This is a genomic window from Streptomyces sp. NBC_01268 (assembly GCF_036240795.1).
Classification (GTDB): Bacteria; Actinomycetota; Actinomycetes; order Streptomycetales; family Streptomycetaceae; genus Streptomyces.
Genome location: NZ_CP108454.1, coordinates 7,380,032 through 7,495,374 on the forward strand (window position 1 = coordinate 7,380,032; position 115,343 = coordinate 7,495,374).

At 74.1% G+C, this 115,343-nt stretch carries 86 protein-coding genes and 1 pseudogene (2 of these 87 running past the window's edge); 35 read left to right on the forward strand and 52 right to left on the reverse strand.

The features are described 5' to 3' along the window. The 10 genes from OG309_RS33275 to OG309_RS33320 all read right to left on the reverse strand — a co-directional run. Nucleotides 1-1,865: the 5' portion of a putative baseplate assembly protein gene (locus tag OG309_RS33275; protein ID WP_329426615.1), read on the reverse strand. The gene continues 169 nt to the left of window position 1, outside the view; 1,865 of the gene's 2,034 nt are visible here — the first part of the coding sequence; the start codon lies at nt 1,863-1,865; its stop codon lies beyond the left edge, outside the window. A 10-nt stretch (nt 1,866-1,875) separates the two neighbouring features. Then, entirely contained in the window at nt 1,876-2,274 is a 399-nt protein-coding gene (locus OG309_RS33280; RefSeq protein WP_132917962.1) for a GPW/gp25 family protein, read from the reverse strand. A 30-nt stretch (nt 2,275-2,304) separates the two neighbouring features. Next, entirely contained in the window at nt 2,305-4,143 is a 1,839-nt protein-coding gene (locus OG309_RS33285) for a VgrG-related protein (RefSeq protein WP_329426618.1), read from the reverse strand. Then, nucleotides 4,140-4,916: a CIS tube protein gene (locus OG309_RS33290; protein WP_329426619.1), complete on the reverse strand. Its 777-nt coding sequence runs from the start codon at nt 4,914-4,916 to the stop codon at nt 4,140-4,142. Before OG309_RS33290 ends, OG309_RS33285 begins: the two co-directional genes overlap by 4 nt. 1 nt (nt 4,917) lies before the next feature. Then, a complete protein-coding gene (locus OG309_RS33295) occupies nt 4,918-5,355 on the reverse strand; it encodes a phage tail protein (RefSeq protein WP_329426620.1) in 438 nt (145 codons plus the stop codon). 59 nt (nt 5,356-5,414) lie between these two features. Next, complete coding sequence (locus OG309_RS33300) at nt 5,415-8,381, reverse strand: hypothetical protein (protein WP_329426621.1); 2,967 nt, start codon at nt 8,379-8,381, stop codon at nt 5,415-5,417. 41 nt (nt 8,382-8,422) lie between these two features. Next, nucleotides 8,423-8,578: a DUF6760 family protein gene (locus OG309_RS33305; protein WP_329426623.1), complete on the reverse strand. Its 156-nt coding sequence runs from the start codon at nt 8,576-8,578 to the stop codon at nt 8,423-8,425. Then, nucleotides 8,575-9,012: a hypothetical protein gene (locus OG309_RS33310; RefSeq protein ID WP_329426625.1), complete on the reverse strand. Its 438-nt coding sequence runs from the start codon at nt 9,010-9,012 to the stop codon at nt 8,575-8,577. The genes OG309_RS33305 and OG309_RS33310 overlap by 4 nt, the downstream gene beginning before the upstream one ends. Beyond that, the gene (locus OG309_RS33315; protein WP_046912465.1) at nt 9,012-9,455 is read right to left on the reverse strand and encodes a phage tail protein; all 444 of its coding nucleotides are present in this window, start codon (nt 9,453-9,455) and stop codon (nt 9,012-9,014) included. Before OG309_RS33315 ends, OG309_RS33310 begins: the two co-directional genes overlap by 1 nt. A gap of 96 nt (nt 9,456-9,551) precedes the next feature. Continuing rightward, the gene (locus OG309_RS33320; RefSeq protein WP_329426628.1) at nt 9,552-11,138 is read right to left on the reverse strand and encodes a phage tail sheath family protein; all 1,587 of its coding nucleotides are present in this window, start codon (nt 11,136-11,138) and stop codon (nt 9,552-9,554) included. A gap of 233 nt (nt 11,139-11,371) precedes the next feature. Here OG309_RS33320 and OG309_RS33325 point away from each other — a divergent pair, with 233 nt between their 5' ends. Beyond that, on the forward strand, nt 11,372-12,979 hold the full coding sequence (locus OG309_RS33325) for a COG1470 family protein (protein ID WP_329426630.1): 1,608 nt from the start codon (nt 11,372-11,374) through the stop codon (nt 12,977-12,979). A 283-nt stretch (nt 12,980-13,262) separates the two neighbouring features. Here the strand turns inward: OG309_RS33325 and OG309_RS33330 are convergent, their stop codons facing one another. From OG309_RS33330 to OG309_RS33360, 7 genes are all read right to left on the reverse strand, one after another. Next, nucleotides 13,263-13,721 carry a fibronectin type III domain-containing protein gene (locus tag OG309_RS33330; protein WP_329426632.1) on the reverse strand — a complete coding sequence of 153 codons (459 nt, stop codon included), beginning with the start codon at nt 13,719-13,721 and terminating at the stop codon, nt 13,263-13,265. Nucleotides 13,722-14,287: 566 nt separating this feature from the next. After that, nucleotides 14,288-16,381: an ATP-binding protein gene (locus tag OG309_RS33335; protein ID WP_329426633.1), complete on the reverse strand. Its 2,094-nt coding sequence runs from the start codon at nt 16,379-16,381 to the stop codon at nt 14,288-14,290. After that, nucleotides 16,378-17,001 (reverse strand): DUF4255 domain-containing protein, encoded by a 624-nt coding sequence (locus OG309_RS33340; protein ID WP_329426635.1) that lies wholly within the window; start codon nt 16,999-17,001, stop codon nt 16,378-16,380. The genes OG309_RS33335 and OG309_RS33340 overlap by 4 nt, the downstream gene beginning before the upstream one ends. Continuing rightward, nucleotides 17,002-17,661, reverse strand: a complete 660-nt coding sequence (locus tag OG309_RS33345; protein WP_329426636.1) for a helix-turn-helix transcriptional regulator — start codon at nt 17,659-17,661, stop codon at nt 17,002-17,004. Nucleotides 17,662-17,785: 124 nt separating this feature from the next. Then, nucleotides 17,786-20,545, reverse strand: a complete 2,760-nt coding sequence (locus tag OG309_RS33350; protein ID WP_329426639.1) for an AfsR/SARP family transcriptional regulator — start codon at nt 20,543-20,545, stop codon at nt 17,786-17,788. A 253-nt stretch (nt 20,546-20,798) separates the two neighbouring features. Continuing rightward, the gene (locus tag OG309_RS33355) at nt 20,799-21,590 is read right to left on the reverse strand and encodes an NPP1 family protein (RefSeq protein ID WP_402543918.1); all 792 of its coding nucleotides are present in this window, start codon (nt 21,588-21,590) and stop codon (nt 20,799-20,801) included. Nucleotides 21,591-21,925: 335 nt separating this feature from the next. Continuing rightward, nucleotides 21,926-22,711: an alpha/beta fold hydrolase gene (locus OG309_RS33360; RefSeq protein ID WP_329426640.1), complete on the reverse strand. Its 786-nt coding sequence runs from the start codon at nt 22,709-22,711 to the stop codon at nt 21,926-21,928. 276 nt (nt 22,712-22,987) lie between these two features. Between OG309_RS33360 and OG309_RS33365 the strand changes: the two genes are divergently transcribed. Continuing rightward, nucleotides 22,988-23,644, forward strand: coding sequence for a hypothetical protein (locus tag OG309_RS33365; RefSeq protein ID WP_329426642.1), 657 nt, complete (start codon nt 22,988-22,990; stop codon nt 23,642-23,644). A gap of 330 nt (nt 23,645-23,974) precedes the next feature. On the opposite strand, the gene OG309_RS33370 is transcribed toward OG309_RS33365, so the two are convergent. From OG309_RS33370 to OG309_RS33410, 9 genes are all read right to left on the reverse strand, one after another. Continuing rightward, nucleotides 23,975-24,988, reverse strand: a complete 1,014-nt coding sequence (locus OG309_RS33370) for a methyltransferase (protein WP_329426644.1) — start codon at nt 24,986-24,988, stop codon at nt 23,975-23,977. Next, complete coding sequence (locus tag OG309_RS33375; protein WP_329426646.1) at nt 24,985-25,443, reverse strand: PhzA/PhzB family protein; 459 nt, start codon at nt 25,441-25,443, stop codon at nt 24,985-24,987. Before OG309_RS33375 ends, OG309_RS33370 begins: the two co-directional genes overlap by 4 nt. Nucleotides 25,444-25,499: 56 nt before the next feature. Further along, nucleotides 25,500-26,261 (reverse strand): phenazine biosynthesis FMN-dependent oxidase PhzG, encoded by a 762-nt coding sequence (gene phzG, locus OG309_RS33380; RefSeq protein WP_329426647.1) that lies wholly within the window; start codon nt 26,259-26,261, stop codon nt 25,500-25,502. Continuing rightward, on the reverse strand, nt 26,254-27,090 hold the full coding sequence (locus OG309_RS33385; RefSeq protein WP_329426649.1) for a PhzF family phenazine biosynthesis protein: 837 nt from the start codon (nt 27,088-27,090) through the stop codon (nt 26,254-26,256). Before OG309_RS33385 ends, phzG begins: the two co-directional genes overlap by 8 nt. A gap of 15 nt (nt 27,091-27,105) precedes the next feature. Beyond that, a complete protein-coding gene (locus tag OG309_RS33390) occupies nt 27,106-29,193 on the reverse strand; it encodes an anthranilate synthase family protein (protein ID WP_329426651.1) in 2,088 nt (695 codons plus the stop codon). Continuing rightward, complete coding sequence (locus tag OG309_RS33395) at nt 29,190-29,813, reverse strand: isochorismatase family protein (protein WP_329426653.1); 624 nt, start codon at nt 29,811-29,813, stop codon at nt 29,190-29,192. Before OG309_RS33395 ends, OG309_RS33390 begins: the two co-directional genes overlap by 4 nt. Next, nucleotides 29,810-30,988, reverse strand: coding sequence for a 3-deoxy-7-phosphoheptulonate synthase (locus OG309_RS33400; RefSeq protein ID WP_329428668.1), 1,179 nt, complete (start codon nt 30,986-30,988; stop codon nt 29,810-29,812). Before OG309_RS33400 ends, OG309_RS33395 begins: the two co-directional genes overlap by 4 nt. Before the next feature lie 14 nt (nt 30,989-31,002). Next, nucleotides 31,003-31,491: a PhzA/PhzB family protein gene (locus OG309_RS33405; protein WP_329426654.1), complete on the reverse strand. Its 489-nt coding sequence runs from the start codon at nt 31,489-31,491 to the stop codon at nt 31,003-31,005. Nucleotides 31,492-31,832: 341 nt separating this feature from the next. Then, a complete protein-coding gene (locus OG309_RS33410; RefSeq protein WP_329426656.1) occupies nt 31,833-32,546 on the reverse strand; it encodes a response regulator transcription factor in 714 nt (237 codons plus the stop codon). Between the two features lie 22 nt (nt 32,547-32,568). On the opposite strand from OG309_RS33410, the gene OG309_RS33415 reads away from it, so the two are divergent. After that, nucleotides 32,569-34,680: a sensor histidine kinase gene (locus OG309_RS33415; protein ID WP_329426658.1), complete on the forward strand. Its 2,112-nt coding sequence runs from the start codon at nt 32,569-32,571 to the stop codon at nt 34,678-34,680. Nucleotides 34,681-34,860: 180 nt separating this feature from the next. Beyond that, nucleotides 34,861-36,273: a DEAD/DEAH box helicase gene (locus tag OG309_RS33420; protein ID WP_329426660.1), complete on the forward strand. Its 1,413-nt coding sequence runs from the start codon at nt 34,861-34,863 to the stop codon at nt 36,271-36,273. A 74-nt stretch (nt 36,274-36,347) separates the two neighbouring features. Here OG309_RS33420 and OG309_RS33425 read toward each other — a convergent pair whose 3' ends face one another. Together OG309_RS33425 and OG309_RS33430 are read right to left on the reverse strand one after the other, a co-directional pair. Continuing rightward, nucleotides 36,348-36,506 (reverse strand): hypothetical protein, encoded by a 159-nt coding sequence (locus OG309_RS33425; protein ID WP_329426662.1) that lies wholly within the window; start codon nt 36,504-36,506, stop codon nt 36,348-36,350. A gap of 104 nt (nt 36,507-36,610) precedes the next feature. Then, nucleotides 36,611-38,164: a hypothetical protein gene (locus tag OG309_RS33430; RefSeq protein ID WP_329426664.1), complete on the reverse strand. Its 1,554-nt coding sequence runs from the start codon at nt 38,162-38,164 to the stop codon at nt 36,611-36,613. Nucleotides 38,165-38,405: 241 nt separating this feature from the next. Here OG309_RS33430 and OG309_RS33435 point away from each other — a divergent pair, with 241 nt between their 5' ends. After that, nucleotides 38,406-39,425, forward strand: coding sequence for an LCP family protein (locus OG309_RS33435; RefSeq protein WP_329426665.1), 1,020 nt, complete (start codon nt 38,406-38,408; stop codon nt 39,423-39,425). 53 nt (nt 39,426-39,478) lie between these two features. Here the strand turns inward: OG309_RS33435 and OG309_RS33440 are convergent, their stop codons facing one another. Genes OG309_RS33440 through OG309_RS33460 form a run of 5 tightly spaced genes read right to left on the reverse strand, consistent with a single transcriptional unit; the run spans nt 39,479 to nt 45,222 of the window. Beyond that, on the reverse strand, nt 39,479-40,498 hold the full coding sequence (locus OG309_RS33440) for an ABC transporter ATP-binding protein (protein WP_329426666.1): 1,020 nt from the start codon (nt 40,496-40,498) through the stop codon (nt 39,479-39,481). Next, nucleotides 40,495-41,532, reverse strand: coding sequence for an ABC transporter ATP-binding protein (locus OG309_RS33445; protein WP_329426669.1), 1,038 nt, complete (start codon nt 41,530-41,532; stop codon nt 40,495-40,497). The genes OG309_RS33440 and OG309_RS33445 overlap by 4 nt, the downstream gene beginning before the upstream one ends. Then, nucleotides 41,532-42,518 (reverse strand): ABC transporter permease, encoded by a 987-nt coding sequence (locus OG309_RS33450; protein ID WP_329426671.1) that lies wholly within the window; start codon nt 42,516-42,518, stop codon nt 41,532-41,534. The genes OG309_RS33445 and OG309_RS33450 overlap by 1 nt, the downstream gene beginning before the upstream one ends. Continuing rightward, nucleotides 42,515-43,447: an ABC transporter permease gene (locus OG309_RS33455; RefSeq protein ID WP_329426673.1), complete on the reverse strand. Its 933-nt coding sequence runs from the start codon at nt 43,445-43,447 to the stop codon at nt 42,515-42,517. The genes OG309_RS33450 and OG309_RS33455 overlap by 4 nt, the downstream gene beginning before the upstream one ends. A gap of 14 nt (nt 43,448-43,461) precedes the next feature. Next, nucleotides 43,462-45,222, reverse strand: coding sequence for an ABC transporter substrate-binding protein (locus OG309_RS33460; RefSeq protein ID WP_329426674.1), 1,761 nt, complete (start codon nt 45,220-45,222; stop codon nt 43,462-43,464). A gap of 153 nt (nt 45,223-45,375) precedes the next feature. On the opposite strand from OG309_RS33460, the gene OG309_RS33465 reads away from it, so the two are divergent. The 4 genes from OG309_RS33465 to OG309_RS33480 all read left to right on the forward strand — a co-directional run bounded on the left by OG309_RS33465 (nt 45,376) and on the right by OG309_RS33480 (nt 49,716). Further along, a complete protein-coding gene (locus OG309_RS33465; protein WP_329426676.1) occupies nt 45,376-46,743 on the forward strand; it encodes an aldehyde dehydrogenase family protein in 1,368 nt (455 codons plus the stop codon). A gap of 40 nt (nt 46,744-46,783) precedes the next feature. After that, complete coding sequence (locus OG309_RS33470) at nt 46,784-48,055, forward strand: alpha/beta fold hydrolase (RefSeq protein WP_329426678.1); 1,272 nt, start codon at nt 46,784-46,786, stop codon at nt 48,053-48,055. Between the two features lie 100 nt (nt 48,056-48,155). Further along, nucleotides 48,156-49,022 (forward strand): NmrA family NAD(P)-binding protein, encoded by an 867-nt coding sequence (locus OG309_RS33475; protein ID WP_329426679.1) that lies wholly within the window; start codon nt 48,156-48,158, stop codon nt 49,020-49,022. 67 nt (nt 49,023-49,089) lie between these two features. After that, nucleotides 49,090-49,716 (forward strand): alpha-ketoglutarate-dependent dioxygenase AlkB, encoded by a 627-nt coding sequence (locus tag OG309_RS33480; protein ID WP_329426681.1) that lies wholly within the window; start codon nt 49,090-49,092, stop codon nt 49,714-49,716. Between the two features lie 19 nt (nt 49,717-49,735). On the opposite strand, the gene OG309_RS33485 is transcribed toward OG309_RS33480, so the two are convergent. Continuing rightward, a complete protein-coding gene (locus tag OG309_RS33485) occupies nt 49,736-50,413 on the reverse strand; it encodes a DUF4232 domain-containing protein (protein ID WP_329426683.1) in 678 nt (225 codons plus the stop codon). A 199-nt stretch (nt 50,414-50,612) separates the two neighbouring features. On the opposite strand from OG309_RS33485, the gene OG309_RS33490 reads away from it, so the two are divergent. The 6 genes from OG309_RS33490 to OG309_RS33515 all read left to right on the forward strand — a co-directional run bounded on the left by OG309_RS33490 (nt 50,613) and on the right by OG309_RS33515 (nt 55,150). Then, complete coding sequence (locus OG309_RS33490; protein ID WP_329426684.1) at nt 50,613-51,002, forward strand: VOC family protein; 390 nt, start codon at nt 50,613-50,615, stop codon at nt 51,000-51,002. A 42-nt stretch (nt 51,003-51,044) separates the two neighbouring features. Then, complete coding sequence (locus tag OG309_RS33495) at nt 51,045-51,221, forward strand: hypothetical protein (protein WP_329426686.1); 177 nt, start codon at nt 51,045-51,047, stop codon at nt 51,219-51,221. 54 nt (nt 51,222-51,275) lie between these two features. Further along, nucleotides 51,276-51,872, forward strand: a complete 597-nt coding sequence (locus tag OG309_RS33500) for an isochorismatase family protein (RefSeq protein WP_329426687.1) — start codon at nt 51,276-51,278, stop codon at nt 51,870-51,872. Nucleotides 51,873-52,356: 484 nt separating this feature from the next. Beyond that, complete coding sequence (locus tag OG309_RS33505; protein WP_329428670.1) at nt 52,357-53,388, forward strand: helix-turn-helix domain-containing protein; 1,032 nt, start codon at nt 52,357-52,359, stop codon at nt 53,386-53,388. Nucleotides 53,389-53,460: 72 nt separating this feature from the next. Continuing rightward, entirely contained in the window at nt 53,461-54,333 is an 873-nt protein-coding gene (locus OG309_RS33510; protein WP_329426689.1) for an NAD-dependent epimerase/dehydratase family protein, read from the forward strand. After that, complete coding sequence (locus OG309_RS33515; RefSeq protein ID WP_329426691.1) at nt 54,326-55,150, forward strand: MBL fold metallo-hydrolase; 825 nt, start codon at nt 54,326-54,328, stop codon at nt 55,148-55,150. The genes OG309_RS33510 and OG309_RS33515 overlap by 8 nt, the downstream gene beginning before the upstream one ends. A gap of 12 nt (nt 55,151-55,162) precedes the next feature. Here OG309_RS33515 and OG309_RS33520 read toward each other — a convergent pair whose 3' ends face one another. The 5 genes and pseudogenes from OG309_RS33520 to OG309_RS33540 form a co-directional block, all read right to left on the reverse strand. Beyond that, complete coding sequence (locus tag OG309_RS33520) at nt 55,163-58,111, reverse strand: AfsR/SARP family transcriptional regulator (protein ID WP_329428672.1); 2,949 nt, start codon at nt 58,109-58,111, stop codon at nt 55,163-55,165. 99 nt (nt 58,112-58,210) lie between these two features. Beyond that, nucleotides 58,211-60,586 (reverse strand): annotated as a pseudogene (locus tag OG309_RS33525) (SAV_2336 N-terminal domain-related protein); the annotation flags it as partial. After that, nucleotides 60,583-61,593: an AAA family ATPase gene (locus OG309_RS33530; RefSeq protein WP_402543984.1), complete on the reverse strand. Its 1,011-nt coding sequence runs from the start codon at nt 61,591-61,593 to the stop codon at nt 60,583-60,585. The gene OG309_RS33530 and the pseudogene OG309_RS33525, both read right to left, overlap by 4 nt. Nucleotides 61,594-61,661: 68 nt before the next feature. After that, a complete protein-coding gene (locus tag OG309_RS33535; RefSeq protein ID WP_329426693.1) occupies nt 61,662-63,854 on the reverse strand; it encodes a VMAP-C domain-containing protein in 2,193 nt (730 codons plus the stop codon). A gap of 4 nt (nt 63,855-63,858) precedes the next feature. Beyond that, a complete protein-coding gene (locus OG309_RS33540; RefSeq protein WP_329426694.1) occupies nt 63,859-64,362 on the reverse strand; it encodes a CU044_2847 family protein in 504 nt (167 codons plus the stop codon). A gap of 141 nt (nt 64,363-64,503) precedes the next feature. On the opposite strand from OG309_RS33540, the gene OG309_RS33545 reads away from it, so the two are divergent. The 4 genes from OG309_RS33545 to OG309_RS33560 all read left to right on the forward strand — a co-directional run bounded on the left by OG309_RS33545 (nt 64,504) and on the right by OG309_RS33560 (nt 69,792). Then, on the forward strand, nt 64,504-65,067 hold the full coding sequence (locus OG309_RS33545; RefSeq protein ID WP_329426696.1) for a PadR family transcriptional regulator: 564 nt from the start codon (nt 64,504-64,506) through the stop codon (nt 65,065-65,067). Nucleotides 65,068-65,119: 52 nt separating this feature from the next. Then, the gene (locus tag OG309_RS33550; RefSeq protein ID WP_329426697.1) at nt 65,120-66,841 is read left to right on the forward strand and encodes an acyl-CoA dehydrogenase family protein; all 1,722 of its coding nucleotides are present in this window, start codon (nt 65,120-65,122) and stop codon (nt 66,839-66,841) included. 90 nt (nt 66,842-66,931) lie between these two features. Continuing rightward, complete coding sequence (locus OG309_RS33555) at nt 66,932-68,566, forward strand: serine/threonine-protein kinase (protein WP_329426698.1); 1,635 nt, start codon at nt 66,932-66,934, stop codon at nt 68,564-68,566. Between the two features lie 56 nt (nt 68,567-68,622). After that, nucleotides 68,623-69,792, forward strand: a complete 1,170-nt coding sequence (locus tag OG309_RS33560) for a phospholipase D-like domain-containing protein (protein ID WP_329426700.1) — start codon at nt 68,623-68,625, stop codon at nt 69,790-69,792. A gap of 54 nt (nt 69,793-69,846) precedes the next feature. Here the strand turns inward: OG309_RS33560 and OG309_RS33565 are convergent, their stop codons facing one another. Both OG309_RS33565 and OG309_RS33570 read right to left on the reverse strand, forming a co-directional pair. Continuing rightward, nucleotides 69,847-70,416 (reverse strand): hypothetical protein, encoded by a 570-nt coding sequence (locus OG309_RS33565; RefSeq protein WP_329426701.1) that lies wholly within the window; start codon nt 70,414-70,416, stop codon nt 69,847-69,849. Beyond that, nucleotides 70,413-77,573: a polymorphic toxin-type HINT domain-containing protein gene (locus OG309_RS33570; RefSeq protein WP_329426704.1), complete on the reverse strand. Its 7,161-nt coding sequence runs from the start codon at nt 77,571-77,573 to the stop codon at nt 70,413-70,415. Before OG309_RS33570 ends, OG309_RS33565 begins: the two co-directional genes overlap by 4 nt. 489 nt (nt 77,574-78,062) lie before the next feature. Between OG309_RS33570 and OG309_RS33575 the strand changes: the two genes are divergently transcribed. Both OG309_RS33575 and OG309_RS33580 read left to right on the forward strand, forming a co-directional pair. Next, the gene (locus OG309_RS33575; protein WP_329426706.1) at nt 78,063-82,997 is read left to right on the forward strand and encodes an FG-GAP-like repeat-containing protein; all 4,935 of its coding nucleotides are present in this window, start codon (nt 78,063-78,065) and stop codon (nt 82,995-82,997) included. 105 nt (nt 82,998-83,102) lie between these two features. Continuing rightward, nucleotides 83,103-83,723: an L-threonylcarbamoyladenylate synthase gene (locus OG309_RS33580; protein ID WP_329426707.1), complete on the forward strand. Its 621-nt coding sequence runs from the start codon at nt 83,103-83,105 to the stop codon at nt 83,721-83,723. A 13-nt stretch (nt 83,724-83,736) separates the two neighbouring features. Here OG309_RS33580 and OG309_RS33585 read toward each other — a convergent pair whose 3' ends face one another. The 3 genes from OG309_RS33585 to OG309_RS33595 all read right to left on the reverse strand — a co-directional run bounded on the left by OG309_RS33585 (nt 83,737) and on the right by OG309_RS33595 (nt 86,674). Beyond that, nucleotides 83,737-84,675: a serine/threonine dehydratase gene (locus OG309_RS33585; protein WP_329426708.1), complete on the reverse strand. Its 939-nt coding sequence runs from the start codon at nt 84,673-84,675 to the stop codon at nt 83,737-83,739. Nucleotides 84,676-84,727: 52 nt separating this feature from the next. After that, on the reverse strand, nt 84,728-85,345 hold the full coding sequence (locus tag OG309_RS33590) for a TetR/AcrR family transcriptional regulator (RefSeq protein ID WP_329426710.1): 618 nt from the start codon (nt 85,343-85,345) through the stop codon (nt 84,728-84,730). Nucleotides 85,346-85,441: 96 nt separating this feature from the next. Next, nucleotides 85,442-86,674 (reverse strand): alanine racemase, encoded by a 1,233-nt coding sequence (locus tag OG309_RS33595; protein ID WP_402543907.1) that lies wholly within the window; start codon nt 86,672-86,674, stop codon nt 85,442-85,444. A gap of 180 nt (nt 86,675-86,854) precedes the next feature. Here OG309_RS33595 and OG309_RS33600 point away from each other — a divergent pair, with 180 nt between their 5' ends. The 11 genes from OG309_RS33600 (at nt 86,855) to OG309_RS33650 (ending at nt 100,122) form a co-directional block, all read left to right on the forward strand. Further along, nucleotides 86,855-88,183 (forward strand): D-arabinono-1,4-lactone oxidase, encoded by a 1,329-nt coding sequence (locus OG309_RS33600; protein ID WP_329426711.1) that lies wholly within the window; start codon nt 86,855-86,857, stop codon nt 88,181-88,183. 12 nt (nt 88,184-88,195) lie between these two features. Then, nucleotides 88,196-89,545: a carboxylesterase/lipase family protein gene (locus OG309_RS33605; protein ID WP_329426712.1), complete on the forward strand. Its 1,350-nt coding sequence runs from the start codon at nt 88,196-88,198 to the stop codon at nt 89,543-89,545. A gap of 59 nt (nt 89,546-89,604) precedes the next feature. Further along, complete coding sequence (cpt, locus tag OG309_RS33610; RefSeq protein ID WP_329426714.1) at nt 89,605-90,138, forward strand: chloramphenicol phosphotransferase CPT; 534 nt, start codon at nt 89,605-89,607, stop codon at nt 90,136-90,138. Nucleotides 90,139-90,176: 38 nt separating this feature from the next. Continuing rightward, on the forward strand, nt 90,177-90,524 hold the full coding sequence (locus tag OG309_RS33615; protein ID WP_329426716.1) for a hypothetical protein: 348 nt from the start codon (nt 90,177-90,179) through the stop codon (nt 90,522-90,524). 164 nt (nt 90,525-90,688) lie between these two features. Beyond that, nucleotides 90,689-91,678, forward strand: a complete 990-nt coding sequence (locus OG309_RS33620) for an alpha/beta hydrolase (RefSeq protein WP_329426717.1) — start codon at nt 90,689-90,691, stop codon at nt 91,676-91,678. Between the two features lie 13 nt (nt 91,679-91,691). Continuing rightward, on the forward strand, nt 91,692-93,218 hold the full coding sequence (locus tag OG309_RS33625) for a peptidoglycan DD-metalloendopeptidase family protein (RefSeq protein ID WP_329426719.1): 1,527 nt from the start codon (nt 91,692-91,694) through the stop codon (nt 93,216-93,218). Nucleotides 93,219-93,229: 11 nt separating this feature from the next. Then, a complete protein-coding gene (locus OG309_RS33630; protein WP_329426721.1) occupies nt 93,230-94,699 on the forward strand; it encodes a hypothetical protein in 1,470 nt (489 codons plus the stop codon). 81 nt (nt 94,700-94,780) lie between these two features. Beyond that, on the forward strand, nt 94,781-96,805 hold the full coding sequence (locus tag OG309_RS33635) for a family 43 glycosylhydrolase (RefSeq protein WP_329426723.1): 2,025 nt from the start codon (nt 94,781-94,783) through the stop codon (nt 96,803-96,805). A 153-nt stretch (nt 96,806-96,958) separates the two neighbouring features. Next, nucleotides 96,959-97,756, forward strand: a complete 798-nt coding sequence (locus OG309_RS33640) for a serine/threonine protein kinase (protein ID WP_329426725.1) — start codon at nt 96,959-96,961, stop codon at nt 97,754-97,756. Between the two features lie 4 nt (nt 97,757-97,760). Beyond that, nucleotides 97,761-99,209 carry a serine/threonine-protein kinase gene (locus OG309_RS33645; RefSeq protein ID WP_402543901.1) on the forward strand — a complete coding sequence of 483 codons (1,449 nt, stop codon included), beginning with the start codon at nt 97,761-97,763 and terminating at the stop codon, nt 99,207-99,209. Between the two features lie 103 nt (nt 99,210-99,312). After that, nucleotides 99,313-100,122, forward strand: coding sequence for a polysaccharide deacetylase family protein (locus OG309_RS33650; protein WP_329426727.1), 810 nt, complete (start codon nt 99,313-99,315; stop codon nt 100,120-100,122). A 6-nt stretch (nt 100,123-100,128) separates the two neighbouring features. Here the strand turns inward: OG309_RS33650 and OG309_RS33655 are convergent, their stop codons facing one another. Next, nucleotides 100,129-100,380 (reverse strand): EF-hand domain-containing protein, encoded by a 252-nt coding sequence (locus tag OG309_RS33655; protein ID WP_329426729.1) that lies wholly within the window; start codon nt 100,378-100,380, stop codon nt 100,129-100,131. Nucleotides 100,381-100,593: 213 nt separating this feature from the next. On the opposite strand from OG309_RS33655, the gene OG309_RS33660 reads away from it, so the two are divergent. Next, on the forward strand, nt 100,594-100,986 hold the full coding sequence (locus OG309_RS33660; protein WP_329426730.1) for a hypothetical protein: 393 nt from the start codon (nt 100,594-100,596) through the stop codon (nt 100,984-100,986). Continuing rightward, the gene (locus OG309_RS33665) at nt 100,983-105,143 is read left to right on the forward strand and encodes a hypothetical protein (RefSeq protein ID WP_329426731.1); all 4,161 of its coding nucleotides are present in this window, start codon (nt 100,983-100,985) and stop codon (nt 105,141-105,143) included. Before OG309_RS33660 ends, OG309_RS33665 begins: the two co-directional genes overlap by 4 nt. Nucleotides 105,144-105,157: 14 nt before the next feature. Here OG309_RS33665 and OG309_RS33670 read toward each other — a convergent pair whose 3' ends face one another. Beyond that, nucleotides 105,158-106,570 (reverse strand): carotenoid oxygenase family protein, encoded by a 1,413-nt coding sequence (locus OG309_RS33670; RefSeq protein ID WP_329426732.1) that lies wholly within the window; start codon nt 106,568-106,570, stop codon nt 105,158-105,160. Next, a complete protein-coding gene (locus OG309_RS33675; protein ID WP_329426734.1) occupies nt 106,567-107,313 on the reverse strand; it encodes a TetR/AcrR family transcriptional regulator in 747 nt (248 codons plus the stop codon). The genes OG309_RS33670 and OG309_RS33675 overlap by 4 nt, the downstream gene beginning before the upstream one ends. 160 nt (nt 107,314-107,473) lie before the next feature. On the opposite strand from OG309_RS33675, the gene recQ reads away from it, so the two are divergent. Continuing rightward, a complete protein-coding gene (gene recQ, locus OG309_RS33680) occupies nt 107,474-109,519 on the forward strand; it encodes a DNA helicase RecQ (RefSeq protein WP_329426736.1) in 2,046 nt (681 codons plus the stop codon). Nucleotides 109,520-109,619: 100 nt separating this feature from the next. Here the strand turns inward: recQ and OG309_RS33685 are convergent, their stop codons facing one another. The 5 genes from OG309_RS33685 to OG309_RS33705 all read right to left on the reverse strand — a co-directional run. Beyond that, nucleotides 109,620-110,102: an SRPBCC family protein gene (locus OG309_RS33685; RefSeq protein WP_329426739.1), complete on the reverse strand. Its 483-nt coding sequence runs from the start codon at nt 110,100-110,102 to the stop codon at nt 109,620-109,622. 97 nt (nt 110,103-110,199) lie between these two features. After that, nucleotides 110,200-111,024 (reverse strand): VOC family protein, encoded by an 825-nt coding sequence (locus OG309_RS33690; protein WP_329426741.1) that lies wholly within the window; start codon nt 111,022-111,024, stop codon nt 110,200-110,202. Nucleotides 111,025-111,130: 106 nt separating this feature from the next. Beyond that, nucleotides 111,131-112,420 (reverse strand): glycosyl hydrolase family 8, encoded by a 1,290-nt coding sequence (locus OG309_RS33695; RefSeq protein ID WP_329426743.1) that lies wholly within the window; start codon nt 112,418-112,420, stop codon nt 111,131-111,133. 158 nt (nt 112,421-112,578) lie between these two features. Then, the gene (locus OG309_RS33700; RefSeq protein WP_329426745.1) at nt 112,579-114,819 is read right to left on the reverse strand and encodes an MMPL family transporter; all 2,241 of its coding nucleotides are present in this window, start codon (nt 114,817-114,819) and stop codon (nt 112,579-112,581) included. 322 nt (nt 114,820-115,141) lie between these two features. Next, nucleotides 115,142-115,343: the end of an ABC transporter permease gene (locus tag OG309_RS33705; RefSeq protein ID WP_329426747.1), read on the reverse strand. The gene runs 599 nt beyond the window's last position; 202 of the gene's 801 nt are visible here — the last part of the coding sequence; its start codon lies beyond the right edge, outside the window; its stop codon occupies nt 115,142-115,144.

The window sequence follows — 115,343 nt, forward strand, 5'->3', positions numbered from 1 at the left end:
AAGATCTCCCCGGCGCGCAGCGGACGCCCGAACGGCCAGCCCTCGCCGTGCACCCCGCCGGTCAGTGGGTCGAGGTACGCGTAGAGCGCGTCCAGCGCGTCGGCCCGCACCTTCTCGGCCTTCACGGCCCGGAACGCGTGCAGCGTGGCCACCACCGTCGCCCCCTGGTAGAACGGCGGTCCGACCGCGAGACGGGTGCCGAGCGGACGCCGCTCGTCGAGGAAGTCCGTCACCCGGCCCAGCAGCTCCTCGCCGGGCACGAGCTGTTCGAAGCGCAGTCGGCCGCCCCGGTCGGGCACCGCCTGCGGCACCACGAGGACCCGCACCGCGTTGTCCCCGGACTCCGCCGCGTCCGCCGCCAGACAGGCGATCCGCGCGGCCTCGGGCGCGGCCCGGCGGGCCAGCTCCTCGTAGTCGCGGGCGGTGACCGCCCGCTCCTGGGCGCGCAGCGCGATCGGCGCGCGCAGCCTGGCCTCCTCGACGGTCTCCCCGTCCACCCCGCCGCGCGCCGCCTCACGGTTCTCGACCCGGGCGATGTACGGGATGGAGCTGCGCAGCACGCTGATCGCGGAGCGCGCGACATTGCCGGCCCGGCCGCCGCCGGTGCCGTACCGCGCCACGCGGATCGCCGCGCCCTTCGGCGGGACGGCACCGAACTGGCGCAGGGTGCCGTCGGGTTGGCGCACGCTCGGGCCGAACGCGATCTCGCCGGTCGTCGCGTCGAGGGTGAAGTGCCGGTCGCGGGGGCGGGAGGAGGCGAAGTCGGGGACGAGGGTCCATTCGCGCCAGCCCGTCGCCGTGTCGCCCTCGACCGCCGGGGCCGGACCGTCGGCGGCCCCGCCCTCGGGGCCTGTGGTGCCGGGCCCGTCCGTGTGCTCGGCGATCTGGAGCAGCATCGCCGGCCGGTGCACGACCGGCGCGTGGGTCAGCCGGAACCGCTGCCCCGCGACGCCCTCCGACGCCCCCAGCGACTCGTCCCGCACCGTCTCCGCGTGCGCCGCCCGCACCGTACCGCCGATGGTGAAGGCGCTCGCGGCACGGACCGTCGGCGACTCGCTGTACGCGGGCTGGCCCTCGGCCGCCTGGACGACCCGGCAGCGCACCCAGCCCGCCTCGTGCCGGCCCAGACGGGACAGGGCGTGCCCCGCCGGTATGTGCAGCACCACCTCGCCGGGCCGGTTGAGACCGCCCGTGGTGTCCTCGTCGACCTCGCAGCCGACCCAGCCGTCGGTCGCCGTCCACGCCTCCCACACCAGCGGGGGCATCCGCGGGTCCACGCCCACGCCGTCCACCCGGCTGTCCAGGCCGAGCACCAGGACACAGCCGGGGACGGCCGCCGACAGGCCGAAGAGCAGCAGGTCGCCGACGGACGGCAGCGGCGCGAACGCCGGCACGTCGGAGCCGCCGAGGACGTCCTGCGTCCGGTCCTCCGGCGTCTCGCCGGACGGCTGGCGCAGGAAGCGCGCCAGCTCGCACGGGACCACCGTCAGATCGTCGGTGGTGGCGAAGACGACCGCCTCCTCCGTCTCCGTACGCCCGGTCGACACCTCCGTGCCGGCCGGCAGCAGCACCGGCTCGGACTGCGGCGCCGACAGCCGGAACGTGACGTCGGCGTGGGCCGCGGCGGGCGGGAAGAGGGTGATGCCGAGGAGGTCGAGGAAGGCCAGGTGGTTCTTCTCCGGGACCCGGTTGAGGCGGTAGACCAGCTGGTCGGCCATGTGCGCGACGGCCTCGACGAGCGTGACGCCGGGGTCCGAGACGTTGTGGTCCGTCCATTCGGGACACGCCTGCTGGATGTAGCGCTTGGCGTCGTCGACGAACTGCTGGAAGCGGCGGTCGTCGAGATGGGGTGCGGGCAGGGCCATGGCGGCTCTTTCAGTCCTCGGAGGGGATGACGTAGAAGGGGAAGACGAGGTTGCGCGGATTGTTGGTGCCGCGCACCCGGTAGCGGACGTCGATGTGCAGCGTGGCCGGATCCCCCGGGGCCGGGGTCACCGTGACCTCCTCCACCTCGATGCGCGGCTCCCAGCGCTCCAGCGAGGTCAGCACCTCGTACCGGATCCGGCCCGTCGTCGCGTCGTTCACCGGCGCGAAGACCAGCTCGTGCACCGCGCAGCCGAACTCGGGCCGCATCGGCCGCTCGCCCGGCGCCGTCGCGAGCACCAGCCGCATCGACTCCTCGATCTCGCGGTCGCGCCGGACGAGCGCGATCGATCCGCTCGGCCCGGTGCGCAGCGGGAACGCCCAGCCCGCACCGACGAAATGCTCACTCATGGAAGGTCCTCTCTCCGCTCACGGGTCCCGTCAGAGCGGGGAGGCGGCGATGGCCGGATTCGGCAGCGGAACGGTGAAGGTGACGATGTTGGGGGCGTTGAGGACGGCCTGCGGCGCCGACGCCTTGAACCGCGTCCCCGCCTTGATGTCGACCCCGAGGGTCGACTTGATGTCCACGCCGGTACCCGCGTTGAGGCTGATCTTCCCCAACGCGGAGAGCGTGAGATCCGCCCCGGACTCCACCGTCACCCCTCGCGCGCCGCTGATCGTCACCGTGCCGTCGCTGTCGACGGTGAGCGTCGTGCGGGCCTCGTTCAGCTCGATGCTCAGCTTCCCCTGCGCGGTGCGCAGCCGGATGCCGTGCGAGGCGCGCGTCCGGCCGCCGCCCTCCTCGCGCAGCTCCACCGTGTGCCCGGTGCGGGAGGTCAGGGCCCGCCACTGCACCCGGCCGCTGGTCGGGTCGACCGGCGGCACCCGGTCGGTGGCCGGCGTGTGCTTGTCGACGCCGTTGTACAGCCCGGCCAGCACGTACGGGTGCTCCAGCGAGCCCCGGTCGAAGGCGCACAGCACCTCGTCGTCGACCTCCGGCAGCATCAGGCCGCCGCCCCCGCGCCCGCCCAGCTGCGCCACCCGGCACCAGTCGCTCTCGTACGTCGCCGACAGCCACGGGAAACGCAGCCGGACCCGGCCCAGCGACAGCGGGTCCTTGGTGTTGGTGACCAGCGCGACCGCCACGCCCGGCATCGGCGGCGCCGGTTCGCCGCCGCCCGCGGCCGTCCCGTACAGCGAACGGAACTGACGCCCCGACACGGTCAGCCAGGACGTGAACTGCCGCCCCGACGCGAAGACGTGCCGCACCCCGGTCGCCGTGTAGCGCCCCTCGAACGGGAACCCGGCGCCCTTCACCGCCACCGGCTGCCCCGGCTTCAGCTCCGGGTTGCCGGTCACGGCCACCTCCACCTCCGCGAACGAGCCCGTGACGTCGTCGGCGAGCGCGCGAGCCGCCTGCCGCACCTCCGACTGGGTGGTGAACGGGCGGTCCGCCAGGGTCAGTTCGGCCGTCCCGAACGGCGCCGAGAGCTGGGCCGGAGTGATGTCCGAGACGATCTCCGTACTGCTCGCCGCCGGCGTCGGCGAGGACAGCGCCTGCTTCGTCCGCGGATCCCAGCCCCGTACGTCGACCCGGCCGACCTGGCCCGCCGCCGTCACCGACACCCGGCTGTGCAGCGTGTTGTGCCCGAAGTCCAGGACGTACGGGCTCTGCGCGGCCGGCGTCGTGTCGGCGGGAGCGGACGCGGCGGGCGGCAGGGCGGCGAAGGTGAGCCGACCCGCCGGGTCGACCGCCAGGCGCACGTCGTTCGCCTGCGCGAGCCGCGACAGGAAGTCCCAGTCGGTGATGTTCGGCTGCGTCGCCAGCTCGTAGACCGTCGGCGTCGCGTCGACCTGCCCGAGCGGCACCCGGTTCAGCGCCGCCACCTTCCGCACGATGTCGGAGGCCGTCATGTTCGGATAGCCCTCGACCCGGCGGTTGCGCAGCAGCCGGTGCCCCGGGTCGTAACCGCGCACGATCAGGTACCGCCCCAGCGTCGGCGCCGCGTCCGTCTCCAGGGCCGTCACCTCGCCGGTCAGCATCGGCGCGCCGAGCCGCCCGTCGGTGAACGGCGACAGCACCGCCATCGCCCCCACCTTCAGGAAGGGGAACTTCTCCGTCAGCGTGCCGTCCTTGTCGCTGAAGGTCAGCTGGAACGCCGAGGGCACGTTGACGCTCGCGTCCACCCAGCCCTCCGTGAGCCGGACCGCGAGCGCGTCGGGGAGTGTCACCCCGTCCAGCTGCACGTGCAGGACGGTGGTGAAGGTCTTCTCGCTCATGCGGCGCCCTCGGTCGGCGATCGGAAGGTCGGTACGGAAGGTCGGACCGCCGCCGGGAGTTCGGCGGCGGACGGCAGCAGCAGCTCCGTGCCGGGGCTCAGCCGCATCGGGTCGTCGATGCCGTTCGCCTCGGCGATCACCCGCCAGCGGGTCGCGTCGCCGTACTCCCGCCAGGCCAGCGAGGCGAGCGAGTCACCGGCGACCGTGCGGTGCACCCGGCGCGCGGACAGCGCGCCGGACGTCGGGTTCTGCTTCTTCGTCTCCGACGCGACCTCGGTCAGCGACAGCGAACACGTCGCCCGGATCGGCACACCGCTCGGGCTGAACAGCGTGTACGTCGCCGACACGTTCGTCACGTACGCGACGAACTGCACCGTCGAGAACGAACCCCACGAGAACCGCACCCACGGCGGGCTCGGTGCCTTCGAGTCCACGCTCTGCGCCGTCACCTCGCAGCAGGACAGCAGCAGCTCCACCTGGTTCTGCACCGCCGTGGAACTCGGCGTCCCGGACGCGTCCAGGAACACCTCCAGCTCCAGTGACGCGGGCCGGCTGCCGGTGAACTTCGGCGGAGCGCCCCGGGTGTAGGCGACCGCGGGCTCCGTGTGCCAGTCCGCCGAACGGCTCAGCCGCAGCTGGTCCGGGTTGAACTGGAACTTCACCTCGCCGATCGCGCCGCCCATCGAGCCGCCCAGATCCGTCGGCGGCTGGTGGATCGACAACGAGGCCCGCGACAGACCGCGCGCCGCCTTACCGCCCGAGGGCGCCGCCATCTCAGGCCCCTCCCGCGTCGGTGAACCCGTGGTGCGCGATCTCCAGGGTCTCCGTCGCCACGGACGGGTTCCCCGGATCCAGACTCGGCCCGGTCCACCGGACCGGCAGCACCTCCACCAGACCCCACTGCGCCACCACCGACTTGTCGGCCCGCAGCGCGGCGATCTGCGCCGTCGGCCGGGTGATGCCCGTGGCCAGCGAGGAGATCCACGCGGCGACCCGCGCGGTGTCCGGGGTCAGCGGGCGCGTGAGACGGATGGTCGAGAACGTGACACGTGTGGGCAGCTGCCACACGAAGCCGTTGTTGCCGCCTTCTTGGCGCTGCTCCACCTCCACCTCGGAGGCGAGACCGTCACAGCCGTTGAACAGACCGAGGTCCTGACCGTCGATCGTCAGTCTGAAGAAGATGGTGGAGGCGGGATCCAGGGGCTGGGGCATAGGAGTTCTCTCGGACTCGGTGGGGAGGGTGGTGGCGGACGGTCGGGGGCGGCGCTCTCTCAGCGCCCGTGATCACGCAACCGGCCCACCCGCTCCCGGTCCGCCCGCAACTCGGCGCGCAGCAGCCGGGACAACGGCGTGACCAGCCGCCGCGCCAACTCGTCCAGCTGCGCGGGCGAAGCGGAGGCCGAGGCCGCCGCCTGCTCCGGAGCCGGCGCCGGCGTCGAGGAGCCGGCACCGGTCGACCGCTGCACGGGGGTACGGGGCGGGAGCGGGGTGGGGATGACGGGTGCGGGCGCGGGCGCGGCGGCCGGAGCCGGCGCGGTGGCCCTCGCCTGCACCGGACGGCTCGGCGCGGGCGCCGCCACGACGGCCGGTGCCTGCTGCACCGCGACCGGCGTGCGCACGGGCTGCGCGGGACGGGGCGCGGACAGGGGTACGACGGGGGGCGCGGGGGTGCGTCGCTGCACGGCGACGGGCCCTGCGGGGGCGGAGGGTGTGACGGGCACGGAGGGCACCGAGGGAGCCGGTTGCGCGGCGGGGGCCGGGGCGTTCGGGGCCGTGTGCCGAGGGGCGAGGGGGCGTGCCGTCGCCAGGGGCAGGGGCGCGGGCCCCGTCGTCCGGGCGAGGGGGAGGGCGATGCGCTGGACGGGGGCGGTGGGGCGGGACTCGGCCGGCGCGGGCGTCGTTGCCGCCGGCTCCCGTGCCGGGGCGGGGGTGCGCTGGACGGCGGGCTGCGTGGCGGGTGCGGCGGGCGGCTGCGGCGCCGGAGCGGCGGACGCGGCCGGAGGCGCCGTGGAGACTCCCGGCGAGGGAGAGGCGGCGGGAAGCGGGCTCGCCTTGGGCGCCGCCGGCCGCACAGGGTGCGTGGACGGAGCCGGAGGCGCCGTCGGCGTGAGGTGTGCGGGAGTGGCGGGCCGCGGATTCGCGGCCGCCGTGACCTGCGCCGGAAGGGCGGACGGAGCCGACGGGGTCGGGGGAGTGACCGGCGCCGGAGCGGTGGACGGGCCCTCCGTAGCCTGGGGCGCCCGCTGCACCGGAGCAGGGGACGGAGCCGAAGGCGCGGTGGGCGTGCTCCGTGCCGCAGTGGCGGACGGACCCTGGAGCGCCTGGGGCGCCCGCTGCACGGCAGGGGCCGACGCGGACGAGGCGGCCGCGGGGGTGGCCGGGGCCGGAGCGGCGGAACGGAGCGGGGTCGCCGTGTGCGAGGCCTGCGAGGGAGGGGTCGACGGAGCCGCCACCGCCGGGGGTGCCGCCTGAGCGGGAGCAGCCGACGGTGCCGGGGCCGCGGGCGGCGTGACCGGTGCGGGAGCCGCGGAAGGAGCCTGCGGTGCCGCGGGCCCGACCCGTCCCGGAGCGGGGGACGCGCCCGGCGCCGCCTGCGCGGGGGTGATCGGCGGACCGATCGGGGACCGGCGCGGCCGCGGCCCCGCCGGAGCCGGGGGCGTGTCCGCGACGGCTCGCTGGACCGGCGCGCCGACCCCCTTGCGGGGCGGGGCCGTCGGCGCCGCCGTGCTCCAGTCCGCGCCCGGAGCGCGGCGGGAGCGGCGCACCGGGGGGCCGGACCGGGCGACGGCGTCGCCGGCCGGGGTCCCGGGCCCGTCGAGGGGAGACGGGCCCGGGACGTCGAGGGGCCGGGCGGGGGCCGCGGCCGGGGTGGGAACGGGCTGTGGGCTCGTGGCGGTGCTCCGGGCGGCGGTGACGGTGTCCGGGGCGGGAGCGGGGGCGGGGGCGGTCGCCCGGTCTTCCTGGGCGGACTTCGTCCGCTGGACCGGGGGCGTCGGCTGCTGCGCGCCGGGCGCGCCGACAGGGGCCAGGCGTCGCTGCGGTGCCGTGCCGGCCGTGGCCCGGGCCGTGGTGAGGAAGGCCTCGCGTACGGGACGGGCCACGGGCGTGGCGCGACCGTCTGCAGCGGGCCGAACCGGGTGCGCCGGTTCGGCCCGCTGAACGGCAGGGGTGCTCGGCACGGGGGAGGGGCCCACGGCCGAATCGCCCCTGGCGGGGAGCGCCGCAGGGTCGGCGCTCGTCTCGGGGGCGCGCTGGACGGGGGCGGCGGCTGCCGCGGTGTCCTGCGCGCGCGTGGGGGCGGGTGCCGTCCGGGTGGCCGGAACGACGGGCCGCGCGGGCTCCGCCGCCCGAGGTGCCCGCGGCGTCGTGGCGGAGCGCTCGGCGGGCGCGCCCGAGGCCTCGTCGCCCTGCGGGGCCGAGGTCTGGTGCGCCGTCCCGGTCGCCCGGCCGACGGACGCCGCGCCGGTAGCCGCCGCGTCCGGCCGGGCCGCCGCCCGCTGGACGGGCGCGGCCGCGGCGGCAGGCGCCGAGCCCGCGGCCGGGGCAGTGGCCTGCCGGACGGGGGAAGCCGGACCGGGCGCGTGCGGCGCACCGGCCGCCCGGTTCACGGGCGTGGCGGCAGGGGTGGTGTCCGCCGCCGACCGGGCGGACACGGCGGCGTCGGTCTCCGCCGCCCGCTGGACAGCGGTGGCCCCGGCCGCCGCGCCCGGCACGCCGGGCGCCCGTCGGCCGGGGGTGCCGGCCGTGCGGGTGTCGGTCGCCCGCCGGCCGGGCGAGGCCGCGGCACCGGTGCGCGCCGCCCGCTGGGCGGTCGCGGCACTCGCCGGAGCCGAGGCGGCACCCGTGGTCCGCCCGGCAGGCCCGGCCGCCGCCACGGCACCGGCCGCCCCGGTCGCGTCGCCCTCTCGGGCGCCCTCCGGCGTTGTCACCGGCAGCCGTACGGCCGGGAGTTCGGTGCCGGTCGGGCGGTCCGGGAGCACGCGGACGGCGTCGAGGAGGAGGCCGCTCGGGGCGGACGGGGTCCTGCCGTGGCCGAGTTCACGCTGGAACGAGGGGTCCGCGTGGGTCGCGAGAGCGGTGGAGAAGGACGGGTCGGCGACCCGCTGCGGCGGGGCGAGGACGCGCTGGACCGGCGGGAGCGCCGCCCACGCGTCGCCCGGGCCCGTCCGCGGCGCGGCCTCCGGCGCCGGCGACGTGTCGCCCGAGCCGCCGCGGCGCGACTTCCACCTGCCGAACATTCCCATCCCCTCCTGCTCCCTCACTGCTCACGTACGCCCGCCTAGACCTGGGCCGACCGCTCCACCAGCGACGCGGCCCGCTCGACGTACCGCCGTCGGTCCCCGTGTTCGAGGTCCAGGACGTCGTCCAGGGACCAGTGGAAGTGGTAGGCGAGGTACGCGGTCTCCTCCTCGATGCGGTCGGCCGCGTACGTCACGATTCCCCCAGGCGGCTCCCGGCCAGCTCGACCTCGAAGGACTCCGAGCAGTGCGGGCAGGCCACGGCGGCCCGGGTGTGGCCCTCCGCGTTGATCTGCCGGTAGAAGTCCTGCAGGAAGGCCAGGTCGGAGGCGAACATGTTCTCCACCGTCCCGTCGTGCACCGACGGCAGCGTGCCCAGCCGGGTGACGACCCGGCCCAGCAGGACGACCGACAGGTACGCGGGGTTCTCCCGGACCCGGACGTCGCGCAGCGGGACGAGCTCGTCCCGGGCGGTCGCCAGCCGCATCGCACCCCGGCGGTGCACGGTGCCGGACTCGTCGACGTACCCGCGCGGCAGCTCGAACTCGAACTCCGTGCGCAGCGGCTCGCGTCGCTCCTCGGCGGCTGCGGAAGGGGACGCGGGCGCGCCCCCGGGGCCTTCGCGTCGCATTACTCGATGACCAGCTCTTCGAACACGATGGTGACGGTCTCGGTGAGCGCGGCGGCGTCGCCGGCCTTGACCCCGCTCGTGTCGACCTTGCTGCACCAGGCGTTGCGCAGGTTGTACCGCTTCACCGGGTTGTTCTGGTAGTCCATCATCATGATCGTGGCGTTCTTGCGCGCCGATCCCATGTCGCCCGCGATGGACTGGTTGATCCACTCGTTGAAGGTGGCGCTCTGCGTCATGCCGCGCACGACCGTGCACTGACCGGCCTTCTTCACGCCGGGCATCTTCTTCACGACGGGCTTGCCGTCGGCCGAGACCTGCTGGTACTCGATGACGTCCTGCTCCATCGACAGGCCGCTGACCTCCTGGAGGTACTCGACCATGACGCCGTCGATCTGGAGGCCGAAATTATGGGTGGTGAGGGCGTCACCGGGCTGCAGGGACATGCGGGGTCACTCCTTGGTTCTGGTTCGTCGAGAAAGGGCGCGGTCGGCGCGCGGGGCGGGGCGGGAGGGGGTTCCTCCCGCCGGGGAGGCGGGCTCCTACTCCTCCAGCTCGCCCCCGCCGCCCTGGAACTGCGCCAGCCGGAAGACCACGAACTCCGCCGGCTTGACCGGCGCGATGCCGATCTCGCAGACCACGCGGCCGAGGTCCACGGACTCCGGCGGGTTGGTCTCCTCGTCGCACTTCACGTAGAACGCGTCCTCGGGGCGCTGCCCGAAGAGCGCGCCGGAGCGCCACTCGTTCACCAGGAACGCCGAGATGTTGCGCCGGATCCGGGCCCACAGGGCCTGGTCGTTCGGCTCGAAGACGACCCACTGGGTGCCGATGAGGATCGACTCTTCGAGGTAGTTGAAGTAGCGGCGCACGTTGAGGTAGCGCCACGCGGGGTCGGAGGCCAGGGTGCGGGCGCCCCACACGCGGATGCCGCGGCCGGGGAAGGCCCGGATGCAGTTGACGCCGACGGGGTTGAGCAGGTCCTGCTCGCCGCGGGTGATCTGGAGCTCCAGGTCGACGGCGCCGCGGACGATCTCGTTGGCCGGCGCCTTGTGCACGCCGCGCTCGGAGTCGTTGCGGGCCCACACGCCGGCCATGTGGCCCGACGGCGGGACGGTGCGGGTCTGGCCGGTGGCCGGGTCGAAGGCCTTGATCCAGGGGTAGTAGAGGGCCGCGTAGCGCGAGTCGTAACCGGCCGTCTCCTGCCGCCACCTGCGGATGTCGCGGGCGTTCATGGCGGGCGGCGGGTCGAGCACCGCCATCCGGTCGCCCATCAGCTCGCAGTGCGCGATGAGGCCGAGCTGGACGGCCTTGACCTGCTCCAGGTCGATGAGGCCCTGCTGGTAGGCGGCCATCAGGTCGGGCACGGCGACCATGGTGATCTCGTCGAGCGCCTCCAGACCGCCGAAGCCGGTGCGGTCCGCCGAGTCGCCGATGAACTGGCCCGACTCCAGGGCCTTGTCCTGGCCGGTGCGGGCCGCGGGCACGGCCAGGGCGGCCGGGGCGGGCGGGGTGAGCGTCACCGACTGCGCCTCGGGGCGGGCCGGCGCGGCGCCGGCCGTCTCCTCGACCACGATCGTCTTGGACCGCTGGCGGACCTGGGTGACGACGAAGTTGCGGGCGCTCTTCTTCGCGCTGACGTCGAAGCTCTCGACGGCCTTGTCGCCGTCCTTCACGACCAGCTTGAAGCGCTCGTCGTCGCCCTCGGCCTCCTGCACCTCGACGGTGAGCGTGCCGTCCGCGCCGGAACCGGCGGCGATCGCGGCGACCCGGAAGGCGCCGAGCGCGACGGCGGTGCCGGGCAGCAGCTCCTTCGGGGCGTCCGTACCGCTCGTACCGGCGGCCGCGGGCAGCGCTCCGGAGGCGTCCCCGCCGCCGACCCGGACGATGTACGCGGCGGTGCCACCGTTGTTGAAGAAGCCGTAGACGGAGTGCGCCAGGTAGTACCCGTCCGCGAAGTCGCCGAAGGAGGCCACGTACTGGGACCAGTTGGTCACCAGCGTCGGCTCGTGCAGCGGTCCGGTCGGCGCGAGCCCGACGAACGCGGCGACGGAGGTGCCGACCCCCTCGATGGGGCGGGAGCCGCTGGCGACTTCCTCGACGTAGACACCGGGGGAGAGGTAGGTGGGCATGGGTACGTGCGCTCCTCGATGGGTACGGAGGACGGGAAAGGGGCGGTGACGCTTCCGACTCTCTCCCGCCCGCGCGCCCCGGCGCGTGGACGAACGGGCGGCGCCGAGGGCAGCGATCGCTGCCTCACCGGACACCCGGAAGGGCAGCCCGTACGGAAGGGCAGCCCGGCCTGCCCCCACCCCGGGACCTTCGGACACGCCCGCGCGGTCCGCCCGCCCGTAGCCTGCGGCCCATGACCATCTGGACCTCTCTGGACCCGGCCGCCGTGGCCGTGGAGCCCGGTTCCCGGGCCACCGCCCGGCTGCGGGTGCGGAACACCGGCGACACCGTCGAGGAGTACCGCCTTTCCCTCGTCGGCAGGCCCGCGGGCTGGGGCCGCGTCGAACCCGATGTACTGCGCCTCTACCCGGGCGCGGAGGGGACCGCGGAGATCTCGTTCGCCCCGCCGCGCACCCCGGACGCGGAGGCCGGCCCCGCCGCCTACGGCGTGCGGGTCGAGCCGCGGGAGAACACCGCCGTACAGGACGTCGTCGAGGGGCAGCTCACCATCGCCCCCTTCACGGAGATCCGGGCCGAACTCCTGCCGCCCGCCCTGACCGGCCGGTTCCGGGGCCGGGCCCGCGCCGCCGTCGACAACCTCGGCAACACGCCGGTCACCGCGTCCCTCGTGGCCCGGGACGAGACCGACGCCCTCGAGTTCGACCTGGCGCCCAACGCCGTGCGGGTCGACCCGGGCCGGGCCGCCTTCGCCGAACTGACGCTGCGCCCGCGGGACATCCGCTGGACCGGCGGCGAGCAGACCCACCGCTTCACGCTCGCGCTGCGCAGGTCGGGCGACGACACCGGCCGGGAGCTGGAGGGCACCTACGTCCAGCGGCCCGTCATCGGGACCTGGCTGATGTCGGTCGGCGGACTGCTCACCGCGGCGGTCATCGCCTTCGCCGTGCTGTGGTTCGGCTTCTCGCCGAAGATCGGCAGCTCGGCCAAGGAACTGCTCGCCTCCGGCGCCCCCGACCCCGTCCAGCAGGGCGACGGGAAGAACCTCCCGTCGCCGCCGCCGCTGCCCCCGGGCTCCGGTGACGACGCCGGCAGCGGCCCCGGCGGCGCGTCACCGCCGCCCGGCGGCGGGGGCGACCCCGACACCGGCGGCGCCCCGCCGCCCTCCGGGAACGGGGGCACCGGTGACGGTGGAGGCGGCGGAGGCGGGAGCGTCGGCGGAGGCGGCGGTGACCAGGGCGGCGGCTCCGCGCAGCGGCCCAACGTGCCACCGCCCGCGAAGACCGGTCCGCCCTGGGGCCCCGGCTACCAGAAGGACGTCGTCGTCGAGTTCGCCCAGGAACGCCTGGTCGCGCTCAAGAACGGCTGCAGCCCCCGCGGCTTCTCCCGCGGTGTGATCGACGCGCCGACCCGCGCCGCGCTCGTCTGCTACCAGCACGCCGTCGACAACAGCGGCAAGAACCCCACGAAGATCCTCGCCGTCGAGCGGGAGGGGATGCTGGGCCCGGCCACCCTCACCTCGCTGTGGATGCAGGGGGTCACGCCCGACATGGTCAAGAAGGGCGGCAGCAGCTGGGAGACCACCCGCCTGATGGCCGCCTTCTACTGGGCGATGAACGGGACGTTCGACGCCCATGACATGGACGTCGCCCGGACCAACGCCGGCCTCGGCATCGACTACTTCCGCAACAGCTCGGTCCCGGGCCCGGCCTCCAAGTACAGCGACAACGTCGCCGCGCACATCCGGGAGTACCAGGCGGCCATGGGCCTGCCCGTGAACGGCACCGCCGACTGGGCCACCATCCGCACCATGCTCGGCGGCGGCGTCGTCTGGCGCGGCTGACACAGACCGAGGAGGCCCGCCCGTCCCCCGCCGGCGGGCCTCCTCTTCCACCCGAGGACGGCAGGGGCCGACTGCTCCGTGACCTGGACGCTCACGTGCGGGAGACCGCTGGTGGCGTCGATCCGGAGGCCCCGGGGTCGATCCGGAGTCCCCGGGGTGGCGGGTCACCAGCGTGAAGGGCGGGTCGGCCCCACGAGGTCGTTCCGCCGGGGTCCCGCCCTCCTGTGTCCTTCCACTTGCCCGTTCGTCCCTTCCTGCGTCCGTTCCTCCGTCCGTGCCTTCCTCAGCGGGCGTTGACGTAGAGCTGAGGGGACCAGCGGGAGCACGAGTTGCCGTTGCACGCCTGGACCATGAAGTTGTAGTCGCTGCCGGGCGCGTCCAGGGTCCACACCCGCCGCTCGCCGGGGCTCTGCCTGCTCACGCGCCAGCTGTCGTTGTCATGCTGCCAGCGGACTCTGTAGTGCGTGAGGTTGGTGGTGTATCCGCCGTAGTAGAGCTTGATGACGTTCCCGCACGATTCGTAGCGCCCGCCGATGTACGGGCTGTCGCTGTATTCGTACCGGTTCGGCGTGCCACCGATGTTGTTCCCGCTCTGCTGGGGCGGGAAGCCGTCCCGGGTGTAACACCCCTTCGCCACGGGGGTCGTCTCCGTCGCGACGGCGGGCGCCGTCAGGACGCCGGTCGCGAGGAGGACGGCGGACGACAGAGTCGCCGCCGTACGACGCCACTTGAGTACGCGCATGGTTCACTCCGTCCTCGGGGTAAGGAACTTCCGCCGGTGTGCCGTCGTACGCGGGGCGTTCCCCCGCGTGTGGCGCTGTGGCCCAGCGGACACCAGCTGCCCTCGGACCCCCCTTTCAGGTTACGGCGGCCGGGGTGATTCAGCCTGCCGGGCCGGGCCCCGCCACGGCCGGGATCGCTCTGTGTGAGGGGGGAGTTCGACGGATCCGAGCGGGTGACCGCGACGCCTGGCGGGGATCGTCCTCGTGGCGACGCGGGGCCGCACGGGGCGGCAGTCGCAGCCCGTGTTCGGTCCCGCCAGGCCCCGGTCCGCCCGGGTTCGCTCGGTGGAGCCGGGACCGGGTCCGGGCCAGGCCCTTCCGGGTGGTCCTCGACGGACCCGGGGCGCGGGGTGAGCCGCACTCGTCGCGGTGTGCGACCGGACCAGTCGGTCTGCGGGCTGGAAGGGGCCCGCCGACGGGAGCGAATCCGACCGGCCCGGCAAGGGGGACCGAAGATCCCCCTGATCACGGACAGCGACCAACTGCCGCTGCCCACGGAGTCCGTCACGCTTGGCGCGCGGACCGTCTACGGGGCCCAGGGCACCCCGGCGTCCGGCAGCAGCCGGCCCGCCTTCTGGTACTCGCGCCGCGCCCCCGTCCGTACGTCGTCCCCGGTCACCGGGCCACCGCGGGCCGCCGCCAGATACCCGGCGGTCACCGCCGCCGACCGGATCGCACCGCCCGCGAGCTCGAAGGCCTTCGCGCAGTCGGCGATCGCGTCCGCCAGGTCCGGCGCCTGCGGCGCGCCCGCCAGGCACGCCTCCCACAGCGAGATCCGCTGCTCCGGGTCCGGGAAGGGGAACTCCACGACCAGGTCGAGCCGGCGGGTGAACGCCTCGTCGATGTTGGCCCGCAGATTGGTGGTCAGCACGGCGATGCCGTCGAAGGCTTCGAGCCGCTGGAGCAGATAGGCGCTCTCCAGGTTCGCGTAGCGGTCGTGCGAGCTGCGTACCTCGGAGCGCTTGCCGAAGACCGCGTCGGCCTCGTCGAAGAGGAGCACGCAGTCGGTGCGGTCGACCTCCGCGAAGATCCGCTCCAGGTTCTTCTCGGTCTCGCCCACGTACTTGTCGACGACCGACGACAGGTCCACCACGTAGAGGTCCAGGCCGAGTTCGCCCGCGATCACCTCCGCGCCCAGCGTCTTGCCGGTGCCCGACTCCCCGGCGAACAGGGCCACGACCCCGCGCCCCCGGCCGCCGCCCGTCCGCAGCCGCCAGGCGCCCAGCACCCGGTCCCGGTGCCGGGCCCGCGCGGTCAGCTCGTGCAGCTCCCGCAGCGGCTCCTCGGGCAGCACCAGATCGGCGAAGCCGACCGCGGGACGGACCCGGCGGGCGTGGCTGTCGAGCAGCGGGGCCGACATCAGGCGTGCCCCGCGCTGCACGTGCGCGGCCGTGAGCTCCGTCCCCTCGAACGCGGCGAGGGCCCGCGCGGAACGGGCCGCCCGGCGGATCTGGCCGCCGCCGAGACGGTACGGGGCGACCGCCTCCGCCAGGTCGAAGGCGGGTTCCCCGGGGCCGAGTTCACGGCGCCACAGCTCGGCGGAGCCCACGTCGTCGCCGGGCGCCTCCAGGGCGAGGATCTCCACACGTGGCGCCCAGCGCGGGTCCGGGGCGTCGGTCCCCGCGAGGACGACGGTCACGTCCGGCGCCGCCAGCGCGCGCACCAGTGGACCGGCCTCCCGGGGCAGCGGCTCGACGACGACGGCCGCACCGCGCAGCCGGGCCTCCCGCAGCAGGACGGGCGCCACGGCGGCGTCGTCCTCACCGGAGCCGGTGCGCAGCCGGAGCACCGGTCGCCCGGCGGCGCACAGGGCCGTGGCGACGGCGTCGGCGGCGACTCCCGGGATCCGCTCGCGCAGGTGGACGGTGACGGGCGCGGCGGCCCGGACCCGGGCGGCGAGTGCGTCCAGCGCCTCGGACGCGGTGGCAGGTTCGTCCGCCGTGGGAGGCAGCAGCTCCACACCGGCGTCCCGCAGGCCCGCGTCCAGCCTGCCGTCGTCGCCGAGCAGATGCGCCACCACCCGCTCCGGCACGCGCAGCGCGCGCCCGGGCAGCGGCCGGTCCTCGTCCTCGACGACCAGCAGACCGCCGGCGCACAGCGGGGCGGCGGGATGGAACCGGTCGCGGGCGGCGGCCTCGTGCGGGCCGGTGCCCGCCAGTCCGAGGGCGATCCCCACGGTCGCCCGCCGTCGCCCGACATCGTCGTTGAGATACCCGAACAGCGGCTCGAACGCCCGGTCCACGTCGGGCGCGAGCGCCGTCAGCAGGATGTGCGCGTCGAGCGCGCCGAGCCCGAAGGCCCGCGCGAGCGTGCTGAGCCGGTCGGTGCCGGCGCCGGGGTGCGGGGGGACGTCCGCGGACACGTCGGCGTACGCGTGCACGTCACGCTCCGCGTCCGCCGCCGGCACGGCGTCCGCGCCCCCGGCCGTCGCGTCCGCGGCCCAGGCCGTCCCGGCGCCGTCGAGGGGCCGGGACGCGGCCCGCAGGGCCGTCTCCGGTGTCACGTACAGGCCGCGCAGCGGGTCACCGGCCGTCGGGTCGTCGGTGGCGCGGCTCTCGACCACGCCCACCACCCGCTCCCGGAGGGCCGCGAGGCGACCGTTCAGGGTGGGTCCGCTCATGGCCGGTACTCCGTCCGTCGGATCATGCGCGGCGCGGAGTCGGACGGCGTGCCGTCGGTGCCGCGCACGGTGACGACCGCGCCCTCGGTGACCGGCGGCGCCACGTCGTACACGGGGACGACCGGGAACGGGGTGGTGATCACCACGTCGAGCGAGGGCTTCAGCTCCCCGCCGAGCGCCGACCAGATGTCCGCGAGGGAACGCGACTCGCCCGGCGGCACGGCGACGGTGAGCGGCAGCGCCGGGGTGCCCGTGGATCCGCGCAGCACCTCGGGGACCACCTCCTCCGGCAGCGCCTCGTGCGGCAGCAGCAGTGCCAGGGCACTGGAGAGCAGCCGGTGTTCGTCCTCGGGCCGGGCGGTCCACGCGGTCACCAGGTAGGAGAGCCGGAACCAGCGGCGCGGCTGGCGGCGGCGCACCACGGCCCCGCGGGCGTCGCGCTCCGCGTACGCGCCGCGCTCGCGGCGGGCCACGTCCTCGCGGATGTCGAAGAGGTACGCGTTGAGGGTCGGCGCGGTGCGGCGGGCGGCCCAGTCACGGGTGGGCGGGTCGAAGGAGACGTCGCCGGTGACGGCGGGGGCCAGGAGGCGGCCGAGTGCCTCGTCGATCTCGTGGATCATCTAGATGTAGCCCTCGCGGAGTGCGTACGCCACGGCATGAGCCCGGTTGGCGAGATGGAGACGCGTCATCAGCGCGTGCAGGATGTTCTTGACGGTGCGTTCCGAGTACGCCAGCTTCTCGCTGATCTGCCGGGTGTCGAGGCCCTCGGCGAGCAGCCGCAGGACGTCCACCTCGCGGGGCGCCATCCCGAAGAGCGGCGCCGTCCCCGTGGTCGCGGTGGTCGTCGCCCGCTGCAGTCGTCCCACCTGGTTGAGGAGGCGGCTGATCAGGTCCGGCGGCAGCTCCCCGTCGCCGCGCGCCGCGCTGTGCACCGCGTTGAGCAGCCGCTGCTCGGTCGCCTGGTGGCGCCACAGGATGGCGCGGACCCCGTACTCGACGACCGTCAGCAGGTCCGGCTCACGCAGTTCCCCGGCGACGAGCACCACCCGCTGGTCCCCGCCGCGCAGGACGCGCCGCAGCTCGGTCGTGGCCGGTTCGTCGATCCGGTCGGCGAGCATCACGGCGACGGAGGGCGTGCCGGTCTGCGACTCGGCGGCCTCGTCGGCCGTGTGCTCGGGCATCACCTCTATGGACGGCTGGTGTTGAAGATGGCTGATCAGTCCGGCCCGGCTGAGCGGATCGGTAGCGTGGACGGTCACTGCCACGCGCTTGGTGAGCATGCTCGAATGCCTGCCCTTCCCCCAAGAATGTGCTGGTAGACGGCCGGTTGCCCGGCCGTTTCATTGGTCTCCACCACAGTCACGGGGGCCACTTCCGTCCCGTTGCCGCCCCGCTAACGCCCGGCTAACGCTCCGTCGTCGCCACGGCCGCCGCGTCGAGCCGGCGCAGCTGCGCCTCCACCCGCTGCACGCTCTCCTTGTAACCGTGCGCGAGCCCCATCTCCCGGGCCCGTACGAGCAGGGTCGCGGCCTCCTCGGTCCGGCCCAGGTCGATCAGGGCGGTGCCCGCCGTGGCCGTGAGCATACTGTGGCGCACGCCGACCAGGCCGTTGACCGTGTCGCCGTCCAGGGCGAGCCCCTCCCGGGCGCAGGCGAGGGCGCCCGCCGGGTCGCCCACCGAGAGCAGCTGGCGGGCCCGGTGCTCCAGGGCCAGCAGCTCGGTCATGACGTCCCCGCTGCCGCGTACGAGGGCAGCGGCCCGCGCGGTGTGGGCGAGGGACTCGTCGCTGACGCCGAAGCGGTCGAGGGCGACGGCCAGGTTGACCAGCGCCGTCGCCTCGCTGGAGGCCTCGCCCGCGCGGGCGGCCAGCGGGGGCGCGAGACGCAGGTGCACCAGGGCCTCGGTGAGACGGTTCTCCTGGGTGAGTATCCAGCCGAGGAGGGCGCGGACCCGGGACTCGGCGTCGGGGTCCTTCTCCCGGGACGCGGAGTCGGCCGCGGCCTCCAGGAGCGGCACCCAGCCGTCGTGGCTGTGCCACAGGATGTACGGCCACTGGAGGACGGCCAGTCGCCAGGCCCGGTCGTGGAGGCCGGCCGCGCGGGCCGAGGCGACGGCCGCCGCGAGGTTGTCGCGCTCGGCCGCGTACCAGAGCAGGGCCGCGTCCCGCCCGGCGAACTGCGGCGCGGTCCTGGGCAGTCGGGCGTTGGACGGTGCCGCGCAGCACGGCTGGTCGTCCGGCTCGGCGGCGCGGGCGGCGGCCATGGCCGTGAGCGTGTAGTGGTCGAGGAGGCGCAGCAGTGCGTCCTCGTCGGCGTCGAGGCCGCGGGCGTAGAGCCGCACCAGATCGTGCAGGGTGTGACGGCCGGGCGCGTACTCGGTGAGCAGGTGGGCGTCGCAGAGGCGGTCGAGGGCCTCGGCGGCGACCGGGGGCGTCCGGTCGAGCAGCGCCGCGGCGGCGTGCCGGTCGAGGTCCGTGCCCGGCACCACGCCCAGCTGCCGGAAGAGGCGCCCGGCCTCCTCGGGCAGGCCTTGCACGGTGAGGCGGAGCGCGGCGGCCACGCCCTGTCCGTCGGCGCCCTCGGAGTCGTCCACCGACAGCAGGGACAACCGGCGCTGCTCGTCGGCGAGTTCGGCGGCGAGGTCGGCGAGCCGCCAGTGCGGTCGGGCGGCGAGCTGGGCGGCGGTCACCCGCAGCGCGAGCGGCAGCCCGTCGCAGAGGGCGGCGAGCCGGCGGGCGGCCGCGGGCTCGGCGTCCACCCGGTCCCCGCCGACCGCGGCGGCGAGCAGGGCCGCCGAGTCGTCGAGCCCCAGGACGCCGAGCGGCACCGGGCGGGCGAGTTCGGTGACGACCAGGCCGCCGAGGCGCAGCCGGGAGGTGACCACGGTCGCGCTCCGCGCACCGGCGGGCAGCAGCGGCCGGGCCCGGTCGGCGCTGCGCACGTTGTCCAGCACGACGAGCAGCGCCCGGTCCTCGGTCAGGGAGCGGTACAGGGCGGCGGCGGCCGTCGGCGACTCCGGCACCTGGCGCGGCGGCACGCCGAGCGCGGGCAGGAACTCGCGGAGCACGTCGGCGCTGTCGACCCCGTCGTCGGGACTGAAGCCCCGCAGGTCGGCGTAGAGGACCCCGTCCGGGTAGTGGGAGGCGCGCCGGTGCGCCCAGTTCAGCGCGAGGGCGGTCTTGCCCACCCCGGCGGGTCCGGTGACCAGCGCGACCCGGGCCCGCTCGACGGCGGTGTCGAGGGCGGCCAGCTCCCGGGCCCGCCCGAGGAAGCCGCGCGGGGCGCGGGGCAGCAGGTCGGGCGCGGGCAGCGCGGGGGAGGGGGCCGGCGGTTCGGCCTCGGCGGAGGGGGCGCCCGCCACCTCGGGCCAGTCGGCGGTGCCGCCCGCCACGGGCGCGTCGCCCGCGCTGGGCGGGGCGGCCGGCGGGGTCCCGCGCAGCACGGCCTCGTACGCCGCCCGCAGCGCCGGGCCCGGGTCCACGCCGAGGTCGTCGGCGAGCTGGGTCCGGGTGCGGTGGTAGCAGTCGAGCGCGTCCGACTGGTGCCCCGCCCGGTACAGCGACAGCATCAGGGCCGCCGCGAGGGACTCGCGCAGCGGATTGGCGACGGACTCGGCGCGCAGCAGCGCCGCCGCCTTCACGTGTTCGCCGAGCCGCCCGTACGCCGCCGCCAGCTGCTCGACGGTCACCAGCCGGGTCTCCTCCAGGGCGCGCGCGGCCACCACGAGCGGTTCGCTGGGCACCGCCCCGGTCAGCGCGGGCCCCCGCCACAGGGCGAGCGCCTCGCGCAGCATGAGGACCGCGTCCCCGGGGTGCTTCTGGTGCCCGGCGAGCTGGACCAGCTCCTCGAAGCGGTGCGCGTCCAGGAGGTGGTCGGGCATCCGCAGCTCGTAGGCCTGCCCGTGGGTGGCCAGCTCGACCCCGTACTCCTCGGCGCCGCCCTGCTCGAAGAGCGCCCGCAGCCGGGAGACGTGGCCCTGGACGACGGTGCGGGCGCGGGCGGGCGGGCGCTCGTCCCAGACGGCGTCGATGAGCCGGTCCACCGGGACGACGGCGTTCGCCCGCAGCAGCAGCGCCGCGAGTACGCTGCGCCGCTTGGCGGGGCCGAGCGGCAGCTCACCTGCCTCGGCCGCGATGGACACCGTTCCGAGCAGGCGGAACTCCACCCGGCCCTCCTTCTCACTGAATCCTGTGGGCCTCCCAGTATCACCGTCCGCCCCGCTCAGGCCTTTGTCGGGATCCTCCAGTTGTCCGGAACCGGACAGGCTGGGCGCGGTTCGGCTCGATCGGCACGCCTCGCCGGGGGAACCGCCGGGGTGTCGGACAGAGCAGGCCGAAACAGCACGAACAGTAACAGGGCGGGATGAGCCGAGATGGACAGGAACAGATCGGGGTGAACCGGATTGGAGCGTGCCGAACTCAGGCGTTCGGGTCGAAGGGGATGCCCGCCGGCTTGGAGCGGCCGAGGTGGTACGCGAAGTCGACGTCCCGGATCTTGAGCGTGGCGGAACCGAAGTCGGCGCCCGTCAGCTTGTCGCGCAGGCCGGCCGGATAGCCGTTCCAGCCGACCAGGCGCGGGTAGAACCAGCCGCCGGTGGCGTTCTCGATCCGGTCGTCGTCCGGGTTGGCGAAGCGGAAGCAGTGGGTCGAGGCCCCGTCCTTGTGGTAGACGATCTTGGGGTGGGTGCCGTCGAAGCGCACCGCCGAGCGGGCGGCCACCTGGTAGCCGCTGTGCTGGGAGACCGACACGTACTGGACCTGGTCGCCGCTGATCCAGACGACCACGTGCTCCCAGTCGTGCGTGTGCCCGATCGCCAGCGGACCCCAGGTCGCCTGGTCCTTCTCGAAGTAGCTCGCGTACATCACGGCGCACCAGCCGTTGTTGCACTTGCTGCGCGAGTAGCTGTTGGCGGCGGCCAGCTGGGCGTAGTCGTGGCACTTGCCGTTGACCGTGCCGCCCAGCTTCAGGCCGGGGTTGAGGGTGCCGTCCGTGCCGATGGCGGCGGTGACGTAGCAGCCGTCGGTGTCGAAGTCGTACGCGGGAGAGAAGGTCTGGTCGAGCCCGTCGGCGTTCTGCGGCAGCTGCGGGAGGACGGCGGCGTGGGCGGTGGCGGGGACGCCGAGGACGAGGGCCAGGGCGCACAGGAGCGCGGCGACGGCGGAGCGCCGCCGCCCGCGCCGGGAGGGGGATGCTGGGGGTATCAGGTACACGACAACTCCTCGCTCGTGGGGGTCCAGACGTTCGCAGGGCACCTCTCGGGCCGTCAACCACCGTGCGGGGAACGGAGGGTGACGAGGGGGCGCGTGGGGGGCGTGCGGGGCGTCAAGGCGGCCGGCCGTGTTCGCCGGATCGTGTGGGAGGCGCCCCGTGATCGTGGATCACGGGCCGGAGGGCGGCAGGATCGAGGCGGCGGGGTCGCCCTGAACGGGAGCCGTGGGGGCTCCCGGACCCCGCCGCCGAAGAGAGCGTCGTGTGCCGACGTCGCCGCTCTCCGTCGCCCCCGGACCCTGGCTCCGCTCCGGGGGCGGCGTCGGGCACGGGAGGCTCAGAGGGCCTCGGCGTACAGCTCCTCGATCAGCCTGGCGACCGTCTCCGGCTCCCGTAGCGTCGGGTAGTGGTCCGTGGCGGCCAGCCGTTCGAGTCGGCAGCGCGGGATCCGCGCGGCCATCTCCTCGTTGCAGCGCACGACCACGGGCCGGTCCAGCTCGCCCAGGGCCAGCACCGTGGGCACGGCGATCTCGCCGAGCCGGTCGAAGGCCGGGGCGCCGGTCTGCTGGTGGCCGACGTTGGCGAACCAGGCGGGCAGTACCGCCCGGAAGTGCGCGGCGACCACCGGGTCGGACTCGGGGGTGCCGCCGCCGGCCGCGCCCCACAGGCCCATGCCCAGCCGCACGATGCCCTCCATGTCGCCGGCCTTCGCCAGCCGCTCCACGTCCTGGTAGAACTCCGCGTCGTCCAGGTCCGGGTAGCCGGTGACCCCGGGGACGAACAGCGCCAGGCCCGCGACCCGGTCGGGCTCGTCCAGGGTGAGGCCGACCGAGGCGGCCCCGCCCATGCTGGAGCCCACCAGGACCGCCCGCCCGAGGTCGAAGTGGTCGAGGACCGCGGACAGGTCGGCGGCGGGGAGGTACGGGACGAGGGGCGCGGGCGAGCGCCCGTAGCCGCGGGCGTCGTAGCGGATCACCCGGTGCCGCGCGGCGAGCGCCGGGAGGACCGGGTCCCAGATCGTGGAGTCGCCGACGCCGGGGTGGACCAGGACCAGCGGAACTCCGTCCCCGCCCGTGTCGTCCGCCCAGAGTTCGCCGCCGTCCGCCTTCACCGTGGTTTCCATGGGGGCCAGTCTGGTCGTATGCCCCCGGCGCGCACCAGCCTGCCTTCGGCCGCGTCGCTGTCAAGTACCGAGTCGGGTCAACCTTCCTGACGATCTGTCAGTAGTGGCGGAATCGCGCCTGGACACCCCTACCGGCCGGTTCTACTCTCAAGTCACTTTGCGCGTTCCCCCCAAGCACCACGCGTACGCACCCTGCGCGAACGGCTCACGCGTCACCGCACTGTGCGACGACCCGCACCTCCTCGCACCCCACCGTCGATCACCGAGGAGATCCCCATGTCCAAGCTGCTCGTCTCCCTCACCGGCCTCGCCGCCGCCGGCGCCCTCACCTTCGGGGCCACCGGCACCCAGGCCGCCTCGACCACCGTGTCGCCCGCCGGCCACTCCGTCGCCGCCAAGCTCACCGGCAAGGCCACCTTCGTCGCCGGGTCGACCACGATGACCTGCACCGTCTCCGCGTCCGTACCGACGAGCGGAGCCAACAACACCGTCCCCGCCGCCCCCGGCAACCACAACGCCGCCGGCCCCGTCTCCTTCCCCGTCAACCCGCCCAGCTTCAGCGGCTGCACCACCAGCATCTTCGGCGTGAACGTCACCATCACGAGCAACGCCACCAACGGCCCCTGGACGCTCTCCCTCCAGAACGGCGCCCCCGCCACCGGCGGCTTCACCATCCCCAAGGGCGGTGTCGTGCTCAAGACCAGCGGTCTCGCCAGCTGCACCATCACCGCCTCGCCGGCCGGCCCGACCGCCGTCAACGGCAGCTGGACCAACGGTGCCCCCTCCAGCCTCGCCATCGCCAACGCGCCCGTCCCCGCGACCGCCACCGGCGGCTTCCTCTGCCCGACCGGCAACCAGTCCGCGACCTTCAGCGCCACCTACCAGCTCACCGACACCACCGACCCGGCCCAGCAGGTCACCGTGACCGGCTGACCGGCTGACCGGCCGACCTGCCGGCCGGCAGGCGGGCCCTGCGCGTACCGTCCCGGATCGCGCGGGTCCACCCGTCCCCGGCAGGCCCACCGGCTCCACGCCTGGCGGCCGAGGGCCACCGGGACGAGCGGGACCCCGAAGGCGAGGAGTGGTTCCGGCGTGCCGGCGTCCGTCGCGGCCCGGCCCACCGGCAGTCCGGCCGGGCGGGGCCGTCGGCGGCCCGGCGGGCGGGCCGTCGGCGGACGCGCGGCACGGACGGGTACTGCCCCGAGCCCACCGGGACGCCGGTCGGACCGCACCACCGGACGGCCCTTCACCGCCCACCGGACCTCACCCGGATGCCACGCCCACCAGCAGCCCCTTGGTGTCCAGCGGCAGCTCCACCACCCGTTCCAGAGCCAGCCCCGAGCGGTCGAGGAGGGTCCGGTAGGCGTCGAGGGTGCGCTGTCGGCCGCCGTTGACCACCAGCAGGTGCAGATCCCACAGCGCGGCCAGCGCACCCGCCCCGTCGTCCGTCGTCACCCGCTCCAGGACCAGCAGCCGCGCCCCCGGCGCGAGCACGGCCCGCACCCGGCGCAGCAGGCGGAGACAGCGGCCGTCGTCCCAGTCGCCGAGCACCCGGGACAGCAGGTAGACGTCCCCGTCCGCGGGCAGCGGGGCCTCGAAGATGTCCCGGCCGAGCAGCTCGACCCGGTCCAGACCCACGCTCGCGGCCAGCTGCGCCCGGGCCAGCGGCAGGACGTGCGGCAGGTCGACGAGTACCCCGCGGGCGGCCGGGGCGGCCGACAGCACGGTGGCCAGCAGCCGCCCGGCACCGCCCCCGAGGTCCACCACCCGCCCCGGCCCCGAGAGGCCGAGGACGCCGGGCACCGCGTCGAAGACGGCGTGCCCGGCCTGCATCACCCGCTGGAATCGGGCCGCCGCCTCCGGATCCCCGGCGAGGTACGCGATCAGCGGCTCGCCGTGGGCCAGTTCGAAGCCGGGCGTCCCGGTGGTCAGCGCCTCCTCGGCGTGGCCCCAGGCGCGGTAGAACTCCTCCCCGTACAGCAGGCACATGTCGCGCAGCGAGCCGGGCCGGTCGCGCAGCAGCTCGCCGACGGGTGTCGTACGGAGGGCGTCCTCGGCGTCCGTCTCCAGCACCCCGAGCAGGACGAGCAGGCGCAGCAGTCGGTGCGCGACGTCGGCGTCGAGGCCGGTGGCGGCGGCCACCGCGGCGCCGTCGCGGTGCCCCTCGGCCACCAGGTCCGGCAGCCGGAGGCGGGCGGCGACGTGGACGGCCTGGGTGCGCCAGGCGCCGGTGACGAGCTCGAACGCGGCCCGCACGGCGCGCGGATCGGTGGTCATGACGGTATCCAGTCCCTCGCGATGCGGGGTGTGCCGATGCCCAGGGAGCGCATGTGCTCGATGGGGTTGGTGTACTCGCGGCTGGCCGCGATGAGGCCGTCCGCGAGCTCGAAGCGGTGGACGAACCGGTTGCGGTAGTGGCCGGCCGGATAGCCGGGGAAGCGGATGGTGCCCTCGCCGCCGCACTCCACCCAGATCAGGCCGGCGTGCTGCGTCTCGTACACCTCGACGTCCGTCCAGACCCAGTCGGGCAGCACCTGGAGCGACAGTTCGCCGTGGCGCCGCAGCCGCTCGCGGCCCCGCACGACGATCGGCCGGCCGACGTCGGTGAAGAACAGGGCGGCCGTGCCGTCCTCGGTGTAGAGCCGGTGACGCCGCAGTCTGCTCTCGCGGTCGGTGCGGAGGAAGGCGTCGACGGTGGTGCGGTTGCGGTCGCGGAGCGTGGACTCACGCATCACGGAATTCCTTTCGGAGCGGAACGAAGCGGGTACGGTCCGGGGCTTCGGCACGGTCAGGGCTGGAGCCGGCAGGTCCGCCAGCCGCCCCCGGGACCGCGCTCGTAGCGCAGCCGCTCGTGCAGCCGGCCGGTGCCGTCCGCCCAGAACTCCAGCCGTTCGGGGACGAGTTCGAGGGCGATGTACGCGGCGGGGCGCGGCTGCGGTCCGGCCTGGTCCAGCCGCGCGGCGCGGGCGCGCAGCGCGGCCACCTCGGCGGGGCCGGCCAGCGGGGCGCTCTGCCGGGACGCCACGGTCATCGCGTGGGTGAAGACCGGCCGGGCCGCCCAGAGGACGTCGGCGGTGGCGTCGGGGAGCCGCCGCACCCGGCCGCCCACGCTGACCTGCCGGCTCGTCTCCCGCCAGTAGAGCAGCCCCGACGCCCAGGGGTTCGCGCGCAGTTCGCGTTCCTTGGCGCTGCCGTGGTGGGTCGTGAAGACCAGCCCGGTGGCGGTGATCCGGCTGACGGCGACGATCCGGGTGGACGGGCGCCCCGCCGTGTCGGCGGTCGCGAGCGCCAGCGCCCGCGGCTCCCGGACGCCGACCTCCTCCGCGCCCTCCAGCCAGCGGCGCAGCAGCCCGATCGGATCGGCGGGCGGCTCCTCGTACTCGGGGAAGGGCAGCGAGACCGTCCCGGTGAGGGTCTCCGACCGGCCCCGCCGCCGGACGGACTCGACGGACTCGACGGACTCGGCGGACTCGACGTGCTCGACGCGCTCGACGCGCTCGGCGGACTCGGCGGACTCGGCGGGCTCGACGGGCTCGACGTGCTCAGACATGGATCCTCCCGTGGGCCACGGTGACGGCCTCGCCGCCGACCTCGACGTACTCGACCCGGTCGCCGGACCCTTCGGCCCGGGCCAGCATCAGGGAGTCGCGGCCCAGTTCGACGCCCTGCCGGATCTTCAGGTGCCGCCCGTACGCCACCCGCCCGTGCCGGGCGAGATGGACGGCGAGCGGGCCGGCGGCCGAGCCCGTCGCCGCGTCCTCGACCACGCCGTACGCGGGCGAGAACATCCGGCTGCGCCAGCGCGTCCCCGCCCCGGCGAAGCAGTTCGCGGCCAGGTCCTCGAAGGCCGCGAGGGCCCGGTGGTCGGGGGTCAGGGCCGAGAGCGCGGCGACGGACTCCAGGCCGACGAAGACGTGCCGGGGGCCGTTCCGGTAGACCTCCACGGGCAGCGTGGAGGTGGACACGCCCAGCGCCGCGAGCAGTTCGGCCGCCCGGTCGAAGGGTTCCCAGGCGGGCAGCGGCTGGCGCATCGTGGCCGCGGCCACCCGGCCCGCCCGCCGTTCGAGCCGGCAGGGCACGATCCCCATCGCGGTCTCCAGGAGCAGCCGGTCGCCCCGCACGTACGGGCCGAGGGCGACGACGGTGCCCAGCAACGGGTGCCCGGCGAAGGGAAGTTCGTTCACCGGGGTGAAGATGCGCACCCGGGCGTCGCCGCCGCGTCGCGGCGGGAGCACGAAGGTCACCTCCGAGAGGTTCATCTCCCGGGCGATCCGCTGCATCCACGAGGCCGGAAGTCCGGCGCAGTCGAAGAACACGGCCACCGGGTTCCCCCGCAGGGGTTCACGGGCGAAGGCGTCCACGACGACGTACGGGCGCATGATGTCCTCTCCTCCTCACAGCCGTGACCGGCGTGGGGCCGGCGGCCGCAGTGCCCGCCGGGCGGCGCGGGCGAAGATGCCCGGTCCGTCGCGGGTGAGCACGGACTCGGGGTGGAACTGAAGGGTGGTGAAGTGCGGTCCGCGCAGCGCGTGCACCTCGCCGGTCTCCGGGTCGCGGCTCAGCTCCACCGCGCCGACCCCGTCGACGACGGTCCGGTCGGCCGGGCCGCGCGCTGCGAAGGAGTTGTAGAAGCCGACCCGCTCGCGCCGGCCGAACAGGTCGATCTCCTTCTGCACGCCCTGGTGGGGAACGTCCCTGCGGACCAGCGGAAGACCGAGCTCCAGGCTGACGACCTGATGGCTCAGGCAGACCGCGAGGAACGGGTGCCGCCCCGCCAGCAGGCCGCGGGCCGTGGTCCGGATCGCCTCGATGCGGGGGTGTCCCGCCTCGCCGGGGTCGCCGGGGCCGGGCCCGAGGACCACCAGGTCGTACGCGTCGGGCGCGAACTCCTCGTCGTGGCGGCGGACCGTCACCACGAGCCCGAGGGCCCGCAGCTGGTGCGCGATCATCTCCGTGAAGGTGTCCTCGGCGTCCACGACCAGGACCGTGTGCCCGGCGAGACCGTCGGGGCCCGGGCGGCCCGCAGGGCCCGCGAGGCCCGTGCCCCCCGAGTGTCCCGCGTGGCCCGCACGGGCGGCGGATCCGTCGGCTCCCGCGAGCCCGGCGGCTCCGTCGACCGCCGCGGGGCCGGCCGGTCTGGCGGGTCCGGCCCGCCCGGAGCCCCCGGTGCCGTCGCCCCGGCCCGCGCCGTCCGGGCCTCCCGCCTCCCCGTCGCCCCGGCCCAGCCAGAAGCCGGACAGGTCCGCGTTCCGCCGGGCCAGTGCGGCCCGCACCTCCGGGTGGGTCCCGAAGGGGCCGGGGCCGTCGCCTTCGAGGGCGGCGAGCAGCCCGGCCGTCTTGGCCCGGGTCTCGGCCGCCTCCGCGTCCGGGTCGGAGTGGCGCACCACCGTCGCCCCGACGCCGATGGCGACCCGTCCGGCGGCGTCGATGTCGGCGGTGCGGATCAGGATCGCGGAGTCCAGCTCCCGGCCGCCGGACGCGTCCCGCCCGATGAGTGCGACGACCCCGCTGTAGTAGCCGCGGCCCCCGCCCTCGTAACGGGCGATCACCCGGCAGGCGTTCTCCAGCGGCGAGCCGGTGACCGTCGGCGCGAACAGCGTCTCGCGCAGGATCTCGCGCACCTCGCGGTCCGTCCGGCCCTCGATGAGGTACTCGGTGTGGGCGAGCCGCGCCATCTCCTTGAGGTACGGACCGACGACCCGGCCGCCGCCCTCGCAGATCCGCGCCATCATCTTCAGCTCCTCGTCCACCACCATCGACAGCTCGTCGCGCTCCTTGCGGTCGGCGAGGAACTCCATGACCCCGGGCAGGCTCGGCCCCTCGGGCGGATGCCGGTAGGTGCCGCTGATCGGGTTCATCACCGCCGTGCCGCCCCGCAGGCTGACGTGCCGCTCGGGCGAGGCCCCGACGAAGGTGCGGGCCCCGGTGTGCACGAGGAAGGTCCAGTACGCGCCCGACTCCTGTTCCAGCAGGCGCCGGAAGAAGGCGAGGGCGCTGTCCGGGCCGGGCTCGGCGAGCTCCGCGAGGAAGGTGCGCCGCAGTACGAAGTCGGCGCCCGCGCCCTCGCCGATCGCCTCCCGCACGACCCGGCCGACGGTCCGCGCGTACGCCTCGTCGTCCAGGTCGAAGCGGGCGCCGGTGAGCACCGTCGCCTCCCGGGGCAGCCGCGCGAGCGCCTCGCCCACCGGGACGGTGCCCTGGCCGGTCACCGTCATGGCGATCAGCGGCGCCCCGTCGTCGACGCAGGCGAAGCCGCGTTCGGTGATCTGCCGGTACGGGACGACGACCAGCGACTCGTGGCACGCGCCGCGCGCCCGGTCCGGCCCTTCGGGCAGCGGGATCCCGGCGAGGGTGGCGGGCAGCGACACCCGGCCGACCAGGACGTCGAGGACGTCCGGCGGGCCCGCGCCGGGACGGTGCAGCAGCGCGTACGCGGGGGGCCGGGGCCCGGGGCCGAGCAGGGGTTCCAGGGCGTCGGTCATGACAGGACCTCCTCGGTGGTGACGACCATGGCGCAGCGCTCGGCGGCGTACCGCAGGGCGGCGTCGTGGTGTTCCCTGGAGAAGTCGGCGACGGCGTCGGCGACGAGGAACACGCGGATGTCGTGGGTGAACGCCTCGACCGCCGTCGCCAGGACGCCCACGTGGGCGTACACCCCGCACAGGACGAGCTGGTCGCGGCCGGCCTCCCGCAGCCGGGCGAGCAGCCCGGAGCGGAAGAAGGCGCTGTAGCGGCGCTTGACGAGGAGCCAGTCGCCGGCGGCGGGCGCGAGCGCGGCCACCACCTCCCGGTCCTCCGGTGCGGCCCGCATCCCCGGCCCCCAGAAGTCCCGCAGCAGCCCGCGCTCCCGCGGGGTCATCGAACCCGGCTGGGCGGTGTACGCGACGGGCATCCCGTGCGCCGCGCACCGCTCGCGCAGCAGCGCGGCGCGGGCGACGAGCTCCCGGCGCGGGATGGTCGGGAAGGGGGCGAGGAAGTAGCGCTGCATGTCGTGGACGAGCAGCACCGCGCGGCGCGGGTCGAGCCGCCACCGGGCCGTGTTGGCGGGCAGTTCGGCCGCTGACGGCAGTCGGTACGGGGCGATGGGCGGGATGCCGGTCACGGTTCTCCCCTCCAGGCGGAGACGACGCCGAGCGCCTGCCACGGGTTGAGCCGCGGGTCGCAGAACGTCGTGTAGTGCTCGGAGACCCGGTCGAGGCCGTGCTGGTCCGAGGCGCACTCGGTGACCTCGTCCGGGGTGGTCTCCAGGTGCAGCCCCGCGGCCACGCCCCCGGCGGACTCGACGGCGCGCTGGAACAGCACGACCTCGCGGCGCACGGTCGGCACCACCCGGGTCTTGGTCCCGTCCCCGGCCTGCACGGTGTTGCCGTGCATCGGGTCGCAGATCCAGCTGACCGGGTGGCCCGCCGCCCGCACCGCCGCGACCAGCGGCGGCAGCCGGTCGGCGACCAGACCGGCCCCCATCCGGGCGATCAGCGTGAGCCGCCCGGGCACCCGGCCCGGGTCCAGCCGCTCGCACAGGGCGAGCAGTTCGGCCGGGGCCAGGTCGGCGTCGACCTTGCACGCCACCGGGTTGCCGACCCGGGCGAGCAGCGCCACATGGGCGCCGTCGACGTGCCGGGTCCGTTTGCCGATCCACGGCCAGTGCGTGGAGCCGAGGTACAGCCGACCCTCGTCGTCGCGGCGCAGCAGCGGCACCTCGTAGTCGAGCAGCAGGGCCTCGTGGCTGGTCCACACCGGCGGTTCGAGGCCGCGCGGCGGGTGGTGCCCGCGCCAGCCCAGGTGCTCCATGACGTCCCCGGCGGCGAGATAGCCGAGCAGCAGGCGCAGCGGGTCCGGCCGGCGGCTCTCCTCGTCGGGCTCGGGCCCGTTGACCAGGTGCCCCCGGTACGAGGGGAGTTCGAGGCCGCCGACCCGCTCGAAGGGGCTGGAGCGCGGCTTGGCGTACTGGCCGGCGATCCGGCCCACCCGGAGCACCGGCTTGCGGGAGCTGGTGCGCAGCGCCCCGGCCAGCAGGTCGAGCACGGCCACCCGGCGGCCCACGTGGCCCGCGGTCCGCTCCTCCGGGTCCTCGGCGCAGTCGCCGGACTGCACGACCAGCGCCCGGCCCTCGGCGACCCGGGCGAGCAGCAGCCCGAGCGCCCGCAGGTCCTCGGGCCGCACCAGGGCCGGCCGGCCCGCCAGGGCCGCCCGCACCCGGCGGGTCTGCGCCGGGTCGGGCCAGTCGGGCTGCTGTTCGGCGCCCCGCCCGCGTATCTCGTGGAGCAGGTCCTCCACGGTGTGCGTCGGGCTCATGTCGGTATCCCCTCTCGGCGGACCGCGGGCACGGGGATGCCCAGGGCGCGCAGTTGGGCGAACGGGTTCATGAATTCGCGGTTCCGGACGATCCGGCCGTCGGCCAGCTCGAAGGAGTGCAGGAAGTGGTTCTCGTAGAACCCCTCCGGATAGCCGGGGAAGCGGATCCGGCCGTGGCCGTCGCACTCCACCCAGAAGTGGTTCGGGTCCTGCGTCTCGAAGACGCGGACGCCGTACCACTCCCAGTCGGGGAAGCAGCGCATCGACCAGACGGCGTGCTCGGCGAGCCGGTCGCGGCCCCGGATGGCGATGGGGGTGCCGGTGTCGGTGGTCCACAGGCCGCCGGTACCGTCCTCGGTGAACAGCTCGTGCCTGCGGAGCCGGTCCTTGCCCCGGGTGGTCATGTACGTCTCGACGGTCTGCCGGTTGCGGCGGCGCAGTGCGTTCGCGTCGGCGAAGCCGGGCTGCTGTGCGGTGCCGGACATCTCGGGTCCTCCTGGTGCGGGTGCGGCGTCGATGCGCCCACGCTCCGCCGCCCGGCGACCCGGGTGCCCGGGGCGGGAGACCGGCCCACCCCTCACGTGCGAACGGGTCGCCGGTCCTGGTCGGAACCGGGACGCGACGGGGCCGTCCGCCTCATGCGCCCGGTGTCCCGGGAAGGGAAGGGTGGTGTCCTACGGGCGGGCCGTCCGGGCCGCGCCCGATCGAGTCGTACGGATTCACACCGATTCACACCGATTCACACCGATTCGTACGGTCACGCCGACGCGTCTTCCTCGCGGTCCGTGCTGCCGTACCGAGCCGTGCACAGGAGTGGGCCATGGGTTCAGTCGTGGCGGGGTGGAGGCGTCCCGTCGGTGCCGAGTCCCGCGTTGCGGGCCCGGACGATCGCCTGCGCCCGGTCGTTGACCTGCAGCTTGCTGAAGATGTTCGTGACGTGGTTGCGGACGGTCTTGTCGGAGATGGTCAGCCGCCGGGCGATCTGCCGGTAGTCGAGCCCGCCCGCGAGCAGGTCGAGGACCTCCAGCTCGCGCGGGGTCAGGTCGGGGAAGACCTCCCGCCCCGGCGCGGCCGCCAGCGCCCCGAAGAAGGACTGGAGCCGCTCGGCGATCCGCGGCCCGAAGACCGCCCCGCCGCCCGCGACCGTACGGATCGCCCCGATGATCTCCTCGCGCCCGGCCCCCTTCACGAGGTAGCCGCTGGCCCCTGCCCGTACCGCCGCGAGCAGGTTGTCGTCGTCCTCGGACATGCTGAGCACCAGCACCCGGGTCTCCGGCCGGTCGCCGAGCAGCCGCCGGGTCACCTCGATGCCCGAGGCGTCCGGCAGTCCGAGGTCGAGCACCACCACCTGCGGCGCGGTCCGCGCGCAGAGCGCGACGGCCTCGGCGGCCGAGGAGGCCTCGCCCACCACCCGGAAGCCGTCCTCGGGGAGCAGCGCCCCGCGCAGCCCGTCCAGGAACATCGGGTGGTCGTCCACCAGCACCACCGTGACCGCGGACGTCTCGGAGCCCTGAGCGCCCTGGGGGCCTTCTGCCGTCATGCCGATTACTATAGGTATGCATATGAACGCATGGAGTGAGAACGCGCCGTCGGGTTCCCACCGGGCGGAGGGCGAGCGCCGGCTGGCCGCCGCCGCGCTGTGCGCCGCCGTCACCCTCGCCCTCGCCGGGCTGTGGGTCTGCTACCTCCTGGTCAACCTGGGAGCCCCCGGCACCTCGGAGAGCGCCCAGAGCCTGCGCGTCCTCATGTACGGGCTGCCCGCCATCGCCGCCGGCGTCCTCGTCCACGCGCACTGGCCGGGCCGACCGGTCGGCTGGGTGCTCATCGCGTACGGCATGACGGTGATCCTGCCCGCCGCCCTGGCCGCCCCGATGTGGCTCGGGCACCCCTCCGAGCCGCTGCGCGCCGCCGTCCTCGTCTTCGAAGCGCTCGCCAACTGGCTCAAGGTCACCCTCTGGTACTCGCTGCCCCTCTGGTTCCCCGACGGCCGGCTGGCCCGCCGCTGGTGGTGGTACGTCGCGGGCGTCGCCCTCTGGGTGGCGCCGCAGGCCTTCGCCTACGCGGCCCAGCCCCAGCGGTTCGGCCTGCCCAACCCCCTGGCCACCGGCTGGTGGGGGAGCGCCTCGGCCGTCCTCGACAGCCACCTCGGCGCCGCCCAGAACGTCACCCACTTCGTCCTCATCGCCGTCAGCGGCACCGTCATGTTCCGCCGGGTCCGGCGCCTCCGCTCCGCCCACACCCGCCGCGCGCTGCTCGCGCTCCTCGCCTCGTACGTCGTGTGGGGCGTCGCCCAGAGCATCACCTACCACTTCGGCGACGCCCTGCGCTGGCCCATGTACTGGCTGATGACCGCGGCCTCCGTCGCCATGTCCGCAGCCGTCGGCTACGTGGTCGTCCGCACCGGCTCCTGGCGGCTCAGCCGCCCGGAGCGGCGCATCCTCGCCGGACTGCTCGTGGTCGCCCTGCTCACCGCCGCCGACGTCGCCGTCGTCGCCGCCCTCGCCAGCGGCATGACCCCCAGCCGGTACGCCGACGCCCTGGCCCTGGTCGCCCTCGCCTTCCTCATGGGCGCGTGCCTGCGCCGCACCGTCGCCTGGGCGGTCGGCGTCGTCGACCGGCTCTACTTCGGGGACCGGGCCCACCCCTACCAGGTGCTGCACACCCTCGCCGCCCGCATCAGCCACGCGGGCAGCTCCCAGGACATCCCCGCAACCCTGTGCGCCACCGTCGTGGAGACGCTGCGCCTGCCCGCCGCCGCGCTCGCCGTGCACACCCGCGCCGGGGCCCGGGTGCTGGCCCGCGTGGGGTCGCTCGGCGACCACCCGCACCACTTCGACATGCTCCACCAGGGCACCGTCGTCGGCCGGCTCTCCGTCGGCCTGCGCGAGGGCGAGACCCAGCTGGACGCCCAGGACGGCCTCATCCTCTCCTCCCTCGCCAGCCAGGCCGCGCCCGCCGTCGCCTCCCTGCGGCTCCAGGAGGACCTGCGCAGCAGCCGCGAACAGATCGTCACCGCGCGCGAGGAGGAACGGCGCCGACTCCGACGCGACATCCACGACGGGCTCGGCCCGGCCCTCGCCGGACTGCGCCTGCGGGTCGAGAACGCCACCGCCCGGCTGCCCGCCGAGGACACCCTGCGCGAGGCGCTGCGGGCCGTCTCCGACGACCTCGGCATGGCCATCAAGGAGGTCCGCCGGATCACCGACCGGCTCGGCCCCGCGCCCCTCGGCGAACTGGGCCTCGACGGCGCCCTGCGCCAGCTCGCCACCTCCTTCGACGGCGCCCGGCTGACCGTGGCCGCCGCCTTCGACCCCGACCCGCTGCCGCCGCTCCCCGCCGCCGTGGAGGTGGCCGCCTACCGGATCGCGGCCGAGGCCCTCAACAACGTGGTGCGGCACGCCCGCGCCACCCGGGCCGAGATCCGGCTGCGGGCCGACGCCGAGGCGCTCACCGTCACCGTCGAGGACGACGGCACCGGCTTCGGCCGGGGCGCCGTCCACCGTGGAGTCGGCCTGCGCTCCATGGCCGAACGGGCCGCGGAGATCGGCGGCCGGTGCACGGTCGAGTCCTTCGTCCACGCCGGACGCGGCACCCGCGTCTCCGCCGTACTGCCCCGCTCGACCGTCGGCTCGGCGGAGCAGTCCCTCCCCGCCGCGTCCATGGAGCGCGGCTAGACCGCCGGTAGGGGGCGCTCCCGCAGCGGGGGGCGGGGGCGCGCTCGACGTGCGGTCCACGGGGGTGTCCGGCGCACGGCCCACGGGGCTGAACCGCGCACCGGTCCGGGCGCGGATTCGGCCACCCCCTCCCCGCCGTGCTTTCCTTGACGGACACCGACCGAAGAAGGCATCGCATCCATGAACAGCTCGGACCGCACGGGAGATCCCACCGGCCTCGCCGACCTCACCGGCACCCCGCCGCTCCCGGCCGCGGAGAGCTTCGACGCCATGGAGCTGCCCGAGGCGGTCCTGACGACGCTCGCCGCCCAGGGCGTCACCAGCCCCTTCCCGATCCAGTCCGCCGCCCTGCCCAGCGCCCTCGCCGGCCGGGACGTCCTGGGCCGCGGGCGCACCGGCTCCGGCAAGACGCTCGCCTTCGGCCTCGCGCTCCTCGCGCGCACCGCGGGCCGCCGCGCCGCCGCCAAGAAGCCGCTCGCCCTGGTGCTCGTGCCCACCCGCGAACTGGCCCAGCAGGTGGCCGAGGCGCTGGCGCCCTACGCGACCGCCCTCGACCTGCGGCTCGCGACCGTCGTCGGCGGCCTGCAGGCCGGCCGCCAGGCCAAGGAGCTGCGGTCCGGGGCCGAGGTCCTGATCGCGACCCCCGGGCGACTCAAGGACCTGATCGAGCGCCGGGACTGCCGGCTCGACGAGGTGGCCGTCACGGTCCTGGACGAGGCCGACCAGATGGCCGACCTGGGATTCCTTCCGCAGGTGACCGAACTGCTCGACCAGGTGCCGTCCGGCGGCCAGCGGATGCTCTTCTCGGCCACCCTGGACCAGGACGTCGAGACCCTGGTCCACCGCTACCTCCAGGACCCGGTGGTGCACGCCGCCGACGCGGTCGCCGCCCCCGTCCCCACGGCCGAGCACCACGTGCTCCGGGTCGACGGCGGCGACAAGTTCGCCGTCGCCGGCGAGATCGCCACCCGTGACGGGCGCGTGCTCATGTTCCTGCACACCAAGGCCTCCGTCGACCGCTTCACCCGGCAGCTCGTCGCCGCCGGGGTGCGGGCCGCCGCCCTGCACGGCGACAAGTCCCAGCCCCAGCGCACGGACACCCTGGAGAAGTTCAGGACCGGGGCGGTCACCGTCCTGGTGGCGACCAACGTCGCCGCCCGCGGCCTGCACGTCGACGACCTCGACCTGGTCGTCAACGTCGACCCGCCCACCGACCCGAAGGACTACCTCCACCGCGCCGGCCGCACGGCCCGCGCCGGAGCCTCCGGCAGCGTCGTCACCCTGGCCCTGCCCGACCAGCGCCGCGACCTCGCCCGGCTCCTCACCGAGGCCGGCGTCCGCTCCCGCACCACCGACGTCCGCCCCGGCGCCGCCGAGCTGCGCCGGATCACCGGTGCCAAGGCCGCGGCCGACACCCCCGGCGGAGGGGCTGCCGCCCCCGCCGAGCGCGACCGGCGCGGCGCCGCCTTCCGCGGCATGGGCACCGTCCCCGGACGGCCCGGCCGCACCAAGAACGAGTCCCGCAAGACCGCCGACGCCCGGCGCGCGGCCGAGGCCCGCAAGGCCGCCCGGGTGCGCCGCGGCGGCGCGTAGCGCACGACGGGGCGCCCGCCGCCTGGAGGGGCGGCGGGCGCCTGAGGTCACGGTCCGCGGTCTGAGGTCGGGCCCTAGGGCACGCACCCGGGGCAGTCCCGGTTGGTGCACGAGGGCTTGTGGCCGGGTCGAGCGGAGCCGGTGCCCTGCGCGCCGTAGCCCTTCGAACCGAAGAGCACGGCGCTCACGAGCGCCACGAGGGCAAGCACCGATCCGATGATCTTGCGCTTCATTTCTGTTCCATTCCTGGACTCCGCCGGTGCGGATTCCTGTTCCATGCTCACCTCGGAGGCGTCCCGGGCACATGAGGCCCACGACTCACTCCGGGCCCCTTCCGTCACAGCGAGACCGTCCGTCGCCCCAGCACCGGCAGCTCGGCCGGGCTCTTCGCCCGCACCGCCGGAGGGACCGGGCGCCGCACGGCCACCGCGTACTCCTCCCGCCACAGCTCGAACATCGACAGGGCCCAGATCGTCTCCGCCAGCCGCTCCGAAGGGCGGGTGAGCTGGGCGGCGAGGAGCCGCTCGACCGCCCGCCAGCTCAGCAGCCCCGACGCCCGCAGCCGGGCGGGCGACAACACCTCCCTCACCAGGTCCGTCAGCGCCCCGCCCGGGACCAGCAGGTCCGCGACCCGCCGCCGGGCGTCGCCCGGGACCCTGAGGCCCGCGCCGCCCAGATGGGCCGTGCGGCGCAGCCCGCGCACCGGCAGCAGCTCCTCCCGCTCGAACGCGGTCAGGACCGCCCGCCGGGAGCGGAGCGCCCCCGCCTCGCCGAGCCGTGCGGCCAGCGCCTGCGCCGCGTCGCCCCGCTCGGCGAGGTACGCCCGGTAGTCGACGCTGTAGAGCCGGGACCGGCCGGCGGCGCCGACCGGAGCGAACCCCTCGGCGTAGCGGGCGAGCCAGTCCTCGGAGGGGTCGGCGAGGGCCGCCGCCACCCGGCGCCGTCCCGCCTCGGTGTCCACGGCGAGATCGGTGGCGAGCCCGGCCGCCTCCGGGCCCTTCGGGCCGGGACCGGCGTACGCGGTGAGCGCCCCCGGGTCGGCCTCGGGCTGGCCGAGCCGCCAGAGCAGCGCGGGCAGCAGCGCCGGCAGGTCCCGCGCCCGGCGCCGGTCCAGCGGGTGGGACAGCGGGTCCGACCGGCGGTCCGGCTCCGCGCACGGCCCTCCGCCCGGCTCGGGCGACGGTGTTCCCGGGCCGCCCGGGACACCCGGGACCTCGCCCAGGAGCTCCCGGTCCGGGGTCCCCGGCCCCGGGACCCTCCGCGCTCCCGCCGGCTCGCGCCGCCGCAGCAGCCGGGGCGCGCGTCCCCGTTCGCACACGGCGGTCGTGCCCGGCGGGAGCACCCGTACGCCCTCGAACAGCGTGGCCCCGCCCAGCGCCGCGCCCGTGGTGAGGTACGCGTCGAGGCCGGGCGTCCACAGCGTGGGCGGGTCCGGGAGCAGCGCGAGCAGCGCCGGGATCTCGGTGGCGAAGGACAGCACCTCGCGGGTGCTGTTCCAGTGGTAGTAGAGCGGGACCGCGCCCGCCTCGTCCGCAGCGAGCACCAGGACCGGTGCCCCGCGCGCGTCGACGACGGCCGCCGCGTACGCGCCCCGCAGCTGCTCGGCGAAGCCGGCCCCGTCCGCCTCGAAGGCGGCGCGCAGCAGCGCCGCGTGGTTCCGCTCGGCGACCGGGCGGCCCCCGGACTCGATGCGGCTCAGCAGCGGGAGCCGTACGTCGACGGCCCCGGCGAGCACCGCCGCCACGCCGTCGCGACCGTCCGCCCGCCCGCCGGCGAGCGCCCAGCCCCGGCCGCGCAGCACCCGGGAGCCGGGCTCCTCGCAGGGGCCCGGGGCGCCGCGCAGGACGTACGGCGCGGTGTCGGTGCCGAACTGGCCCAGGATTCGCGACATGGTGATCACGACTTTCCGTTGTGCGGGTGGTTCCTGTCGTTCCGCGTCGGGGCCGGGGCCCCGACGACACCCCTACGGTGGGCCGCCCGCCGTCCCGTCCACACGGGACGCGGGCCCGGTACGGCTCCCATCCGGTTCCCGGGACTCCTCGCGCGTTCTGCCGATCTTCGGCATCCTGGTGGCCTGAAGTCCGCCTCGGGCGGGGCGAGTCGGGGTGTCCAGCGGAGGGGAGCCGTACCGGATGAGCGCGTCAGCACAGGACGAGGGCGGAATACGCAAGCGGCGGCGGCCCAGGGCGAGGACGGTCCTGCTGACCGCCCTCGCGCTGCTGGTGGGGGCGGTCCTGCTCACCGCGGGCACCGGATACTGGGCCTACGAGCACTACACGGGCCGGGTGCAGCGGATCCCGCAGACCTTCCCCACCGACGCCCCGGTCCCCGCCGCCTCCAAGGGTGGCCAGAACTTCCTGTTGATGGGGCTCGACTCCCGCTCGGACGTCCCCACGACCGGCAGCGACGCCAAGGGCACGCTGTGGAAGTACGGGGACCAGCGCAGCGACGCCATGATGCTGGTGCACATCCCGGCCGACCACTCCGCCGCGTACGTCGTCTCGCTGCCCCGGGACTCCTGGGTCGACGTCCCGGGCCGGGGACGGGCCAAGCTGAACGCGGCCTTCTCCTGGGGCGGCCCGCCGCTCCTCATCGACACCGTGCAGCGCCTGACCGACGTGCGCGTCGACCACTTCGCGGTGATCGACTGGAACGGCTTCCGCAAGCTCACCGACGCCGTGGGCGGCGTCGACATCCTGATGGCCGACGGGGAGCGCCGGCACATGGACGGCGCGCAGGCGCTGGAGTACGTGGGCGAGCGCAAGAGCCTGCCCAACGGCGACTTCGACCGCACCCACCGGCAGCAGAACTACCTGCGCACCGTCCTGGAGAAGGTGATGACCTCCGCGTCGCTCAAGGACCCGCTGCGGCTCAAGCGGACCCTGGACATCTTCACCGAGACGGTCAGCGTCGACGAGCGCTTCGGCGACGCCGAGATGCGCGAGCTGGTCTGGAACATGCGCGAGGTCCGCGCGGGCGACATGACCTTCATGAACGCCCCGGCGAAGGGGACCGGCATGGTCAAGGGCCAGTCGGTCGTCCACCTCGACCCGGCCCGGGGCGCCGCGCTGTGGAAGGCGTACCGGGACGACACCGTCGGGACCTACGTGGAGACCCATCCCGTCGACCGTCTCCGGCCCGCCACCAACTGAGCCGTCCGGCCGGCCCGGAAGGCCCGGCCGGACGGCTCCGTCCCACGGCCCGCTCAGACGGTCTCCGGGAAGTGGCAGGCCACCTCCCTCGGCTCCCCCACGGCGATGCTCCGCAAGGGGGGAGCCTCCGCCTTGCAGACGGCCTGCGCCTTCGGGCAGCGGGGATGGAAGGTGCAGCCCGGCGGCGGCGCGGCCGGGCTCGGCGGGTCGCCGAGCAGGGTGATCCGCTCCCGGCTCCGCTCGGCCGCCGGATCCGGCAGCGGCACGGCCGAGAGCAACGCCCGCGTGTAGGGGTGGGCGGGCGCCCCGTACACCCGGTCCTTGTCGCCGATCTCGACGATCCGCCCGAGGTACATCACGGCGACCCGGTCGCAGACCCGCTTCACCACCGACAGGTCGTGGGCGATGAAGAGGTAGGCGAGGCCCAGTTCGGCCTGGAGGCGTTCCATCAGGTTGACGATCTGCGCCTGCACGGAGACGTCGAGCGCCGACACCGGCTCGTCGGCCACGACCAGCCGGGGGCCGGTCGCCAGCGCGCGGGCGATGCCGATGCGCTGGGCCTGTCCGCCGGAGAACTCGTGCGGGAAGCGGTCGGCGTGCTCGGGGATCAGCCCCACGAGCTCCATCAGCTCCCGCGCCCGGGCGCGGGCGTCGGCCGCCGAACTACCCTGCACCAGCAGCGGGTCGGCGATGATCCGGGCCACCGACTGACGCGGGTTGAGCGAGGAGTGCGGGTCCTGGAAGACCATCTGGATCTCGCGCCGCAGTGGCTTGAGCGCCCGCTGCGAGAGGTGCGTGACGTCCTGGCCCGCGTAGGTGACGGAGCCCGAGGTCGGTTCCAGGAGCCGCACGATCATGCGGCCGGTGGTCGACTTGCCGCAGCCGGACTCGCCGACCAGGCCCAGGGTCTCGCCCTCGGCCAGGTCGAAGCCGACGCCGTCGACGGCCCGCACGGGCGCCGAACGGCGGCGGCCCGGGAAGGCCATGGTCAGATCGCGCACCCGCAGCAGCGGCGGCGCGGCGGCGTCGGGCGCGGACGCCGGGTGCGGCAGGGCCGCGTGGGCGGTGGTCATGAGTCGACCCCTTCGTACGGGGAGGGCGCGGGCGCCGACCGCGCCGGGAACGCCGGGAAGTGGCAGGCGGTGACGTGTCCTTCGGGTCCGTGGAGCCGGGGGCGCTCGCTCGCGCAGCGCTCCCGCTCCGCGTCCGTGCCGGCGGCGGCCCGCGCGCAGCGCGCGGCGAAGGCGCAGCCGGGCGCCGGTTCGAGGAGCGACGGCGGGCTGCCGGGGATCGCCCGCAGCGGTACGTCGTCGGGGTCGTCGAGCCGGGGCAGCGAGTCGAGCAGCCCGCGTGTGTACGGGTGCGCGGGCTCGGCGAACAGGGTGTCCACCGGGGCCTGTTCGGCGGCCCGCCCGCCGTACATCACCAGCACCTCGTGGGCGACCCGGGCCACCACGCCCAGATCGTGGGTGATCATGACGACGGAGAGCCGCCGTTCCTCCTGGAGCCGGGCCAGCAGGTCGAGGATCTGCGCCTGCACGGTGACGTCGAGGGCGGTGGTCGGCTCGTCGGCGATGAGCAGGTCCGGTTCGCAGACCAGGGCCATCGCGATCATCACCCGCTGGCGCATGCCGCCGGAGAACTGGTGCGGGTACTCGCCCACCCGGCGCTTCGGTTCGGGGATGCCGACCTCGGCGAGCGCCTCGACGGCCCGGGCGCGGGCGGTGGCCCGCCGGGAGCCGAAGTGCACCCGGTGGTGCTCGGCGATCTGCTCGCCGACGGTGTAGTACGGGTGCAGGCTGGACAGCGGGTCCTGGAAGATCATCGCCATCCGGCGGCCGCGCAGCGTGTTGAGCTCGCGGTCCGGCAGGCCGACGAGCTCGCGCCCGTCGAGCACGACGGAGCCGGACACCTCGGCGCCGGTGTGCAGGCCCATGACGGCGAGCGAGGTCACGGACTTGCCGGAGCCGGACTCGCCGACGATGCCGAGGGTGCGCCCGTGCGGCACGTCGAAGGAGAGGGAGTCGACGGCCCGGACGGGGCCGCGCGGGGTGGGGAAGGTGACCGCGAGGTCGCGGACCCGCAGCAGGGGTTCGGGTGCGGTCATCAGTACCTCACTCGCGGGTCGACGACGGCGTAGAGCAGGTCGACGCACAGGTTGGCGACGACGATGAAGGTGGCGGCGAGCAGGGTCACCCCGAGGATGACGGGCTGGTCGCCGGTGGTGAGGGCGCCGTAGAAGAGGCGGCCGATGCCGGGGAGACCGAAGAGGGACTCCGTGATGACGGCGCCCGCGAGGAGTCCGCCGAGGTCCATGCCGAAGATGGTGAGGATCGGGGTCATGCCGGCCCTCAGGCCGTGCTTGACGACGACCGTGCGGCGCGGCAGGCCCTTGGCGCGGGCGGTGCGGATGTACGGCTCCGCCATGGACTCGATCATCGAACCGCGGCTCTGCCGGGCGTACATGGCCGCGTAGAGCACGGCCAGCGCCAGCCAGGGCAGCAGCAGGTTGGAGGCCCAGGACAGCGGGTCGCTGGTGAAGGGGACGTACTGCGGGTAGGGCAGCAGTCCGGTGAGCCGGATCATCCCGTAGATGAGCAGCACCGAGGTGAAGTACACCGGCAGGGAGGCGGCGGCGACCGCGCCGATCATGAGGGCCCGGTCGGTGAGGGTGTCCTTGCGGAGGGCGGACACGACCCCGGCGGAGAGGCCGAGGGCCAGCCACAGCACCGCGGCGCCGACGGCGAGCGAGCCGGAGACCGGCAGCCGGTCGACGAGGAGGTCCCAGACGGCCTCGCTGTTCTCGTAGGAGTAGCCGAGGCAGGGGAACTCGCAGTGCAGCGCGTACTGGCCGCTGCCCATGGTGCGGCCGGTGAAGATGCCGGTGACGAAGTCGGCGAACTGGCGCCACAGCGGGAGGTCCAGGCCCATGTGGGCGCGGATCGCGTCCAGGCGTTCGTCGCTGCACGCCTTGCCGCAGGCCGCGGCGGCCGGGTCGGAGGGCAGCACGTAGAAGATGACGAAGGTGACGGCGGCGATCGCGAGGAGGACGCCGATCACCCCGAGCAGCCGGCGGCCGAGGTAGAGGATCACGAACGGCCCCCTCGTGGGTCGAGGATGTCGCGCAGGGCGTCGCCGAGGAGGGTGAACGCGAGCACGGTGAGGAAGAGGCAGACGCTGGGGACGAGGAAGTACATCGGGTCGGTGTCGTAGTAGGCGACGCTCTCCGCGATCATCTGCCCCCAGGACGGGGTCGGCGGGCGGACCCCGACGCCGAGGTAGCTGAGGGCGGCCTCGGTGGCGATCATGCCGGGGATCATCAGCGTGGTGTACGCGATGACGGGGCCGGCGACGCCCGGGAGGATGTCGCGGGCGAGGATCCGCAGCGGGCCGGAGCCGCCGACGCGGGCCGCGTCGACGTACTCGCGGTGCTTGAGCGAGAGGGTCTGGCCCCGGACGACCCGGGCCACGCCGGGCCAGCCGAAGAGGCCGATGACCAGGATCATCAGGAAGGTGCGGTTGACGTCCCGGGCCACCGACATCATCGCGATCATGAAGATGAGGGAGGGGAAGGACATCGTGAGGTCCATCAGCCGGGACAGCACCGTGTCGGTGCGGCCCCCGAAGTAGCCGGCGGCGATGCCGGCGGCGGTGCCCGCCACCACGACGATCGCGGTGGCGGAGAAGGCGATGAGCAGCGACACCTGGGCGCCGTGCACGACGCGGGCGAACAGGTCGCGCCCGTTGATGGGTTCGACGCCGAGCCAGTGCTCGGCGGAGACCCCGCCGAAGGGCCCGATCGGCATGCCGCCGAGGTACGGGTCGACGGCGGACTTGTCGAACTCCTCCGGACCCCAGCCGCCGAGCGAGCCGATCAGCGGCGCGGCGACGGTCATCAGGGCGAAGAGGGCGATGACGGCGAGGGAGACCTGCAGCGAGACGCGGCGGCGCAGTTCCGCGCGGACCGTCCGCCAGGCCCCGCTGCCCCCGGTCACCGGAGGGGAGGTGGTGGTGAGCGTCATGGGAGGGGCGTCCTTCAGTTCGCGCTCTTCGACGGGTCCTTGAGACCGACGGTCGCGTAGTCGAGCTGGCCGCTCCAGGAGCTGTGTCCGAAGGCGCCGGCGACGTTGGTGCCGATGAGCAGCGTGCGGCGCTTCGAGGCGCCGGGGGCGACCGGGGCCTTGGCGAGGATCTGCCCGTCGAGCTCCTGCCACGCCTTGTTGGCCTGGGCGCCGTCGGACATGGCGGCGATCTCGTCCATCCGCTTCATGCTGGCGTCGTCCTTGAAGATCGAGTAGTTGCCGGTGTTGCCCTTCTCCTTGATGAAGCGCCCGTCGAAGAGGAAGGGGAGGAAGGTGGAGCCGGACGGGTAGTCGGGACACCAGCCGGCGTAGACGAGGTCCGTGCGGTTCTTGGTGTCGCCGATGGTGTCGTAGAAGGCCGAGGGGTCGACGGTCTCGATGGTCACCTTGATGCCGGCCCGGCCCAGGGACTCCTGGACGGCCTCGCCGATGCGCTTGTCGTTCATGGAGACGGTGAGGCGGGTGGAGAAGCCGTTGGGCTTCCCGGCCTCCTTGAGCAGCTGCTTGGCCTTCTCGGCGTCGCCGGAGAGCGGGATCTTCAGGGTGTCGGGCTGCTTGCCGCCGGTGAAGAGGGCGCCGGGCATGGCGGCGGAGGAGGCGTCGACGACGGCCGGGCCGCCGGCGGCGGTGACGATCGCCTCCCGGTCGAGCGCGTACTGCACGGCCTGGCGGACCTTCAGGTTGTCGAAGGGGGCGCGGCCGGTGTGCATCTGGACCATCTCGGTGCAGCTGCTGGACTCGGCGAGCAGCCGGGCCTTCACGTCGGCCTTGGTGAGCACCTTGGAGATGGACTCGGGGCGGAGCTGGGCCCAGGAGACGGCGGAGGCGTCGGCTCCGGAGGAGGCGACGAGCCGGTCGTCGATCTGGTTGCCCTTGAGGCCCATCGTGACGACGATCCGGTCCGGGTACGCCTTGCGGACGGCGTCGGACTTCGGGTCCCAGTGGCTGTTGCGGACCAGGACGAGCTGCTTGTCGCGGGCGTAGCTCTCGACCTTGTACGGGCCGGAGGAGAACGGGCGGTTGTCGTACTGGGGGCCCTTGTCCTGGGCCTGCGGCACGGGCGCGAAGGTCGGGAGGGTGGCCGCGAAGGGGAACTCGGCGAAGGGCTTGTGGAGTTCGAAGACGATCGTGCGGGCGTCCGGGGTCTTCACCGAGTCCAGGTGCTTGCCCTCGGCCGGGCCCCGGTAGTCCTTGCCGCCGACGAGGTAGCGGGCGGCGTAGTCGGGGCCGCCGGGCAGGTCGGCGGAGAAGGACCGCTCGACGTTGTGCTTGATGTCCTGGGAGGTGATCGGGGTGCCGTCCTCGTACTTCAGGCCGGCCTTGAGGCGGAAGGTCCAGGTCTTGGCCCCGTTGGAGGAGTTGCCCAGGTCCTCGGCGAGGTCGGGGACCAGCTCGCTGCCCTTGGCGCCGGGCTCCGCCTTGTAGGTGACGAGGGTGCGGTAGAGCAGCCGGGTGCCGAAGTCCATGTCGGGCATGACCCAGTTGCGGGCCGGGTCGAGGTGTGTGAAGTCCTGGTTGGACAGCACGGTCAGGGTGCCGCCCTTGACCGGCGTACCGCCCACGATCTGGCCGTTGGTGCCGGTCGCGGGGTTGGCGCCGCGGTGTCCGCCGCTCCCTGCGGTACCGCCTCCGCCTGCGCCGGAGCAGCCGGTCGCACCGAGGGTGAGGGCCGCGAGCAGCGCGGCGGCGAGGGCGTTTCGGGTGTGCTTGTCCATCAGGGGTCACTCCGGGTGGAGAAGGTCGGACAGCCGGGGGCGGCTGGAATGTGACCCGTAACATAGTAATGTGAAATTGTACTGCGCAAGCCCCTGAACGTCCTGAACACCAGCGGGCCCGAAACGCCCGCTCCCCCCGGAAGGTCTCGCCGCATGACCGTCATCTCCCGCAACCCGGCCGACCCGGCCGACGTCCTCCTCCACCTCCCGGCCCCCGGCGCCTTCGCCGCCGCCGACGCCGTCGAACGGGCCCGCACCGCCCAGGTCGCCTGGCAGCACGCCGGAGCCGCCGCCCGCTCCGCCGCCCTGGGCGCGATCGCCGACGCCGTCGAGGCCGCCGCCGCCGAACTCGCCGAACTCGCCGTGCGCGAGGTCGGCAAGCCGCTCGCCGAGGCCCGCGCCGAGGTCGCCCGCACCGTCGCCATCTGGCGCTACTACGCCCAGGCCCCCTACGCGCCCACCGGAGCCGTCCACGACACGGCCGCGGGCCCCGGCCTGCTGCTCACCCGCCGCCGCCCGCACGGCGTCGCCGGGCTCATCACCCCCTGGAACTTCCCCTTCGCCATCCCCACCTGGAAGGCGGCCCCCGCCCTCGCGGCCGGCAACGCGGTCGTCCTCAAGCCCGCCCCCCAGGCCACCGCCTGCGCCCGGCGCCTCGCCGAGATCATCGAAAAGGCCCTGCCCGCCGGTGTGTTCACCGTCGTCCCGGGCGGCGCCGTCGAGGGCGGCGCGCTCGTCTCCGCCGCCGACGTCGTCTCCTTCACCGGCTCGTCCGGCGTGGGCCGCGCCGTCGTGCGCAGCGCCACCGCCCGCGGCATCCCCGTCCAGGCCGAGATGGGCGGACTGAACGCGGCGATCGTCCTCCCCGACGCCGACTTCGGGCTCGCCGCCGCCCACATCGCGGCCGCCATCGCCGGCTACGCGGGCCAGAAGTGCACCGCCACCAGCCGGGTCATCGCCGTCGGCAGCGCCCTCGGGCCGCTGCGCGAGGCGCTCACCGAGGCGCTGCGGGCCGTCCCCGTCGGCGACCCGGCCGCCGAAGGCACCGTGTGCGGCCCGCTCATCGACGAGTCCGCCCGCACCGCCGTCACCGCCGCCTGGCGTGACCTGCCCGTCCTCGCCGGCGGCAGCGTGCCCGAGGCCCCCGGCTGGTACGCGGCCCCGACCCTCGTCGAGAAGGTCGCCCCCGGCCACCGGCTGCTCCGCGAGGAGGTCTTCGGCCCGGTCGCCGCGCTGCTCACCGCGAGCGACCTCGACCACGCCGTACGCCTCAGCAACGCGGCCCGCTACGGCCTCGTCACCTCGGTCCACACCGCCGACCTCGGCGCGGCCCTGCAGGGCCTGGACCAGCTCGACACCGGCATGGTCCGGATCAACGCCCCCTCCACGGGCGTCGACTTCCACCTGCCCTTCGGCGGCTCCAAGGCCTCCAGCTTCGGCCCCCGCGAACAGGGCGAGGCCGCCCTCGGCTTCTACACGTCCTCCCGCACCTACACCCTGGCGCCCGCACGGGCCCTGTGAACCGGTCGCCCGCCACGCCCCCGCCACCGGAAAGGAATCCATGCACCCCGCGTACGCGACCACCGACCACGTCTTCGAGGTCCCGCTCGACCACGACGCCCCCGACGGCCCGACCCTCCAGGTCTTCGCCCGCGAGGTCGTCGACCCGGCACGGGCCGCCGAGCCGCTGCCCTGGCTGCTCTACCTCCAGGGCGGACCGGGCGGGAAGTCGCCCCGCCCCACGTTCGGTTCGCCCGGCTGGCTGGACCAGGCGCTGAAGACCCACCGGGTCCTCCTGCTCGACCAGCGCGGCACCGGCCGCTCCACTCCCGTCACCGCCCGCACCGCCGCCCGGTTCGCCTCCCCGGAGCTGCTCGCCGGCCACCTCGGTCACTTCCGCGCCGACGCCATCGTCCGCGACGCCGAACTGATCCGCCGCCACCTCTGCGGCGACGCGCCCTGGGACACGCTCGGCCAGAGCTACGGCGGCTTCGTCACCCTCACCTACCTCTCCCTCGCACCCGAGGGACTGCGCTCCTGCCACGTCACCGGCGGCCTGCCCGGTCTCACCGCCACCGCCGACGACGTCTACGCCCACACCTCCCCGCGCGTACGCGACCGCGTCCTGGAGCTGTACGCCCGCTACCCCGAGGACGCCGACCGGCTCCGCGAGATCGCCGACCTCCTCACCGCCACCGACGTGCGGCTGCCCGGCGGCGACCGGCTCACCGTCCCGCGGCTGCGCAGCCTCGGGCTCGCCCTCGGCATGGGTGACGGCTTCGAACGGCTCCACTGGCTGCTCGACGAGGCCCTCGACGACGCCGGCGACGGCGGCCTCACCGACACCTTCCTCCACCAGGTCGAGGCCCTCACCGGCTTCACCGACAACCCGCTCTTCGCCGTCCTGCACGAGTCGATCTACGCCCAGGGCGCCGGACCGACCGCCTGGGCGGCCGACCGGGCGCTCGCCGCCCTGCCCGAGTTCGCCGACGACGCGAAGCCGCTGCTCCTCACCGGCGAGTCCATCCACCCCTGGATGTTCGAGGAGATACGCGGCCTGCGCCCGTTCGCCGAGGCCGCCGAGCTGCTCGCCCGGCGCGCCGACTGGCCGCCGCTCTACGACCTCGCCCGGCTCGCCGCCAACGAGATCCCGCTGGCCGCCGTGGTCTACCACGACGACATGTACGTGGACGCCGGCATCTCGCTCGCCACCGTCCGCGCGATCGGCTCGGCCCGTGCCTGGGTCACCAACGAATGGGAGCACGACGGCGTCAGCGCCTCCGGCGGCCGGGTCCTGGCCCGGCTGATGGACATGACGGCCGGGCGCGCGTAAGGCGTGCGCCGCCGCCGCGGCCGGGGTCGAATGGGGAGGGCCGGGAACCCGACCGGCACCGGCATCGGCACGGCCGGACCGGCACGGCGAAAGGCACGACATGACGGAACCCATCGCGGTCACGGGAGCGACCGGACGGATCGGCCGGCGCCTGACCCGGCGCCTCGCCGAGGCGGGCGCGCCGGTCCGGGCGCTCGGACGCGACCCGGAGAAGCTGGCCGCGCTGCCGGTCGCCGACACTCGGACGGCGTCGTACGACGACGCCGCCGCGATGCGCGCGGCCCTCGACGGCGCGGCCACCCTCTTCCTGGTCTCCGCCCATGAGGGGCCCGGCCGGGTCAGGACCCACGCCACCGCCGTGGACGCGGCCGTCGCCGCCGGGGTGCGCCGGGTGGTCTACCTCTCGTACCTCGGCGCCGCGCCGCACGCCACCTTCACGTACGCCCGCGACCACTGGTACACCGAGCAGCACATCCGCTCCACCGGCGTCCGCCACACCTTCCTGCGCGACAGCGCCTACCAGGCCGACCTGGCCGCGATGACCGGGGCCGACGGCATCCTGCGGGGCCCCGCCGACGACGGCCGGGTCGCCGCCGTCACGCACGACGACATCGCCGACGCGGCGACCGCGGTCCTCCTCGGCGGCGACGCCCACGACGGCGCGACCTACGACATGACCGGCCCCGAGGCGCTCTCCTTCGCCGAGATCGCCGCGGCCCTGGCCCGGGCCGCGGGCCGCCCGGTCCACTACCTCCCGGAGACCCGCGACGAGGCCCTCGCCTCCCGGGCCGGATACGGCGCGCCGGACTGGGAGGTGGAGGGCTGGGTCACCTCGTACGAGGCGGTGGCCACCGGCGAGATGGACACGGTCTCGGACGCCGTCCGGACCCTGACCGGACACCCGCCCCAGTCCTTCGCCGACTTCCTGGCGGCGAACCCGCGCGTCTACCGGCACCTGACCGGCTGAGAGCGCGGCGCCGGGTCCACGCGATCGAATTCGCTCACGCATTCGATTACTGGTCTACTCTTGACCCATGACCGGCCTCCAGGGATCCCTCTTCGACCAGGGCGACGTCGTCGGACTCGGCCCGCTCGACGGCCTCCGGCGGACCGTGCTCGGCGACGGGGCCTGGATCGACCACCTGCCCGGCTGGCTCCACGGCGCCGACGCGCTCTTCGAGGAGCTCGCCGGGCGCGTGCCGTGGCAGGCCGAGGAGCGGGCCATGTACGACACCGTCGTCGCCGTGCCGCGGCTCCTCGCCTCTTACCGGGAGGGCGCCCCGCTCCCGCACCCCGTCCTCGTCGAGGCCCGCGACACCCTCGGCGCCCACTACGCGCCCGAGCTCGGCGAACCCTTCGTCACCGCCGGCCTCTGCCTCTACCGCGACGGACGGGACAGCGTCGCCTGGCACGGCGACCGCACCGGCCGCTCCGCCACCCAGGACACGATGGTCGCGATCCTCTCCCTGGGAGACCCCCGCGACCTCGCGCTGCGCCCGCGCGGCGGCGGCCCCACGGCGCTCCGGCTGCCCCTCGGCCACGGCGACCTGGTGGTGATGGGCGGCTCCTGCCAGCGCACCTGGGAACACGCCGTCCCCAAGACCAGCCGCGCCGTCGGCCCCCGCATCAGCGTCCAGTTCCGCACGAGGGGCGTGCGCTGACGGCCGCGGCGCCGGGCGCCTACAGGCTGAGCGCGTCCTCGGAGTTGTCCATCCAGGCCGTCACCGAGTTCTTGTCGGGGGAGACGTACAGGCCGGGCGTCGAGGCCTTGAGGGGCTTCTGCGTCAGGTCCGACTCGGTGTCCATGGTCATCGCGATCGAGCCGACCGTCGAGCCCTTGCCGTCGTGCGGACCGCCCATGAGCCCCGCGTAGGCGGACGTGCCGGGCTCCAGACGGAGGGAGTCCTCCAGGGACGGGGCCGTGCCCCGCTGGACGGCGGTCCCGTCCAGGGCGCCGAAGGTCACGATCGGGTGGCCGAGGACCCGGCAGGGCTTGGCGGTCTTGTTGGTGACCTTCAGCAGGTAGCTGCCGGTCGTCGGCTCGGCCAGGCTCGCCGAGAACGTCACGTCGAACGTGCTGCACGGGAAGACGTCGTAGTCCGGGTCGGTCGTCGGCTTCGGCTTCGCCGTCTTCGTCGGCGCGGCGGTCTTGGTGGGGGCCGCCGTCTTCGGCGGCGTGGCGGTGGCCGTCGGGGCCCCGCCGTCCGAGGGCGCCCCGGTCGTCGTGGGGGTCGCGGGCGCCGTCGACGCCGACGGGCCCGCACCCGCGGCGTCGTCGCCGGAAGGCCCGCAGGCCGTCAGGACGAGCGCGGCGGACGCGGCGGCGGCGACGAGGGTGGCTCTGCGGATCGTGCTCATGGTGGTCTGCCCCCGAGGTGAGAAAGCGCGTCGTGCGCTCGACTGCACCGAGCATCCCGCGCAACCTTCACGATTCGGTGACGACGGCTTCTCGACTCCACCACAGCGCGCCCACCGGCCGTGTCCCCGGCTCGCGGGCCGCCCGCTTGATAGACAGATGACGCATCGACACCATCCCGCACACGACCGGAGAGCACCCATGCGGATCCACCTGACCAGCGTCTTCGTCGACGACCAGGACAAGGCCCTGCGCTTCTACACCGACGTGCTGGGCTTCGTGAAGAAGACCGAGGTCCCCGTCGGCGAGGACCGCTGGCTGACCGTCGTCTCGCCCGAGGCCCCCGACGGCACCGAACTGCTCCTGGAGCCGGACCGCCACCGGGCCGTCGGGCCGTACAAGCGGGCCCTCGTGGAGGACGGCATCCCGGCCGCCGCGTTCGCCGTGGACGACGTGCCGGCCGAGTACGAGCGGCTGCGGGCGCTCGGCGTGCGGTTCACCCAGGAGCCGGTGGAGATGGGGCCGGTGACGATCGCCGTGTTCGACGACACCTGCGGCAATCTCCTGCAGATCGTTCACAGTGAGTCGTGACCGAAACGGTACAAAGATCGTTTACCGGTCGTGAATCTCACCGTGCGTTCCCTGACCGCCCTCGCGCTCGCGGGCGTCGCCCTCGGCGCCGTCGCCGGCGCCGCGCAGGCCGACACCCCGCGCCACGCGCCGGGCACCGCCACCACGCTCACCCACGACGTGGACGTGCCCGACATCGACCTGGACGACATCGAGCTGCTGAACCTGCTCGGCGGCTGAACCGCACACCCCCCACCACACCAGCTGAGCACCCACAAGAACTGAGGAGGTCCGATGGCGGGCCGAGCGCTGATCGTCGTCGATGTGCAGAAGGACTTCTGCGAAGGAGGGAAGGTCCCCGTCCCGGGCGGTGCCGAACAGGCCCGCGCGATCCGGGACTTCGTCAAGCAGCAGGCCGGTGACGGCTACGTGCGGGTGGTCGCCACCCGCGACCACCACATCGACCCCGGCGACCACTTCTCCGACGACCCAGACTTCGAGAACTCCTTCCCCGAGCACTGCCTGGCCGGCAGCGACGGCGCCGAATTCCACCCGGACTTCGAGCCCGTCGTGACCTCCGGCGCGGTCGACGAGGTCTTCTTCAAGGGCGCCCACTCGGCCTCGAAGAGCGGCTTCGAGGGCTTGACCGCCGGCGGCGAAGCCCTCGGCGACTGGCTGCGCGCCCAGGGTGTCGACACCGTGGACGTGGTCGGCCTCACCACCGACCACTGTGTGAAGGCGACCGCCCTCGGCGGGGTGCGCGACGGCTTCGGCGTGCGCGTCCTGCTCGACCACACGACGGGCGTCGCCCACGACAGCACCGCCCGGGCCCTGGACGAGATGCGGCTCGCGGGCGTGGAGCTGACCGGCACGCCGGTCGTACAGGCCTGACGGCGCCCCGAGGCCGGGCCCCGGCCCGGCTGTCCCCCTCGGGCGCCCTCCCCGCAGCCCTTCCCGCAACCCTTCTCGACCCTCCCGGTCGTCCGGCCTGGCCCGCTGTCCCGGTCGTCCCGCCCGGCCCGCTGCCGGCCGTCGTCCCCGGCCTTCCTCCCTGCCTGCCTGTCTTCCTCCCTCCGGTCGTCCTGCCCGGTGGTTCTCCCCGGCGGTCCCTCCCGGTCCTCGCTCTTCGGCCCTCCGGCCTTACGCCGGACGGCCGAACCGCTGATCGTTTCTGCGGAGAACCGGCCCCTCCGTCGGAGTGAGCGGGATCCCGCCCGGGATGCACCGGCGCCCGCGCGGCCCGCGCCGGCGCCGACACCCGGCCGGATCCACTTCGTCGCACGCTAGGGAGCGGCCCGCCCGTGACCTAGCGTGGAGCCGAAAGCGCAGGACAAGGACCGCAGAACAAGGACCGTAGAACAAGGGGGTGTTCGAGATGTGGGCGACGATGAGCTCCGCGGCCGTACCGGCCGGCGACCGGTTCGAGTGGTTCTCCGATCTCGTCACGCGGGAACTGGCACCGCTGGCGATCAGGCGCGAACGGGGCGGCACCTTCCAAGGTGACGCCTCGGTGCTGGACCTGGGCCGCGTACAGGTGACGGCCTACTCGTACACCCCCCTGCGCTCCCGCCGGACGCCCGCGCACATCCGGCAGAGCGACCCCGAGCAGTACCACCTCGCCCTCCTCACCCGCGGCACCACCTGGTTCTCCCAACACCGCAGCGAAACCACCCAGTCCGTCGGCGAGATGGTGCTGTGGGACAGCTCCCGCCCCTTCGAGTCGGGCACCGCAGAGGGCACCGAGCCGATCGGCGCGGTCGTGCTCCAAGTGCCCAAACAGGCCCTGCCGTTCCGACCCGAACGGGTCGACCGGATGCTCGCCCGCTCCTTCACCGGCGACAGCGGCATGGGCGCCGTCCTGGCCGGCTTCCTGCGGACGCTCACCGCCCACGGAACCGACTGCGCGCCGCACGAACGCAGCCGCCTCGAACAGGTCACCATCGACCTCTTCTCCGCCTGTCTGGCCACCCGCCTCGACCTCTGCGAGCAACTCCCCGGCGAGGCCCGTGCCGCGGCGCTGCTCGCGCGCATCGACGCCTTCATCGACCACAACCTCGGCGACACGGAACTGACCCCCGGCACCGTCGCGGCCCACCACCACATCTCCGTGCGCCGGCTCCACCAGCTCTTCGCCGGCCAGGAGGAGACCGTCGCCGCCACCATCCGGCGCCGGCGGCTCGAACGGTGCAGGGCCGACCTGGCCCGGCCCGAACTCCTCGGCCACCCCGTCCACGCGATCGCCGCCCGCTGGGGCTACCCCAACGCCCCCGTGTTCAGCCGGGCCTTCCGCGCGGCCTACGGGACAAGCCCCACGGACTTCCGCGACCAGGCCGTTCAGCGCTGGCGTGCGCGCAGTGTCAAGGGAGCGTGCGCGCGAGAGCAAGGCCCCGACAGCCCCCGGTCCTAACCTCGTTACGCACGGTCGCGGCGCGCATCCCCAGCGGCGGTCGGAGACCGTACGCGAGCGAAGGGAAACACCGTGAGGGTCCTCGTCCTGGGCGCCACCGGCTACATCGGTTCCGCCGTCGTCGAGCGGCTGGCACACGCCGGACACGACGTGATCCGGCTGGTCAAGGACGCGGGCCGGGTCGCGCCGGACGTCGCGGCCCGGGTCGGCGACCTGGCCGACCCCGCGTCGCTGGCCGCGGCGGTCACGGACGAGATCGACGCCGTCCTGCACATCGCGGCTCCCACCGGCGACGAGGCCGTGGACACCGCCGCCGTGCACGGCCTGCTGCGACGACTGCGCGGCACCGGACGGGCGTTCGTCTACACCAGCGGCGTCTGGGTGCTCGGCGCCACCGGCGACAGACCCGCCGACGAGGAGACGCCCACCGACCCCATCGGCATCGTCGGCTACCGCCCGCGCATCGAGCGGCAGGTACTCGACGCTGCCGACGACGACGTGCGGACCGTGGTGATCCGGCCCGGCATCGTCTACGGCAACGGCGGCGGCATACCCGGACTGATGACGGACTGGGCCCGGGAGCACGGCATCGGCCGCTACGTCGGCCCGGTCGACACCCGATGGCCCATGGTGCACGTCGACGACCTCGCCGCGCTCTACGTCCTGGCCCTCACCCGGGCCGAGGAGGGCACCCTGCTCCACGGCGTCGCCCACGAGTCCGTCCCGGTGGCCGCGCTCGCCGCCGCGGCCGACCTCTCCGCCGGCGGACCCGGGCGCGCCGAGCCCTGGCCCCAGGAGCCGGCCGCCCAGCTCCTGGGCGCGCCCTTCGCCGAGGCCCTGGCCCTGAACCAGGTCGTCTCCGGCCGCCGCGCCGTCGACGAGCTGGGCTGGCAGCCGAACCGGCCGTACCCCCTCACCGACCTGACCGGAGCCACCCGTGCCTGACACCGACGCCGCCACCCTGCCCATCTGCCGCGCCTGCGGCACCCAGTACGGCGCCCCGCGCCAGGACTGCCCCGTCTGCCTCGACGAGCGGCAGTACGTCGGAGCCCAGGGCCAGCAGTGGACCTCGCGCGCCGCCCTGCGCGCCGACGGCCACCGGGGCCGCTTCGAGGAGGAGGGCCCCGGCGTCCTGGGCATCGGCGCCACGCCCGCCATCGCCATCGGCCAGCGCGCCCTGCTCCTGCGCACCGACTCCGGCAACGTCCTCTGGGACTGCGTCCCCCACCTGGACGACGAGATCATCGAGCGGATCCGCGCCCTCGGCGGCATCTCGAAGATCGCCGTCAGCCACCCCCACTTCTACTCCGCCATGGTCGACTGGGCCCACGCCTTCGACGCCCCGGTCTACCTCCACGAGGCCGACCGCGAGTGGGTCGGCCGCCCGGACCCCGCCCTCCACTTCTGGAGCGGCCGCACCCACCGGCTGGCCGACGACCTCGTCCTGATCAACCCGGGCATCCACTTCCCCGGCAGTGCCGTCCTCCACTGGTCCGCCGGCGAGGGCGCCCTGTTCACCGGCGACGTCGTCCACGTCTGCCCGGACCTGCGCTGGGTCACCGTCATGCACAGCTTCGCCAACCACATCCCCGAACGCCCCCACGCCGTCCGCGCCGCGGCCGACCTCCTCGCCGGGTACCGCTTCGACCGCATCTACGGCGCCTGGTGGCAGCGCGTCGTCCCCACCGGCGGCAACGAGGTCCTGGAGCGCTCGGTCGAGCGCTACCTGCGCTTCGAGGAGGGAAGCCCGCAGGGGGCGTGACGGCGGGGAGCGTCAGGACGAGGCCGCCGCGGCGTCGAGGAGCCCCCGCAGCTCCTCGGCCTCGGCGGCACCCCGCGCCTCGAAGACGGCCAACGCCTCCTGCCAGCAGACACGGGCCCGGTCGTTGTGGTCCAGTGCCTGCAGGGCCCGGCCGAGGAGGGTCAGGACGGTGCCCCGTCGCCAGTCGCCGCCGGACCTGGCGAGCTGCCCCAGAGCCTCCTCGGCGTACGCGGCGGACTCCCCGGGGCGCCCCGCCGCGAGCTCGGTCTCGGCGAGCCGGAACGACGTCATGCCCTCCCACACCAGTTGGCGATGGATGCGGAAGACGCCTCTCGCCTCGTGGAAGACGTCCCTCGCCTCGTCGTACCGCCCCGCCGCGGTGAGCGCGAGGCCGCGTGCGTAGCGGGCGCCGGCGCCGCGCACCGACCGGCCCGCGTCATCGAGGACGGCGATGGCCTGCTCGGTCATGGACAGCGCAGCGGAGACGTCTCGCGCTGCCAGCCGCACCCGGGAGAGATCGGACAGGGCCCCGGCCTCGCCCGGCCGGTCGCCGTCGTTCCGGAACGCTTCGACGGCCCGGGAGAGGTGCGCCTCGGCCTCTTCGAGCCGGTTCCGGTTCTGGGCTACCCGCCCGCGGAGCTGCGCGGTGCGACTCGGGACGGCGAGGTCAGGGGGCGTCCCCGGTCGGACCCTGTCCGCCCACTCCGCGGCCCGGTCGAACCGTCCCAGGGTCGCCTCGGCCTCGGCCAGGACGAGGGCGGACCTGCCCGCCGTCCGGGCGTCGCCCAGGGCGTCCGCGGCCTCGTTCAGGGCCGTTGCCACGGCCGCGTACCGAGCGGAGTGGGAGCCGGATTCACTGAGGTCCCGCACCAGCCACAGGAGATCCACGGCCCGGGGCAGGCTGCCGGGAGAGGTGGACTGCAGCGCGCAGTCCAGCAGGCAGCCGGCCTCGGCGTACAGCCATTCCAGGGCGCCGTGCGAGTCGGTGAAGGACAGGCCTTCCTGCTCCACCCGTGCCACGTGGTCGACGAGACGGTCGCCGGGTCGCTCCAGGGCGTACACCCGGGAGGCCGTGGCCAGGTAGAAGTCGAGGAGGCGGGAGAGGGCCAGTCCCGGTTCGGTGGGGGGCTGTTCGTCGCGCTCGGCGCACGCGCGTGCGTAGAGCCGTACGAGGTCGTGGTAGCGGTAGCGGCCCGGCGCGGCGGACTCGAGGAAGGAGGTGTCGACGAGGGCCTCCAGCAACTCCTCGGCGTCGGCAACCGGCAGGTCCAGGACAGTGGCGGCGGCGGCCAGCGAGATGTCGGGCCCGTCGGCGAGGCCGAGCAGCCGGAAGGCCCGGGCCTGGGCGGGCTCCAACTGTCCGTAGCCGAGCTCGAAGGTGGCCTTCACGGCCAGGTCGCCGGCCCGGAGCTCGTCGAGCCTGCGCCGCTCGTCGGCCAGCTTGGCGGCGAGCACGGAGACCGTCCAGGTGCGGCGGGCGGCCAGCCGGGAGGCGGCGATGCGGATGGCCAGCGGCAGGAAGCCGCAGGCGACGACGGTGTCGAGGGCGGCCTCGCGCTCGGACTGGACGCGCTCGGTGCCGACGATCCGGGTGAAGAGCTGGAGCGCCTCCTCGGGGGACATCACCTCCAGGTCCACCAGGCGGGCCCCTTCCAGGTCCACCATGCGTGCTCGCCCGGTCACGAGTGTGGCGCAGCCGGGCGTGCCGGGCAGCAGCGGCCGGACCTGGGCGGCGTCCAGCGCGTTGTCGAGGACCACGAGGATCCGCCGGCCGTCGAGCGCGGCACGGAAGCGGGCCGAGAGCTCGGTCGAGGAGGCGGTGAGCTCGGACTCGGGGGTCCCGAGTGCTCTGAGGAACGAGCCGAGCACGGCACGCGGGTCGAGGCGGCGGGCTCCGAAGTCCTGGAGGTCCGCGTACAGCTGCCCGTCGGGGAAGTGCGGGCGGACGGAGTGGGCCACGTGCACGGCGAGGGTGGTCTTTCCGACGCCGCCGATGCCGGCCAGGGCGCAGACCGCGTCGCCCGTCCCGTCGGTCAGGTGCTCGCTCAACTCCTGTACCAGCCGGGCGCGGCCGGTGAAGTCCCGAACCGTCGCCGGGAGCATGGCCGGCCGAACGGGCCGGGCCGGCCCCTCGGCGTCGGGGTCGGGGTCGGGGTCGGGCGGATCACCGAGGAGGCCGGGGTCGGCCTGGAGGATGCGCTGCTGGAGCCTGGAGAGTTCGGGGTTGGGGTCGACGCCGAGTTCGTCGGCGAGGAGGCGGCGGGTGTCGGCGTACACGGCGAGGGCCTCGGCCTGGCGGCCGGAGCGGTAGAGCGCGAGCATGAGGAGTTCGCGCAGGCGCTCGCGCAGCGGGTGCGCGGCGGTGAGCGCGGTCAGCTCGGAGACGGCCTCGGCGTGGGCGCCGACCTCCAGGTCCAGGTCGAGCCGGGTCTCCAGGAGTTGGAGCCGCCAGTCCTCCAGCTGGGTGCGCCGGCTCTCGGCGTACGGCCCGGGCACGGTGTCCAGGGTCTCGCCCTCCCAGAGGTCGAGGGCCTGCGTGAGCAGGTCGCGTGCCAGCAGCCGGTCGCCCGCGCTCCTGGCGCGGTCGGAGGCCCCTTCGAGGTCCCTTGCCACGCCGAGGTCGAGAGCGTCGGGTGCGACGCGCAGGGCGTAGCCGCCGGAGTCGCTGACGAGGACGCCGGGGTCGAGGATCTTGCGTAGCCGCACGGCGTACGTACGGACCGCCGCCAGCGCCTGGGAGGGGGGATCCTCGCCCCAGATGGCGTCGATCAGCTCGCCGACGGTGGCGGTCCGCCCGTCCCGCAACAACAGGGCGACGAGCAAAGCCCGTTGCTGCGGGGAGCCGACGGGCAGCGGGTCGCCTCCCCGCCACGCCTGCACGGGGCCCAGCACACGGAAGCGGACGCCCTCCGTGGGAGGCCAGGAGGGGGTGGTCCGCGAGGGCCGGTTCGTGAGGCGCACGCGACGGCCGGTGCGCGCCAGTTCGGGCGGCTGTCTCTGCAGGATGTACTCGTGCAGTTCCCGGAGTTCTGGATTGGGGTCGATGCCGAGCTCCTCGCGGAGCATGCGTCGGGTGTCGGCGTACACCGCGACCGCGTGGGCATCCTGACCCGACCGGTACAGCGCCACCATCAACTGGGCCCGCCACCGCTCCCGCAACGGGTGCTCGTCGGCCAACTCCTGGAGCTCCGACACGATATCGGCGTGCGAGCCGAGCTCCAGGTCGAGCTCGATCCTGCTCTCGACGAGCTCCAGCCGCCACTCGACGAGACGCGCCCGCTGGTTCTCCGCGTAGGGCCCCGGCACCCCGTCCAGCGGGGTGCCCTCCAGCCTGGCCAGCGCTTCCGCGATCAGGTTCCGCGCCGCGGCGTGATCACCGGACTCGGTGGCCGACCGGGCCGCGTCGACCAGCCGCTCGGCCTCGGTCAGGTCCAGGGGGACGGCCCCGGTCCCTTCGGCGTGGAAGCTGTATCCGGTCGGGTGCTTCTCGATGCCGAACCCGTGCGCGGTCAGCATCCGCCGCAGCCGGGAGAGGTGGTCCAGGACCGTGTGCGGCGCGGACGCCGGCGCCTCCTCGCCCCACACCGCGTCCACCAGGGTCGAGGTCGCCACGATGCGGTGCTCATGCAGCAACAGAGTGGCCAGGACGGCCTGTTGCCGCGGCGAACCCACGGCGACCCGGTCGTCCCCCTGCCACGCGAGCGAGGGGCCGAACACCGTGAACCTCAGTGGGGCGGGCCCAGGTCCCGGCCCTGTCTCCGTCTCCGGTCCCGTCTCCGGCTCCGGCGCCGTCGTGCCCTCGGCCGTGCTCGTCCCGCTGCCACCCTCCAGGCCCCGCGGTCCCCCGTACAGGCGGTCCAGAACGGGACTGACGAGCACCGCGAACGCGGTGGTGCCCGGGGAGAGTCGTGCGTCGCCGTCCGGGTCGGCGAGGAGTGCGGCGAAGTCCGGCATGCGGCCCAGGTAGGGTTCGAGCGCCCGGCCCACCGCCTCGACGACCTCGATGGACTGCTCGGTGCCGAGACCGCTCGCCAGCAGGTCCCTCACGCCGGGCTGGAAGTCGTAGCGGATCTCGCCCGCGGCCCCGCCGACGGCAGCCGGCAGCCGGCCGGCCGGGGCGTGCTCCGGCAGGGGCGTCAGAAGGTCCCCGAGCAGCACCTCCGCGACCACGGCCGGGCCGGCGGCGGGCAGGGTCGCGAGGCGTATCAGCTGGATGACGGGCAGGCTCAGCGGGTGGATCGCGGAGAGCCGCAGCGCCAGCCGGTACGCGTCCGGGGAGAAGGAGGCACGGAACCGGTCGAGCCGCTCCTCCGCGGAAAGCGGCGGCGCCACGACCGTCCGCGGGCTCGGGTCATCGTCCCCCGCACCCACCATGACGGTGTCGAGGAGCTGAGAGGCACCCGGCCGGGTGAGCAGCCGCGCCCAGGAGCCCAGCGACGCGGGCGAGAGCGGCACCACCGGCACCGGGAGACGGTCCCCGGCGGGGGCGACCGGTCCTCCGCCGAGCGGGTCGATGACCGTGAGCCCGCCGTTGGGGGCGAACCGCTTTCCGGCGGAGAGGAGTTGGGGCTGTGCGTCGAAGGCCGTACCGCGCCAGAGCCTGCGCGGCAGCGACGGTACGACGATCAGCGGGCCGGACCGCTCCCACGCGCCGAGGAGCCGGCGTGCCGCCGGGCCGTGCCATGCCTCGTCGACCCCGTCCGTCAGGAGGACGACGACGGGCGACTCGGCGCGCGGTGTGCTGCCGGCCCCGCGTCCGTCGCGCGGGTCGACTCCGTGGACATGGACCGCGCGGAACACCCCGCCACGTTCCAGAAGGCGTCTGACCTCCCGTACGAGCGGCTGCCACACGCGCATCGAGGCGGACTCGTCCACGAGCAGGACCGCGGTGTGCCGCAGCTCCTGTTCGGGGCGCTCGACGACGTCGAACACGCCGGACTCGGCGGTGAGCCGGACGGTGGCCTCGATGTCCGCGACCGTCCGGTGGCGATGGTCGCGGTGGGCGCGCAGCGGGCGCAGTGCCCGGGCGAGTCCGTGCAGGCCCGGCAGGGCGCGCGGCCCGGGGGCGCGGACGGCGCGGGCCGGCGGACCGGCGACGGCGCCGGGGGAGTGGTGCGCGGTGAAGAGGCTGTGGCGTCGGTCGGGTCCCTCGGGGAGGTCCGAGGGAGCGTCGGGAGTCCGGCCGGGGATCGCGGCCGGTGCGTCGCCCGTCGGGTCCGGGGACGCACCGGCGGGCGGGTCGGACACCGGATCGTCCGGCTCGTCCGTCCCGGTCGGTGGGTCTTCGGGGCCCGCCGGGGCGCCGCCGGCCGCCGGGGCGCCGTCGGGCGCCGCGTCGCCTTCCATCGCCCGCGCCAGCCACAGGACGTCGAGGAGCTCGGCGGAGCCGAGTTCGTACCCGATGCCGTCCAGGAGCCGACGCAGACGTTCGATCACGCGGGGAACGCCTCGTCCAGCCGGTGCAGGACCGCCGACAGCAGTTCCTCGCGCCCGAGATCGGCGCCGGTGACCCGGAGGTGGACCGCGGCGAGCAGCTGGTCCGTCGCCAGGCTCTGCGTGGCGGCCCGGCGCAGGAAGTCGCGGATCAGGTCGTCGGCCTGGGCGAGTGCCTCGTCGCCCAGGTTCTGCCGCACGATGTCGCGCAGCTTCGCCTCGCCGGGGTCGCCCAGATCGAGCCGGACACAGCGGCGGAGGAAGGCGGGCGGGAACTCCCGCTCTCCGTTGCTGGTCATCACGACGACGGGGAAGTGGGCGCACGAGACGACACCGCGCTGGACGCGGACGCGTTCCCGGCTGCCGGTGGCGAGGACGTCGGCCGTCTGCTGGTGTTCGGGCAGCCGGGCGAGCTCGGGGATCTCGAACTCGCCCTCCTCCAGGACCACCAGAAGGTCGTTGGGCAGGTCGATGTCGGACTTGTCGATCTCGTCGATGAGCAGGACCCGGGGGCCGCCGGTGGCGGCGAGCGCCGTGCCGAGCGGGCCGAGGCGCAGGTAGTTCCCGATGTCCGGGCCCGCTCCGGTGCGGCGGCGCAGGCGACGGGCCGCGCCGCGAGCGGGTTCGCGCTCCCGCTGGAGCGAGGCTTCGCGCAGCCGCCCGACGGCGTCGTAGCGGTAGAGCGCGTCCGCCAGCGTGGAGCGGCTGTTCACCGACCAGCGCAGCACCTCGCCGAGTCCGAGGTCCTCGGCGACGGCGCGCGCCAGTGAGCTCTTGCCGGTGCCGGGGCGGCCCGTGACGAGGAGCGGACGACGCAGATGGAGGGCGGCGTTGACCACGGAGATCTCGTCCGCGCTCATGAGGTGGCGCCGTGCCTGCGGGAGCCGCGCGGAGGCGGGGAAGCGGCGCCAGGGCGGCGGCTCGGGCAGCTCGGCCGGGCCACGGAACACCCACCAGTCCTCGGTGGCTGTGCTGGGGGCGCCGGGTTCGGGTGCGGGCGGTTGCGGCACGGGCGCGGTCTCCTCGTCGGGGCGGTACTCGATCTCGGCGGGACGGCTCTGGGGGCGGGCGGGCCGCCTCACGGCTGGGTGAGGGCCCAGGGGTCGGGAGCGAGGGGCGGGGGCCGGTGGTCGGGGCCGTCGTGCAGCAGCGACAGGCGCCGGCCGTGGTGGGTGGGGCAGTCGGGGTCGGCCACCGCCTTGGCCCGTTCCAGCCGGACGACCTCCGGGATCTCGGTGTGGTCGACGTCCTCCACCAGGGCCAGCAGATCGGTCGCGATCCGCTCGCCGTGGTCCTCGCGGTGCCACAGCACCGTGTGCACCCCGGCCTCGATGCACTGGCGCAGCACTCGCCCCTGCAGCTGCTGGTCGCAGCTCACGACGACGATCCCGGCCTCCGGGCTCACTTCGAGCCGGGCGCGCGCGACGGCCGGATCGGCGCTGCGCGCGTCGAGGAGCAGCCGGGGCGAGGTCGGCAGCGCACTGCTGCGCCGCTTCCACGACGCGTACGTCTCGCGTGTCCGCTCCGAGCTGCGCAGCACCACGCGGCGGGTGATGCCGGGGTAGAAGCCGCTGTCCTCGGCGTCGCTCGGGAACTCCCACGCGTCCACGTCGAGCCGCATCCACGCGGGCGACACGAAGAACTCGAGGAGGGCGGTCTCCGGGTCCTCCCGCACCTCCGTGCGCAGGACCCGCCTGATGGCCTCCACCACCTGGTGGCTCGGGACCCCCGTGTCCTCGGTCAGCACGACCTCGTGACGGCCGTCCTCGCTCCACACCCAGATCTGGTACGCGAAGAGGTGGCCCGGCGGTACGGGGAGGAGCTCCACCTGCACCCGGGGTGGGGCCGTGCGCCTCCGGGCGCGGGCGCCGGCCGCCGCGGCGTGCGCGGAGGCGGCCTGCAGGGTCGTGACGGCGTCGGCCCGGAACTGGTCGACCGCCGCCGGTGCCACGCCCAGGCGGGGTGCCGCGCTGCGCACCCAGGCGTCCAGGTCGTCGGCGAGCTCTCCGCCGGCCGCCCGCTCGTGCACGCCGATGTGGACGACGCCTTGGAGCAGCGGGGGCATGGGCTGGCCCGCGGGCGCGTCGTAGCCCTCCAGGATGGCCGTCGCGTCCGCGAGGTCGACCGGGACCGGTGTGTCGTCCGCGTACGGGAGCACCTTGCGCAGCAGCACGTCCGCGTCGATCGCGGCGCAGGCGGCGAGCAGCGCGTTGAGGTTGCGGCGGCGGCCGAGCGAGAGGCGCTCGCGGGGGCTGACGATCCTGGCGATGCCCAGCATCCGCTGCCAGTCGGCGGCCCCGGCAGCCCCGCCGGGCCGCGCTTCGGCGAGGTCGTCGTAGACGATGTCGAGGAGTTCGGGCACGCCCCGGCGCACGCCCATGGCGAGTCCCGCGAGCCGTTCGACGTCCACGGCGGCTCCGGCCGACCGTCGGTGGAGCCGTGCGGAGAGCCGCTCCTCGCACTGAACGACCTGGCGGCGGGAGGAGAGCAACTGCTCCAGCATGCCGACGAGTTGCTGACGGCCACGACCCGCGGCCGGGACCGCGACGGGCGGCAGGTCGGGCAGCTCGGCCTCGATGGACGACAGACCGATGGCGTACATGGCGGCGGGCGGTCCGTGCCGGTGCGCCACCGGATCGGAGCCGTCCGGCGCGGGGCGGCCGGGCGGTTCGTGGGAGGCCACGACGAGGCCGACGACCGCCTGCCGGTCCCGGTCCCAGAGGGGCCCGCCGCTGAACCCCTCCGCGACCCTCCCGCCGAGGACGTCCAGGGCGATCCACGGGTGGGCGGAGGCCCGGGGCACCGCTCGCACGGTGGGCAGGGCGTGGCCGCTGGCCCAGAGCGCCACGACCTCGTTGCCCTCCCGGTGCGGGAGGAAGGGAGCGGGTTCGGCGCCCGGTGGGGCCTCGGCGTCGAGTTCGAGGACCACCAGGTCGCCGTAGTACGGGAGCGAGCCGGCGGCCGGCGGCTCCGGTCGCCCGGGCGCCGGACGGGAGCGTGGCGGCCGCCATGTCTCCGGCACCACCCGGCCGGTCAGGGCCCGCTGCCGGTCGACGTGCGGCAGCAGCAGGGTGAGCGTCTCGGCGCGTGACGGCGGCCCGGGGTCGAAACGGTCGCGCCCCAGCGCGCTGTTCACCACGTGCGCGCAGGTCAGGACCTGTCGAGGGCCGATCAGGACGGCCGCGCCGACCGGCCCGGCCGGGCCGAGGACCGACACGAACGCCTGGTGCAGCAGGGCGTCGGCCGGGTCGGGATTCACGTACGGTGGCATGCCATCAGGAGCCGTTCGCCTGGCCGGGTGTGGGTGCGGGTGCGGGTGCGGGTGTGGCGTCGGCCGTGCCGGCGGCGTCGGGGGAGGCGGACCCGCCCGCCAGGTTCCAGGTGGCGGAGACGGTGAAGCTGGCCTCTCCGCTGCCGGAGAAGACCCCCAGGCTCAGGTCGCTGCCGAGCGTGACACCGAACTCGACGGTGACCTCGTCCGGGCGCTGCGCGAACTGCGAGAAGCTGCGGTGGATGCCGCCCAGGACGCCGCCCAGCGGACGCAGGGCCTGAGTCAGGGCCTCGCCGCTCCGTGTCAGGGCCTGCGCGGCACGCCCGTCGGCGCTGACCGGCCGGGCCGAACCGAACTCGTCCGGCAGGGCCAGCTCGCCGTCGGCTCCGGCACCGGGCCCGCCGGGGGCGGGCGTGGATCCGGGTGTCCCGTCGGCCCCGGCGCCTGCCGGTGCGAGGTGCAGGCGCACGACGGAGCCGTCGTCGAAAGTGAGTCTCACGTCCCCCATGTGCCGAAGTCTGGCACGTCACCGGCGGCCCCGCCCCGTTCTTCACAGAGTCCGCCACCGCTCGCACGGAGCCCCGTGAGCCGTGTCTCACCCGCCCGCCGGATCTTGCTATGCAACCAGTTGCATAGCATGATCGCGCTCATGGCGCTCGAACACGCGATCCTCGTCTCCCTGCTGGAGAAGCCGGGCTCCGGCTACGAGCTGGCCCGGCGCTTCGAGCGGTCCATCGGATACTTCTGGACCGCCACCCACCAGCAGATCTACCGCGTGCTCAAGCGCATGGAGAACGACGGCTGGGTCGCGGCCCGGGACGTGCCGCAGCAGGGGCGGCCGGACAAGCGGGAGTACTCGGTCGCCGACCTCGGCCGGGCCGCGCTCTCCTCGTGGCTGCACGAGCCGATCGAGCCCGAGAGCGTCCGGCACGACCTCGCCGTCAAGATCCGCGGCGCCGCCTTCGACGACCCGGCCGCCCTCGTCACCGAGGTACGGCGGCACCGGGCGGCCCACGAGGAACGGCTCGCCCGGTACCTCGTGGGCGAGGAGCGGGACTTCACCGGCGCCGACGCGCGCGCCGCCGCGATGACCGACGCCGAGCGGGAGCTCCAGCACGCCGTGCTGCGCGGCGGCATCGCGTACGAGCGGATGATGCTCGCGTGGCTCGACGACGTCCTCGCCACGCTCGCGCGCTTCGGCCCCGAGCGCTGACCCGCCCCTGCACCCCTCACTCCGACCCCACCAGCCGAAAGGCGTCCCCACCATGGCCGACCCGCTGCTGTTCAACCCGCGCACCTACGACCCCGCGCACTTCGACCCGGAGACCCGCCGCCTGCTGCGCGCCACCGTCGACTGGTTCGAGGAGCGCGGCAAGCGCCGTCTGATCGAGGACTACCGGACCCGGGCCTGGCTCGGCGACTTCCTCGCCTTCGCCGCCAAGGAGAACCTGTTCGCGACCTTCCTCACCCCGTCCGCCGCCGCGGACGGTGACGCGGACAAGCGCTGGGACACCGCCCGGATCGCCGCCCTCAACGAGATCCTCGGCTTCTACGGCCTGGACTACTGGTACGCCTGGCAGGTCACCATCCTCGGCCTCGGCCCGGTCTGGCAGAGCGACAACGCCGCCGCCCGCGCCCGCGCCGCCGAACTGCTCGCACAGGGCGAGGTGTTCGCCTTCGGCCTCTCCGAGAAGGCGCACGGCGCGGACATCTACTCCACCGACATGCTCCTGGAGCCCGACGGCCAGGGCGGCTTCCGGGCCACCGGCTCCAAGTACTACATCGGCAACGGCAACGCCGCCGGACTCGTCTCCGTCTTCGGCCGCCGCACCGACGTCGAGGGCCCGGACGGCTACGTCTTCTTCGCCGCCGACAGCCGCCACCCGGCGTACCACCTGGTCAAGAACGTCGTCGACTCCTCCAAGTTCGTCAGCGAGTTCCGCCTGGAGGACTACCCGGTCACCGCCGAGGACGTCCTGCACACCGGCCGCGCCGCCTTCGACGCCGCCCTCAACACCGTCAACGTCGGCAAGTTCAACCTGTGCACCGCCTCGATCGGCATCTGCGAGCACGCGATGTACGAGGCCGTCACCCACGCCCAGAACCGCATCCTCTACGGCCGCCCCGTCACCGCCTTCCCGCACGTGCGGCGCGAGCTGACCGACGCGTACGTCCGCCTCGTCGGCATGAAGCAGTTCAGCGACCGCGCCGTCGACTACTTCCGCTCCGCCGGCCCCGACGACCGCCGCTACCTCCTCTTCAACCCGATGACGAAGATGAAGGTGACCACCGAGGGCGAGAAGGTCATCGACCTCCTGTGGGACGTCATCGCCGCGAAGGGCTTCGAGAAGGACAACTACTTCGCCCAGGCGGCCGTCGAGATCCGCGGCCTGCCCAAGCTGGAGGGCACGGTCCACGTCAACCTGGCCCTGATCCTCAAGTTCATGCGCAACCACCTGCTCGACCCGGTCGGATACGAGCCCGTCCCGACCCGCCTCGACGCCGCGGACGACACCTTCCTCTTCCGCCAGGGCCCGGCCCGCGGCCTGGGCTCGGTGCGCTTCCACGACTGGCGCGCCGCCTACGACGCGTACGCGCACCTCCCCAACGTCGCCCGCTTCCGCGAACAGGCCGACGCCCTCTGCGCGTTCGTCACCACGGCCGCCCCGGACGAGGCGCAGAGCCGCGACCTGGACCTGCTCCTCGCCGTCGGCCAGCTCTTCGCGCTCGTCGTCCACGGCCAGCTGGTCCTGGAGCAGGCCGCCCTGACCACCCTCGACGAGGACGTCCTCGACGAGCTGTTCGCCGTCCTCGTACGGGACTTCTCCGCCCACGCCGTCGAGCTGCACGGCAAGGAGTCGGCGACCGAGCAGCAGCAGCGCTGGGCCCTGGACGCCGTCCGCCGCCCGGTCGTCGACGAGGCCCGCACGGGCCGCGTGTGGCAGCGTGTGGAGGCGCTGTCGGGGACGTACGAGATGGCCCCGTAGGCACGCCCGCGCACGCCCGCGCCCACCCGGACACCGGGTGGGCGCGGGGGCGAACCGGGAGGTCGCCGAGAACCCCTACCATGATCGCCCATGAGTACGAGTGAGGACGGCAGAGCTCTGATCGACGGCCGGTTCCGGCTGCTGTCCCGGCTGGGCAGCGGCGGCATGGGCACCGTATGGCGCGCACGCGACACCGCCCTGGACCGTGTGGTCGCCCTCAAGGAGGTCCGCCCGCCCGACCCCGCCGCCGAGGAGGCGCAGCCCGGACTCGCCGCGCAGATGCGCGAACGGGCCGTCCGCGAGGCCCAGGCCCTCGCCCGGCTCTCCCATCCGCACGTCGTCACGATCCACCACATCGTCGAGCCCCGGGACGGCTCGCACCCCTGGATCGTCATGGAGCTCGTCGAAGGCCGCTCCGTGCACGAACGCCTCGACGAGGGCCCGATGCCCGTCCCCGAGGTGCTCGCCCTCGGACGCCAGGTCCTCTCCGCCCTGCGCGCCGCCCACGCCGCGGGCATCCAGCACCGCGACGTGAAGCCCGCCAACGTCCTGCTCCGCCGCGACGGCAGCGCCGTCCTCACGGACTTCGGCATCGCCGCGCTCGACGAGGCGACCACCCGGCTCACCGCCTCCGGCGACCTGATCGGCTCGGCCGACTTCATCGCCCCGGAGCGGGTGCGGGGCGAGGAGGGCAACCCGGCCTCCGACCTGTGGTCGCTCGGCATGCTCCTGTACGTCGCCGCCGAGGGCCACCACCCGCTGCGCCGCGCCACCAGCCTCGCCACCGTCGTCGCCGTGCTCAACGACCCGATCCCGCACCCCGTCAGGTCCGGCGCGCTGGCACCCGTACTCGCGCGGCTCCTCGTACGGGACCCGGCGCTGCGGCCCGGGGGAGCGGAGCTGGAGCGGCTCCTCGCCGACGCCGAGGCGGGTGCGCCGGCCGTGCCCGGACCGGCGGCAGGGGCCTTCGGTCCGCCGCCCGGGGCCTTCGGCCCGGCGGACGCCCACCCGGCGTACGCCCACCCGGCCTACGGCCCGCCGACGCCGGCCGCCGCGCCCCGCGCACCCCTCGCGTCGCGCCGCCGCGCCGTGCTCGTCGCCGTGTCGATCGTCCTGGCGGTCGCGGCAGTGGGCGTGGTGGTCGACAAGGGCGGCCTCCTCGACCTCGGCGGAAGCGGGAACGGCGGCGGGAAGGGCGGCGCGACACCCTGGTGGACCCCGGCCCCCGACACCGCCGGCACCGCGACCGGGACCGCCGAGACCCAGGGCGGCACCCTCCTCACCCCGGCCAACGTCCGGGCCGTCATCGAGGCCTTCCGCAAGGCCGGCGGCTCCACCACGATGAAGGAGCTGACGATCCACGAGGAGTACGCCCTGGCCTCCATCCCCACCCGGCCCGGGGCGAAGACCTACGACCGCTACGAGTTCCGCGACGGAGTCGCCCGGAAGACCGGCCCCGGGGGCACCCTCTACGGCGGAGCGGCCGCCGACGACCCGTTCGACGTCTCCGCCATGGCCTGGGACGACCTTCCCGCCCTGATGAAGCGCGGCGAACGCGAACTGAAGGTGGAGCGGCCGACCTTGCGCTACGTCGTGATCGACCGCTGGACCTTCAACGACGATCGCCCGACCCTGCGCTACTACCTCATCAACGAGTACAACGCGGTCGGCTACTTCGTCGTCGACAGCAGCGGCAAGGTCGTGGCGAGCCACCCGACCTCCTGACCCCCCCCGGCCCCGACAGCGAGGGTCGCGCGGTGCTTTCCCCCCACCCCAGAGGAGTGATTCCGATCTTCACAGCAGTACACCGGCGCATAGGCGCGGCCCTCCTGCTCGCCTCCGCGCTGCTCCTGCCCGGCACCGGCACCGCGGTCGCGGTGGACCCGGTGCCGATCGCCACCGGAGCGGTCTTCAACAACCCGAAGGGGACGGCGGCGGAGCAGAACGCCGTCAAGGACCACATCATCGGAGCGGTCCGCGCCACCGAACCCGGCCGCCTCATCCGCGCCGCCCTGTACGCGCTGACCGACCAGGGCTACACGGACGCCCTCGCCGACGCGCACGCGCGGGGCGTGAACGTCCGGGTCGTGCTGGACGCGAAGTACAGCGACTCGGCCGCCGCGAAGTCCCTGATCGGCGCGCTGGGCACGGACAAGTCGGCGCAGTCCTGGGTCGACGTCTGCACGGCGGGCGGCGCCTGCATCGCCGCGGGCGGCGTGAACCCGATCAACCACAACAAGTTCTTCACCTTCTCGCGGGTCGGCGCCGTGGCGGGCGTCGGGGAGGACGTGGTGATCCAGGCCTCCGCCAACCAGACCGCGGTGAACACGGCGAAGTACTGGAACAACGCGTACACCGTCGTCGGCAACACCGACCTGTACACGGCGTACGTGAACTACTTCAACGACCTCGCCGCGGGCGTCAAGAACGCGAACTACTACACCACCGCCAAGGTCGGCACCGAGAAGTACTACTTCTTCCCGCAGCAGACGGGTGACGTGATCGTCGACGTCCTGAACAACGTCTCCTGCACCGGCAACACCACGGTCGGCACCGCCACCCACCGCTCCATCGTCCGCGTCGCCGCCTTCGCCCTCCACCGCGACGCCGTCGCCGACGCGCTCGTCTCCCTGGCGGCCCAGGGCTGCTCGGTCCAGATCGTGTACGCCGAGAGCAACGAGGTCGCCACGCTGAAGGGCCGCGCCGGCATCACCCTGAAGCAGCTGAACACCGCCGACGGCTACCTGCTCCACTCCAAGTACCTTTTGGTCGAGGGCAACTACGCGGGCCACCCCGACACCAAGTGGACCTTCACCGGCTCCCACAACCTGGACGAGTCGTCGCTGCGCGAGAACGACGAGGCACTGCTCCGCCTGGAGGGCGACGCGCCGCACGACGCGTACGCGGGGAACTTCGCGTCGCTGCTGACGTACGCGGTGCCGGCGGTCTGACACGCCACAGCCCCTGCCGGGTTCCCGGCAGGGGCTGTGGTCTGGTCCGTATCGCTAGGGCCGTGCTTCCGGATGGCTGTCGAGCCAGCGGCGTGCCGCCGGACTCAACGGGGGCTCATCCGGCTCGTCCATCGCTCCGTCGGCCACCCAGGCGGCGAACCGCCGGAGGACCTGTGAACGATGCGGCGCGGTCAGCACCGAGGTGCTGATCGCGTGCTCCCAGGTCGTCGCGAAGCACAGCACGTTCCCGTCGAGCGAGAGCATGCGGAACTCGGGACGGCACGGAGCGCTGCCGAGCAGCCCGGCGGCACCCGCGCCCATGATGTCCCACTCGCTCTGCAACTCGACGCAGTGCCAGCGGGAAGGAGCGTTCTCATCGGGGCGGAGCGGGAGCAGGAACCTGCGGTCGGTCTCGGAGAACAGTCCTCCCTCGACCGAGAGCCGGTACCAGTCCGCGTTCGCCTTCTCGTGCAGCTGGGGGTCGTCGACGTCCAGGATGGCCTCGACGCGGCCGTCTTCTGGTGGGCAGCCCGGGGCCTGGCCGGTGATGAGGGGTGGGACGAGCCCTTCGGGCTCATCCCACCCTTCCACCAGCCGCAGACCGGCTGCGGCTAGAGATCTCATGAGTGCGCGTTGTACCAACTCTGTGGGGGTCTGTTCCATCTGCCGGGCAATCGCCCGGCGTATCCGTACTCGAAGATGTTGTTGTAGTCGTGTCCGAGTACGTATCCGACGACACCGTCCTGACGGACCAGGATACGCGTCAGGGTGTTCTCGCCGTTCGAGCCGGTGTAGATGGTCGCGCCGTACCACTCGTGATTGGTGTTGTACTTCCAGACGTTGCCGGACTTGTAGCGGGCGTCGAACCAGTCGAGCGCGCCGCCGCTGATCCGCTGGGGGATCGATCCGTTCTCCACACCGTTGACGGTCTGGTGGACTTCCTTCGGGATCTTGCCCCAGTTGGAGGCGTTCTCCTTCTGGCGTGTCTCCGTGTGCTCAGCGGAGTACGGGTCACGCTCCGTCGGGCACGAGTCGTTGTGGACCAGAGCCGGGGTGGTGCCCGCCAACACGTAGTACGTGTGGAGGTCGGCGACGGTGAGGTTGTGGACCCGCTTGTGCTGGGTCCAGCGCTTGACCTCGGTGACCTGGACCCAGGTGCCGGACGAGGTGCGGAGCCACTCACCGGCCGTGAGGTCCGTGGCCTTCAGCCACTTGTGCAGCGACGGGACCCAGAAGGGGTGACCGTCGGTCGCGGTGATCTTCTCCTTGGCGTCGCCCTTGGCGCCGTCGGTGTCGATCGTGATCTCGACGAGGTTCTTCTGGCCCTCACCGATGATCCGGGCGACGACCGGACGGCTCTTCGTGGCCCCCGTCTTCTCGTCGGTGGTCACGACCTCGTCGCCGAGCTCGATCTTCTCGATGGCCTTGGCCGACCCGTCGGCCATGAGGACCTCGGTGCCCGGAACGAAGCTGTTGCAGCCGCTCGAACCGCCGCTGTCGGTCTCCTTGCCGCCCGACTTCTTCGGCTCGTCGGCCTTCTTCGACTCCGAGGACTTCGACGACTTGCCGTCACCGTCGGCCTTCTTGGCCTTCTGCGCCGACGACTTGCCCTGCTTGGCCGCCGTCGCCGCGGCCTCGTCGGCCTTCTTGGCGGCTGCGGCCGCTGCCTCCTGGGCGGCTCTTCGGGCCGCCGCGGCCTCTTCCTCCAGCTTTCTCGCGCGTTCGGCGGCCTCCTCGATCTGGCGTTTCCACTCGGCCAGGTCCTCGGCGTACTTGGCCATGGCCTGCTGGTAGCGCTCGACCTTGCGCATGATGTCGCGGGCCAGGGCCAGCTTCGAAGCCCAGCTGTTGAAGGCCTCCCAGGCGCGGTCGAGGGCCTTCAGGATGCGCTTGGCACGGCCCGCGAAGGGCAGCGCCGCGTCGAGGGCGAGGCCTGCGCAGGCCCAGCCGTCGCCACCGAGGCAGGCCTTGATGTCGTTGTAGCCGGAGACGTCCTTGAGGATGCCGATGGCGACCTCGAGGGCGACGTCCAGCGCGCTCTTGCCCTGGACCATCTTGGCCCAGGCCTCTTCCGCCGCTGTGAAGTCCATGACGGGCATCACGGGCGGCGCGATCGAGAGACCGCTCGGGTCCGCGTACGTCACCGGCGAGTTGTTCGCGTAGGCGTACGGGTTCATCTGCTTGGGCTCGTTGTAGTCGACCACGGGGTCGACCGAAAGGAAGCGGCCCGTTCCCGGGTCGTACTCCCGAGCGCCCAGATGGACCAGGCCCGTGGACTCGTCGACCTCTCCGCCGACGAAGCCCTTCTTGCCCGGCCACACCGACGGCGCAGTGCCGCGCACCTCGCCGAACGGGGTGTACTTGCGCCGCGTGATGGCCGACGTCGACGTGTCCACGGCAGTGGTGGCCGTGCCGTTCTGGTCGCCCATCAGGTACGACGTGGTGATCACGCCGTCCTTCGCCGTCTTGACCATGCTGGGGCCGGCGGGGTGGGCGTAGTAGCGCGTGCCCTCCAGCTTGCCCGCCGCGGTCAGCTTGACCTCGGTGCCGGGCAGGTACAGCGTGGTGCCGGACTTCTCGCGCTTGATCAGGCGGCCGCCGCCGGCGTCGTAGACGAACTCTGTCGAATCGGAGCCCTTGGTGACCTTCGCGAGCCGGCCGGCGAGGTCCCACTCCAGGTTCTGCGTGTCGCCCTGGATGGTCCGGCTGCGGGTGTTGCCCGCTTCGTCGTAGGTGTAGGACTCGGTGCGCGAGCCGCCCGGGCCGGTCGTGTCGACCCGCTGGAGCTGGTTGGCGCGGGCCTGCCCGGGAGTGCCGTAGACGAAGCTGCGGGTGACGTCCTTCGCGGTGTCACCGGTCGGCGAGTGCTGGACCTCCTTCGTGCGGTTGCCCGCGGCGTCGAAGCTGTACGAGGACCAGTACGGGTTGGCGCCGCCCACCGACGGCGTGGAACCCGGGCCGGACGAGCCGGGCTTGGCGGCACAGTCGTCCGTGGCGGTCCACGCCTCGTTCATCCGGCGCAGGTAGTCGTACGTGAAGCACTGGACGTCGGGGGTGCCGGTCGAACCCTCCGTGTCCGTCATCTTCAGGATGTTGCCGACGTCGTCCCGCTCGTACGTCGTGTCGTTGATCCGGCTCGGCGACACCTCGCGGTCGTTGACGGTCCGCAGCACCTCGCGGGTCTGCTCGTCGTAGAAGTTCGTCGTGTAGACCTGGGAGCCGGCCGGCCCCGCCTCCGTGCGCAGCACGTCGCCCATGGGCGAGTAGTCGACCTTGCCGACGAACGCCTTCCCTCCGATGCCCATGACGGTGGGCAGCTCGAAGTGGTTGTACGTCTGCGTGGTGATCTCGCTGGGCAGACCGCCCGCCGCCGGCTGCATCGTCCACGCGGACAGACCGGTGTTCGGCCGGTAGCCGGAGGAGAAGCTGTAGGTGCCGGCGAGTGCGCCCTCCGAGGCAGGGATGGTGATCTTCGACCCGGTCGGACGGTACTCCGTGTCGTAGCCGGTGATCTGCGTCGTGTAGGCGTTACCGCCCTCGTAGCGCGTGGAGGAGACCGGCAGGCCGATGGCGCCGGGCAGGGTGTCGTACGTGGTCGCCGTCAGCTTCGGACCCGTCACCGAGCCCTCGTGCGTGGCGACGACCCGGCCCAGCACGTCGTACTCGGGCGCGATGGTCTTGCCCCGGGCGTCGGTCATGGACTCGAGCCGGTCGCCCTGGCCGTACGCCAGCGTCGACGAGCCGTTGTCGGGGTCGGTCTGCTTGACCTTCCGCCCGCGGAGGTCGTACTCCCAGGACCAACGGTCCCCGGCCTGGTTCACGACCGACGCCAGCATGCCGCGCTGGCTGTAGGAGTACCGCGTGGTGTCGTACGCGCCGGTCGGCGAGTCCGCCTTGAAGAAGCGCAGCTCCGTCTTGCGGCCGAGGCCGTCCACGAAGGCCCGGGTCGGGGTCTCGCCCTTCGGCGGGTCGACGGTGATGTTGTCGCCGCCGTAGCTGGTCGTGGTCCGCGAGGTCTCCACGCCGAACTTGCGGGAGATCTGCGCGGTCGCACGGCCGGAGCCGTCGTACTGGGTCATCGTCGAGGACGGGACCTCGTTGTCCTTCGGGTCCCACTGGACGCCGGAGGCAGTGCCCTCGGTGTAGTAGGCGCCGTTGCTCTTCCAGACCTGGCCGAGGCTGTTGTAGAAGGTGTCCGAGATGACCCGGCCACCGCCCAGCGCCTCCATCTGGGTCTGGCGGATGCGCAGGCTCGCGTCGTAGATGTCGTAGCTGGTGCGGTAGGTGCCGTCGTCCAGCAGGGCCTTGTTGGTGATGACCACCGGGCCGTCGGTGCGGACGTCGTACGAGAACTCGCCGTCCGGCGACTTGCTCAGCGGGTCGCGGTCCGGGGACCAGACCTTGAGGAGCCGGCCGAGCGGGTCGTAGCGCATGACCTGCTTTCGGCCGTTCGCGTCCGTCTCGGCGAGGACCGAGCCGCGTCCGAGGTCCGTCTCCGTGGTCTTCGTGTGGCCCAGGGTGTTGGTCGTGACGACCTTGGTCACGATCTGCCCGGAGGCCGGGGTGTACGCGGTCCGGGTGACCTTGCCGAAGACGTCCGTGGTCGCCGTCGGGCGGCCGTAGGCGTCGTACTCGGCGCTGCCGTCCGTCGTGTACTGCGGCGCGCCGCCCGAGTAGCCCGAGAGCGACTCGGTGGACTGCACGTTGCCCGCCGCGTCGTAGTGCATCCGCACGTCCGACGTCACGTCCGCCGGACGCGCCACGTCCGTCGCGTCACACGCCTTCGCGACCGACTCCACCCGCTTCTGCCGCGCGATGATCCAGCGCGCCGGGTCCTCGTCGTACTCGTAGCGGGTGCAGCTGTCGTCCGACGGGTCCGCGATGTCGCCGCGGTTCGAGACCGACTGGGCGAAGCCGCGGTCGTCGTACTCGGTGTGCATCGCCGTGCGGCGCCAGCCGCGGCCGTCGGAGAGGAGGATGCGGGAGGCCACGTCCGAGGTCTGCTGGACGTAGGACTGCTGCGGCTCGATGTCCTCCTCGGGGACCGCGCCCTTGCGGAGGCGGGTCGCCGTGGGGCCGTGGAGCCACGGGGTGTACGTGGTCGCCGCCTCCAGCGGGCCGCCCTCGCCGTCGTACGCCAGGACCTCGCGGGTCTGGCCGGCGAAGAGGCGGTGGTCCGGGAGCTCGTTGCCCTCGGAGTCCTTGACCTTGACCGTGCGGGTGCCGCCGGAGGGCGTCGCGCGGTCGCCGTCGAGGCCGCGGAAGAACAGCGTCTCGGTCTGCGAGCGCCGGTCGGGCGCCATGCCGATGAGGGTGCGGACCCGCTCGTAGCCACGCCACTGGGACCAGGTGCGGGTCTTGGGCCGCATCATCTCGGTCTCGTCGTCGTAGGCCCACGCGGGGTCGCCGAGGAACTGGTACTCGGTGCGCCGCGTCGGCGAGTTGCCGTTGCGGTCCTCCTCCTGGACCCAGTCGACGACGTGCTTGTGGAACCAGTCGGTGACGTACAGCTTGCGCTCGCGCGCCGGGTCGTTCGGGTCCGGGATCTCCGTGATCACCGGGTAGCACCGCATCTTGTTCGTCTCGGGGGACGAGGGCAGGGCGGTGGAGGTGCACTGGGTGTCGGCGTAGTGCGCCAGGATCGTGGATCCGGTCTCCGTGTCGATCGCCTCGACGCGGTAGCGCTTGTACGGCGGCTTGCCGTCGCCCGTGCCGTCGACCCGGTTGTCGAGCTGCTTGCCGCGGAACTTCACGGGCGGCAGCGGGAGGTCGGAGCCGTTGCGGCCGGTGTGCCGGATCTCGGACAGCCACAGCGGGTAGTCCGTGCCGTCACCGGTCATCGGGAAGTCCTGGGTGAGCTTCCAGGTGTCGACCGGCTTGCGCTCGGTGCCGTTCCAGACGGTGGTGGTGACCTCGGCCAGGCGCTTGCGGGTGAAGAAGGTCGGGGTGAACCGGCCCTTACACTCCTCGCCGGAGGCGCACAGCTGGTCGCCGGGGGTGTCCGGCCACTGCTTGGCGACGTTCCAGTCGACGTCCGGCTTCAGCTTGCCCGGGGCGCAGTCGAAGTCCGCGCTGACCAGGCAGCGTTCGAGGACCTCGAAGTCCACCTGGGCCGGGGGCTCGGCGAACAGGTTGTCGCTGCGCAGACCGTACGCGATGTGGTCGAGCCAGCCGGACCGGTCGTACGGGCGGGCGGTGGAGCCGCCGGCGATCTGGTAGTTGGAGCCGTAGTAGTTGGTCTCCTTCTCGTACCAGTACGTCATGGCGTTGCCGCGCGGGTCCACGACGTAGTCGAGGTTCCAGCGGTACGCCTGGTCGCACGCGGCGTTCGCGAAGGTGGCGTTGTAGCAGGGCTCACCGGGGTGGTTGCCGTAGACCGGGACGGTCCAGGCGGAGTTGGTCAGCGGCTTGCCCGCGGTCCAGCCGGGGACCCGGTTGAGACCGAAGTAGAACTGGATGCCCTGGGGGTTGGTGAACCGCCAGTGGTCACCCTCCTTGTCCCCGTTCTGGGCACCCTGGAGCAGCTCGACCCGGGAGCCGTCGTCCTTGGCCGGACGCCACTTCTTGGTGGTGTCGTCCAGGACGAGCTGGGTGGAGCCGCCGTTGAGCGACAGGGTGACCATGGGCGCGCCGTGGCACAGGTCGCCGGTGTCGTCCTTCGGGTTGTTGTACCCGGAGTTCGGCCGCTTGTCCTGGCTGCACGGGACGTAGGACCGCTCGATGAAGTTCGAGGCCAGGTCCCAGCCGTCGCCGACCCAGGAGGTCTGCTGGGCGGAGGCGGAGGTCCGGCCGTCGATGGTCGAGCTGGAGTAGCCGAGCGTCAGCGAGGGGCTGGGGCCACCGAGCGAGGCGGGGATGTCCAGCGGGTACGACCAGGAGAAGTCGCCCGCGGAGCCGCCGGCCTGCCAGGAGCCGCTCGGGTTGAGCGAGGTCGCCTTGTACGTGCCGTTGGCGCCGTCGGCGCCCGCGGTCGCGGCCAGCGTCACGGCCTGCGTGCCGGCGGCGGCCATCGAGCGGCGGGCGCCCGAGGGAGCGGCGACCGGCTGGGCCGGGGCGTCGAAGGTGGCGACCAGCTTCCCGGTCTTCGGGTCGTTGACCGTGGTGACCGGGGTGCCCCGGCGGCACTCCGGCTTGTTCGGCGTGGTCAGCGCACAGGCCGGGAGCGCGGTGAAGCGCAGCCGGGAGCCCCAGCCGCCGCCGTACGCGTTCTTGAAGGCGTTGTAGTCGAGCGCGACCGAGACGGGGGCCGAGGAGCTGCCCGTGTCCGTGCGCTGCACCGAGAGGAGCAGGCTGCCGGCGCGCCCGGCGCGGCGGGCCGCGGCCTGGTCGAGCAGGCCGACCTTGACCTTGACCGGCGCGGTGTTCACGCCGGTGGTCGGCGGCTTGACGGCCCGCGCGGTGCGGCCCGCGGCCGGAGTGCGGGGCGGCAGCGCGGCCGGAGTGCGGGGCGGCAGCGCGGCGACGGTGACGGGCAGGGCGCCCGCGCGGATCGCCTTGCCGGGCTTACCGGGCTTGGTGACGGCCAGGGAGCTGCGGGCGGCCGGATTCCGCTCACCGGCGGCCGCGGACTCCGGGGCGGGCAGCGTGATCTCGGCCGAGCCGGCCTTCGGCCAGGCGATGGCGGGCGCGCTCTTCCAGCTCTTCCGCTGGGACTCGGCGGGGCCGGGGGCCGGCTTGCCGGTGATCGGCGCCCCGCCGACCTTCGTCAGTCGCTGCGTCTCCAGGAGCCGCAGGTCGGAGGGGGCCGCGCTGGCGTCCATGGCCGTGAGGCCGGTGGTCATCAGACTGACGGCCAGCAGGGGTATCGGCCACCGCCAGGCACGCCTGATAGGCGCACGCCAGGCGTGCGCCTTGGATCTTCTCAAGATTCGAACACTCCATGAGATCAAGATGAGAGTAGCGTGAAACTGGCATGATCACGCTTCAGGTGACGGCGCTGAACCTAACAGCGGAACCCCGAGGCGTCGAGACGGCCCCTGGCACACCGATTGAGGGTGCGTCAGGGACATACCGACTGGTCGCCGGGATAAGGAGAACGAGCGGGGCGGAATTTGAGACTCCGTCAACCTGCTCGCAACAAACCGGCGGTCCGCCCGGACGTCGACGCGGGATCGGCTCACACCCGGGCCCGCCCTGCTGCTACAAATAATCGAACGCCAACGGCCGATCGTCGAGGTGGCCGAAAGTGGCCTTCGGCGAGCGGTCGGAACAACCGATCTCGGACACCCGCTCCGGCGCGGTGACCGACCCGACCCCCGAGGACCCACTCCGTGAGACCCATCCCGACGCGCGCCCGCGTCGACGATCCGCCCCGCCGCGGCAGAACGGCCCGCACCGCGGCCGTCACGCTCGCCGCCCTGCTGCTCGGCACGCTGCCCGTCGCCGGGGCCACCACGGCCACCGCGGCTCCCGCCCCCGGCAAGAGCGACCCGGCCAAGGGCGCCACCACGCCCAAGCGCACCGCGAACCCCGCCGACACCGCCCTGCACGCCAAGGCGACCGCCGAGGCCAAGCGCACCGGCAAGCCGGTAGAACTCGCCTCCAAGCGCACCGAGACCGACGACGTCTGGGCCAACCCGGACGGCACGTTCACCCAGAACCACGCCCTGACGCCGGTCCGCGTCCTGCGCGACGGCAAGCTGGTGACCGCGGACACCGGGCTCGGCCGGCAGCGCGACGGCCGGATCGCCCCCCGCGCCACCCGCGTCGGGCTCACCTTCTCCGGCGGCGGCAAGTCCCCGCTCGTCACCATGCGCAAGGACGGCAGGGACATCTCCCTGACCTGGCCCAAGCCGCTGCCCGCCCCGCGCATCGAGGGCGACAGCGCCGTCTACCCCGAGGTCCTGCGCGGCGTCGACCTGCGGGTCACCGCCGACGTCACCGGTTTCTCGCACCAGCTGGTCGTCAAGAACCGCGCCGCCGCCGACAACCCGGCCCTCGCCTCCCTCGGCTTCGGCCTGAAGGGCAAGGGCCTGACCCTCCGCAAGGAGGCCAACGGCGAGCTGCGGGCCCTCGACCCCACCGGCAAGGCCCTGTTCACCTCGGCCAAGCCGCAGATGTGGGACTCCGGCGCCGACCGGCCGGCCCCCGAGGCCACCACCGCGCCCCAGGCCCGTACCGCCGCCCGTACCGCCAAGGCCCCGGTCGCCGACCGGGTCGCCGCCGTCGACGGCATCTCCATCGGCACCCGCCAGGCGGACCTCGGCGTCGCGCTCAAGGGCGACACCCTCACGCTCACGCCCGACCGGAAGCTGCTGACCGCTCCCGGCACCACCTACCCGGTGGTCATCGACCCCCAGTGGCGTGACGACTGGAAGTCCGCCTGGGCCCTCGCGTACAAGCACAACTCCTTCCCGAACTCGGCGAACACCAACTACTGGAACGGTGGGACGCTCAGCAAGGAAGCCCGCGTCGGCTGCGCCAAGGACTCCGCGAACAACTACGCGGTGGTCTGCGCGAAGACCTTCTTCCAGGTCGGCATGGGCGCCCTGTGGGACAAGCAGATCCTGTCCTCCACCTTCCGCATCCAGCAGAAGTACGCCGGCTCGTGGAGCTGCAAGTCCGGTGACATCCAGATCTGGGACACCGACGGCATCGGCGGCGGCACCACCTGGAACAACCAGCCCGCCTGGAAGCGCATGGTGGACTCCTCGGGCCAGTCCTTCGGCGGGCGCAACTGCCCCGGCGACGGCGACCTGATCGAGCTCAACGTCACCTCCGCGGTCGCCGACGCGGCCCGCTGGCACTGGCCGGCCTGGACCATGGGCCTCAAGTCCGCCAACGACACCGTCGACGTGTCCTGGCGCAAGATGAACCCGGACAGCGCCCGCATCTCCACGCAGTACAACACCGTGCCCGACTCCGTCGGCGAGCGCGGTTCCGACCCCTCGGTGTCCTGCGGCGGCGGCATGATCGGCACCACCGACGAGGTCGTGCTCCGCGCCCGCGTCTCGGACGGCGACGACAACAGCATCCGCGCCGAGTTCAACTACTGGAACGACAACGACTACTGGGGCACCATCAAGCGTCCCCAGGTCTGGGTCACCAGCGGCAACGTCGCGCAGGTGCGCATCCCCACCGCCGAGCTGCCCACCGGCACCTACCGCTGGGACGTCCGCGCACTCGACGAGTACGCGGCCGGCCCCTGGGCGGGCCAGTGCGTGTTCAGCATCGACGCCACCCGTCCCGGCCACCCGCCGAAGGTGAGCTCCGGCCAGTTCCCCGAGAACGAGCCGGACAACACCTCCCAGGCGCGGACGAAGGGCACCTTCACCTTCAACGCCAACGGCGAGACCGACGTCGTGAAGTACCAGTGGTGGACCGAGTCCGACCCCAAGGTGCGCGAGGTCTCCACGGGCCAGCCGGGCGGTGAGGCCTCGGTCGAGTACACCCCGTCCACGACCGGCCCGCAGACCCTGTTCGTGCGCAGCCTGGACGCGGCCGGCAACCGCTCCGACCTCAAGGCGTACCTCTTCTACGCCAAGCGCCTGCCCACCCGCGACAAGCCGGGTGACCTCAACGGCGACGGCACTGTCGACATCTGGAGCGTCGACCCGGGCTCCGGCCACCTGTGGATGCACCCCGGCAAGGGCGACGGCACCTTCGACCTGTCGAAGAAGCTGGGCAACCGCGGTCCGTTCGGCGACGCCGTGTCCCTCTCGCACCGGGGCAGCTGGAACACCGACTACTACGAGGACCTGGTCGCCCTGCGCCCGGCCCCCGGCGGCGCCCGCAAGGACCTGATCGTCTACCCGGGCAACGGTGACGGCGACCTCCAGCCGATCGACGCCAACCGCATCCCGCTGGCCACCGCGATGCCCGAGAACGACCACTGGGCCCAGGCCGACCAGGCCCTGGTCATCGGCAGCGTCGACGACGACTCCAAGGACGGCCGGATCGACGCGGCGGACCAGCCCGACCTGCTCGTCAAGGCCGGCGCGGAGCTGTACCTCTACCTCGGCTCGACGGGTGCCTACCTCGACGTGACGGAGGCCGGCTTCCGCCCGCCGATCCTGCTCGGCAACGCCGACTGGCAGAACATGACCCTCATCGCCCCCGGTGACCTGAACGGCGACGCGCTGCCGGAGATCTGGGCCCGCGACAAGACGACCGGCAAGATCCACCAGTACACCAGCCGCGTCAGCACCGACACCTCCTCGCCGACCGTCGCCGACCTGGCCGTGTACGGCGAGGCCGCGGCCCGCACCAGCGCGATCGCGAGCGGCTTCACCTCGCCGCAGCACCTGGAGGGCAACGGCGACTTCGAGGGCGACGGCCACGCCGACCTGTGGTCGCGCGACGCCACCGGCGAGATCACCGAGTTCCCGGGCCGCGCCCCCAGCGGCGGCTCCTCCTTCGGCGCCGGCCGCAGGCTCGTGCTCGGCGGCACCCCCTGGTCCGAGTGCCAGAGCTTCACCTCGGCGGCGACCGGCACGCACTCCCTGTGCGGCCCGATCCTGGCCAAGTACCTGGCCAAGGGCGGTCCGGGCGGCTACGGCTACCCGACCACCGACGTCCTGGTCCCGGCCGACGGCCTGGGACGGTACGCGGGCTTCCGTGCGAACGGCGTCAACGGTGAGAACGCCTCGATCTTCTGGCACCCGAACACCGGCGCCTGGATGATCCAGAACGGCATCCGCGAGTACTGGAAGTCGCTGGGCGCCGAAGCGGGCTTCCTCGGCTACCCGACGTCCGACGAGTCCACCACGTTCGAGAGCGACGCCTGGGTCACCACGTTCAGCGGCTCCGGCGGTGCCGGCGCCATCTACTGGACGTACGACTTCGGCGGCCGTTCCATCCACGGCACCATCTACAAGAAGTACCTGGAGCTGGGCGGCCCGTCCGGATTCGGCTACCCGACCACCGACGAGACCAACGTCGACGACGGCATCGGCCGGTACAACAACTTCCGGCGCCGCGGCGAGACCGCCGACTCCCGCTCCATCTACTGGACCACCACCACGGGCCAGGCCTGGGGCGTGTGGGGCAGCATCCGCAACAAGTGGCTCGAACTGGGCGGCGGCAAGAGCTGGCTCGGCTACCCGCAGTCGGAGGAGTACGACGTGGCGGGCGGTCCGCGGACCGACTTCCAGAAGGGCTACATCCGCCACAACCGCTGGACCGGCGCCACCGCCGAGCACCAGACGTCCGACCGCACCGACACCCTCCGCAAGGAGTTCTCGGGCGACTTCAACGGCGACGGCCGCGCCGACCTGGCCACGGTCTACGACTACGGCAGCGACGCGATGGCCCTGTACACGCACGCCGCCAAGGCGGACGGCGGCTTCGCCGCCCCCGTGGTCGCCTACAACAGCGGCGCCTGGAACTGGCGGGTCTCGCAGTCCCAGTGGGTCTCCGGTGACTTCAACGGCGACGGCCGCGACGACCTGGCCGCCCTCTACGGCTACGGTGACGGCGCCAACGGCATGTTCACGTTCCTGGGCCAGGCCGACGGCACCTTCACCCAGGTCCCGCGCAGCGCGTACACGGGCCCCGGCAACTGGGACGCCACCAAGGGCAAGCTGGTCGCCGGCGACTACAACGGCGACGGCCGCGACGACGTGGTCATGCTCTACGACCACGGCAACTGCGACACCGGCGCGTACACCTTCCTGTCGAAGGCGGACGGCTCGTTCAACAACATCTTCGGCAGCTGGCGCTCCGGCGCCGGCAACTGGTGCCAGGGCCAGACCAAGTTCGTCGGGGGCGACTTCAACGGCGACGGCCGTGACGACCTCGTCGGCTTCTACGGCTACAACGACGGCTCGGTCACCGTGTGGACCCTCCCGAGCAAGGCCGACGGCGGCTTCGCCACGACGATCCCGTCCCTGCACATGAACCCCGGCATATGGGAGTGGTGGCGCTCCAAGCTCACCGCCGGCGACTACAACGGCGACGGCCGCGCCGACCTGGCCGCGATGTACGACTACGGCTACGGCAACGCCTCGCTGTTCACCATGACCAGCAAGGCGGACGGCACGATCAACGAGGCCTTCCGCAGCTGGCAGGCGCCCTCGGGCACCTGGCACGTCCAGGAGGCGTCGTTCCCGGTCTCGGGCGACACCGACCACGACGGCCGCGAGGACATCGCGATCATGTACAACGACGCTCTCGGCGGCACCGCGGCGAACACCTTCAAGGCGCGCGCCGACGGAGGCTTCGAGAACCCGTGGAAGAGCTGGCAGGCCTCGGCGGGCACCTGGTAGTCCAGGCCTGACCCCCTCCGAGCGGAACATCGCCCTCCGGGACCCGAGCGGTCCCGGAGGGCGACGTGTTCCACCCGGAGTCACGGATTCCCGTAGGGTCGGACGATGGCGAAGTACTTCGACGTTCATCCGCAGACCCCGCAGGCCCGCACCATCGGCACCGTGGTCGACAGCCTCCGGGCCGGCGCCCTCATCGCGTACCCCACCGACTCCTGCTTCGCGCTGGGCTGCCGGCTCGGCAACCACGACGCGGTGGAGCGCATCAAGTCGATCCGGCACCTCGACGACCGGCACCACTTCACCCTGGTGTGCGAGAACTTCGCGCAGCTGGGCCAGTTCGTGCAGGTCGACAACGACGTGTTCCGGGCGATCAAGGCGGCCACCCCGGGCAGCTACACCTTCATCCTCCCGGCCACCCGGGAGGTCCCGCGCCGCCTGATGCACCCCAAGAAGAAGACCGTCGGCGTCCGCATCCCCGACCACAACGTGACCCGCGCCCTGCTCGCCGAGCTCGGCGAGCCCCTGGTGTCCAGCACCCTGCTCCTGCCCGACGAGGACGAGCCGCTGACCCAGGGCTGGGAGATCAAGGAGCGGCTCGACCACGTCCTCGACGCCGTGGTGGACTCCGGCGACTGCGGCACCGAGCCCACGACGGTCGTCGACTTCTCCAGCGGAGAGGCCGAGATCGTACGGCGCGGAGCGGGCGACCCGGCACGCTTCGAGTGACGCCCGGGGGCGCCTACCGCCGCGGGGCCACCAGGTCGGACGGGTCGGTGTTCGAGCCGCAGAGGACGACGCAGACCCGCTCGCCGGGCTCCGGGCGGTAGGCCGCGCCCAGGGCGGCGTGGGCCGTGGCGGCGGCGTGCTCGACCACGAGGCGGCGGTCGTCCCACAGGGCTCGGCGGGCCCGCACGATGTCGGCGTCGCTCACCAGGACCGCGCGGACGTGGTCCTGGCGGGCCGCGTCCAGGGCCGCCGCGGAGGCCCGGCGGGCACCCAGCGAGTCCGCGGCGACCGAGTCGACGGTGACGTCGACCGGGCGGCCGGCCTCCAGCGCCGCGTGCAGCGCCCGGCAGTTCTCCGGCTCGACCGCGACCACCCGGACGCCGTGCGCCCGGGCGGCGGTCGCGATCCCGGCGAAGAGCCCGCCGCCGCCGACCGAGACCACCACCGTGTCGAGGCCGGGCAGACCCCGCTGGATCTCCTCCAGGAGGGTGCCCGCGCCCGCGGCGATCAGCGGGTGGTCGTACGCGTGCGAGGCCAGCGCGCCGGTCTCCGCCGCGAACGCGTCGCACGCGGCGAGGGCCTCGGCGTACTCGCTGCCGACGAGCCGGACGTCGGCGCCGTAGCCGCGCAGCCGCCCGACCTTCACACCGGGGGCCGTGGTGGGCAGGAACACCGTCGCGGGCACGTCCTGCCCGCGTGCGGCCCACGCGCAGGCGAGCCCCGCGTTCCCGCCGGAGGCGATCGTGACCCCGGCCGCCGGCAGGGTCCCGGCCTCGCGGTGGGCGAGCAGGAAGTTCAGCGCGCCGCGCGCCTTGAAGGAACCGGTGTGCTGCATGAGTTCGAGCGCGAACGACACCCCGTCGGCGTCCCCGGGGGCGATCGTGACGGGACGGACGTGTCCGGCGATCCGGTCGGCGGCGGTCTTGACGTCGGCGTGGCTCAGCGTGTGCACGTGCGGCTCCAGAGTCGGGGTGGTACGGCCGACTCCGACCCTGCCACACGGGTCAGACGGCGGCCGCCGGTTCCGCGACCGGCCGGAGCAGCGTGACCAGGTGGTCCGCGTACATGTCGAGCGCCGCCGAGGCCGCCTCGTCGTCACGGTCGATCAGCCAGTTGAGGGTCAGCCCGTCCAGCGCGCTCAGCCCGTACCGGGTGAGGACGGGCAGCGGCAGGGTCCACTCGGCGCCCGAGCGGCGCGCGATGGTCTCCAGCTGGCGCAGGCTGACCTCGGTGTAGTGCCGGTACTGGCCGCGGGCCACGTCGGCGAGGCCCGGCTTGCGCAGCGCGTACTGGGTCAGCTCGTACGTCAGGAGGTGCTCGTCCGGGTTCCGCCGGACCCGCTCCCAGTAGGCGCGCAGGGTGCCCCGGACCACCTCGTCGACCGGCAGGCCCTCCGGGACCGGCGCGGCCGGCGGGTCGAGGGCCCGCAGCATGATCCGCTCGATGACGCTGTGGAGCAGCTGCTCCTTGGCGCGGAAGCAGTAGTGGAACGCGCCGAGCGGCAGCCCCGCCTCGGCGACGACGGCACGCGTGGTCGCCTTCGCCACGCCGTCGCGGATCATGACCCGGATCGCCGCGTCGATCAGCTGCTCGCGACGCTCGTCGGCCGATCGGCGGCTCATGGGAACTCCCGGAGGTGAGAGGGGTGTCGGAGCACGCTACCCCGAGGGCGGCGGTGGCGTCCGGGCGGGCGGGAGAGCGCCCGGACGCCCCATGCGTCACAGGAAGGCGTGGCCCTCGCCCCGGTAGGTGGGCACGACGTCCACGATCCGGCCCTCCTCGACGAGGTGGAGCCGGTCCACCCGCTCGCACAGCTCCCCGGCCTTCGCGTGGCGGAACCAGACCCGGTCCCCGAGCCGCAGGCCGTCCGCGGCGTCCCCGACGAGCGGGGTCTGGACCTCGCCGGCACCCTCCTGGGCCAGCATCCGCAGCCCCGCCGGCCACACCGGCACCGGCAGGCGGTCGGTGCCGGCCGGGCCCGAGGCGGTCCAGCCGCCACCGAGCACCGTCACGTGCCGGGGCGCGGGCCGCCGGACCACGTCGAGGGCGAAGTAGGCGGCGGGCAGCGGCCGGAAGGCGCGGTAGTGGTCGAAGAGCGCGGGGGAGTAGATGCCGGACCCGGCCCCCAGCTCGGTGATCGCCGGCTCCGCCGAGGTCGCCTCCAGGCTGCCGGTCCCGCCGCCGTTGACGAACTCCAGCGGGGCGACGTCCCGCACGGACCGCACCGCCGCCGCCCGCCGTCGGCGCAGCTCCCGCGCCGACGTCCGCTGGACGAACCGCAGCGCCGAGCGGGTGAGCGGCGAGCCCGGCTGGGCGTCGCCGACCCCGGCGATCTGACCCTCGTACGACATGACGCCGACGAGCCGCAGCCGCGGGCGCGCCACGACGGCCCGGGCCAGCGCCGCGGCGGCGTCGGGGCTGTGCAGCGGCGAACGGCGCATGCCCAGGTGGACCCGGCCGCCGAGGAGCCGCAGCGAGGCGTCCAGGTCGAGGCAGACCCGTACGGCCGGGCCGTCCGCGCCGAGCACCGAGTCCAGCAGGTCGAGGTGCTCCAGCGAGTCGATCATGATCGTGACCCGGGCGGCGGCCCGCTCGTCGGCCGCGAGGGCGCGCAGCGGGGCCGGGTCGGCGCACGGGTAGCCGACCAGGATGTCGCCCACGGCCTCGTCGGCGGTGCGCGCCAGCCACAGCGCCTCGGGCAGCGTGAACGCGAGGACGCCGGAGAAGCCCGGCATCCGCAGGACCTGCTCGATCAGCGGGCGGCAGCGCAGCGACTTGCTGGCCAGGCGGATGGGCTTGCCCCCGGCGCGGCGGGCCATCCCGGTGGCGTTGGCGTGCAGCGCCCCCAGGTCGACCACGGCGAAGGGCGGGCTGAGCTCGGCCGTCGCGCGGCGCAGCTCCTCGAAGGACATCGGCGCGGCGGCGGCACGGATGGCGGTGGTGGCCGGCAAGGCTGCTCCCCCTGTCTGAGGACGGGCGTCTTCGGTCCTGCTGGGGCGTCACCATCTCTCGGTCACCCGTCCAAGTCAATGCTTCAGGACGCTTGACTTGGACAACTGACCGAGTTCAGTCTTCCGTCGACCGCGCCCGGTACGGCGCGGACCGCCGATCCCTGCGAGAGGACCCCGGGCATGACGAACGTGGCGGGCACGTGGAGCAACTGGTCGGGCAGCGAACACGCCACCCCGGTACGGGTGGTGCGCCCCGCCGACGCCGGCGAGGTGGCGGCAGCGGTGGCCGCCGCGGCACGCGGCGGGAGCCGGGTGAAGGCCGTCGGGGCGGGCCACTCCTTCAGCCCCGTCGCCGTCGCCCCCGACGTCCAGCTGCGGCTGGACGGGCTGGCCGCGCTGGAGTCGGTGGACCGCACGACGGGCCTGGTCACGGTAGGTGCGGGCATGCCGCTGTGGCGGCTCAACCCGCTCCTCGCCGAGCACGGACTCGCGATGGAGATCCTCGGCGACATCGACCGGCAGACCGTCTCCGGCGCCATCTCCACCGGCACCCACGGCAGCGGCACCCGCTTCGGGGGCATCGCGACCCAGGTGCGGGCGCTGGAGCTGGTCCTCGCGGACGGCACCCTCGTCACCTGCTCGGCCGAGGAGCGGCCCGAACTCTTCGCCGCCGCCCGCGTCGGCATCGGCGCCCTCGGCATCCTCACCCGGGTGACCCTCCAGTGCGTCCCGCTGTTCGCGCTGCACGCCCGGGACGAGACGCGGCCGGTCGAGGAGACCCTGGCCCGCGTCCACGAACTGGCCGACGCCAACGACCACTTCGAGTTCTTCTGGTTCCCGCACAGCGGGACCACGCTGACCCGCAGCTTCCGCCGGCTGCCGGGCGACACCCCGCTGACCCCGATCGGGGACTTCTCCCGGCGCCTCGACGAGACCGTCAGCGGCACCGGCTTCGACCTGCTCAACCGGCTCGGCACCCGCTTCCCGGCGCTCGTCCCGCCCCTCACGCGGTTCGCCGCCCGGGCCATGTCCGCACGCGAGTGGACCGACCTGTCGTACAAGATCTTCGCCTCGGTCCGCGACGTACGGTTCCACGAGGGCGAGTTCGCCATCCCCCGGGAGGCGGCCGTCGACGCGCTGCGGGAGATCAAGCGCTGGGTCGACCGCAGCGGCGAGCGCGTGTCGTTCCCGCTGGAGGTCCGCTTCGCCGCGCCCGACGACATCTGGCTCTCCACCGCGCACGGGCGCGAGAGCTGCTACATCGCCTTCCACCAGTACCACCGCATGCCCCACGAGCGGTACTTCGGGGCCTGCGAGGACATCCTCGGCTCCTTCGGCGGCCGCCCCCACTGGGGCAAGATGCACCAGCTGGACGCCGCCACGCTGCGCACCCGCTACGAGCGCTTCGACGACTTCACCGCCGTACGGGACGAGGTCGACCCGACCGGGGTCTTCGCCAACGCCTACCTGGACCGGGTCCTGGGTCCCGCACCGGAGTCCGCCAGGTAGCACACTGGGCGGGTGACGAGGGAAGACACGAACGGGAACACGACGGTTCTGGCGATCCGCCAGGGGAGCCTGCGGGGCACGACGGACGGCGGGGTGACCGCCTTCCGCGGCATCCCCTACGCCGCCCCACCGGTGGGGCGGCTGCGCTTCCGCGCGCCCGCCGCGCACCCCGGCTGGCCGGGGGTCCGCGACGCGACGGAGGCCGGGCCCTCCGTGCCCCAGGGGCCCGGACGGCTCGCGCCGGTCATGGGCGCGCGGACGCCGGACTGGGACGAGGACGGCTGCCTCAACCTCAACGTGTGGACACCGGCCGGAGCCGTCGGATCGGACCGGCCGCGGCCGGTCCTGCTCTGGTTCCACGGCGGCGGTTTCGCCAGCGGATCCGGCGGCTGGGACTGGTACGACGGCGCCCGCCTGGCCGCCGCCGGGGACATCGTCGTGGTCACCGCCAACTACCGGATCGGGCCGCTGGGCTACCTCCACCTGCCGGAGGTCGGCGCGGACAACCTCGGCGCCCGCGACCAGGCCGCCGCCCTGCGCTGGGTACGGGACACCGTCGGGGCCTTCGGGGGCGACCCGGACCGGATCACCGTCGGCGGCCAGTCCGCCGGCGCGTACTCCGCCCTCGCCCTCGCGCTCGACCCGGCGACCGGTCCGCTCGTCCACCGGGTGATCCTGCAGAGCGGCCCCTGGAGCCTGGTCCCGCAGGCACCCGAGGACGCCGCCCACGCGGCGGACCGGTTCCTCGCCCTGCTCGGCATCGAGCGCGACGAACACCTCGCCAAGTCGCTGCGGGACGTGCCGGCCGCCGACCTCCTCGACACGTACGCACGGGTCGCCGTCGAGCTCGCCCGTCCGGGCGACTCCGCCCCGCCGATGTACCCGGTCCTCGGCGGCTTCGGACACCCGGAGGCCTGGCCGACGGGCGTCGCGCGCGGTGCCCTCGCCGGCAAGGGCGTCCTCGTCGGCAGCACCACGCACGAGGCCACCGCCTTCCTCGGGCCCGACGCCCCGGCCGACCTGGTCGCGGCCGTCACCCGGGCGGCGTTCGGCGAGGGCGTCGACGCCCTCGCGCGGGAGTGCGCCGCCCACGGCACACCGGCCCACGTCTACCGCTTCGCCCGTGCCTCGACCGCCGTGCCCGGACTCGGCGCGCCGCACTGCGCCGACCTGCCGTTCGCCTTCGACCGCCTCGACGCCTACGCCGCGGCGCCGATGCTCGGGCCGGTCGACGCCCAGGACCGGGCGCTGGCCCGCGCGTTCAGCGGAGCCCTGGCCGCCTTCACCGCCACCGGCGACCCCGGCTGGCCCGCCCACCGGCCCGGCGTCGAGCCGTACGTGCACCGATTCGGCGGGAGCTGAGCCCCGGCGCGCCGAAATCCGTTTCCCGCCATCGGGCCGCCGGGCCTAGCGTGGCGCGGATGACGACTCAGATGATCATTCTCAACGGCGGCTCCAGCGCAGGGAAGTCAGGCATCGTGCGCTGCCTCCAGGCAGTCCTCCCCGACCCCTGGCTGGCGTTCGGCGTCGACTCGTTCGTCGACGCCCTGCCCGCCCGGATGCAGGCGTCCGACGAGGGGCTGGACATCGGCCCGGACGGCGGGGTGAACGTCGGGGCCGAGTTCCGGCGGCTGGAGACGGCCTGGACCGAGGGCATCGCCGTCATGGCCCGGGCCGGGGCCAGGATCGTCGTCGACGAGGTCTTCCTCGGCGGGGCCGAGTCCCAGCGCCGCTGGCGCGAACACCTCGAAGGACTGGAGGTGCTGTGGGTCGGCGTCCGCTGCGACGCCACGGTCGCCGCGGGCCGTGAGACCGCCCGCGGGGACCGGGCGCCCGGCATGGCCGCCCTTCAGGCCGGGCAGGTGCACGAGGGCGTCACGTACGACCTGGAAGTGGACACCACGCGCACCGAGTCGATCGAGTGCGCGCGGCGGATCGCGGCACACGTGCGCTGACGGGCCGACGAAGGCCGGACACGAGGACGGGTGGGGGAATGACGGGGGAAGCCACGGACCGGGCCGCGCGGGAGGCCTTCGAACAGGCGGTACGCGAACGGGCCGAGGGACGGGTGGACGCCGCCCGGGAGGCGTTCCTCCGCGACCTGGACCCCGGGTTCCTCCTGCCGGGGGAACGGATCACCCTCGGCTCCCACTCGTTCGACCCGGCCGACATCGACTCCGCCGAACGGGCCACGGGGCGGCGCCCCGCACACTCCAGCGGCCACCTCGACGTGTCCACCCACGACGGCGCCCACCACGTCGTCTTCCTCGACCTGCGCGACCCCTACGACCGGCGCGGCCACGAGGCCCTGCGACGGCTCCTGGGCCCCGGCAGCCTCTGAACCGCCAGGACCCCCGGGGCCGTCACGGACCGGGGCCGGACCGTCCCTAGCCCAACCGGCCCCGCCTTGTCAGTCCGTAAGGTTCCGGATTCATCGCCCGGGAAAGCGCCGCTACCGTCCAATCGCCCAGCGCTCGGTACCGTCGCGTCTACCTGGAGGTCACGTTGACCGCGCACCACCCCACCCGCAGGAGCATCCTCAAGTCCGCCGGCGGGCTCTCCGCCGCCCTGGCCCTCGGCGCCGGCGGCGTGCTCGGCTCGGCGTCCTCGGCCGCGGCGGCCGGTGACGGCTTCGGTCTGCGCATCGTGGACCGCAACGAGGGCGACCCGCGCATGTGGTACTACCGCTTCCAGACCGACGCGATCGGCTGGAACCCCGGCGTCAACGTCCTGCTCCCGGACGACTACCACTGGAGCGGCCGGACCTACCCGGTCCTCTACCTCTTCCACGGCGGCGGCACGAGCCAGGACTTCATCACCTTCGACCGCGAGGGCGTCCGCGACTGGACGGCCGGACGCGGGATCATCGTGGTCATGCCCGACGGCGGCCAGGCCGGCTGGTACTCCAACCCGGTCAGCTCCAACGTAGGCCCCCGCAACTGGGAGCACTTCCACATCAACCAGCTCCTCCCGTGGGTCGAGGCCAACTTCCGTACCTACGCCGAGTACGACGGCCGCGCCGTCGCCGGATTCTCCATGGGAGGCTTCGGCGCGCTGAAGTACGCCGCCAAGTACTACGGGCACTTCGCCTCGGTCAGCGCCCACTCCGGCCCCGCCAGCCTCCGCCGGGACAACGGGCTCGTCGTCCACTGGGCCAACGTCTCCTCCGCGTACCAGGACCTCAGGGGCGGCACCATCTACGGCGCGCCGCTGTGGGACGAGGCCCGGGTGAGCGCCGACAACCCGGTGCAGCGCATCGAGAGCTACCGCAACAAGCGGGTCTTCCTCGTCGCCGGCACCAGCCCCGACCCGGTCAACTGGTTCGACACCGTCAACGAGACCCAGGTCCTCGCGGGCCAGCGGGAGTTCCGCGCCGCCCTCGACAACGCGCGCATCCCGCACGAGTCGTACGAGCTGCCCGGCGGCCACTTCATCCGCCGCGACATGATGCAGCGCGACATCGACGGCATCATCGCGCGCCTGCGCAAGGCCTGACGGGGGGCCTCACGTGATGCTCGGTCTTCCCCGGCGCGCCCTGCGCGTCCTCCTCGCCGCGACCGCGGCCCTCGCACCCGGCCTCCTCGTGACCCCGTCGGCCGCGGCCCAGCCGGCCGCCCGGCCCGCCGACCACACCGCGGCCTGTCCCGCCGAGGGACAGGTCACCCAGGGCTATCACCCCGGCCACAACGGCGTGGACATCGCCCACGACCTCGGCACACCCATCTACGCCATCGGCGACGGAGAGGTGACGCACTCCGGATACGCCGACGGCTACGGCCAGTGGATCCGCATCCTCCACCCCGACGGGCGCATCTCCGAATACGGGCACATGTACCAGCGGTTCGTGTCCGCCGGCGAGCACGTCACGGCCGGCCAGCGGATCGCCCTGATGGGCAACGAGGGCAGCGACTCGCAGGGCGTCCACCTGCACCTGCGGATCTGGGGCGACACCTCCACCTCGTACGGCATCGACCCCGAGATCTACCTCGCCGAACACGGTGTGACCCTGCCCTGCGTCCCCGGCGGCGTCCCGCACCCCAGGCCCCTGATGTACCCGGCGGAGTCCGGCCGGGTGGTCTCGGCCCGCTCCGCCGACGGACGGCTCGAAGTGTTCGCGGCCGGCGCCGACGGCGTGCACCACGCCTGGCAGCTGGAGGCGAACGCCGAGTGGTCGGCCTGGGAGCCCCTGGGCGGCCCGGGCGGCGCCGAGCTGGCGATCGCCCCGAACGCGGACGGACGCCTGGAGATGTTCGCGATCAACGGGAACACCTTCCAGCACCGCTACCAGCTGGCGCCCTCCGGCGGCTGGTCCGGCTGGGAGACCTTCGGCGGCGGCGGACGCGACATCGCCGCAGGGGTCAACGCCGACGGCCGCATCGAGGTCTTCGCCTCCGGCCCGGTCGGGATCTTCCACAAGTACCAGACCGCGCCCAGCAGCGGCTGGTCGGAATGGGAGCCCACCGGCGGTGGCCCCGCCGACGCCCGGGTGGACATGGAGAAGGCCCCGGACGGGCGCCTGGAGGTCTTCGCCCTCAACGGGAACACCTTCCAGCACCTCTTCCAGACGGCCGTCAACGGCGCCTGGTCGGCCTGGGAGGACTTCGGCGGCGGCGGCCGGGACCTGACCGTCGACCACAACCAGGACGGGCGGATCGAGGTCTTCGCCTCCGGTCCGGTCGGCGTCTTCCACAAGTACCAGACCAGCCCCACCACCTGGTCCGGCTGGGAGCCCACCGGCGGCCCCGCCGACTCCCAGCTGACCAGCGAGCGCACCGCCGACGGCCGGGTCGAGGTCTTCGCCATCAACGGCAGCGTCGCCCAGCACCTCTGGCAGACCGGGGTCAACGCCCCCTACGGCCAGTGGGAGAACTTCGGTGGCGGCGGTACGGAGGTCACCGCCGCGACCAACGCCGACGGCCGCATCGAGGTGTTCGGCACCAGCCAGGCCGGCGTCTACCACAAGTGGCAGACCGGGCACACGACGTGGTCCGACTGGGCGTGGGTCAACAACGGCCCCGGTCCCGCGGTCAATTGAGGAGCCAGCAGGTGAGAACCGGACAGCGCTCCCGAAGGGCGCCCCATCGCACCGTCGTGTCGGCGTTCGCCTCGCTGCTCCTCGCGGCGGGCATCCTGACCGGCGTCGCCTCTCCGGCACAGGCCGCTTCCAGCGACCTGTGCGCCCAGGTCGGCTACAACGCCGGATTCCGGGGCGACGGCCTGGTCACCGCCGTGGCCGTCGCCCTCGCGGAGTCCAGCTGCGACCCGTCGGCGACCAACGTCACCAACAACACGCCCCCGTCCCGCGACCGCGGCCTGTGGCAGATCAACGACTACTGGCACCCCGAGGTCGACGACGCCTGCGCCTACGACGCGCAGTGCAACGCGAACGCGGCCTTCACCATCTCCAACGGCGGCACCAACTGGCAGCCCTGGTCCACGTACAACGCCGGTGTCCACCGGCGGCACCTGGACGAGGCACGCGCCGCGGTGGACCGCCTCGGTCACCCCGGCCCCGGGCCCGCCCCGGTGGTGTACCCGGCGGAGTCCGGCCGGGTGGTCTCGGCCCGCTCGGCGGACGGGCGCCTCGAAGCGTTCGCGGCCGGCCCCGACGGCGTCCACCACGCCTGGCAGGTGGGCGTCAACGGCGCCTGGTCCGACTGGGAGGCCCTGGGCGGCCCGGGCGGCGCCGAGTTGGCGATCGCCCCGAACGCGGACGGACGCCTGGAGATGTTCGCGATCAACGGGAACACCTTCCAGCACCGCTACCAGCTGGCGCCCTCCGGCGGCTGGTCCGGCTGGGAGACCTTCGGCGGCGGCGGGCGCGACATCGCGGCCGGTGTGAACGCCAACGGGCGGATCGAGGTCTTCGCCTCCGGCCCGGTCGGGATCTTCCACAAGTACCAGACCGCGCCCAACGGCGGCTGGTCCGACTGGGAGCCCACCGGCGGCGGCCCGGCCGGCGGACGCATCGAGGTGGAGAAGTCCCCCGACGGACGCCTGGAGGTCTTCGCCCTCAACGGCGACGTCTTCCAGCACCAGTACCAGACCGCGGTCAACGGTGGCTGGTCGGCCTGGGAGAACTTCGGCGGCGGCGGGCGCGACCTGACCGTCGACCACAACCAGGACGGGCGGATCGAGGTCTTCGCCTCCGGTCCGGTCGGCGTCTTCCACAAGTACATGACCAGCCCGACGAGCTGGTCCGACTGGGAGCCGACGGGCGGCCCCGCCGACTCCCAGCTGACCAGCGAACGCTCGCCGGACGGCCGGGTCGAGGTCTTCGCCATCAACGGCAGCGTCGCCCAGCACCTCTGGCAGACCGGGGTCAACGCCCCCTACGGCCAGTGGGAGAACTACGGCGGCGGCGGTACGGAGGTCACCGCCGCGACCAACGCCGACGGCCGCATCGAGGTGTTCGGCACCAGCCACGCCGGGGTCTACCACAAGTGGCAGACCGGTTTCGCGACGTGGTCCGACTGGGCCTGGCTCAACAACGGCCCCGGCCCCGCCGTCGACTGACCCCCGCGACCGGCCGGGACCGCCCTGCGCGGCCCGGCCGGCCGCGGGACCCCCAGGGTCCCGCCGATCAGGAGAAGAGCCATGCACCCCATCAGCAGACGCGGGCTGCTGCGGGCGACCGCCGTCGGCGCCCTCGCCCTCCCGGGCCTCGCCCCGGCCGTGGCCGCCGCGGGCACGATCCCGCCCCACCGGTGGATCGGCGCCGGCCCCTTCACCCCCGTCTACGACCCCTCCACCCCCGGGCGCCGCCGCTACCTCAACGACCACACCCTCATCGAGGCCGACGGCCGCTGGCACGTGTTCGGCATCGTCGGCGACAGCGCGGCACCCGGCCACTCCCCGGACAGCGCGGCGGAGACCGCCTTCGCCCACGCCTCCGCCCCCGGCCCGTACGGGCCCTGGACCGGCCACGCCGACGCCCTGACCCTCGACCCCGGCTACCACGGCGAGGAGCACCTCTGGGCGCCGCACGTCATCGAGGCGGACGGCACCTACTGGATGTTCTACGCGGCCGGCGGCAAGGACGGGGCCGCGATCAACCTCGCCACCTCCCCCGACCTGTCCACCTGGACCCGCCTGCCGTCCGGCCCCCTGTTCCGGGGGCGCGCCGCCCGCGACCCGATGGTGACCCGGATCGGCGGCCGTTGGGTCATGTACTACACGGAGGTGTCCGCCACCGACGGCCGGCACCTCGTGTGCCACCGCCGCTCCGACGACCTCGTCCACTGGAGCGAGCCCGCCGTCGCGTACGCCGACGAGACCACCGAGTCCACCGGGGTCTCCGTCACCGAGTCGCCCTTCGTGCTCGAACAGGACGGCTGGTACTACCTGTTCATCGGCCCCCGGGTCGGCTACGACGGCACCGACGTCCTCGCCTCCCCGGACCCCTTCCGCTTCACCCTCGACGGCTACGCCGGCCATGTGCCCGGTCACGCGGTCGAGGTCGTCACCGACGGGACCGACCGCTACGCGAGCGCGGCCGGCTGGTTCGCCGACGGCCTCTCCCTGGCGCCCCTCCAGTGGCGGACCACCCCGCCCTCGTGGCAGAGCCCGGACAACCCGGCCGTCTCCCTCGACGTCGACGGGCGGCTGAACGTGTTCGCCCTCGACGGGGGCGACCGCTCGATGCTGCGGCGCGTCCAGCTCGATCCGGCCGCCGGCACCTGGTCCGACTGGGAGCAGTTCGGCGGCCCCGCCGGGGCGGTCCCCACCCTCGGGCGCGACGCCGACGGCAGGCTGGAGGTCTTCTCGCTCGCGCCCGGCGGCGTCAACCTGCACCACCGCGTGCAGCGGACCGACGGCACCTGGTCGGACTGGGAGGAGTTCGGCGGCCCGGCCGCGGCGGCCCCCGCCGTCGCCCGCAACGCCGACGGCCGACTGGAGGTCTTCGCGCTGAGCCCCGACGGCGCCGTCGTCGCCCGCCGCAGGCAGGCGACGCCCGGCTCGGCCGGCTGGGACCCGTGGGACGCCGGCTTCGGCGGCCCCGCGGGCGCCCCGCCGGTCGTCGCCGCCAACGCGGACGGGCGCCTGGAGGTGTTCCTCCTCGCCCCCGGCGGCACCGCGCTCACCCACCGGTGGCAGCTGGCGGCCGACGGCGGCTGGTCCGCCTGGAGCGCCTTCGGCACCGCCGCCGGCAACGCGCCGCGGGTGGCCCGGGACGGCAGCGGCCGGCTGACCGTCGCCGCCGTCGCCCCGTCCGGCGTGGGCTCCTTCCACCGGCGCCAGTCCGTCCCCAGCGGCGGCTGGGACGCCTGGCAGCCGCTGTTCGGCTGGTCCACCGCGGCCCCGCTGCTCGTCCCCGGCGCCGACGGCAGGCTGGAGGCGTTCGCGCTCGCTCCGGGCGGCGCCCGCCTCGACCACCGCTGGCAGACCGCCTCCGGTGGCCCGTGGGCCGCCGCCGAGGAGTTCGGCGAGCCGGGGGCCGTCCTCGTCGCGACCCCGTCCGCCGCAGCCGACGCCACCGGCCGCGTCCACCTCTTCGCGGTCACCACCGACGGAAGGATCCGCACCCGCGTCCAGGCCCGGCCCAGCGGAGGCTGGCTGCCGTGGACCGCGTTCGGCGACCGCGCGGTCGCAACGCTCCGGTCGAGCGCACCCGCTCCCTGACACTCCGTCACGAACCGGACGAGCCGGGAGAACCCGCACGTGTGGACCGTGTGGAGGCGCGCCGAAGTGGCCGATGCCACTCGGTGCATCACCGGTTGCAACCGGTAACGTTCGGTGTGTCGGACAGTGGTCGGCACGCGGGACGGGGGAGCGGTGAGCGGGATTGTCATCCACCTGCCGCAAGGCAGTGGCGGGGGCGTGGACGGGGAGGCCCGCGGCGACGCGGTGACCCTGAGACTCGGGCCCGGGCAGCGGGCCCGGTTCGGCCGGGGCTCGTCCAGTCTGCCCGTCGAGCTCCGCCTCGCCGACGCGGCGATCTCCCGGCTGGCCGGCGAGATCAGGGCGACCGACGACCACTGGCAGCTCAGCAACCACAGCACCACCCACAGCTATCTCGTGGAGAACCCGGAGGGCGCGGGCGAGTACCTGCGCGTCCCGCCGCGCCGCGCGGGCGCGCCGATCCCGTTCGAGTTCTCCCGGGTGGTGCTGCCCACCCGCCGCGACACCACGGTCTTCTTCCAGGTGTTCGCGCCGGACCACGTCTACATGGACCCGCGCGGCATGGGCGGCCTCGGCGAGAGCCGCACCCTCACCGCGTACTCCCTGGACGAGACCGCCACGTACTTCCTGGTGCTCGTCGCCCTCTGTGAACCGTGGCTGCGCGACCGCTCGCCCGTGGCGGTGCCCACCACCCCGCAGGTCGTCGAGCGGCTGCGCGGCCACGCCGCCTGCGCGAGGCTGACGGCCCGCGCGGTGAGCTCGCACATCGACTACCTCGCCGACGAGAAGCTGAGGATCGGCGTCCCCGGGGCGGCCGACACCGGCCGCACGGACCGCAGGAACGGCAAGCGCGAGGCCGTGGTCGGCCTCGCCCTGAAGTTCGGCATCGTGCGCGAGGAGCACCTCGTGCTGTTACCGCCGGGCACCGAACCCGCCGAGCGGGGACGGTAGGGGCGTGGTGCGGGTGGACGAGCGGACCGTCTGGTGGGGGAGCGGGCGGCCGGAACCGCTGCCCGAGGGCTGCCGGGTGGGCGACTGGGTCGTCACCGAGCCGATCGGATCCGGAGGCTGGGCGACCGTGTACGCGGCCCGGCCGGCCGACCCCGGGGGCGGGGCGCCCGAGGAGGTCGCGCTCAAGATCATGCCGACGGCCGGGCTCGCACCGCGCCAGGCCCGCGACGTCGCCGAGGCCGCCGCGCGCGAGGTCGAACTCGGGCGCAGGGCGGCGCACCCCCGTCTGGTGCGACTGCTGGACTCCGTCGTCCTCGGTGCCTGCGAGGACCCCGCCCTGGACGGCGCGATCGTCCTGGTCATGGAGCGGGCCACGTGCAGCCTGCGCGAACTGCTCGACGCCGGGGTGAGCGAGGAGGAGGGGGCCCGGCTGATCGCCGGGATCTGCGAGGGCCTCGCCCATCTGCACCGCGCGGGCTGGGTGCACACCGACCTCAAGCCCGAGAACATCCTCATCGGCGGGGACGGCTCGGTGAAGCTGTCGGACTTCGGCTTCGCCATCGAACTGACCGGCACCCACGGCTACACGCCCCCGATGGGCACGCTGGACTACCTCCCGCCCGAGCGCGGGCGGGAGCCGCTCGGCGAGCGGGGCGTACGGGTACGGCCCAGCGCCGACGTCTGGGCGCTCGGCATCGTCATCCACGAGGTGTTCGCCTCCGGCGCCTCGCCGTTCCCCGGCGCGACCCCGGCCGCACGGACCGCAGCCGTACGCGAGTACGCGGAAGGGCGCGCTCCGTTACGTATGGACAACGCCGTCCCCGCGTTCTGGCGCGACCTCGCCGCCGACTGCCTCGCCCCCAGCCACGAGGCCCGCGCCGCCCACACGGCCGAGAGCCTCCTCGACCGGATCGCCGGCCGCCCCGCCCCGCGCGGGCACCGCACCCGGAACGGGCGCGGGCGGTCCCGGGTGTTCGGCGCGCTGCTCGCCGTGGGCGTGTGCGCGGCGGTGGGCGCCGCGCTCTGGGCGTACACCGGCCGGGAGGGTGGTGGATCGGGCGGCCCGAGTGCCGAAGGCCCGTCCCCGATACGCGTGTTCAACGCCGAGCGGGGCTGCCAGGGACGCAAGGACCGCGACCGCCAGTGCAGTCTCGGCCTGGCCATCGACCCGCTGCGCCCCTACACCGCCCAGAACGTCGTGCCGACGAGGGTGTGGCACGGCGACGTCCTCGAAGCGGAGTGCCGGCTGCCGGACGGGCTGCCCGTGATCGACGAGGAGGACCTCACGTCCACCGTGTGGTTCCGCATCCGGCTCCCGGTCGCGGGCGCGCCCGCGACGGCCTGGCTGCCCGCCGTCCGCACCAAGGACCGGCCCGAGCTGCCGAGATGTCCGCATCCCCATACCACGCCGAAGCCGCCGTCGGCGTCGGCGGGGGCACCCCGGGCGTCATGACGAACGTGTGACATTCGCGTCCGATATGCGTGAAACCTTCCGGCCGTCTCGTCCGTCCTCCCTTCTGGGATACGGTCAGGAACCTACGGGGAGTGGGCATTCCATGGGAGAGAAGCGCAAGTACACCACGCACATAGCCGTGGTGGCGTCGGCGATCGGGCTCAGCCTGGCGGCCTGGGGTGCCGCCGCGCTGACGGACCCCGAGGCGGCCGCCGGCGCGGGCGCCGCGCCGGGCGCGAACGCGCCCGTGGGGCGGGACAAGGAGCAGGGCAAGGGTCCGGCGCAGGTGCGCCCGGAGAAGGTGCCCGAGGGGATCGCGCACGCCGCGGAGGCGGGCGGCACGGCCGTCAACATCACGATAGACGACGGTCCCGACCCGCGCTGGACGCCGAAGATGCTCGACATCCTCAAGGAGAACGACGTCAAGGCCGTGTTCTGCATGGTCGGACCGCGGGCCCAGGAACACCCCCACCTCGTCAAGCGGATCGTCGCCGAGGGCCACAAGCTCTGCGACCACACGATGGACCACGACACCGCGATGGACAAGAAGTCCGTCGCCTACCAGAAGCGCCAGATCCTCGACGCGAAGAAGATGATCGAGGACGCGGCCGGCGGCGCGAAGGTCGAGTACTACCGCGCACCGGGCGGCGCCTTCACCCCCGACAGCCGCCGGATCGCCGCCGCGGCCGGCATGCGCCCGCTCGGCTGGAACGTCGACACGAAGGACTTCGAGCGGCCCGGTACCGCCTCGATCGTCCGCACCGTCAAGAACGAGCTGCCCAACGGCCCGACGATCCTCTTCCACGACGGCGGCGGCGACCGCGGTCAGACGGTCGCCGCCCTGGACCAGGTGCTGCCGTGGCTCAAGCAGCGGGGCCACACCTTCAGCTTCCCCGTACGGACCACCCCCTGAGGTCCGTCACCAGCCGAACCGGCGGTCGACCAGGGTGGCGAACTCCTCGAAGCTGAGCACCCGGTCGCCGTTCTGGTCGGCCTGGTCGAACAGCGCGGACGCGGCCTCGTCGTCCCCCACACCCCAGACCGGGATCACTCCCCGGGCGGCGAGCGTCGGGCCCTTGGCCCGCAGCGCGCCGATGACCTCGGCACGCGTCAGGGTGCCGTCCTGGTCGAGGTCGAGCGCGTCGAAGAGGATCCGAGCCTTGTCGCTCATCGTCTGTCCCGTTCCCTGTCCTGGTACGTGATGGCCGCCACGGCCGAGTGCCCGGTGGTGCCGTGCCGGGGCGTGCCCCGCTGTGGAGAAGGACGCCGGGGACGCCCGCGAAGTTGCCTCCGGCCGGTGGTCGCCCGCCGTGCCCCGTGGCGGGGTGGTGTCGTTGGGCCGGGGGGAGCGGCCGCCGGGGCCCACCCGGAGGGGAGCGGGAGCGTGACAGGTGTCGAGCTGATCCTCGCGGCGCTGGCGACCGGCGCGGCGGCGGGAGTGTCGGAGTCCGCCGGGACCGCCGTCCGCGACGCGTACGCGGGACTCAGGGACGCGCTCCGGCGCCGCGCCGCCCCGGAGGGGGCAGGCGACGACACCGGGACGCGGGAGCTGCCGGCGGCCGAGGAGACCGAGCCGGGCCTCTGGGAGGCCCGGATGCGCGGGCGGCTCGTGGAGACGGGCGCCGACCGCGACGAACGGGTCCTCGCCGCCGCCCGGCTCCTGCTGGAGCGGGCCGAGGCGGCCGGGGCGCGACGGGCCGGCCCCGTGGTGAACGCCGAGCAGGCCAAGGGCGTGCAGATCGGCGATCACAACACCCAGACGAACCACTTCTCTTGACCCGCGCGGACACGGACGCGGCCGCCGGGTCCGACCCGCCCGGGCGCGGCACGGGCGGCGGCCCCCTGCGGGTCCACGGGCCGGCGGCCGAGGTGCGCGTCGACGCCTCGCACGCGCGCGGCGTGCAGATCGGCGACGGCGGCGTCCAGACGAACCTCTTCCTCACGGCGGCGCCCGCCGCCCGCTCCGCCTACGCACACCAGGTACGGGCCATCGCCCCGCCCGAGCTCCTCGACCGGCAGCCGGAGCTCGCCGCGCTCGCGGCGTTCTGCACCGGCCCCGGCGACGGAGGGTACCTGTGGTGGCGGGCGCCCGCGTGGGCGGGCAAGTCCGCGCTGATGGCGTGGTTCGCCCTGCACCCGCCGCCCGGCGTCCGCGTGGTGCCCTTCTTCGTCACCGGCCGCTTCGCGGGCCACGGCGACCGGACCGGATTCACCGACGTCGTACTGGAGCAGCTGGCCGACCTGCTCGACCGGCCCCTTCCGGCGCACCTGTCCGAGGCCACCCGAGGGCCGCACCTGACCGGCCTCCTCGCGGACGCCGCGGCCCTGTGCCGGGACCGCGGCGAACGGCTCGTCCTCCTCGTCGACGGCCTCGACGAGGACCGCGGCGCGGTCGCCGGGCCGGACGTGCACAGCGTCGCCGCGCTGCTGCCGGTCCGGCCCCCGCACGGACTGCGGGTCGTCGTCGCGGGCCGACCGGACCCGCCGCTCCCCGCCGACGTGCCCGACGCCCACCCGCTGCGGAGCGCCGCCGTCGTCCGGGTCCTCGGCGCGTCGCCGCACGCCCAGGTGGTACGCCGGGACGCCGAGCGGGAGCTCAGACGCCTGCTGCACGGCTCCCCGGCCGAGCAGGACCTGCTCGGTCTCGTCACCGCCTCCGGCGGCGGGCTGCGGGCGGCGGACCTCGCGGAGCTCACGGGCCTCGACCGGTGGCGGGTCGACGAGCAGCTGGAGGCGGCGACGGCCCGTACGTTCACCCGGCGCGGCGCCCCCGACGGGTACCTCCTGGCCCACGAGGAACTCCAGGCCGCGGCCGTACGGTTCCTGGAACCGCGGCTCGATGCGTACCGGGAGCGGCTCCGCGCCTGGGCGGACACCTACCGAGGGCGGGGCTGGCCGGCGGAGACCCCCGACTACCTGCTGCGGGGGTACGCGGCGATGCTCGCCGACGCCGGCCCGGCGACCGAGCTGTCCGCTTGCGCGACGGACCGCGCCCGCCACGCCCGGCTGCTGGCCCGCACCGGCGCGGACGCCGCCGCGCTCGCCGAGATCGGCGCCGCGCAGGACGCGGTCCTCGCCCAGGAGCCTGTGGACCTGCGCACCCTCGGGGTGCTGGCCGTCCACCACGGCCTGCTCTCCACCCGGAACCTGGCGCTGCCGACGGCGCTGCCCGCCGTGTGGGCGGTGCTCGGCGACTTCCCCCGGGCCCGGGCCCTGGCGGGTTCGGTGCCGGAGGCCGGTGCCCGGGCCGGAGCGCTGACCGACCTGGTGCGGCGGGCGGCCGACGCCGGGCAGGACGAGTCGGCCCTCCTGCTCGCGGAGCGCGTCCGGACGACGGTCCGGGGCGTCGAGAACGCCTACCTGCGCGACCAGGCGCTGGTCCGACTCGCCACGGTGCTCGCCGGGGCCGGGCTCGTCGAGCGGGCGAAGGCGGTGGCCGACACCCTCACCGAAGCCGGCCTGCCCCACGCGGCCCTCCTCGGCATGGCGGAGGCCCTCGCCCGCACCGGACGGGACGCGCCGCTACGGGACCTCATCGAGGAACACGCGCGGCCCGAGCAGCGCGAGGCGGCGTGGCGACGGGTGGCGGAGGTCTGGGCCGACCGAGGGCGCATCGCGGACACGGAACGACTCGCCGCGTCCCTCACCACAAGGGCGCGGGCCTTCGCCTACGAATCCCTGGCCGGGGCGCAGGCGAGGGCGGGACAGTACGCGGCGGCCGAGGCGACGGCCGCCCTGGCGGGCGACGGGTTCGTCACGCAGCGGATCCTGAAGGGCCTGGCCCTCCACCTGGCCGGGGCCGGCAGCCACGCCCGCGCGGAGGCCCTCGTGGACCGGCTGACCGAACCGATGCTGCGGATGCACGGCCTGGAGCAGCTGGCGGCGCTCGCCGCGGCCGGCCCGCCCGATCTCCACGCCTCCGCCGCCCGCCTCTGGGCCCGCGCCCGCGCGCTCGCCGACGCGCAGCCGGACGCCGAGAACCGGGTACGGGCGTGGACCTCACTGGTACGGAACGCCGCCCCGGCGGCCGGCCCCGAGGAGGCACGCCGGCTCGCCGACCGGGCCGAGGCGCTGGCCCGCACGCTGAAGGGCCCCTACCGGGCGGCCCACGCCCTCAGCGCCCTGACGGAGGCACTCGTCCACGCGGGCGCGCACGACCGCGCCGAGGCCCTGCTGCGCACGCTCTCCGGATACAACGCGCAGGAGACGAGGCGGCGTTCGATCGCGGCGGCGGTCCGGCAAGGGGACCTCGCATGGGCGGAGGCGCTCGTCGGCCACGGGGACGGCGCGGGCGCACGGGACCACTCGCTGCGCGTCCTGGTGCGTGCGCTGCGCGAGCAAGGCCTGCGTGACCGCGCCACGAGCGCCGCCCGCACCCTCCGCTCCCAGCCGCTCCGGGCGGAGGCGCTGGCCGAGCTGGCACTGGCGGCGGCCGAGGCGGGCGAACACCGCACGGCGGCCGAGCTGGCCGCCGAGGCGGAGCGGGACGCGAGGTCCGCGCGGGACGCGGAGGAGGAGGGCCGCTCGCTGGCCGCGCTGCTCCGGGGGCTCTCCGCCGGTCCTGGCGCAGTCGCCGACGTCGACGCGGATGCTGCTCCCGATGCCGGTCCGGGTGTTGTTCCCGACGTCGACGCGGGGGTTGTCGCCGACTCAGGTCCGGGTGTTGCCCTCGGCGTCGACGCGGGCGCGGGCGCTTCCGCCGACGTCGGTCCGGGTGCTGCCCTGGACGTCGGTCCGGGTGTTGCTCCGAGCAACGACCCCGGCGGCGTCTTCGGAGCCGCCTCCGGCGCTGTCCCCACCGGCGACCCCGGTGGTGCCCGCGGCGCCGGCTTCGGCGCCGGCCCCCGGGCCCCCCGCTCCCGCGTCCGCCTCCTGGCGGGCCGGACGGACGCCGTGGCCGCCCGGCTCGTCGAGGAACACCCGCGTGGCGAGGTGCTGGCCGAGTTGGTCGAGGCGCTCTACCGGGCGGGGGAACACGGGGCAGTGACCCGGGCCCTGCGTGGGGCGCCGCCGGATACGCGGGCCACGGCGCTCACCGCCCTCGTCCGTGCGGCCGCACGCGCCGGGCGGCCACGGCACGTCGAGGTGTTCGCGGCCGCCGCCCTCGACGCGGCGCGTTCCGCGCGCGTGGAACCGGAGACGGCGCCCTACCTGGTGATCCGGATCGCCGCCGCGCTCGACCGGGCCGGGGCCGAGAGCCTGCTGGGAACGGTGACGGACCCCGTCGCCCACGTCAGGGGCTGGGCGGACCTCGTGGCGAGGGCCTCGTCCGTCGGCGGGGACCTGGCGTGGGCCGAGCGCCTCGCCGACCGGGCGGAGGCCGCCGTCGACGGCCTGCCGGGGGCCAACGCCCTGGACGAGGCGCTGCTGGGGCTGGCGGAGGCGCTCGCCGCGGCGGGCGCCCACGCCCGGGCCGAGGCGATCGCGCGCCCGCTGCTCCACCCGTACGCGAGGGACGTCGCCACGATCGTGCGCCTCCGCGCGGCCGCGGCCCGGCGGGACTGGGCGGAGCTCGACCGGCTCGCGGGCACGATGCGGTCGCGGAGCGGGACGCTGCGCACGATGGCGTCCCTCGCGGCCGTCGCGGCGGGCGAGGGTGATGTCGCGGGGGTCCGCGAGTTCGTGCGGGTGGCGACGGTCGCCGGCGTGGGGCCGGAGGAGTGGGAAGGGCTGGTCGGCCCGGTCGTGGGCGCCCTGGCGGCCGCCGGGGAGGCCACGGCGGCCGAGGCCCTGGCCGAGGGCGTCCCGTTCCCCGGCGGCGGGACCCGGGTCCGGGTCGCCCTCGCCCGGGTCCTGGAACCGGACCGGGCCCGACCGCTGTTGGCGCGCGCCTTGCGCGAGGGCGACTGGCGCGAGGCGGCGGACGCCCTGGGCCTCCACCGGCCGGACGCCGTGGAGGCGATGACGGACGCCTACCTGGACGGCACGTCCTGAGAGCGGCCCCCGGATCAGCGGGCGGGTGCCGCGGCCGCCGTCGACTCGTCGCCCGGGACCCAGTTGCCGTGCAGTCCGAGCGGGACCCGGACCGGCAGGTGGATCCGGGCCAGGGGCTCTCCGGTGAAGTCCTGGGCGGACAGGATCACCAGGTCGCTCGCGCCCCGCTCGGGGGAGAAGACGTAGGCCATGACGTAGCCGTCGTCCTCCGCCGACGGTGACTCCGCCGGGACGAAGACCCCCTCCCCGACGGTCCCGTCCCGCCCGAACTCGTGCGCCTGTGTGGTCCCCTGGAGCAGGTCGTGCTTGAGCAGGGCGTTGCTGAAGCCCTCCTCGGGACGGGCGTCCTCCGGGCCGGCGGGCGCCGCGTACAGCTCGACGGCGGCGGTGTAGCCGAAGCGGTGGGGGCGACCCGTGCGCCGGGAGTCGACGCGCGGGAACTCCTGGACCCGGTCGTCCAGCCGGTCCTCCCGCACGCGGCCGGTGGTGAGGTCGATCGTCCAGCGGTCCAGCGTGGGCCGGCTCGCCCCGACGTCCCGGATGTCGAAGCCCTCCCCGTGCCGTACGACGTCCACGACGATCTCCGGGCCGCCCGCGCCGACCCGCTCGTACGCGTTGAGGGTGTGCCCCACCAGTCCGGGCGCGAGGTCGGACCAGCGCACCGGCCCGCCCTCGCGCGGCATGACGCCCACCCGCGCCCCGCGCCGCTCGTCCCAGGCGAACGGGACCCCGGTCGCCAGGTGGGCCGGGCTGAAGACCACGGGCGAGTCGAAGATCAGGACGTGATGCTCGGTGAGCGCGAAGTCGTGCATGTACGGATTGCCGGGCACCCGCACGGTCGTCGTGCGCCGCACCGCGCCCGTGGCGTCCATCACGATGTGCTGGACGTCGTCGGAGCCGTACAGGAAGGCGAGCGCGTGCAGTTCGCCGGTGTGCGGGTCGTGGACGCAGTGGGCGTTCGCGCTGTACCCCTGCGGGGTCGCCCCCAGGGCGCACGGGCCCACCGTCTCCAGCTCGTAGTCGAGCTCGTACGGACGGATGCCGCCTTCGAGGAGCGCGAAGGTGCGCCCGGCCAGGCCCGCGACCTGCACGTTCGGCGAGATGTCCAGGCGCTCGTCGACCGGCGTGCCACGGCGGCGCTCGCCGAGCCGGTCGGCGACGGCACCCGAACGGACCCAGCGGTTGCGGTACCACTCCGCGCGCCCGCCCCTGATCCGCACGCCGTGGACCATGCCCGCACCGAGGGTCCACAGGTGCGCGGCGGGGTCCTCGACGCCCAGCGGGTTGGGGCCGTTGCGTAAGTAGCGGCCGTCGAGGTGGGCCGGGAGCCGTCCCGTGACGGGCAGGTCGTGGGCGGTGACCTCCTCGGTGACGGGGGCGAAGCGCCCGGAGAGGTAGCGGTTGCGCTGACGTCGTTCGATGGTCACGCGGGCCGTCCTTCGCCGTCGGCGGACGTACGGGGGAGGGGCTCGGCCGCGGAGGCGGCAGGGGGCCGGGTCCGGGCGTCGGGCGCCGCCGGGGGCTCGGCCCCGGCAGGGGAACCCGGCTCGGTCCCGGCTCCCGGCACCCCGGAGAGGAAGGCCCGGCCCACCGCCGCCATCAGGGCGTCGTAGCGGGGGCCGGCCTCCTCCGGGGTGAAGTGGCCGCCGATCTCCAGGCTCACCGCGCCGTGCGAGGCGGCCCAGAGCAGCTTCGACAGCTCCCGGGCGTCGCCGGGTCGGAAGACCCCGGCCGCCATGCAGGCGCCGACGGCGGCGGCGGAGGTCTCGAAGGCGCCCTCGGCGACGGAGAGGGCCTCCGGGCTCGGGTGGAAGTCCGGTACCGGCTGCTCGAACATCACCCGGTAGTAGGCCGGCTCGGCCAGGGCGTGCGCCCGGTAGGCCTGCCCGAGCCGGGTGAGGTGGGCCAGTGGGTCGCCGTCCCGGGGCACCGCCTCCTGCGCGCGGCGCAGGCGGGCGAAGCCCTCGCGGTAGAGGGCGTCGATCAGTCCCTCCTTCCCGCCGAACATGGTGTAGAGGACCTTGGTCGACGCGCCGATGTCGGCGGCGATCCGCCGCATCGTCAGCGCGGCGGGCCCTTCCGAGACGAGCAGATCGATGGAGCGGTCGAGGATCGTGGTGCGCACGGCGTCCTGGCCGGCGCGCTGGGCATCCTGATACGGCGTGCTCATGGGTAACACTGTATTGGATGGGTAACGCTGTTACCAGACTCGGGGTAACGCTGTTACCGGGCGATGTCGGGGTGTCGATCCGGACTCCTCGGCTCCGGAGTTGTCCACAGGTTGCGGCGGCTCGGCCAAGGGTGTCCGTCCGGGCGGCTAGGCTTTTCGAATGGCCCTCACCGACGCTTCCCCCGAGACCTCCGACGCCCTGCGGGTGCTGCACCGCGTCTTCGGTTACGGCTCCTTCCGCGGCGAGCAGGAAGAGATCATCGAGCAGGTCGTCGCAGGCGGCGACGCCCTCGTGCTGATGCCCACCGGCGGCGGCAAGTCGCTCTGCTACCAGATCCCGGCACTCGTCAGAGAAGGCACGGGCGTGGTGATCTCCCCGCTCATCGCGCTGATGCAGGATCAGGTGGACGCGCTCACCGCGCTCGGGGTGCGAGCCGGCTTCCTCAACTCGACGCAGGACGGCTACCAGCGGCAGGAGGTCGAGCGGGCCTTCCTCGCCGACGAGCTCGACATCCTCTACCTGGCACCCGAGCGGCTGCGCACCGAGGGCATGCAGCGGCTGCTCGACCGGGGCAAGATCTCGCTCTTCGCGATCGACGAGGCCCACTGCGTCGCCCAGTGGGGCCACGACTTCCGGCCCGACTACCTCGCTCTGTCGATGCTCCACGAGCGCTGGCCCAAGGTGCCCCGGATCGCGCTCACGGCCACGGCCACCGAGGCCACCCACGCCGAGATCGCCGGCCGGCTCGGACTGCAGGAGGCCCGGCACTTCGTCGCCAGCTTCGACCGGCCGAACATCCAGTACCGCATCGCCCCGAAGAACAACGCGCTCAAGCAGGTCCTGGAGCTGATCCGCACCGAGCACGACGGGGACGCGGGCGTCGTCTACTGCCTGTCCCGGTCCTCGGTGGAGAAGACCGCCGCCTTCCTCGTGGAGAACGGCGTCGACGCCGTGCCGTACCACGCGGGCATGGACGCCGCCACGAGGGCCGCCAACCAGTCGCGCTTCCTGCGCGAGGACGGCGTCGTGGTCGTCGCCACGATCGCCTTCGGCATGGGCATCGACAAGCCCGACGTGCGCTTCGTGGCCCACCTGGACCTGCCGAAGTCCGTCGAGGGCTACTACCAGGAGACCGGTCGCGCCGGACGCGACGGGGCGCCGGCGACGGCGTGGCTCGCGTACGGACTGCAGGACGTCGTCCAGCAGCGCAAGCTCATCGACGGCTCCGAGGGCGACGAGGCCCACCGCCGCTCCCTGGCGGCGCACCTGGACGCCATGCTCGCGCTCTGCGAGACCGTCGACTGCCGCCGCGTCCGGCTCCTGGCCTACTTCGGGCAGCAGGGCGAGCCGTGCGGCAACTGCGACACCTGTCTGACCCCGGCCGAGTCCTGGGACGGCACGGTCGCCGCACAGAAGCTGCTGTCCACGGTGTGGCGGCTGGCCAAGGAGCGGCGCCAGAAGTTCGGCGCCGGCCAGATCATCGACATCCTGCAGGGCAAGAAGACGGCCAAGGTCATCCAGTTCGACCACGACACCCTCACCGTGTTCGGCATCGGCGCCGATCTGAGCACGGCGGAGTGGCGGGGCGTCGTGCGCCAGCTGCTGGCCCAGGGGCTGCTCGCCGTGGAGGGCGACTACGGGACGCTCGTCCTCACGGACGGCAGCGGCGAGGTCCTCGGCGGCCGCCGCAGCGTCCTCATGCGGAAGGAGAAGGCCCCGGCCGCACCCTCCCGCAAGGAATCCGGCTCCCGCTCCGGCAAGGGCGCCCGGGTGCCCGTCGACCTGCCGGCCGCCGCCGTGCCGGTCTTCGAGGCCCTTCGCGCCTGGCGCGCCGCCGCCGCCCGCGAGCAGGGAGTCCCGGCGTACGTCGTCTTCCACGACGCGACGCTGCGGGAGATCGCGACCCGGCTGCCCGGCACGATCGAGGAGCTGGGCACCGTCGGCGGCGTCGGCGAGGCCAAGCTCACCAAGTACGGGCAGGGCGTCCTCGAAGCCCTCGCCGAGCACACCGGCCCCGTCCCCGGTCCGTCCGCCGCCGAGCCTGCCGCGGCTCCGGTCGCCGCCAAGGCTCCGGCGGCCGTGGCCGCCGGAGCCACCCGGGCGAGCCGCCCCGCGCCGCAGGACGACAAGCCCGGCTTCGACCCGGACGAGGAGCCCCCGTTCGACGAGGACGAGATCGACCCGCCCTGGGACGACTGGCAGTAGGCGACCGGCCGGGGGCCGGCCGAGGGGCATGGGCGCGGGGCCGGGTCAGGCCGCCCGGCCGGGACGGGGCCGCCGAGCGGCCCTCACACCCCCGGACGCGTCACAGGGCCGCGGTCCTCGCGATCGCGGCCAGGGTGGCGCGCATCCCCGCCCGGTTGAGGGCGATCCGGCGGGCCGGGTGGGTGCCGGCGAAGACCGTGCCGAGAAGGTCGGCGACCTTGCCCCGGGGCCCGCCGGACCGCAGGTCCTGCCAGAACTCGGTGACGCGGGTGCCCGTGCCCTGCGCTTCGAAGCGGTAGCCCCAGCGGGCGATCGGCAGCCCGAAGACGCCGACGTCGAAGGTGAACGCGCGGTCCTGCCGCGCCTCGACCACCCGGCCCAGCGTGAACCAGACGAACGGACCGCGCCGGTTGAATCCCACGAAACGCGTCCCGGACCGCGCCGGCGTCCCCGACAGCACCCACACGGAGCGGCACTCCGGACTCCAACGCCCCATGTTCCGCAGATCCGACACGAGCCGGTAGACGGTCGCCGGCGGCGCCTCGATCACCGTGCTCTCTTCCAGGCTCCGCTGCCGTTCCATCGCCCTCACCCCTCGTCGCCGGAGACTCCGGGGCGGCGGCCCCGCCCCTACTCGTCGGTACGGTAGCGGGTCGGGGCGCTGCCCGGGGCGGGCGGGCTCAGCCCGCTTCGGGTGCCAGGACGACGAAGTCCGCGTTCGCCGGGTCGAGACAGACGGCCAGCCTGCCCACGCCCGGCATGTCGGCCGGCCCCATCTGCACGGAACCGCCGTTCCCGGTGACCTGGGCGACCGTGGCGTCGCAGTCCGCCACGGCGAACACCGGGTGCCAGTACGGGCGTCCGCCCGTGAGGGCGAGCTGGTCCGAGGGCAGCTGGAGGAGGCCGCCGTGCATGCGTTCCGCGGGGAGCCCGGCGGGCGTGATGAGGGTGTACGTGCCCTCGCCGCCCGGCATCTCCATGTCGCTGTACCACCAGCCGAGGACGGAGCCGTAGAACTCCCGGGCCGCGGCGGCGTCACTGGTGTACAGCTCGGTCCAGGACAGCGAGCCCGGCTCGTCCACGAGGTCGACGCCCTTGTTCGTGCCCGGCTGCCAGACGGCGAACTGGCCTCCCAGGGGGTCGCTGTACTGCGCCATCCGGCCCCACTCGTCGAGGTCCATCGGGGGCACCCGGACCGTGCCGCCGGCCTTCTCGACCGCCTGGGTCGTGGCATCGGCGTCGGCGACGCTGTAGTAGATCATCCACGCCGAGCGGGCGCCCTTCTCGGTCAGCTTGCCGAGCCCGGCGACGATCTTGCCGTCCTTCCGGAACATGCCGCCCTCGAAGTCCTCGGCCTCCGCGGAACCCCCGGCGTCCTCGGCGCCGCCCATGGCCTCGTAGTCCCAGCCGAACACGGTCCGGTAGAAGGCCGCGGCGGCCGGGACGTCGGGGGTGCCCAGGTCGAGCCAGCAGGGGGAGCCGGGGGAGAAGTCGGTGGTGATCACGGGGTGTTCCCTTCGCAGGTGCGGTGCCCCCCAGGGCCCCAGCCTGGCACCCCGGACGGGCACGCGCCCTGCAGGCGGCGGCGCGTGTCGCCCGGGGTGCGCGCCGCTACGGGACCCAGTGGTTCCCGGACGCCGTGATCATGACCTGGAGCTGGATGCTCGCGGAGAAGTAGCTGCTGGTGTCGACCGGCGTCGCCAGCATCCGGTTCCACAGTGCGTCGAGCCAAGCCTGGCTGCCCGGGTCGGTCATGGCCGCGAGCGTGAACGGGGCGAAGTAGGCGGCCTCGCTGCCCGAGGAGATCTGCGTCCCGTTCAGCTTGTACCCGATGCCGATCTTCTTCGGGTCGCCGCCGGTCTTGCCCTTGATCCAGCCGTTCAACTTGCGGGCCGCCGCGAGGGACTTGGCGTCCCCGCTGGTCACCGCGTCGTCCGCGATCCGCCACGGCGTGCGGCAGGCGTTCCACCAGTAGGCGCCGTCGTTCGCGTGCTCCAGGACCTTGCCGGGGGCCGGCTTGGGCGTGGTGTTCGTGTTGACGACGAAGTCGGGCAGCAGACCGGTGTTCGGGGCGTACGAGGACTGCAGGTTCGCGATCTGGTTCTGGTGGGCGGTGCGGACGGTGTCCCAGGCGGCGTCGCCGGTCGCCGCGCGGAAGGCGCGGAAGTGGTCGGCCATCCAGTCCGAGGTGCGGGAGACGTTGTAGTACTCGTCGCCCTTGCTGCTCCAGTCGCCCAGCTTCAGCAGGTTGGTGGACGGGTTCAGCTCGTCCTTCTTGATCGCGGCGATGTGCTTGAGGGCCAGCGCCTTGTAGTCGTACGTGCCCGAGCTGCCCCACTGCCGGTCCGCGAGCAGCAGCCCGTAGGCGACGTCCAGGTCGCCGTCGGTGGCGGCGTCGCTCCCGTCGACGCTCTTGCAGGAGCTGTCCTGTTCGGCGGCGAGCAGGTCCTTGTTGATCGACGACGGGTGGTCGATCATCCACTTCGTCAGACCGTCGAAGATCTTCTTCGCGTCCGGGTCCGCCCCGGCCATCGTCGCGGCGATGACCATGCCGTAGCCCTGTGCCTCGCCGACGTACGGATGGTCCGCGTCGGGCGAGATCACCTGGTACCAGCCGTGGCCGCAATTCTGGCGGACGAAGGCCGATTTCCATTTGTTGTAGTAGTCGACGACCTTCTGGTCGAGTGTGGTCTGCGCGCCGGAGGGCTTCAGGGTCCCGGCGGCGTACGGCTTGGTGTGGCTGCCGAACGGGACGGAGGGGCCGGCCGCCGCGGCCGCGCCCGCGGTGGGGCCGAGCGCGGCGATCCCCGTGAGGGCGGTGGCGGCGACGGCGAGACCCGCGAGGGGGCGGTGCCATCGGGAGGTGCGGTGCGTGGAACGGTGCTGATGTGCCTGTGACATCGGGCGTCCTCGGGGGAAGTGGTGCACCAGTGGGGGGTGGATCGGGTACGGGCCCGAGCGGACCCGCAATGGTTAGGAAATGTTCCTAACCATTGCGCGGGAGAGACTAGAGACCCACGCCCGGCCGCGCAAGGCCGCCGACGCCGCGTGACACGCGGTCAGCCCACGAGGTGCCGCTCCCGCGGGGTGTTCCCCGGCACGGTCCCGTCGGCGCGGGCGAGCCGCTCGCCCTCGACGTCGAGGTTCGGCAGGAGTCGGTCGAGCCAGCGGGGCAGCCACCAGGCGGACCTGCCCAGCAGGGCGAAGAGGGCGGGGACGATCGCCATGCGGACCACGAAGGCGTCGAAGAGCACGGCGGCGGCGAGGCCGAATCCGATCATCTTCACAAAATCATTATCCTCCAGGACGAATCCGGAGAAGACGCTGGTCATGATGATCGCGGCCGCGCTGACGACCCGGCCGCCGTAGCGGAAGCCGGTCACGACCGCCTCGCCGGGGCGGGCGCCGTGGACGTACGCCTCGCGCATCCGGGACACGAGGAAGACCTCGTAGTCCATCGCCAGGCCGAAGACCACGCCGATCATGAAGATCGGCAGGGTGCTCATCACCGGGCCGGGGTGGTCGACGCCGAACAGGTCGGCGAGCCAGCCCCATTGGAAGACGGCGACGACGGCGCCGAGGGCGGCGCTCACCGACAGGAGGAAGCCCAGCGCGGCCTTGAGCGGGACGAGCACGGAGCGGAAGACCAGCATGAGCAGGAGGAAGGCCAGGCCGACCACGAGCGCCAGGTAGGGGAGCAGGGCGTCGTCGAGGGTTTGGGAGAAGTCGATGAACATCGCGGTCTGGCCGGCCACCAGGATCTCGGTGGCGCCCGCCCGGGTCTCCAGACCGCCCGCCGCGTCGCGCAGGGAGCGCACCAGGTCCTCGGTCCTGGCCTCGGTCGGGCCGGTCTCGGGGACGACCGTCAGCAGGGCCGTGTCGCCGGCCTGATTCGCCGTCACCGGGGAGACGTCCGCGACGCCCCGGACGTCTTCGAGCGCCGTCCGCACCCGCTCCGCCGCCGCCTTCGCGTCCTTCGCCTCGACGGTGACCGTCAGCGGCCCGTTGAAGCCGGGGCCGAAGGAGTCCGACAACAGGTCGTACGCCTTGCGCTGGGTGGTGTCCGGGGCCATGGTGCCCTCGCCCGGCAGCCCCAGTTCGAGGCTCGCGGCCGGTACGGCGACCGCGCCGAGGCCCAGGACGCCGACCAGCAGCACGGCGACCGGGTGGCGCAGCACGAGGCCGGCCCAGCGGGCTCCCAGGTTGGGCTTGGTGCGGGCGGCGCGCCGGTCGGCCTTGCGCTGCTGACGCCGTGACAGGGCCTTGCCGGTGTGCCGCTTGCGATCGAGGCGGGCGAGCACCTTGACCGGGGCGAAGCCGAGGAGGGCGGGGACGAAGGTGATCGCGACGAGCACGGCCACGGCCACGGTACCGGCGGCGGTGAGGCCCATCTTGGTGAGCATCGGGACGTTCACCACCGCGAGCCCGGAGAGGGCGATGATCACGGTGAGGCCGGCGAAGACGACGGCCGAACCGGCGGTGCCCACGGCGCGGGCGGCGGCGTCCGCACGCTCCCGCCCCTCGGCGATCTCGGAACGGTAGCGGGAGACGATGAACAGGGCGTAGTCGATGCCGACGGCGAGGCCGATCATCATCGCGAGCGTCGAGGTCGTGGACGACAGACCGAGGGTGCTGCCGAGCGCGGTGATGGCGCCGATGCCGATGCCGACGCCGATGACGGCCGTCAGCAGGGGCATGCCGGCGGCGACGAGCGAACCGAAGGTGAGCAGCAGGACCACGGCGGAGACGAGGATGCCCAGCTTCTCGCCCGTACCGCTCATCGCCTGCTCGATCTTGACGGCGTCGCCACCGGCCTCGACGACGAGCCCCGCGTCGCGGGCCCGCTCCATGGCCCGGGCGAGCCCGTCGTGGGCCGCGTCGGTGAGCTCCGTGGCGGAGGCGCCGTACGTGACGTACGCATAGCCGGTCGTACGGTCGGAGCTCACCGCGCTCGTCGTGAACGGGTCGGCGACGGCGCTCACTTGGGGCGCCTTGGCCAGGTCGGCGACGAGCTTGAGGACCTGGGCCCGGCGCTCGGGCGAGGTGAGGTGCTCGGAGCCCGGGGCGCGGACGACGACCCGTGCGGCGGCGCCGTCGGCGCGGGCGGCCGGGAACTTCTCCTGGAGCAGGTCGAAGGCCTTCTGGGACTCCGTACCCGGCATCGAGAAGGTGTCGGCGGGAGGGGGCGGGGCGGTCGAGGCGGCGAAGCCCACGCCGACCAGGGCGAGGAGCCAGAGCAGGACGACCAGGCCACGCCTTCGGAAGGCGAAGCGGCCGAGCCGGGAGAGGAAGGTAGCCACGGAGGTGGGTCCTGTCGGGTGAGGAGGGTCTCGGGCGAGTGCGTGCGGGCAGCACGGGGCGTCCCGGCGGCGCGCGAGGCAGGGTGCGGCGCGGGAGCGGTGTGCTGAGTGGAAGTGGACCGCGGCGGCCGGAAGGCCTGTCGGGGCGGGGCCGGGGAGGGTGTCACCCGGCCGTTCGACGCTCGGCTCGTCCGGCGGAGGGCCCGTGAGGTCAGGGGCCTGTTCGACGCGGGGCGTTCAGTGCGGGGCGTCCGTTCGAGGTCCCGTTCGCGCCGATCGTTCGGAGGTGGGCTTCACGGATCCGTGAGCGCGAGGGCCGGGGTCAGCGCCTGGCCGTGCGGCTGAAGGCGGAGCGGGCCCAGAGGTAGCCGGCGAGGGTGAGACCGAGGCACCAGGCCAGGGCGAGGTATCCGCTGGTGCCGATCTCCGTGCCCATCAGGAGTCCGCGAAGGGTCTCGATGACCGGGGTGAAGGGCTGGTACTCGGCGAACCAGCGCAGTCCGGTGGGCATGGAGTCGGTCGGG

What these genes read in the sequence shown, in the direction of transcription:
- OG309_RS33280 (WP_132917962.1), bottom strand. Translation starts at nt 2,274, where the DNA reads ATGAGTGAGCATTTCGTCGGTGCGGGCTGGGCGTTCCCGCTGCGCACC.
- OG309_RS33285 (WP_329426618.1), bottom strand. Translation starts at nt 4,143, where the DNA reads ATGAGCGAGAAGACCTTCACCACCGTCCTGCACGTGCAGCTGGACGGG.
- OG309_RS33290 (WP_329426619.1), bottom strand. Translation starts at nt 4,916, where the DNA reads ATGGCGGCGCCCTCGGGCGGTAAGGCGGCGCGCGGTCTGTCGCGGGCC.
- OG309_RS33295 (WP_329426620.1), bottom strand. Translation starts at nt 5,355, where the DNA reads ATGCCCCAGCCCCTGGATCCCGCCTCCACCATCTTCTTCAGACTGACG.
- OG309_RS33300 (WP_329426621.1), bottom strand. Translation starts at nt 8,381, where the DNA reads ATGTTCGGCAGGTGGAAGTCGCGCCGCGGCGGCTCGGGCGACACGTCG.
- OG309_RS33310 (WP_329426625.1), bottom strand. Translation starts at nt 9,012, where the DNA reads ATGCGACGCGAAGGCCCCGGGGGCGCGCCCGCGTCCCCTTCCGCAGCC.
- OG309_RS33315 (WP_046912465.1), bottom strand. Translation starts at nt 9,455, where the DNA reads ATGTCCCTGCAGCCCGGTGACGCCCTCACCACCCATAATTTCGGCCTC.
- OG309_RS33320 (WP_329426628.1), bottom strand. Translation starts at nt 11,138, where the DNA reads ATGCCCACCTACCTCTCCCCCGGTGTCTACGTCGAGGAAGTCGCCAGC.
- OG309_RS33325 (WP_329426630.1), top strand. Translation starts at nt 11,372, where the DNA reads ATGACCATCTGGACCTCTCTGGACCCGGCCGCCGTGGCCGTGGAGCCC.
- OG309_RS33330 (WP_329426632.1), bottom strand. Translation starts at nt 13,721, where the DNA reads ATGCGCGTACTCAAGTGGCGTCGTACGGCGGCGACTCTGTCGTCCGCC.
- OG309_RS33335 (WP_329426633.1), bottom strand. Translation starts at nt 16,381, where the DNA reads ATGAGCGGACCCACCCTGAACGGTCGCCTCGCGGCCCTCCGGGAGCGG.
- OG309_RS33340 (WP_329426635.1), bottom strand. Translation starts at nt 17,001, where the DNA reads ATGATCCACGAGATCGACGAGGCACTCGGCCGCCTCCTGGCCCCCGCC.
- OG309_RS33345 (WP_329426636.1), bottom strand. Translation starts at nt 17,661, where the DNA reads ATGCTCACCAAGCGCGTGGCAGTGACCGTCCACGCTACCGATCCGCTC.
- OG309_RS33360 (WP_329426640.1), bottom strand. Translation starts at nt 22,711, where the DNA reads ATGGAAACCACGGTGAAGGCGGACGGCGGCGAACTCTGGGCGGACGAC.
- OG309_RS33365 (WP_329426642.1), top strand. Translation starts at nt 22,988, where the DNA reads ATGTCCAAGCTGCTCGTCTCCCTCACCGGCCTCGCCGCCGCCGGCGCC.
- OG309_RS33370 (WP_329426644.1), bottom strand. Translation starts at nt 24,988, where the DNA reads ATGACCACCGATCCGCGCGCCGTGCGGGCCGCGTTCGAGCTCGTCACC.
- OG309_RS33375 (WP_329426646.1), bottom strand. Translation starts at nt 25,443, where the DNA reads ATGCGTGAGTCCACGCTCCGCGACCGCAACCGCACCACCGTCGACGCC.
- phzG (WP_329426647.1), bottom strand. Translation starts at nt 26,261, where the DNA reads ATGTCTGAGCACGTCGAGCCCGTCGAGCCCGCCGAGTCCGCCGAGTCC.
- OG309_RS33385 (WP_329426649.1), bottom strand. Translation starts at nt 27,090, where the DNA reads ATGCGCCCGTACGTCGTCGTGGACGCCTTCGCCCGTGAACCCCTGCGG.
- OG309_RS33390 (WP_329426651.1), bottom strand. Translation starts at nt 29,193, where the DNA reads ATGACCGACGCCCTGGAACCCCTGCTCGGCCCCGGGCCCCGGCCCCCC.
- OG309_RS33405 (WP_329426654.1), bottom strand. Translation starts at nt 31,491, where the DNA reads ATGTCCGGCACCGCACAGCAGCCCGGCTTCGCCGACGCGAACGCACTG.
- OG309_RS33410 (WP_329426656.1), bottom strand. Translation starts at nt 32,546, where the DNA reads ATGACGGCAGAAGGCCCCCAGGGCGCTCAGGGCTCCGAGACGTCCGCG.
- OG309_RS33415 (WP_329426658.1), top strand. Translation starts at nt 32,569, where the DNA reads ATGAACGCATGGAGTGAGAACGCGCCGTCGGGTTCCCACCGGGCGGAG.
- OG309_RS33420 (WP_329426660.1), top strand. Translation starts at nt 34,861, where the DNA reads ATGAACAGCTCGGACCGCACGGGAGATCCCACCGGCCTCGCCGACCTC.
- OG309_RS33425 (WP_329426662.1), bottom strand. Translation starts at nt 36,506, where the DNA reads ATGAAGCGCAAGATCATCGGATCGGTGCTTGCCCTCGTGGCGCTCGTG.
- OG309_RS33430 (WP_329426664.1), bottom strand. Translation starts at nt 38,164, where the DNA reads ATGTCGCGAATCCTGGGCCAGTTCGGCACCGACACCGCGCCGTACGTC.
- OG309_RS33435 (WP_329426665.1), top strand. Translation starts at nt 38,406, where the DNA reads ATGAGCGCGTCAGCACAGGACGAGGGCGGAATACGCAAGCGGCGGCGG.
- OG309_RS33440 (WP_329426666.1), bottom strand. Translation starts at nt 40,498, where the DNA reads ATGACCACCGCCCACGCGGCCCTGCCGCACCCGGCGTCCGCGCCCGAC.
- OG309_RS33445 (WP_329426669.1), bottom strand. Translation starts at nt 41,532, where the DNA reads ATGACCGCACCCGAACCCCTGCTGCGGGTCCGCGACCTCGCGGTCACC.
- OG309_RS33455 (WP_329426673.1), bottom strand. Translation starts at nt 43,447, where the DNA reads ATGACGCTCACCACCACCTCCCCTCCGGTGACCGGGGGCAGCGGGGCC.
- OG309_RS33460 (WP_329426674.1), bottom strand. Translation starts at nt 45,222, where the DNA reads ATGGACAAGCACACCCGAAACGCCCTCGCCGCCGCGCTGCTCGCGGCC.
- OG309_RS33465 (WP_329426676.1), top strand. Translation starts at nt 45,376, where the DNA reads ATGACCGTCATCTCCCGCAACCCGGCCGACCCGGCCGACGTCCTCCTC.
- OG309_RS33470 (WP_329426678.1), top strand. Translation starts at nt 46,784, where the DNA reads ATGCACCCCGCGTACGCGACCACCGACCACGTCTTCGAGGTCCCGCTC.
- OG309_RS33475 (WP_329426679.1), top strand. Translation starts at nt 48,156, where the DNA reads ATGACGGAACCCATCGCGGTCACGGGAGCGACCGGACGGATCGGCCGG.
- OG309_RS33480 (WP_329426681.1), top strand. Translation starts at nt 49,090, where the DNA reads ATGACCGGCCTCCAGGGATCCCTCTTCGACCAGGGCGACGTCGTCGGA.
- OG309_RS33485 (WP_329426683.1), bottom strand. Translation starts at nt 50,413, where the DNA reads ATGAGCACGATCCGCAGAGCCACCCTCGTCGCCGCCGCCGCGTCCGCC.
- OG309_RS33490 (WP_329426684.1), top strand. Translation starts at nt 50,613, where the DNA reads ATGCGGATCCACCTGACCAGCGTCTTCGTCGACGACCAGGACAAGGCC.
- OG309_RS33500 (WP_329426687.1), top strand. Translation starts at nt 51,276, where the DNA reads ATGGCGGGCCGAGCGCTGATCGTCGTCGATGTGCAGAAGGACTTCTGC.
- OG309_RS33505 (WP_329428670.1), top strand. Translation starts at nt 52,357, where the DNA reads ATGTGGGCGACGATGAGCTCCGCGGCCGTACCGGCCGGCGACCGGTTC.
- OG309_RS33535 (WP_329426693.1), bottom strand. Translation starts at nt 63,854, where the DNA reads ATGCCACCGTACGTGAATCCCGACCCGGCCGACGCCCTGCTGCACCAG.
- OG309_RS33540 (WP_329426694.1), bottom strand. Translation starts at nt 64,362, where the DNA reads ATGGGGGACGTGAGACTCACTTTCGACGACGGCTCCGTCGTGCGCCTG.
- OG309_RS33545 (WP_329426696.1), top strand. Translation starts at nt 64,504, where the DNA reads ATGGCGCTCGAACACGCGATCCTCGTCTCCCTGCTGGAGAAGCCGGGC.
- OG309_RS33550 (WP_329426697.1), top strand. Translation starts at nt 65,120, where the DNA reads ATGGCCGACCCGCTGCTGTTCAACCCGCGCACCTACGACCCCGCGCAC.
- OG309_RS33555 (WP_329426698.1), top strand. Translation starts at nt 66,932, where the DNA reads ATGAGTACGAGTGAGGACGGCAGAGCTCTGATCGACGGCCGGTTCCGG.
- OG309_RS33565 (WP_329426701.1), bottom strand. Translation starts at nt 70,416, where the DNA reads ATGAGATCTCTAGCCGCAGCCGGTCTGCGGCTGGTGGAAGGGTGGGAT.
- OG309_RS33570 (WP_329426704.1), bottom strand. Translation starts at nt 77,573, where the DNA reads ATGACCACCGGCCTCACGGCCATGGACGCCAGCGCGGCCCCCTCCGAC.
- OG309_RS33580 (WP_329426707.1), top strand. Translation starts at nt 83,103, where the DNA reads ATGGCGAAGTACTTCGACGTTCATCCGCAGACCCCGCAGGCCCGCACC.
- OG309_RS33590 (WP_329426710.1), bottom strand. Translation starts at nt 85,345, where the DNA reads ATGAGCCGCCGATCGGCCGACGAGCGTCGCGAGCAGCTGATCGACGCG.
- OG309_RS33600 (WP_329426711.1), top strand. Translation starts at nt 86,855, where the DNA reads ATGACGAACGTGGCGGGCACGTGGAGCAACTGGTCGGGCAGCGAACAC.
- cpt (WP_329426714.1), top strand. Translation starts at nt 89,605, where the DNA reads ATGACGACTCAGATGATCATTCTCAACGGCGGCTCCAGCGCAGGGAAG.
- OG309_RS33615 (WP_329426716.1), top strand. Translation starts at nt 90,177, where the DNA reads ATGACGGGGGAAGCCACGGACCGGGCCGCGCGGGAGGCCTTCGAACAG.
- OG309_RS33635 (WP_329426723.1), top strand. Translation starts at nt 94,781, where the DNA reads ATGCACCCCATCAGCAGACGCGGGCTGCTGCGGGCGACCGCCGTCGGC.
- OG309_RS33650 (WP_329426727.1), top strand. Translation starts at nt 99,313, where the DNA reads ATGGGAGAGAAGCGCAAGTACACCACGCACATAGCCGTGGTGGCGTCG.
- OG309_RS33655 (WP_329426729.1), bottom strand. Translation starts at nt 100,380, where the DNA reads ATGAGCGACAAGGCTCGGATCCTCTTCGACGCGCTCGACCTCGACCAG.
- OG309_RS33675 (WP_329426734.1), bottom strand. Translation starts at nt 107,313, where the DNA reads ATGAGCACGCCGTATCAGGATGCCCAGCGCGCCGGCCAGGACGCCGTG.
- recQ (WP_329426736.1), top strand. Translation starts at nt 107,474, where the DNA reads ATGGCCCTCACCGACGCTTCCCCCGAGACCTCCGACGCCCTGCGGGTG.
- OG309_RS33685 (WP_329426739.1), bottom strand. Translation starts at nt 110,102, where the DNA reads ATGGAACGGCAGCGGAGCCTGGAAGAGAGCACGGTGATCGAGGCGCCG.
- OG309_RS33695 (WP_329426743.1), bottom strand. Translation starts at nt 112,420, where the DNA reads ATGTCACAGGCACATCAGCACCGTTCCACGCACCGCACCTCCCGATGG.